The 112,809-nt window shown below is 72.2% G+C and carries 107 protein-coding genes and 2 riboswitches (1 of these 109 only partly in view); of the genes, 53 read left to right on the top strand and 54 right to left on the bottom strand.

Features of this window, described 5'->3' with window-relative positions; translation table 11 throughout:
- Together LL648_RS31275 and LL648_RS31270 are read right to left on the bottom strand one after the other, a co-directional pair.
- Positions 1–48 carry the 5' portion of a tetratricopeptide repeat protein gene (locus tag LL648_RS31275; RefSeq protein ID WP_232666381.1) on the bottom strand. 543 nt of this gene lie to the left of the window's left edge, so only the first 48 of its 591 coding nucleotides appear in the window; its start codon is at positions 46–48; its stop codon lies beyond the left edge, outside the window.
- A 256-nt stretch (positions 49–304) separates the two neighbouring features.
- On the bottom strand, positions 305–2,758 hold the full coding sequence (locus LL648_RS31270; protein WP_232666380.1) for a GcvT family protein: 2,454 nt from the start codon (positions 2,756–2,758) through the stop codon (positions 305–307).
- A gap of 53 nt (positions 2,759–2,811) precedes the next feature.
- On the opposite strand from LL648_RS31270, the gene LL648_RS31265 reads away from it, so the two are divergent.
- The 5 genes from LL648_RS31265 to LL648_RS31245 all read left to right on the top strand — a co-directional run bounded on the left by LL648_RS31265 (position 2,812) and on the right by LL648_RS31245 (position 8,889).
- Positions 2,812–3,771 (top strand): choline kinase family protein, encoded by a 960-nt coding sequence (locus tag LL648_RS31265; RefSeq protein ID WP_232666379.1) that lies wholly within the window; start codon positions 2,812–2,814, stop codon positions 3,769–3,771.
- Between the two features lie 14 nt (positions 3,772–3,785).
- Positions 3,786–5,921: an amino acid permease gene (locus tag LL648_RS31260; RefSeq protein WP_232666378.1), complete on the top strand. Its 2,136-nt coding sequence runs from the start codon at positions 3,786–3,788 to the stop codon at positions 5,919–5,921.
- 115 nt (positions 5,922–6,036) lie between these two features.
- Positions 6,037–7,401, top strand: a complete 1,365-nt coding sequence (locus tag LL648_RS31255) for a glutamine synthetase family protein (RefSeq protein WP_232666377.1) — start codon at positions 6,037–6,039, stop codon at positions 7,399–7,401.
- Entirely contained in the window at positions 7,382–8,125 is a 744-nt protein-coding gene (locus LL648_RS31250; RefSeq protein WP_232666376.1) for a gamma-glutamyl-gamma-aminobutyrate hydrolase family protein, read from the top strand. The genes LL648_RS31255 and LL648_RS31250 overlap by 20 nt, the downstream gene beginning before the upstream one ends.
- Positions 8,122–8,889, top strand: a complete 768-nt coding sequence (locus LL648_RS31245) for a 3-oxoacyl-ACP reductase (protein WP_232666375.1) — start codon at positions 8,122–8,124, stop codon at positions 8,887–8,889. Before LL648_RS31250 ends, LL648_RS31245 begins: the two co-directional genes overlap by 4 nt.
- A gap of 103 nt (positions 8,890–8,992) precedes the next feature.
- On the opposite strand, the gene LL648_RS31240 is transcribed toward LL648_RS31245, so the two are convergent.
- Entirely contained in the window at positions 8,993–11,239 is a 2,247-nt protein-coding gene (locus LL648_RS31240) for a HelD family protein (RefSeq protein WP_232666389.1), read from the bottom strand.
- 182 nt (positions 11,240–11,421) lie between these two features.
- On the opposite strand from LL648_RS31240, the gene LL648_RS31235 reads away from it, so the two are divergent.
- Both LL648_RS31235 and LL648_RS31230 read left to right on the top strand, forming a co-directional pair.
- A complete protein-coding gene (locus LL648_RS31235) occupies positions 11,422–12,210 on the top strand; it encodes an RNA polymerase sigma factor SigF (RefSeq protein ID WP_232666374.1) in 789 nt (262 codons plus the stop codon).
- Between the two features lie 166 nt (positions 12,211–12,376).
- Positions 12,377–13,135 (top strand): SAM-dependent methyltransferase, encoded by a 759-nt coding sequence (locus LL648_RS31230; protein WP_232666373.1) that lies wholly within the window; start codon positions 12,377–12,379, stop codon positions 13,133–13,135.
- A gap of 179 nt (positions 13,136–13,314) precedes the next feature.
- On the opposite strand, the gene LL648_RS31225 is transcribed toward LL648_RS31230, so the two are convergent.
- Both LL648_RS31225 and LL648_RS31220 read right to left on the bottom strand, forming a co-directional pair.
- Positions 13,315–13,911, bottom strand: coding sequence for a TetR/AcrR family transcriptional regulator (locus LL648_RS31225; protein ID WP_232666372.1), 597 nt, complete (start codon positions 13,909–13,911; stop codon positions 13,315–13,317).
- Positions 13,912–13,922: 11 nt separating this feature from the next.
- Positions 13,923–14,618: a hypothetical protein gene (locus LL648_RS31220; protein WP_232666371.1), complete on the bottom strand. Its 696-nt coding sequence runs from the start codon at positions 14,616–14,618 to the stop codon at positions 13,923–13,925.
- Between the two features lie 209 nt (positions 14,619–14,827).
- Between LL648_RS31220 and LL648_RS31215 the strand changes: the two genes are divergently transcribed.
- Together LL648_RS31215 and LL648_RS31210 are read left to right on the top strand one after the other, a co-directional pair.
- Positions 14,828–15,397, top strand: coding sequence for a hypothetical protein (locus LL648_RS31215; RefSeq protein ID WP_232666370.1), 570 nt, complete (start codon positions 14,828–14,830; stop codon positions 15,395–15,397).
- A 150-nt stretch (positions 15,398–15,547) separates the two neighbouring features.
- A complete protein-coding gene (locus tag LL648_RS31210) occupies positions 15,548–17,191 on the top strand; it encodes a glycosyltransferase family 39 protein (RefSeq protein WP_232666369.1) in 1,644 nt (547 codons plus the stop codon).
- On the opposite strand, the gene LL648_RS31205 is transcribed toward LL648_RS31210, so the two are convergent.
- Positions 17,188–18,156: a CPBP family intramembrane glutamic endopeptidase gene (locus LL648_RS31205; protein ID WP_232666368.1), complete on the bottom strand. Its 969-nt coding sequence runs from the start codon at positions 18,154–18,156 to the stop codon at positions 17,188–17,190. The genes LL648_RS31210 and LL648_RS31205 overlap by 4 nt on opposite strands.
- Positions 18,157–18,268: 112 nt before the next feature.
- Here LL648_RS31205 and LL648_RS31200 point away from each other — a divergent pair, with 112 nt between their 5' ends.
- The gene (locus LL648_RS31200; RefSeq protein ID WP_232666367.1) at positions 18,269–19,510 is read left to right on the top strand and encodes a sensor histidine kinase; all 1,242 of its coding nucleotides are present in this window, start codon (positions 18,269–18,271) and stop codon (positions 19,508–19,510) included.
- Positions 19,498–20,136: a response regulator gene (locus tag LL648_RS31195; protein WP_232666366.1), complete on the top strand. Its 639-nt coding sequence runs from the start codon at positions 19,498–19,500 to the stop codon at positions 20,134–20,136. Before LL648_RS31200 ends, LL648_RS31195 begins: the two co-directional genes overlap by 13 nt.
- On the opposite strand, the gene LL648_RS31190 is transcribed toward LL648_RS31195, so the two are convergent.
- Entirely contained in the window at positions 20,117–20,572 is a 456-nt protein-coding gene (locus tag LL648_RS31190; protein ID WP_232666365.1) for a VOC family protein, read from the bottom strand. The two genes, LL648_RS31195 and LL648_RS31190, sit on opposite strands and share 20 nt — an antisense overlap.
- A gap of 65 nt (positions 20,573–20,637) precedes the next feature.
- On the opposite strand from LL648_RS31190, the gene LL648_RS31185 reads away from it, so the two are divergent.
- Positions 20,638–21,795: a DUF7373 family lipoprotein gene (locus LL648_RS31185; protein WP_232666364.1), complete on the top strand. Its 1,158-nt coding sequence runs from the start codon at positions 20,638–20,640 to the stop codon at positions 21,793–21,795.
- A gap of 110 nt (positions 21,796–21,905) precedes the next feature.
- Here the strand turns inward: LL648_RS31185 and LL648_RS31180 are convergent, their stop codons facing one another.
- The 5 genes from LL648_RS31180 to LL648_RS31160 form a co-directional block, all read right to left on the bottom strand.
- Entirely contained in the window at positions 21,906–23,309 is a 1,404-nt protein-coding gene (locus tag LL648_RS31180) for an NAD(P)/FAD-dependent oxidoreductase (protein ID WP_232666363.1), read from the bottom strand.
- Positions 23,310–23,487: 178 nt separating this feature from the next.
- On the bottom strand, positions 23,488–23,883 hold the full coding sequence (locus LL648_RS31175) for a hypothetical protein (protein ID WP_232666362.1): 396 nt from the start codon (positions 23,881–23,883) through the stop codon (positions 23,488–23,490).
- Positions 23,880–25,979, bottom strand: a complete 2,100-nt coding sequence (locus LL648_RS31170; protein WP_232666361.1) for a serine/threonine-protein kinase — start codon at positions 25,977–25,979, stop codon at positions 23,880–23,882. Before LL648_RS31170 ends, LL648_RS31175 begins: the two co-directional genes overlap by 4 nt.
- A 118-nt stretch (positions 25,980–26,097) precedes the next feature.
- A complete protein-coding gene (locus tag LL648_RS31165; RefSeq protein ID WP_232666360.1) occupies positions 26,098–26,367 on the bottom strand; it encodes a hypothetical protein in 270 nt (89 codons plus the stop codon).
- A gap of 122 nt (positions 26,368–26,489) precedes the next feature.
- On the bottom strand, positions 26,490–26,942 hold the full coding sequence (locus tag LL648_RS31160; RefSeq protein WP_232666359.1) for a hypothetical protein: 453 nt from the start codon (positions 26,940–26,942) through the stop codon (positions 26,490–26,492).
- A 100-nt stretch (positions 26,943–27,042) separates the two neighbouring features.
- Here LL648_RS31160 and LL648_RS31155 point away from each other — a divergent pair, with 100 nt between their 5' ends.
- The 3 genes from LL648_RS31155 to LL648_RS31145 all read left to right on the top strand — a co-directional run bounded on the left by LL648_RS31155 (position 27,043) and on the right by LL648_RS31145 (position 29,520).
- Positions 27,043–27,729: a response regulator transcription factor gene (locus tag LL648_RS31155; RefSeq protein WP_232666358.1), complete on the top strand. Its 687-nt coding sequence runs from the start codon at positions 27,043–27,045 to the stop codon at positions 27,727–27,729.
- A 3-nt stretch (positions 27,730–27,732) separates the two neighbouring features.
- The gene (locus LL648_RS31150; protein WP_232666357.1) at positions 27,733–28,998 is read left to right on the top strand and encodes a sensor histidine kinase; all 1,266 of its coding nucleotides are present in this window, start codon (positions 27,733–27,735) and stop codon (positions 28,996–28,998) included.
- A 99-nt stretch (positions 28,999–29,097) separates the two neighbouring features.
- Positions 29,098–29,520, top strand: coding sequence for a PepSY domain-containing protein (locus tag LL648_RS31145; protein WP_232666356.1), 423 nt, complete (start codon positions 29,098–29,100; stop codon positions 29,518–29,520).
- A 16-nt stretch (positions 29,521–29,536) separates the two neighbouring features.
- Here the strand turns inward: LL648_RS31145 and LL648_RS31140 are convergent, their stop codons facing one another.
- Positions 29,537–30,433 (bottom strand): EamA family transporter, encoded by an 897-nt coding sequence (locus tag LL648_RS31140; protein ID WP_232666355.1) that lies wholly within the window; start codon positions 30,431–30,433, stop codon positions 29,537–29,539.
- Positions 30,434–30,517: 84 nt separating this feature from the next.
- Between LL648_RS31140 and LL648_RS31135 the strand changes: the two genes are divergently transcribed.
- Both LL648_RS31135 and LL648_RS31130 read left to right on the top strand, forming a co-directional pair.
- Positions 30,518–31,399 (top strand): LysR family transcriptional regulator, encoded by an 882-nt coding sequence (locus tag LL648_RS31135; RefSeq protein WP_232666354.1) that lies wholly within the window; start codon positions 30,518–30,520, stop codon positions 31,397–31,399.
- A 97-nt stretch (positions 31,400–31,496) separates the two neighbouring features.
- Entirely contained in the window at positions 31,497–31,661 is a 165-nt protein-coding gene (locus LL648_RS31130; protein ID WP_232666353.1) for a hypothetical protein, read from the top strand.
- On the opposite strand, the gene LL648_RS31125 is transcribed toward LL648_RS31130, so the two are convergent.
- A complete protein-coding gene (locus tag LL648_RS31125; RefSeq protein WP_232666352.1) occupies positions 31,634–32,233 on the bottom strand; it encodes a dihydrofolate reductase family protein in 600 nt (199 codons plus the stop codon). The genes LL648_RS31130 and LL648_RS31125 overlap by 28 nt on opposite strands.
- A gap of 136 nt (positions 32,234–32,369) precedes the next feature.
- Positions 32,370–32,477, top strand: a riboswitch (TPP riboswitch).
- Between the two features lie 64 nt (positions 32,478–32,541).
- Here LL648_RS31125 and tenA point away from each other — a divergent pair.
- Entirely contained in the window at positions 32,542–33,234 is a 693-nt protein-coding gene (gene tenA, locus LL648_RS31120) for a thiaminase II (RefSeq protein WP_232666351.1), read from the top strand.
- On the opposite strand, the gene LL648_RS31115 is transcribed toward tenA, so the two are convergent.
- From LL648_RS31115 to LL648_RS31090, 6 genes are read right to left on the bottom strand one after another with little or no spacing between them, the layout of a single operon-like run.
- Positions 33,137–33,982, bottom strand: a complete 846-nt coding sequence (locus LL648_RS31115; RefSeq protein ID WP_232666350.1) for an ABC transporter ATP-binding protein — start codon at positions 33,980–33,982, stop codon at positions 33,137–33,139. The genes tenA and LL648_RS31115 overlap by 98 nt on opposite strands.
- Positions 33,979–34,950, bottom strand: a complete 972-nt coding sequence (locus LL648_RS31110) for an ABC transporter substrate-binding protein (protein ID WP_232666349.1) — start codon at positions 34,948–34,950, stop codon at positions 33,979–33,981. Before LL648_RS31110 ends, LL648_RS31115 begins: the two co-directional genes overlap by 4 nt.
- 19 nt (positions 34,951–34,969) lie before the next feature.
- Positions 34,970–36,040: a FecCD family ABC transporter permease gene (locus tag LL648_RS31105; protein ID WP_232666388.1), complete on the bottom strand. Its 1,071-nt coding sequence runs from the start codon at positions 36,038–36,040 to the stop codon at positions 34,970–34,972.
- A gap of 5 nt (positions 36,041–36,045) precedes the next feature.
- Positions 36,046–36,846: a Rossmann-like domain-containing protein gene (locus LL648_RS31100; RefSeq protein WP_232666348.1), complete on the bottom strand. Its 801-nt coding sequence runs from the start codon at positions 36,844–36,846 to the stop codon at positions 36,046–36,048.
- Positions 36,843–37,880: a pyridoxal-phosphate dependent enzyme gene (locus LL648_RS31095; protein WP_232666347.1), complete on the bottom strand. Its 1,038-nt coding sequence runs from the start codon at positions 37,878–37,880 to the stop codon at positions 36,843–36,845. The genes LL648_RS31100 and LL648_RS31095 overlap by 4 nt, the downstream gene beginning before the upstream one ends.
- A gap of 30 nt (positions 37,881–37,910) precedes the next feature.
- Positions 37,911–39,143 carry an MFS transporter gene (locus tag LL648_RS31090; protein ID WP_232666346.1) on the bottom strand — a complete coding sequence of 411 codons (1,233 nt, stop codon included), beginning with the start codon at positions 39,141–39,143 and terminating at the stop codon, positions 37,911–37,913.
- Between the two features lie 70 nt (positions 39,144–39,213).
- Between LL648_RS31090 and LL648_RS31085 the strand changes: the two genes are divergently transcribed.
- The 9 genes from LL648_RS31085 to LL648_RS31045 all read left to right on the top strand — a co-directional run bounded on the left by LL648_RS31085 (position 39,214) and on the right by LL648_RS31045 (position 47,894).
- Entirely contained in the window at positions 39,214–40,095 is an 882-nt protein-coding gene (locus LL648_RS31085; RefSeq protein WP_232666345.1) for an alpha/beta fold hydrolase, read from the top strand.
- Position 40,096: 1 nt separating this feature from the next.
- Positions 40,097–40,555 (top strand): DUF523 domain-containing protein, encoded by a 459-nt coding sequence (locus LL648_RS31080; protein WP_232666344.1) that lies wholly within the window; start codon positions 40,097–40,099, stop codon positions 40,553–40,555.
- 45 nt (positions 40,556–40,600) lie between these two features.
- Complete coding sequence (locus LL648_RS31075; RefSeq protein ID WP_232666343.1) at positions 40,601–42,160, top strand: LLM class flavin-dependent oxidoreductase; 1,560 nt, start codon at positions 40,601–40,603, stop codon at positions 42,158–42,160.
- A 43-nt stretch (positions 42,161–42,203) separates the two neighbouring features.
- A riboswitch (TPP riboswitch) is annotated at positions 42,204–42,311 on the top strand.
- The gene (thiD, locus tag LL648_RS31070) at positions 42,304–43,122 is read left to right on the top strand and encodes a bifunctional hydroxymethylpyrimidine kinase/phosphomethylpyrimidine kinase (RefSeq protein WP_232666342.1); all 819 of its coding nucleotides are present in this window, start codon (positions 42,304–42,306) and stop codon (positions 43,120–43,122) included. Its footprint overlaps the riboswitch before it by 8 nt.
- Positions 43,123–43,229: 107 nt before the next feature.
- Complete coding sequence (locus LL648_RS31065) at positions 43,230–44,540, top strand: aminomethyltransferase family protein (RefSeq protein WP_232666341.1); 1,311 nt, start codon at positions 43,230–43,232, stop codon at positions 44,538–44,540.
- A gap of 79 nt (positions 44,541–44,619) precedes the next feature.
- Positions 44,620–45,255 carry a DUF47 domain-containing protein gene (locus LL648_RS31060; RefSeq protein WP_232666340.1) on the top strand — a complete coding sequence of 212 codons (636 nt, stop codon included), beginning with the start codon at positions 44,620–44,622 and terminating at the stop codon, positions 45,253–45,255.
- Complete coding sequence (locus LL648_RS31055) at positions 45,255–46,253, top strand: inorganic phosphate transporter (protein ID WP_232666339.1); 999 nt, start codon at positions 45,255–45,257, stop codon at positions 46,251–46,253. Before LL648_RS31060 ends, LL648_RS31055 begins: the two co-directional genes overlap by 1 nt.
- 62 nt (positions 46,254–46,315) lie before the next feature.
- Positions 46,316–46,984 carry a class I SAM-dependent methyltransferase gene (locus LL648_RS31050; RefSeq protein ID WP_232666338.1) on the top strand — a complete coding sequence of 223 codons (669 nt, stop codon included), beginning with the start codon at positions 46,316–46,318 and terminating at the stop codon, positions 46,982–46,984.
- A gap of 37 nt (positions 46,985–47,021) precedes the next feature.
- Positions 47,022–47,894, top strand: a complete 873-nt coding sequence (locus LL648_RS31045; protein ID WP_232666337.1) for an alpha/beta fold hydrolase — start codon at positions 47,022–47,024, stop codon at positions 47,892–47,894.
- Positions 47,895–48,047: 153 nt separating this feature from the next.
- Here LL648_RS31045 and LL648_RS31040 read toward each other — a convergent pair whose 3' ends face one another.
- Both LL648_RS31040 and LL648_RS31035 read right to left on the bottom strand, forming a co-directional pair.
- Positions 48,048–49,286 carry a M24 family metallopeptidase gene (locus LL648_RS31040; protein WP_232666336.1) on the bottom strand — a complete coding sequence of 413 codons (1,239 nt, stop codon included), beginning with the start codon at positions 49,284–49,286 and terminating at the stop codon, positions 48,048–48,050.
- On the bottom strand, positions 49,283–50,227 hold the full coding sequence (locus LL648_RS31035) for an NAD(P)-dependent oxidoreductase (RefSeq protein ID WP_232666335.1): 945 nt from the start codon (positions 50,225–50,227) through the stop codon (positions 49,283–49,285). Before LL648_RS31035 ends, LL648_RS31040 begins: the two co-directional genes overlap by 4 nt.
- 147 nt (positions 50,228–50,374) lie before the next feature.
- On the opposite strand from LL648_RS31035, the gene LL648_RS31030 reads away from it, so the two are divergent.
- Positions 50,375–51,391, top strand: coding sequence for a LacI family DNA-binding transcriptional regulator (locus LL648_RS31030; RefSeq protein ID WP_232666334.1), 1,017 nt, complete (start codon positions 50,375–50,377; stop codon positions 51,389–51,391).
- On the opposite strand, the gene LL648_RS31025 is transcribed toward LL648_RS31030, so the two are convergent.
- From LL648_RS31025 to LL648_RS31010, 4 genes are read right to left on the bottom strand one after another with little or no spacing between them, the layout of a single operon-like run.
- Positions 51,383–52,111: an ABC transporter ATP-binding protein gene (locus tag LL648_RS31025; RefSeq protein ID WP_232666333.1), complete on the bottom strand. Its 729-nt coding sequence runs from the start codon at positions 52,109–52,111 to the stop codon at positions 51,383–51,385. The genes LL648_RS31030 and LL648_RS31025 overlap by 9 nt on opposite strands.
- Positions 52,108–53,952, bottom strand: a complete 1,845-nt coding sequence (locus LL648_RS31020) for a branched-chain amino acid ABC transporter ATP-binding protein/permease (RefSeq protein WP_232666332.1) — start codon at positions 53,950–53,952, stop codon at positions 52,108–52,110. Before LL648_RS31020 ends, LL648_RS31025 begins: the two co-directional genes overlap by 4 nt.
- On the bottom strand, positions 53,949–54,830 hold the full coding sequence (locus tag LL648_RS31015; RefSeq protein WP_232666331.1) for a branched-chain amino acid ABC transporter permease: 882 nt from the start codon (positions 54,828–54,830) through the stop codon (positions 53,949–53,951). Before LL648_RS31015 ends, LL648_RS31020 begins: the two co-directional genes overlap by 4 nt.
- Positions 54,831–54,837: 7 nt before the next feature.
- Positions 54,838–56,058, bottom strand: a complete 1,221-nt coding sequence (locus tag LL648_RS31010) for an amino acid ABC transporter substrate-binding protein (protein ID WP_232666330.1) — start codon at positions 56,056–56,058, stop codon at positions 54,838–54,840.
- Between the two features lie 196 nt (positions 56,059–56,254).
- Between LL648_RS31010 and LL648_RS31005 the strand changes: the two genes are divergently transcribed.
- The 5 genes from LL648_RS31005 to LL648_RS30985 all read left to right on the top strand — a co-directional run bounded on the left by LL648_RS31005 (position 56,255) and on the right by LL648_RS30985 (position 62,464).
- Positions 56,255–57,613: a 2Fe-2S iron-sulfur cluster-binding protein gene (locus LL648_RS31005; RefSeq protein WP_232666329.1), complete on the top strand. Its 1,359-nt coding sequence runs from the start codon at positions 56,255–56,257 to the stop codon at positions 57,611–57,613.
- On the top strand, positions 57,610–59,706 hold the full coding sequence (locus tag LL648_RS31000) for a molybdopterin cofactor-binding domain-containing protein (RefSeq protein WP_232666328.1): 2,097 nt from the start codon (positions 57,610–57,612) through the stop codon (positions 59,704–59,706). The genes LL648_RS31005 and LL648_RS31000 overlap by 4 nt, the downstream gene beginning before the upstream one ends.
- An 81-nt stretch (positions 59,707–59,787) precedes the next feature.
- Positions 59,788–60,399 carry a DUF998 domain-containing protein gene (locus tag LL648_RS30995; protein WP_232666327.1) on the top strand — a complete coding sequence of 204 codons (612 nt, stop codon included), beginning with the start codon at positions 59,788–59,790 and terminating at the stop codon, positions 60,397–60,399.
- Positions 60,400–60,830: 431 nt separating this feature from the next.
- The gene (locus LL648_RS30990; RefSeq protein WP_232666326.1) at positions 60,831–61,235 is read left to right on the top strand and encodes a YciI family protein; all 405 of its coding nucleotides are present in this window, start codon (positions 60,831–60,833) and stop codon (positions 61,233–61,235) included.
- Positions 61,232–62,464: an RNA polymerase sigma factor gene (locus tag LL648_RS30985; RefSeq protein ID WP_232666325.1), complete on the top strand. Its 1,233-nt coding sequence runs from the start codon at positions 61,232–61,234 to the stop codon at positions 62,462–62,464. The genes LL648_RS30990 and LL648_RS30985 overlap by 4 nt, the downstream gene beginning before the upstream one ends.
- Here LL648_RS30985 and LL648_RS30980 read toward each other — a convergent pair.
- Genes LL648_RS30980 through LL648_RS30950 form a run of 7 tightly spaced genes read right to left on the bottom strand, consistent with a single transcriptional unit; the run spans position 62,448 to position 72,778 of the window.
- Positions 62,448–63,197, bottom strand: a complete 750-nt coding sequence (locus LL648_RS30980) for a hypothetical protein (protein ID WP_232666324.1) — start codon at positions 63,195–63,197, stop codon at positions 62,448–62,450. The two genes, LL648_RS30985 and LL648_RS30980, sit on opposite strands and share 17 nt — an antisense overlap.
- Complete coding sequence (locus LL648_RS30975; protein WP_232666323.1) at positions 63,194–65,206, bottom strand: alpha-galactosidase; 2,013 nt, start codon at positions 65,204–65,206, stop codon at positions 63,194–63,196. Before LL648_RS30975 ends, LL648_RS30980 begins: the two co-directional genes overlap by 4 nt.
- On the bottom strand, positions 65,203–66,033 hold the full coding sequence (locus LL648_RS30970; RefSeq protein WP_232666322.1) for a carbohydrate ABC transporter permease: 831 nt from the start codon (positions 66,031–66,033) through the stop codon (positions 65,203–65,205). The genes LL648_RS30975 and LL648_RS30970 overlap by 4 nt, the downstream gene beginning before the upstream one ends.
- A 1-nt stretch (position 66,034) precedes the next feature.
- On the bottom strand, positions 66,035–66,976 hold the full coding sequence (locus LL648_RS30965; protein WP_232666321.1) for a carbohydrate ABC transporter permease: 942 nt from the start codon (positions 66,974–66,976) through the stop codon (positions 66,035–66,037).
- Positions 66,973–68,265 (bottom strand): ABC transporter substrate-binding protein, encoded by a 1,293-nt coding sequence (locus tag LL648_RS30960; protein ID WP_232666320.1) that lies wholly within the window; start codon positions 68,263–68,265, stop codon positions 66,973–66,975. The genes LL648_RS30965 and LL648_RS30960 overlap by 4 nt, the downstream gene beginning before the upstream one ends.
- Positions 68,262–69,542: a cellulase-like family protein gene (locus LL648_RS30955; RefSeq protein WP_232666319.1), complete on the bottom strand. Its 1,281-nt coding sequence runs from the start codon at positions 69,540–69,542 to the stop codon at positions 68,262–68,264. The genes LL648_RS30960 and LL648_RS30955 overlap by 4 nt, the downstream gene beginning before the upstream one ends.
- A complete protein-coding gene (locus LL648_RS30950; protein WP_232666318.1) occupies positions 69,539–72,778 on the bottom strand; it encodes a DUF5107 domain-containing protein in 3,240 nt (1,079 codons plus the stop codon). The genes LL648_RS30955 and LL648_RS30950 overlap by 4 nt, the downstream gene beginning before the upstream one ends.
- A 102-nt stretch (positions 72,779–72,880) precedes the next feature.
- On the opposite strand from LL648_RS30950, the gene LL648_RS30945 reads away from it, so the two are divergent.
- Both LL648_RS30945 and LL648_RS30940 read left to right on the top strand, forming a co-directional pair.
- The gene (locus tag LL648_RS30945; RefSeq protein WP_232666317.1) at positions 72,881–73,750 is read left to right on the top strand and encodes an AraC family transcriptional regulator; all 870 of its coding nucleotides are present in this window, start codon (positions 72,881–72,883) and stop codon (positions 73,748–73,750) included.
- A 19-nt stretch (positions 73,751–73,769) separates the two neighbouring features.
- Complete coding sequence (locus LL648_RS30940) at positions 73,770–75,779, top strand: HEAT repeat domain-containing protein (protein WP_232666316.1); 2,010 nt, start codon at positions 73,770–73,772, stop codon at positions 75,777–75,779.
- Here the strand turns inward: LL648_RS30940 and LL648_RS30935 are convergent.
- The 7 genes from LL648_RS30935 to LL648_RS30905 form a co-directional block, all read right to left on the bottom strand.
- Complete coding sequence (locus tag LL648_RS30935) at positions 75,774–76,910, bottom strand: DNA alkylation repair protein (RefSeq protein ID WP_232666315.1); 1,137 nt, start codon at positions 76,908–76,910, stop codon at positions 75,774–75,776. The genes LL648_RS30940 and LL648_RS30935 overlap by 6 nt on opposite strands.
- A 32-nt stretch (positions 76,911–76,942) precedes the next feature.
- Positions 76,943–77,386 (bottom strand): DoxX family protein, encoded by a 444-nt coding sequence (locus LL648_RS30930; protein WP_232666314.1) that lies wholly within the window; start codon positions 77,384–77,386, stop codon positions 76,943–76,945.
- Positions 77,387–77,473: 87 nt separating this feature from the next.
- Positions 77,474–78,352, bottom strand: coding sequence for a carbohydrate ABC transporter permease (locus tag LL648_RS30925; protein WP_232666313.1), 879 nt, complete (start codon positions 78,350–78,352; stop codon positions 77,474–77,476).
- A complete protein-coding gene (locus tag LL648_RS30920) occupies positions 78,349–79,257 on the bottom strand; it encodes a carbohydrate ABC transporter permease (RefSeq protein WP_232666312.1) in 909 nt (302 codons plus the stop codon). Before LL648_RS30920 ends, LL648_RS30925 begins: the two co-directional genes overlap by 4 nt.
- A complete protein-coding gene (locus LL648_RS30915) occupies positions 79,257–80,558 on the bottom strand; it encodes an ABC transporter substrate-binding protein (RefSeq protein WP_232666311.1) in 1,302 nt (433 codons plus the stop codon). The genes LL648_RS30920 and LL648_RS30915 overlap by 1 nt, the downstream gene beginning before the upstream one ends.
- Positions 80,559–80,597: 39 nt before the next feature.
- Positions 80,598–81,254 carry a ThuA domain-containing protein gene (locus LL648_RS30910; RefSeq protein ID WP_232666310.1) on the bottom strand — a complete coding sequence of 219 codons (657 nt, stop codon included), beginning with the start codon at positions 81,252–81,254 and terminating at the stop codon, positions 80,598–80,600.
- 51 nt (positions 81,255–81,305) lie between these two features.
- Positions 81,306–82,484, bottom strand: coding sequence for an ROK family transcriptional regulator (locus LL648_RS30905; RefSeq protein ID WP_232666309.1), 1,179 nt, complete (start codon positions 82,482–82,484; stop codon positions 81,306–81,308).
- A gap of 75 nt (positions 82,485–82,559) precedes the next feature.
- On the opposite strand from LL648_RS30905, the gene LL648_RS30900 reads away from it, so the two are divergent.
- A complete protein-coding gene (locus LL648_RS30900) occupies positions 82,560–83,168 on the top strand; it encodes a hypothetical protein (RefSeq protein WP_232666308.1) in 609 nt (202 codons plus the stop codon).
- Between the two features lie 339 nt (positions 83,169–83,507).
- On the opposite strand, the gene LL648_RS30895 is transcribed toward LL648_RS30900, so the two are convergent.
- Together LL648_RS30895 and LL648_RS30890 are read right to left on the bottom strand one after the other, a co-directional pair.
- Positions 83,508–83,807: a tail fiber domain-containing protein gene (locus tag LL648_RS30895; RefSeq protein ID WP_232666307.1), complete on the bottom strand. Its 300-nt coding sequence runs from the start codon at positions 83,805–83,807 to the stop codon at positions 83,508–83,510.
- 2 nt (positions 83,808–83,809) lie between these two features.
- Entirely contained in the window at positions 83,810–83,980 is a 171-nt protein-coding gene (locus LL648_RS30890) for a hypothetical protein (protein ID WP_232666306.1), read from the bottom strand.
- Between the two features lie 36 nt (positions 83,981–84,016).
- Here LL648_RS30890 and LL648_RS30885 point away from each other — a divergent pair, with 36 nt between their 5' ends.
- From LL648_RS30885 to LL648_RS30875, 3 genes are all read left to right on the top strand, one after another.
- Positions 84,017–84,739, top strand: coding sequence for an SDR family oxidoreductase (locus LL648_RS30885; RefSeq protein WP_232666305.1), 723 nt, complete (start codon positions 84,017–84,019; stop codon positions 84,737–84,739).
- Between the two features lie 64 nt (positions 84,740–84,803).
- On the top strand, positions 84,804–85,382 hold the full coding sequence (locus LL648_RS30880; protein WP_232666304.1) for a cysteine hydrolase family protein: 579 nt from the start codon (positions 84,804–84,806) through the stop codon (positions 85,380–85,382).
- A complete protein-coding gene (locus LL648_RS30875) occupies positions 85,379–86,311 on the top strand; it encodes an MBL fold metallo-hydrolase (RefSeq protein WP_232666303.1) in 933 nt (310 codons plus the stop codon). The genes LL648_RS30880 and LL648_RS30875 overlap by 4 nt, the downstream gene beginning before the upstream one ends.
- A 16-nt stretch (positions 86,312–86,327) precedes the next feature.
- Here LL648_RS30875 and LL648_RS30870 read toward each other — a convergent pair whose 3' ends face one another.
- Positions 86,328–87,830: an Nramp family divalent metal transporter gene (locus tag LL648_RS30870; RefSeq protein ID WP_232666302.1), complete on the bottom strand. Its 1,503-nt coding sequence runs from the start codon at positions 87,828–87,830 to the stop codon at positions 86,328–86,330.
- A 151-nt stretch (positions 87,831–87,981) separates the two neighbouring features.
- On the opposite strand from LL648_RS30870, the gene LL648_RS30865 reads away from it, so the two are divergent.
- Complete coding sequence (locus LL648_RS30865) at positions 87,982–88,827, top strand: class I SAM-dependent methyltransferase (protein ID WP_232666301.1); 846 nt, start codon at positions 87,982–87,984, stop codon at positions 88,825–88,827.
- Positions 88,828–89,059: 232 nt separating this feature from the next.
- Positions 89,060–89,590, top strand: a complete 531-nt coding sequence (locus LL648_RS30860; protein ID WP_232666300.1) for an ATP-binding protein — start codon at positions 89,060–89,062, stop codon at positions 89,588–89,590.
- A 29-nt stretch (positions 89,591–89,619) separates the two neighbouring features.
- On the opposite strand, the gene LL648_RS30855 is transcribed toward LL648_RS30860, so the two are convergent.
- Complete coding sequence (locus LL648_RS30855; RefSeq protein WP_232666299.1) at positions 89,620–89,844, bottom strand: hypothetical protein; 225 nt, start codon at positions 89,842–89,844, stop codon at positions 89,620–89,622.
- Positions 89,845–90,240: 396 nt separating this feature from the next.
- Between LL648_RS30855 and LL648_RS30850 the strand changes: the two genes are divergently transcribed.
- On the top strand, positions 90,241–90,468 hold the full coding sequence (locus tag LL648_RS30850) for a DUF397 domain-containing protein (protein ID WP_232666298.1): 228 nt from the start codon (positions 90,241–90,243) through the stop codon (positions 90,466–90,468).
- 363 nt (positions 90,469–90,831) lie between these two features.
- Here the strand turns inward: LL648_RS30850 and LL648_RS30845 are convergent, their stop codons facing one another.
- Complete coding sequence (locus tag LL648_RS30845) at positions 90,832–91,731, bottom strand: helix-turn-helix domain-containing protein (protein ID WP_232666297.1); 900 nt, start codon at positions 91,729–91,731, stop codon at positions 90,832–90,834.
- Positions 91,732–91,931: 200 nt separating this feature from the next.
- Here LL648_RS30845 and LL648_RS30840 point away from each other — a divergent pair, with 200 nt between their 5' ends.
- Positions 91,932–92,771, top strand: a complete 840-nt coding sequence (locus LL648_RS30840) for an SAM-dependent methyltransferase (RefSeq protein WP_232666296.1) — start codon at positions 91,932–91,934, stop codon at positions 92,769–92,771.
- Positions 92,772–92,877: 106 nt separating this feature from the next.
- On the opposite strand, the gene LL648_RS30835 is transcribed toward LL648_RS30840, so the two are convergent.
- Together LL648_RS30835 and LL648_RS30830 are read right to left on the bottom strand one after the other, a co-directional pair.
- Positions 92,878–93,483 (bottom strand): response regulator transcription factor, encoded by a 606-nt coding sequence (locus LL648_RS30835; RefSeq protein WP_232666387.1) that lies wholly within the window; start codon positions 93,481–93,483, stop codon positions 92,878–92,880.
- 8 nt (positions 93,484–93,491) lie between these two features.
- On the bottom strand, positions 93,492–94,688 hold the full coding sequence (locus LL648_RS30830; protein ID WP_232666295.1) for a sensor histidine kinase: 1,197 nt from the start codon (positions 94,686–94,688) through the stop codon (positions 93,492–93,494).
- Between the two features lie 108 nt (positions 94,689–94,796).
- On the opposite strand from LL648_RS30830, the gene LL648_RS30825 reads away from it, so the two are divergent.
- Positions 94,797–95,438 carry a nucleotidyltransferase domain-containing protein gene (locus tag LL648_RS30825; protein ID WP_232666294.1) on the top strand — a complete coding sequence of 214 codons (642 nt, stop codon included), beginning with the start codon at positions 94,797–94,799 and terminating at the stop codon, positions 95,436–95,438.
- A 4-nt stretch (positions 95,439–95,442) separates the two neighbouring features.
- Here LL648_RS30825 and LL648_RS30820 read toward each other — a convergent pair whose 3' ends face one another.
- Entirely contained in the window at positions 95,443–95,916 is a 474-nt protein-coding gene (locus LL648_RS30820; protein WP_232666293.1) for an SMP-30/gluconolactonase/LRE family protein, read from the bottom strand.
- Positions 95,829–96,296: an SMP-30/gluconolactonase/LRE family protein gene (locus tag LL648_RS30815; protein ID WP_232666292.1), complete on the bottom strand. Its 468-nt coding sequence runs from the start codon at positions 96,294–96,296 to the stop codon at positions 95,829–95,831. Before LL648_RS30815 ends, LL648_RS30820 begins: the two co-directional genes overlap by 88 nt.
- Before the next feature lie 145 nt (positions 96,297–96,441).
- On the opposite strand from LL648_RS30815, the gene mobA reads away from it, so the two are divergent.
- Entirely contained in the window at positions 96,442–97,275 is an 834-nt protein-coding gene (gene mobA, locus LL648_RS30810) for a molybdenum cofactor guanylyltransferase (RefSeq protein ID WP_232666291.1), read from the top strand.
- On the opposite strand, the gene LL648_RS30805 is transcribed toward mobA, so the two are convergent.
- The 4 genes from LL648_RS30805 to LL648_RS30790 all read right to left on the bottom strand — a co-directional run bounded on the left by LL648_RS30805 (position 97,268) and on the right by LL648_RS30790 (position 102,514).
- The gene (locus LL648_RS30805; RefSeq protein ID WP_232666386.1) at positions 97,268–99,208 is read right to left on the bottom strand and encodes an ABC transporter ATP-binding protein; all 1,941 of its coding nucleotides are present in this window, start codon (positions 99,206–99,208) and stop codon (positions 97,268–97,270) included. The two genes, mobA and LL648_RS30805, sit on opposite strands and share 8 nt — an antisense overlap.
- Positions 99,209–99,456: 248 nt before the next feature.
- Positions 99,457–100,266 (bottom strand): enoyl-CoA hydratase/isomerase family protein, encoded by an 810-nt coding sequence (locus LL648_RS30800; protein ID WP_232666290.1) that lies wholly within the window; start codon positions 100,264–100,266, stop codon positions 99,457–99,459.
- A gap of 40 nt (positions 100,267–100,306) precedes the next feature.
- The gene (locus LL648_RS30795) at positions 100,307–100,516 is read right to left on the bottom strand and encodes a helix-turn-helix domain-containing protein (protein ID WP_028932228.1); all 210 of its coding nucleotides are present in this window, start codon (positions 100,514–100,516) and stop codon (positions 100,307–100,309) included.
- Between the two features lie 366 nt (positions 100,517–100,882).
- A complete protein-coding gene (locus LL648_RS30790; RefSeq protein ID WP_232666289.1) occupies positions 100,883–102,514 on the bottom strand; it encodes an ABC-F family ATP-binding cassette domain-containing protein in 1,632 nt (543 codons plus the stop codon).
- Positions 102,515–102,638: 124 nt separating this feature from the next.
- Between LL648_RS30790 and LL648_RS30785 the strand changes: the two genes are divergently transcribed.
- Positions 102,639–103,409, top strand: a complete 771-nt coding sequence (locus tag LL648_RS30785; RefSeq protein ID WP_232666288.1) for an SDR family oxidoreductase — start codon at positions 102,639–102,641, stop codon at positions 103,407–103,409.
- Between the two features lie 189 nt (positions 103,410–103,598).
- Here the strand turns inward: LL648_RS30785 and LL648_RS30780 are convergent, their stop codons facing one another.
- Positions 103,599–105,074 (bottom strand): deoxyguanosinetriphosphate triphosphohydrolase family protein, encoded by a 1,476-nt coding sequence (locus tag LL648_RS30780; protein ID WP_232666287.1) that lies wholly within the window; start codon positions 105,072–105,074, stop codon positions 103,599–103,601.
- A 20-nt stretch (positions 105,075–105,094) separates the two neighbouring features.
- Here LL648_RS30780 and LL648_RS30775 point away from each other — a divergent pair, with 20 nt between their 5' ends.
- The 7 genes from LL648_RS30775 (at position 105,095) to LL648_RS30745 (ending at position 112,706) form a co-directional block, all read left to right on the top strand.
- Positions 105,095–106,243 carry a lycopene cyclase family protein gene (locus LL648_RS30775; RefSeq protein WP_232666286.1) on the top strand — a complete coding sequence of 383 codons (1,149 nt, stop codon included), beginning with the start codon at positions 105,095–105,097 and terminating at the stop codon, positions 106,241–106,243.
- Between the two features lie 81 nt (positions 106,244–106,324).
- Entirely contained in the window at positions 106,325–107,716 is a 1,392-nt protein-coding gene (locus LL648_RS30770; RefSeq protein ID WP_232666285.1) for an MFS transporter, read from the top strand.
- Positions 107,713–108,957, top strand: a complete 1,245-nt coding sequence (locus LL648_RS30765) for a metal-dependent hydrolase family protein (RefSeq protein WP_232666284.1) — start codon at positions 107,713–107,715, stop codon at positions 108,955–108,957. Before LL648_RS30770 ends, LL648_RS30765 begins: the two co-directional genes overlap by 4 nt.
- A gap of 38 nt (positions 108,958–108,995) precedes the next feature.
- A complete protein-coding gene (locus LL648_RS30760; RefSeq protein ID WP_232666283.1) occupies positions 108,996–109,448 on the top strand; it encodes a universal stress protein in 453 nt (150 codons plus the stop codon).
- Positions 109,449–109,466: 18 nt separating this feature from the next.
- The gene (locus LL648_RS30755) at positions 109,467–110,525 is read left to right on the top strand and encodes an adenylate/guanylate cyclase domain-containing protein (protein ID WP_232666282.1); all 1,059 of its coding nucleotides are present in this window, start codon (positions 109,467–109,469) and stop codon (positions 110,523–110,525) included.
- Positions 110,526–110,756: 231 nt separating this feature from the next.
- Positions 110,757–111,599, top strand: coding sequence for a hypothetical protein (locus tag LL648_RS30750; protein WP_232666281.1), 843 nt, complete (start codon positions 110,757–110,759; stop codon positions 111,597–111,599).
- A gap of 105 nt (positions 111,600–111,704) precedes the next feature.
- Positions 111,705–112,706 (top strand): CPBP family intramembrane glutamic endopeptidase, encoded by a 1,002-nt coding sequence (locus LL648_RS30745; protein WP_232666280.1) that lies wholly within the window; start codon positions 111,705–111,707, stop codon positions 112,704–112,706.
- Positions 112,707–112,809 lie beyond the last annotated feature (103 nt).

Below are 112,809 nucleotides of genomic sequence, written 5' to 3'. Positions count from 1 at the left end.
CGATGCGAGCTCGCGGACGTCGTCCGATGGTGCACGCGCGTCGGACATCGCCTGACCTTCGTTCCGTGACCACCGATCCATACCTGTCCCCCGACCAGCCCTTTCAGCGGGATGCGCTCCGTGACGAGGTGCTGAGCCGAAGTGGATCCTACTACCCGCTTCGGCCCAATGCGGCTCAGCCGAAGCACCGTAAGAGTAACCCGTCGTCACGGGCGACCCCCGATCGGGGGACACGGGCGTTGTCGCTGGTCACACCGCTCAGAAAGTGATCTACGACGGTTTCAGAGAAGTAAAGGGCTCGCTTTCATGCCTTGATTCGCTCCGCCTTCGGGTCGTAAAGCGGCAAACGGGTGACTTCCGCGTCGATCCACGAGCCATCGACCGCAACGGCGACCCGCGTACCCATGTCCCACGAACCCGCCGGGAGATATGCGTAGGCGATCGAACGGTCGACCGTGTAGCCGTACCCGCCCGACGTGACCTGACCGACCACCCGCTCACCCACCCGCACCGGCTCCCCGCCGAGCGCGACCGCACGCGGGTCGTCCAGCACGAGGCAGCGCAGCCTCCGGCCGACCCCTTCCGCGCGGGCGGAGAGCAGCGCGGTCCTGCCGACGAACTGCCCGTCGGAGCGGACGGCGAAGGCCAGCCCGGCCTCGTCCGGGGTCGTCTCGGGACCGATGTCGGCCCCCCAGACGCGGTAGCCCTTCTCCAGGCGGAGGCTCTCGATCGCGCGGTAGCCGCACGGCTGCGCACCGGTGGCGACGAGCGTCCGCCACAGCGCCGCGCCGTACTCGGTCGAGCAGTACAGCTCCCAGCCCAGCTCGCCGACGAACGTCACCCGCAACGCCCTGACCGGCACGTCCCCGACCGTGATCGCGCGCATCGACGGGTACGGGAACGCGGCGTTGTCCAGCTCCGCGGGGGTCAGCGGGGCGAGCAGCTCGCGCGCTTGCGGCCCCCAGAGCCCGAAGCACGCCCACGCACCGGTCACGTCGGCGATCCGGACCGACGAGCCGGTGAGCCGCGCCTGCCTGCGCAGCCATCCGATGTCGTGCTGACCGAACGCGGTTCCGGTGATGACGCTGAACTCGTCGGCCGCGACGCGCGTGACCGTCACGTCCATCTCGATGCCGCCGCGGTCGTTGAGCGCCTGGGTGTAGACGACGGCCCCGGGTGGCCGGTCCAGATCGCCCGCAAAGACGTGGGCGCAGAACGCTGCGGCGTCCGGCCCGGTGATCTCGATCTTCGAGAACGAGCTCTCGTCGAAGATGCCGGCCCGCTCGCGCACGGCGGTGTGCTCGGCCTCGACGCACGGCGACCAGTGCCGGGCGGCCCACCCGCGCGGGCGCAGCTCCTCCCCCGCCGCGCCGACCGTCGAATAGTGGTTGACCCGCTCCCAGCCCGACTTCTCGCCGAAGTGCGCGCCGTTGGCGGCGTGCCACGGATAGGCGGGCGAGGTCCGCAGCGGGCGCCCGGCCAGGCGTTCCGCGGCCGGGTAGCGGATGTCGTAGTAGCTCTCGTAGTTCTCGACGGTCCGCGCGAGCGTGTAGCCCGGCGAGCGGTAGTGCCGGCCGAAGCGGCGCACGTCCATGTGCCACAGGTCCATGCCCGGGTCGCCGTCGAGGATCCACGCGGCCATGACGTTGCCGATGCCGCCGGCGCCCGCGATGCCGTGCGCGCAGAAGCCCGCGGCCACGAAGAACCCGGCGACCTCGGTCTCGCCGAGGCAGAACTCGTTGTCGGGGGTGAACGCCTCCGGGCCGTTGATCATCGAAGCGACCCCGGTCTCGGCCAGCACCGGCACCCTGACCTGCGAGTTCTCCACGATCTCGGCGAACCGGTCCCAGTCGGGCGCCAGCAGCTTGCCGTTGAAGTCGGCCGGGACGGCGTCGTAGGCGTTGCTGCCGGCCGTCCACGCCTGCGACTGCCGCTCGTACCCGCCCATCACCAGCCCGTCGATCTCCTGGCGGTAGTAGACGAGCAGGTCGGGGTCGCGCAGCGACGGCAGCGGCCGAGCCGGCAGCGATCCCGCCGGCAGCGGCGCCGTGACGACGTACTGGTGCGACATCGGGACCACCGGGATCCGCACGTCGACCATCCGCGCGATCTCCGCGGCGAACATCCCTCCGCAATCGACGACGATCTCGCACTCGACGTCGCCCTTGTCGGTGCGCACCCTCGTGACCCGGCGGCCCTGCGGCCCCGCGGCCGTGTCGATGGCCGTGACCCGCGTGCGTTGCGCGACGGTCACACCGGCCGCCCTGGCCAGCGCGGCGAGCGCGTAACAGAGCCGCGCCGGGTCGACGTGCCCGTCGGTGGGTGTGTAGGCGGCGCCGAGCACGCCGTCGGTGCTCATCAAAGGGAAGAGCTCACGCGCCTCCTCTGCCGAGATCAGCTCCAGCGGGAGACCGGCCCGCTGCGCCCAACCGTGCTGCCGGCGGATCTCCTCGAGCCGCGCGGGCGAGGACGCGAGGCGCAGCGAGCCTGATTCCACCCATCCCGGAGCGTGTTCGCCCGCGGCCTCGAGCTTGCGGTAGAGGTCAGCCGAATGGACGTTCATGCGGGTGAGCGCGGGGTCGGATCGGAGCTGCCCGACCAACCCTGCAGAATGGAACGTCGAGCCGCTCGTCAGCTCGGAACGCTCGAGGAGCAGGACGTCGGTCTCGCCGCGTTCGGCGAGGTGGTGGGCGACACTGGCACCGCCGACGCCACCTCCAATGATCACGATTCGGGCACGGTCGGGCAGCTGGTCCACGTCAGCGACCCTACGGTCTAGACCGTTGGTGGTGCGAGCCCTACCATCCACCGGTGCCGTCACGGACCGCTACCCTCGACCCCTCGATCGAGGCATTGCTCGACTCCATACCCTGCACGTCACGGCGGCCGCGCACGGTCGAGGACCTCTCGGGCGGACTGACCAACCGCAACCTCAAGGTGACCAATGAGGACGGCACCTGCGTCGTCCGCATCCCGGCGGTCCTCGGCAAGCCCGGCAGTACCGAAGGCACCGGAGGCACCGGTGCCGGGCTGCTCGGGATCAACCGCGAGCACGAGTACCGCAACTCGCAGGCCGCCGAGGCGGCCGGGGTCGGCGCGCCGGTGCTGCACTACCGGGAGCACTACGGGCTGACCGTGGGGTTCCTGCCCGGCAGGGCGCTCACCGACGAGGACCTGCACGACCCCGCGGTGCTGGAGCGGGTCGCGGCGGCGTGCCGGGTGCTGCACGCCGGCCCGCGGTTCGTCAACGAATTCGACATGTTCGAGGTCCAGGCCGGATACCGCCGCATCGTCGCCGAGCACGGTTTCCGACTGCCCCCGCGCTACGACGAGTTCGCCCCCCTCGTCGAACGCATCAAGGAGGCGCTCGGCCCACGCACCACCGTCCCGTGCAACAACGATCTGCTCGCCGGCAACCTGATCGACGACGGCACGCAGGTGCGGATCATCGACTACGAGTACTCCGGCAACAACGATCCCTGTTTCGAGCTGGGCAACATCTGGAGCGAGGCGACGCTGCCGTTGCCCCTGCTCGACGTGCTCGTCACCGCGTACTTCGGCCGGCCCCGACCGGCCCAGGTGGCACGAGCACGGCTGTTCGGCCTCATGTCGAAGTACGGCTGGATGCTGTGGGCATCGATCCAGGACGGGTCCAGTCCGCTGGACTTCGACTTCTGGGAATGGGGAATGGAAAAGTACGACCGCGCTGTCGCGGAGTTCGACGGACCCGACCTCGAGCGGCTGCTCGCGGTGGCCCGGCAACCAGAATGAACTCAGGAGAAGGAATGGCCGAAACCGGCACCACCGCGAAACCCGATAGCGACGAGGCGATCCTGCATCGCCTCGGCTACGCCCAAGTGCTGTACCGGGAGATGGGCGGGTTCTCGAACTTCGCCATCTCCTTCACGATCATCTCGATCCTCGCCGGCTGCCTCACCTCCTACTACCTCGCGTGGAACTACGGCGGTCCCATCGCCGTCACGTGGGGCTGGCTGCTCGTCGGCGTGTTCTGCGTGCTCGTCGCGATGGCGATGGGTGAGATCGCCTCGGCGATGCCCACCGCGGGCGCGCTGTACTTCTGGGCCTCCAAGCTCGGCGGCCCGGCGTGGGGTTGGTTCACCGGCTGGTTCAACCTGGTCGGGCAGATCGCGGTGACGGCGGCGATCGACTACGGCGCCGCCCTGTTCACCACCGCCCTGCTGAATCTGCTGTTCCCGACGCTGGTCAGCCCGGCATCGGACTATCCGACGGTGTTCGCGACCTTCACGGTCATCGTCATCCTCCACATCGCGCTGAACCTGGCGAACGTCAACCTGCTCGCCAAGCTGAACACGATCTCCGCGTGGTGGCACATGATCGGTGTCGCGATCATCGTCGTGATCCTGTTCGCTGTGCCGGACTCGCACCAGTCGGCCGGGTTCGTGTTCGGCGAGTGGATCAACAACTCCGGGTTCGCCGATGGTGCGGTCATCTACATCTTCGGGCTCGGGCTGTTGATGGCGCAGTACACCGTCACCGGGTACGACGCGTCGGCACACATGAGCGAGGAGACCCGCCAGGCCTCCCGCACCGCTGCCATCGGCATGGTCATGGCCGTCGTCGCTTCAGTTGTCTTCGGCTTCATCCTGCTCGTCGCGGTCACGTTCGCGGTGCAGGACGTGGACGCCGTCTCGGCTGCGGGCGGACTCGCCCCCATCGTGATCTTCACCGGCGCGCTCGGCGAGGACGTGACCAAGCTCGTGCTGCTCATCGTGTGCGTCGCGCAGTTCTTCTGCGGCACCGCGTCGCTCACCTCGGCGTCGCGCATGCTCTTCGCGTTCTCCCGCGACCGGGCGGTGCCGTTCTCGGGGATCTGGCGCAAGGTCGCGGTCAACCGCGTGCCGGTGAACGCCGTGATCGTGATCGCCGTCATCGCGTGGGCACTGATGCTCCCGACCCTGCTCAACGGCGTGGTCGGGTACGCCGTCGGCACCTCGATCGCGGTCATCGGGCTCTACATCGCGTTCGGCCTGCCGATCCTGCTGCGCATCAAGGCGGGCGACAAGTTCCAGAAGGGTGCCTGGACGCTCGGCAACCACTACAAGTGGATCTCCACGATCTCGGTGGTCTGGATCGGGATCATCTGCATCCTGTTCCTCCTGCCGATCTCGCCGAAGGGCATCCCCGGCGCCGAGGACTTCAGCTGGGAGTCGGTCAACTACGCGCCGATCACGGTGCTCGGCGCGCTGATCCTGTTCGGCGGCTGGTTCTTCCTGTCGGCCAAGCACTGGTTCAAGGGTCCGGTCCGCGAGTTCGAGACCGAGGAGCAGCTGGAGGCGATCGAGCACCTCGAGACCGTCCCGGCGGCACCGAAGACCGAGGTCGCGGCCGTGGCCGTGGGTGCGACGACGACAGCAGCGGTGACCGCGCCCCTCGCGGCCACCGAGGCACCTGCCGAGGACGCAACGGTCGAGGTCACGAAGGTCGACGACGCAACGGCGGAGGACGCAACGGCAGAGGACGCCACCGTCGTGGAGACCCCGGCCGAGGACGCCATCACCGAGGTGAAGGCCGACGAGGACGCCACCGCGGTTGTGGACACCTCCGCGGATGACACTGCGGTCGTCGACGCCGAGCCCGAGGCGGCCGAGGCCCCGACGACCGAGGACGCGACGACCGAGGACGCCACCCCGGAGACCGTTTCCGAGGACAAGGCGGAGGACAAGGCCGACGAGAAGGCCGACGCCGAGCCGGTCGCGGACGCGGTGGCCGAGCCGGCCGCCGAGCCCGTTGTTGCCGAGCCCGTCGTTGCCGCGGACGAGCCGGCCGAGGAGCCGGCGAAGGATGCGGAGGCCCCGGCCGAGGAGCCCGAGGTCAAGCCGGAGAGCAACGGCAAGGCACCGGGCGGCGACACGGCGAAGGTCGACACCGACGCCAAGTAACAGCCCGGGTAGCAGTTCTGCAGCACGACGCACGTCCCCGAAGCGGACGCCGGTTCCACGGCGTCCGCTTCGGCGCGCGAGGATCAGGGTCAGAACCGGAGCGATGGAGGATCGTATGAAGGCGCAGCGCGGGATGCTCGAACTCGAACAGCTGCGCGTGCACGTGGACGACGGGAGCGTCGACACGGTGCTGCTGGCGTTCACCGACATGCAGGGCCGGTTGCAGGGCAAGCGCTGCGACGCCCGGTACTTCCTGAACGAGGTCGTCCCGCACGCGGCGGAGGCCTGCAACTACCTGCTCGCCGTCGACGTCGACATGAACACCGTCGACGGGTACGCGATGTCGAGCTGGGAACGCGGCTACGGCGACTTCGTGCTGAAGCCGGACATGTCGACGCTGCGGATGATCCCGTGGCACGAGGCGACCGCGCTGGTGCTGTGCGACATCGAGTGGGCCGACGGTTCGCCGGTGCCGCCGTCGCCGCGGCAGGTGCTGCGCGGGCAGCTGGAGCGGCTCGCGAAGCTGGGGCTCGTCGCCGATGTCGGCACGGAGCTCGAGTTCATGCTGTTCAACGACTCGTTCGACGCGGCGTGGCAGCAGAACTACCACGGGCTGCGGCCGGCGAACCTGTACAACGTCGACTACTCGATGATGGGCACCGCCCGCGTCGAGCCGCTGCTGCGACGCATCCGCAACGGCATGACCGGGGCCGGCATGGTCGTGGAGTCGGCGAAGGGCGAGTGCAACTACGGGCAGCACGAGATCGCGTTCCGCTACTCGGACGCGCTCACGACCTGCGACAACCACACGATCTACAAGACGGGCGCCAAGGAGATCGCCGACCAGGCGGGCACGGCGCTCACGTTCATGGCGAAGTACGACGAGCGGGAGGGCAACTCCTGCCACATCCACATCTCGCTGCGCTCCCCCGAGAAGGGCGCGGTGTTCGCGGGTGACGGCGAGCACGGCTTTTCGCCATTGTTCGAGCATTTCGTCGCCGGGCAGCAGGCATGTCTGCGCGAGCTGACGTACTTCTTCGCGCCGAACATCAACTCCTACAAGCGCTACGCCGAGGGCAGCTTCGCGCCGACGGCGGTGGCGTGGGGGCTGGACAACCGGACGTGCTCGCTGCGGGTCGTCGGGCACGGCCCGTCGCTGCGGGTGGAGAACCGCGTGCCCGGCGGGGACATGAACCCGTACCTCGGGGTGGCCGCGCTGATCGCCGCGGGCCTGCACGGCATCGAGAACGAGCTGCCGCTGCAGCCGCAGTTCGTCGGCAACGCCTACGGCTCGGACGCACCGAGGGTGCCCTCGACGCTGCGCGAGGCGGCGGAGCTGTTCACCACGTCGACGGTGGCGGAGAACGCGTTCGGGAAGGACGTCGTCGAGCACTACGCGAACGCGGCCCGGATCGAGCTGGCCGCGTTCGAGTCGACCGTCACGGACTGGGAGCGGCGGCGTGGCTTCGAACGCCTCTGATTCGACAGGCTCTGAACGGAACCGGCCCCTGGTCGGGGTCACCGCCTACGGCGAACGCACCCGCTACGGGGTGTGGGAGCACGAGGCGGTGCTCCTGCCCACGACGTACCCGGACATGGTCATCGACGGCGGCGGGGTGCCGGTGCTGCTCCCGCCGCGGCTGGAGTCGGCCGACGCGGTCGACCGGCTCGACGCGGTGGTGCTCGCCGGCGGCCCGGACGTCGAGCCGGCCCGGTACGGCGCCGAGCCGCACCCGCTCACCGGCGCACCGCGCCAGCTGCGTGACGCCGCCGAGACCGCGGTGCTGCAGCGCGCGCTGGAGCTGGGCATCCCGGTGCTCGCGGTCTGCAGGGGCGCGCAGCTGCTCAACGTGGCGCTCGGCGGCACGCTCGTGCAGCACGTCCCGGACGTCGTCGGGCACACCGGCCACAACCCGGAGCCGGGCGTCTTCGGCACGACGAAGGTGACGCTGGACACCGCCACCACGATCGGTGACGTGCTCGGGGCGAGCGTCGTCGCACAATGCCACCACCACCAGTCCATCGACCGGCTCGGCGACGGGCTGGCCGTCACCGGCTGGGCCGACGACGGCACGTTCGAGGCGGTGCAGCTCACCGCCGCGGGCCAGTGGGCGCTCGGCGTGCAGTGGCACCCCGAGCAGGACGATCCGCGGCTGTTCACCGCCCTGGTGACGGCCGCACGAGAACGACAGGAGAAGGCGTGACCCAGCGGTACGACGGCCGGACGGCCGTGATCACCGGCGGCGGCAGCGGGATCGGGCTCGCCGCGGCGCGCCGGCTCGCGTCCGAGGGCGCGAAGGTGGTGATCGCCGACATCGACCCCGACGCGGGCACGGCGGCGGCCAAGGAGGTCGACGGGCTGTTCGTGCGTACCGACGTCACGTCGGAGTTGGAGGTCGACGCGCTGTTCGACGCGGCCGCGAACGAGTACGGCTCCGTCGACGTCGCGTTCAACAACGCCGGCATCTCCCCGCCGGAGGACGACTCGATCCTCGACACCGGCATCGACGTGTGGCGTCGCGTGCAGGAGGTCAACCTGACCTCGGTGTACTACTGCTGCCGCTCGGCGATCCGGCACATGCAGCGCCAGGGCAAGGGCTCGATCATCAATACCGCGTCGTTCGTGGCCGTGATGGGCGCCGCGACCTCGCAGATCTCCTACACCGCCTCCAAGGGCGGGGTGCTGGCGATGTCGCGCGAGCTGGGCGTCCAGTTCGCCCGCGAGGGCATCCGGGTCAACGCGCTCTGCCCCGGCCCCGTGGACACCCCGCTGTTGCAGGAGCTCTTCGCGGCCGACGCCGAGCGGGCGCAGCGCCGCATGGTGCACATCCCGATGGGCCGGTTCGCGAAGCCGGAGGAGATCGCGGCGGCCGTCGCGTTCCTGGGCAGCGACGACGCCAGCTTCATCACGGCGTCGACGTTCCTCGTGGATGGCGGGATCTCGGGGGCGTACACCACGCCGCTCTGACCGCTCCGACCGCTTACCGGGGCGCGTTCCCGGGGGCAGGAAAGCCACTCTCAGGCCCTGTGAGGGCAGGAAAGTGGCTTTCCTGCCCTCACCCAGCAGCCAGCTACCCGCCCAGCCGGTGCAGCATCGCCGGCAGCGGCTTGGCGTGCACCACCGCGAGGCGTTGGGTGGCGCGCGTGAGCGCGACGTACAGGTCGTTGGCGCCGCGCGGGCTCTCGGCGAGCACCTCCGCGGGTTCGACGAGCACGACGGCGTCGAACTCGAGGCCCTTCGCGGCCGTGATCGGCAGCACCACGACGGGTGCTTCCAGGTCGACGTCCGGCGCCGGCCCGCCGTCCACCACCCGCTCGGTGACCAGACGTTCCCGCAGCTCGGCGATCCGGGCCGACGGCGCGAGGACGACCGTGCGGCCGTCGCCGACCGCGCCCGCCTCCTCCGCGACGACCTTCGCGACGGCGTCGTCCAGCTCACCGGCGGCCACGCCGACCGCCCGCGGCGGCACGCCGGTGCCGCGGACCGAACGCGGCGCGGTGAGCCCCGGCTCGATCACCGCGAGCACGTCGTCGGCGATGTCGGCGATCTCGGACGGCGTGCGGTAGTTGACGGTCAGCTGTTCGAGCCGCCACCGGTTCGCCACGTACGGGCCGAGCACGTCGTTCCACGACGACGCCCCGGCCAGGTCGCCGGTCTGCGCGATGTCGCCGACGACCGTCATCGACCGGCTGGGGCAGCGGCGCATCACCAGCCGCCACGCCATCGGCGAGAGCTCCTGCGCCTCGTCGACGATCACGTGCCCGTAGGTCCACTCGCGGTCGGCGGCGGCCCGGTCGGCCGTCGACTCGTAGCGGCGCACAGCCTGCCGCTCCGCGAGCCGGTCGGCGTCGACGACGTCGCCGGCGCGCAGCAGCTCGGGGTCGAGATCCTCTTCGAGGTCGAGCACGTCCAGCACGCCCTGCGCGTAGCTGACCTCCTCGCGCAGCGCCGCGGCCTCGCGCGCGGCCTGCTCGGAGCCGTCGTCGCCGAGCAGCTCGGCCGCTTCGTCCAGCAGCGGGACGTCGGCGGGCGACCAGTACTCCCCCGCGTCCGAACCCGCGACGAAAGCGGGACGGCGCAGCAGCTCGCGGTCGCCGGCCGGCAGCCGTCGGGCGACGGAGTTGAGCCGACTCGCGTCGGAGAACAGGTCCGACAGCAGCTGCTCGGCCGAGAGCGTCGGCCACAGCAGGTCGAGCTCCCGGGTGAGCTCGCGGCTCTCGGTGAGCTCCTCGCGGATGTCGCCGAGGTCGCCGGCGTCGAGCAGGCCGCGCCCGCCGAGCCCGCGGGCGACCTGGTCGGCGAGCAGCCGTACGGCCTCCTTCTGGAAGATCCGCTTGGCCTGGTTGTGCGGCTTGCGCGAGCGGCGGGCCCGCGTGCGCGCGGAGTTGACGAGGTCGCGGTCGAGCCGCACCTCCTGCTGCTCCACGACCAGCCGGATCGGGCGGCGCGGCACCTGCTGCCGGTCGCGCACCGCGGCGGCGATCACCGACGACATGTCGGCGCGGCCCTTGACCTCCGCGACGGCGACGGGCTCGACCCGCCGCGCGTCCAGGTTCGGGTGCAGTTGCCCGACGGTGCCCAGCACGACGCTCGTCTCGCCCAGCGACGGCAGGACCTGCCCGATGTAGCGCAGGAACGTCGGGTTCGGGCCGATCACCAGCACACCGCGGCGGGCGAGCCGGTCGCGGTGGGTGTAGAGCAGGTACGCGGCCCGGTGCAGCGCGACGGCCGTCTTGCCGGTGCCCGGCCCGCCCTGCACCACCAGCACACCGGACGGCTTCGAGCGGATGATCCGGTCCTGCTCGCCCTGGATGGTCGCGACGATGTCGGCCATGCGGCCGGTGCGGCTCGCGCCGACCGCGGCGAGCAGGGCCGCCTCGCTGGTCAGGCCGCTGGCCTGCTCGGTGGCACCGGCGGCGGCGATGTCGAGCACCTCGTCGTCGATCGCGACGACCTCACGCCGCTTCGTGCGCAGGTGCCGGCGGCGGCGGATGCCCTCGGGGGAAGCGGCGGTGGCGGTGTAGAACGGCTGCGCGGCGGGCGCGCGCCAGTCCATCAGCAGCGGCTCGTAGTCGTTGTCCTCGTCGAGCAGCCCGAGCCGGCCGATGTAGCGGCGCTCACCGTCGTCGGTGTCGAGCCGGCCGAACGCCAGCCCGTTCTCGGCGGCGCGAAGCGTCGCGAGCCGATCGGAGTACATCGCCGCGGCCACCTCACGCTCGGTGAGCGCCTGCGGGGTCCCGACGGTCTCGTCGTGCAGCACCCCGTGCAGCCTGCGGGCGGTCTCGGCACGGCGGGCATCGAGGCGACCGTAGAGCATGCCGACGTAGCGGCGCTCGTGGTCGATTCCATCCTCGGCCTCTTCGGTACGCACTGAGGACGTGCTGTTCGACACCGGTAGATCACCTTCACGCGTACGGGTTGCGGAGAAACGACTCATGAACGTACCAGCGGGAGTGTTTCCCTTCGCGCGGTAGCGGGTAGGGGATCTGAGTGCAGACCGTGCCGGATACCCTGAATGGGGACGACCCCGGCGGCGGATCCCGCTACGACCACCTCGCCCCGCTCCTCACCGAGCTGGCGGCGCTCCCTCCCGACAGCCCCCGCCGCGCGGTCCTGCGCACGAAGCTGATCACCGGCTACCTGCCGATCGTGCACCACATCGCCCGCCGGTACGCGGGCCGCGGCGAGCCGTCCGACGACCTCGAACAGGCCGGGACGCTGGGCCTGCTCGGCGCCGTCGACCGGTTCGAGCCCGGCCGCGGCTCCGACTTCCTCTCCTTCGCGGTACCGACGATCACCGGGGAGATCCGCCGCCACTTCCGCGACCGCACCTGGTCGATGCGGGTGCCGCGGCGGCTCAAGGACCTGCAGGCGGCCATCGCGGCGACCGTCGGACCACTCGCGCAGGAGCTCGGCAGGGCGCCGCGGCCCAGCGAGATCGCCGTGCGCATGGGACTCACGACCGAGGAGGTCGTCGACGGGCTCGACGCCCAGAACGCCTACCGCAACACCTCGCTCGACGAGATCGTCTCCGGCGCCGACACCCCGCTCGCCGACAGCCTCGGGCAGGCCGACGACGAGCTGGACAAGGTCGAGTACCGGCACACGCTCGGCCCGCTGCTCGACGAGCTGCCGCCGCGGGAACGGCGGATCCTGCTGCTGCGGTTCTTCGGCAACCTCACCCAGACCCAGATCGCCGACCAGGTCGGCATCTCCCAGATGCACGTCTCGCGCCTGCTCGCCTCGACGCTCGCGAAGCTCCGCCGCCGGATGCTGGACGACGAGTAGCGCGAAGGCACCCAACCCGGGGGACACCCACCCCGGGGGTTGCCTGGAAAGCCACTTTCCCGGCGCCTCGTGCTGGGAAAGTGGCTTTCCAGGCACCGTGTGCGGGACGCACGCGTCTTGCGAATCCTGGTTGCCGTCCGTTGCTCGATCTTGTGGGGTGTGGCTCATGCATCCGGCATTGGCGCGGCTCGCCCGTCCCGAGTACCCGCGGTCGTCCACCTACGACCCGGAGTGGCTGACCGCCTCCGACATGGGGCCGAACCCGTTGTGGCTGCTGGAGGACCTCGCGAAGGACCTCGACCTGCGCCCGGGGATGCGGGTGCTCGACCTCGGCTCCGGCAAGGGCGCGACCTCGGTGTTCCTGGCGCGTGAGTTCGGCGTGCAGGTGTGGGCCGCCGACCTGTGGGTGTCGCCGGAGGACGTGCTGCCGACGCTGGAGCGGTTCGACGTGACCTCGTCCGTCACGCCGATCAAGGCGGAGGCGCACGCGCTGCCGTTCGCCACCGGGTTCTTCGACGTGATCGTCTGCATCGACGCCTTCGAGTACTTCGGCACGGCCGACACCTACCTGCCCTACCTCGTGCGGTTCCTCCGTCCGGAGGGGCAGCTCGCGATCGCGACGCCCGCCTTGCGACGGGACCCGCGTGAGCTGGGCGGGATCCCCGCGCACATCCGCGAGTGCGTCCGGTGGGAGGCGCTGTCGTGGCACCCGGCCGACTGGTGGCGCTTCCACTGGGAGACGACCGAGCTGGTCACCGTGACGGCCGCGCGCATGCAGGAGTCCGGCTGGCAGGACTGGTTGACCTGGGCCGAGGTCGGCGACGCACTCCGCGGTGAGTCCGACGGCCTGAGCGTGACGATGCTGCGCGCCGACGCCGGGGAGCTGCTCACGTTCGCGCTCGTCACGGCCCGGAAGGTCGGGTAGCTAGTGCCCCGTCACGAAAGGTTCACCACGGAACTCGGGCGCCCAGTCGCCCGCTGGCGGCGTTGCCGCCCTTGCAAAGACGCCCGGTCTGAGCTGCGGGCGGCGCCTTGCCAGCAGACGACTGGATCACCCGATTCCCGCGCCAACCTTCCGTGACGGGGCACTAGCCGGTCACCCAGTCACTCGGGCTCGCCCAGCACCATCGTCAGCAGCGAGCCGATCAGCTCCCTCGCCGCCGCCTCGTCCAGCGCGTCGCCCGGCACGGTGAGCTGGTCGAAGAGGAGGCCGCGCAGCAGCCGCGACAGCAGGTGCACCTGCTCCGGGGTCGCCGGCACGCCGGCGCCGTCGAGCACCACCTGCGCGGTCCGCATCGCCGCCGCGTAGATGTCTTCCAGGCTCTGCCGCAGCTGCGGCCACCGCTTGCCCTCGAGGAACAGCTCGATGCGGGCGAGGTTGCGGGCGCGGGCCCGCGGGTCGGTAGAGACGAGCAGCTGGGCGAGCATCGCGGCCACGCCCGCCCGGCCCGCCGGGGGCGACGGCGACTCCTTCAGCGCCTCCTGCACCAGGGCGACGTGCTCCCAATGCAGCTCCGCCATCCGTAGCGTCGCTGCCTCCAGCAGGGCCAGCCGGGTGCGGTAGAAGTTCGACGTCGTGCCGGCGGGCAGGCCCGCGGCCGTGTCGACGACCCGGTGGGTGAGCCCGCCGGCCCCGGACAACGCGAGCACCTCGAGCGCCGTATCGGCGATGAGGACTCGACGTCCCGGGTTGGCTGCCATGGACAGCCACGCTACCGGTGATCGTCCCGGACGTCGGCGAGCGCCTTGCGCAGCAGCTCCTCCACGGCCGCAGGGTCGGCGTCGATCCGCCGGCACGGCACCGTGACGCGCGGCTCCCCCAGGTGCCGCCGCAGACGACGGCGCAGCGCCGAGGTTGCGGGGCGCTCCGACCGCAGGAGCAGCTCCAGGGTCGCACCCGACCGTCTGACCTGCGTGATCTCTCCCCACGGCACGACCGCCGGCGGTCCGGCACCGAGCAGCGTGGCGGCCGCGGCGTCGAGCCGGAGCTCGCCTGGGCGACGCACGCGCCGAGCCGTCGCCGCGCCGGCAACAGCGAGCACCCCACCCGCGAGCACGACCAGGGCGGCGACGACGGGCGCGGCGCGTTGCAGCGCGGCACCCGTAGCCAGCAACGCGATCCCGATCGCCACCGCGGCCAGCGCCGACAAGGCGGCGTGCGTGCCCGAGAACCGGATCCGCACCGTGCCAGCTGGGACGTCCGGATCCTCGTCCGGCTCGCGGGGCACCACGGCGGGCCGCCGCCGCAACGCCCGCCCCCCGAGCGCCAGCCCGCCCACGGCCAGCGCCACCAGCGCCGTCGTCGCACGCGGGTCGCCCAGCGGGTTGACCGCAACGCCCGCGCCGACGGCCCCGACGACGATCACCGCCGCCACCACACCGGCGACCCGCCCCACCCGCGTACCCACCGCGCGACGGTAGCGCCAGACTTCCCCACCGTTTTGCCAACCCGCACACCCCGGAGGCCGTGCAGGTTGGCAAAACGGTGGGCAAGTTCGGCTGGTGTGACCAGGGTCTACTTTCTCTGCCGTTTTTTTGCCGTTGGCTAACCTTCCGCGAACCACCCGGTTGCCCGCCCGCTCGTACCGTTCGTGACAGGCATTGCAGGGGGGTGCTCATGCCGTCGAACGGTCCGGCCGGACGCACAGCTCATGGGGCGTTGAACGCTGCCATCGGGCTCGTGACGTGGCTGGTCGCGCACGCGATCACCCACCTGCTCTGGTCGGGCGTCCACACCGAGCCCGATCACGCGGCGCACCTCGGCAGCGCCGCCACGTTCGTCGGCGTCGCCGTGCTCGGCGGCCTCCTCGCCACCCTCGGCGTCCTGCAGAAGCGCCGGCAGGCCACCGCCGGTGGCTCCGTGTGGATGGCGCTGCTCAGTCCGCTCACGTTCCTCATCGCCGAGCTGCTCACGCACGCCGGCTCGACGCACGGCGTGCCACCGGGCGAGCTGCTGGTCATCGGCATCGCCGTGCACACGGTCGTCGGCGCGGTCGCGCCCGCGATCCTGCGGCGGGTCGTCGAGCACGCCCGCGCCGGCATCGGCGCGCTCGAATGGGCTCCCGCCCAGGTCATCGAGCGTGCTGCCGCTGCTGTCGGCCTACCGCAGCGGACCTGGGTCGCGTCCACGGCCGTCGCCGGCTGGGGTTGCAGGGCGCCGCCGCCCGCACTCGCGCTCGCCGCCTGACCCAGTCATCACGGCTCCCAGTCATCACGACAACCAGTCACCTCCTCCGGTGACGACCGCGGGCCCCGCCCGCCGGTCTCCCAGCGCCCTTGCGTTCCACGCATCGCCGCGCGCCCAGCACGACCGCACCCCACGCCAGGAGTTCTTCGCGTGTCCCTCATCCACTACAAGCAGTCCGTCGCCGAGCGCGACCCCGCGACCCAGCCGATCCCGGTGGTCGCGCAGCGGCCGCCGGCCGGTCCGCCGAACCCGCCGGGCCCGCCCGCTCAGCGGGCGGCACAGGCTCCCGGCCCACTCCTGGGCGACCGGCTCGGGCAGTTCGCGATGCTCGTCGTCGCCGGGGTCGTCGTGCTCTCCGTGGTGCGGTCGCTGCTCCCGATGGAGCAGCTCGCCTACATCTGGCGCCCCGCCGACACCGCGACGATCGCGCACAACTTCTTCGTCGGCGGCATGAACCTGTTCTATCCGCAGATCAACTGGGGTGGCGCCGGCCCCGGCTACGTCGAGATGGAGCTCCCGCTGCTGCCGTGGCTGGCGGCGGCGCTCTACTTCGTGGTCGGCGAGCACGCGTGGGTCGGGCGGCTCGTCGCGCTCGCGTTCATGGTCGCCTCCATCGCCGCGTTCTGGGGCCTGGCCCGCCGCGTGCTGCCCGCAAACGCGGCCCGCTGGTCGCTGATCGCGTTCGCCGTCGCCCCGGTCGTCATGACGTACGGCAACGCCTACGGGCCCGACACCGTCGTGCTGGCGTTCTACGTGCTCACGCTGTTGTTCTTCCAGCGGTGGCTCACCGAGGACCGGACGGTGTGGCTGGTCGCCGCTGCCGCAGCGGCATCGGCCGCGGCGCTGGCGAAGCCGACGTCGCTGCACGTCTTCCTGATCCTGCTGATCTGGCTCCTGATCGCCGCCCGCGACCGGCTGCGCCGGCCCTCGCTCTACATCGCGGGTGTGCTGGCGCTGATCCCGCCCGCGCTGTGGCTGCTGCACGGGCGCAACCTCTTCCTCGAGTACGGCAACACGTTCGGCGTCGCGTCCGGTGGCGACAGCAAGTTCGGCACCATCGAGATCTGGACGTCCGCGGGGTTCTGGACGGGCAACGCCTCGTTCGAGTCGACGCTGATCTACGGCATCGTCGGGGTGCCGCTCGCGCTGCTCGGCGCGTGGCTGGCGTGGCGGGCCCGCGGGCCCGTCGTGCTCGCGGCCGGGCTGCCGGCGCTCTTCGTCTTCTACGTCGCCGTCGGGCGCTACAGCGCCGAGTTCGGCCCGCAGTACCACATCTTCTCGTTGCCGTTCGCCGCGATCATGGTCGCGCTCGGGGTGGTCGGGGTCGACGCCTGGCTGCGCGGGCGGGTCGGCAGGCCGGTGCGGCTCACGCTGGCCGTCGTGCTCACGGCGCTGCTGTTCGCGATGAGCGCCAACGTGTTCCGCGTCGCGTTCCAGGACCAGAGCTCGTCGGCCGTCGCCTGCGCTGCGCAGCTGACTTCGGTGACCGCACCGACCGACCTCGTCGTGATCGCGTCGGACGAGAACGCCTACATCAACGGCACCCCGAACAACTTCGAGGACCCGCAGATCTTCTACCTGGCCGGACGGAAGGGCTGGGCGCTCGGCGCCGACCAGACCCTCCCGTCCTTCCTGGAGGAGTACACCCGCGACGGCGCCCGCTACTTCGTCGTCAACAACCCGGACCTGGTGCCCGCCGGCAGCCCCCTCGCGACCTGGCTCGACGGCAACGCCAAGCAGGTGGGCCCGACCGCGGGCGCGACCGAAGGGTGCAGCATCTGGGCGCTGCGTTAGCTCGGGGATGTGAGCAGCCGGAACTGGCCGGTCGCGCCGAGCACCAGAAGGAACGCGCCCATCGCGATCCAGCCCGGCCAGCCGTTGAGGCCGACGTGCAGCGGGTCCAGCTGCGCGCCGGCATCTGCACCGGCACCGGCGTCGGCGAGCGACCAGACCATCCGGACGTTCACGTGGCTGACGGCCAGGTGCGCGAACACCGGCGGCCACACCGAGCCGGTGCGGATGCGCAGCCAGCACAGGATCGGGACCAGCAGCGTCGCGCCGATCAGCATGTAGACGGCCGACTCGAGCAGCGTGTGCCCGGGGTACTGGCCGCCCATGGCGAGCGTCGGGAGGTGCCAGAGCGCCACGACGGCCGACGTGAGCACGAGCGCGCGCCACCGCCCGAGCGGGAGCAGCCGCGGGAACAGGTAGCCCTGCCAGCCGAGCTCCTCGCCGAAGAACATCGGCAGCCAGATGATCATGCCCACCACGAGTGCCCCGAGGAACGCCAGCACCGCGGCGACCGGCAGCCCGCTGCCCCCGACCGTCTCCGGCGCGAACTGCGACCGGAACCCGGAGAAGTCCACGAGGTCGAACTGGTACGTCCCGGCCGCGGCGGAGATCAGCAGCGCGACGAGCTGCAGCCCGACCGGGATCGCGAACGCCACGGCGCACCGGCCGGCCAGCCGCCCCCACGGCCGCGGCGGCGTCAACCCGACCGCCGCCAGCACGCTCCTGGGCCGGTGCACCCACTTGAGCATCCCGATCGCCGTGACCGCCGGGACGGCCATCATCACCGCGATGCAGATCTGCGTCAGAACCGTCTGCCCTACGCCGGTTCCCGTCCTTTCGAAGCCGCTGAGGAGCAGCGGCAGCATCGCCACCCAGGCCCCGCCGTAGGCGATGGCGGTGAAGATCCCCACTGCGCGCCACGGCACCCCCGTCCGCCGGGCGGACACGTCGATGTTCTCGGTCGTCATGCCCGGAAACGCTAGGAACGGCCGGCGCCCGGTTCGATGGTGCGCGCATCCGGACGGATGGTGGTACGGGCTACACCGCGCGCACCCGGTCGCGTCGGCAAGACTGTCCCGCATGGACATCGCCGCCGTACGGAGCCGCCTGCGGCCCGCGTGGTACCTGGCGCTGTCGCTGCCCATCGCGGCCGCCGCCGCGGTGAGCATGTTCCTGCTGGTCGCGACCGCCGCGACAACAGCGGCGGCCGGGCTCGGCCTGCTGCTCCTGCCGTTCGCGCTCAGCGCGCTGCGCCGCTTCACCGACACCCAGCGCCGCCGCGCGGCCGCGCTGCTCGGCGAGCCCGTCGAGCCGCGCTACCGGCCGCTGCCGGCCGGCGCCGGCGCGCGGCTGCGCCACGTCTTCCGCGACCCGACCACCGCGCGCGACGTCGGATGGCTCGTCGTCGCGGTGCTCACGGGCCTCCCGCTGGGTGCGATCGGGCTGTTCGCGCTGGCCGGTGTGCCGGTGGCCGTCGTGCAGACGGCGCTGTGGTGGCTGGCGTCGCCGGAGCAGCCGGTGACGCTGCTCGGCATCCCGGTCCGGGGTTGGGGCACGGCCCTCGCCGCCGGCGCGGCGCAGCTCGCCATCTGCCTCGCGGTGTTGCGTTGGGTGTTGCCACCGCTCGCGCGCGGGCACGCGCTGCTCACCCGTGCAGTGCTCACCCCCGCGCCGACCGGGGACCTGCAGGAGCGGGTCACGCAGCTCACCGCGACCCGCGCCGGCGCGCTCTCCGCGCACGCCGCGGAGCTGCAACGCATCGAACGCGACCTGCACGACGGCGCGCAGGCCCGGCTCGTCGCGCTGGCGATCCGGCTCGGGGTGGCCGAGCGGTCGCTCGCCGACGATCCCGAGACCGCCGCCCGGCTGCTGCGCGAGGCCCGCACCGGCGCGGAGGACGCCATGGCCGAGCTGCGCGACGTCGCCCGGACGATCTACCCGCCGATCCTCGCCGACCGCGGCCTCGCCGGCGCGGTGGCCGCGCTCGCCGCCCGCTGCCCCGTGCCGACCCGGATCGACGCCGGCGAGCTCGGCGAGCTGCCCGCTGCCGTCGAGACCGCGGCCTACTTCGTCATCGCGGAGGGGCTCACCAACATCGCCAAGTACTCCGACTCGGAGCACGCCGAGGTGCTGCTGCTCCACCTGGACGACCGGCTGCTCGTCAGCGTCACCGACGACGGGCGCGGCGGCGTCGACGAGACCCGCGGCACGGGTGTCGTCGGCATCCGGCGCAGGGTCGCGGCGCTGGACGGGACCACCGCTGTCAGCAGCCCGCCCGGTGGGCCGACCACGATCGCCGTGGAGCTGCCGTGCGGATCGTGATCGTCGAGGACAACGTCGTGCTCGCCGAGGGCATGGCGCTCCTGCTCGGCTCCGCCGGGCACGAGGTGGTCGCGACCACGGCCGACGTGGACACGTTCCGGGCCGCCGTGCGCGCCGACCGGCCCGACGTCGCGGTCGTCGACGTGCGCCTGCCGCCCACGTTCCGCGACGAGGGCATCCGGGCCGCCCTCGCGGTTCGCCAGGAGTTCCCGGGGCTGCCGCTGCTGGTGTTCTCCCAGCACGTCGAGCAGACCTACGCGACGGAGCTGCTCGCCGGCGGCGCGGACGGGCTCGGCTATCTCCTGAAGGACCGCGTGGCGCGGGTCGAGGAGTTCCTCGACGCGCTCGACCGGGTCGCCGCGGGCGGCACGGTGATCGATCCGGAGGTCATCGCGCAGCTGCTCGTCCGCAGGCCCGACCCGTTGGCCCGGCTCACCCCGCGGGAACGTGAGGTGCTCGGGCTGATGGCGGAAGGCCACGACAACGCGGGCATCGCCGCGCGGCTCGTCGTCACCGAGCGGGCCGTCCACAAGCACATCGGCGCGATCTTCACGAAGCTCGACCTCGGCCAGGACGAATCAGGGCACCGCAGGGTGCGTGCAGTACTTACGTTCTTGGGTGCCTGAAATGCTTGCGCACCAGCTCGAACACGCGCTGGTTGTGCGAGAACTCGACGACGTTGCCGTCCGGGTCCTGCAGCGCGCAGATGTAGCCGACGGGACCGGGCATGTCCCGCGGCTCCCAGTGCAGGCAGCCCAGCTCGCGGGCGCGGTCGGCGACCGCGTCGACGTCGCCGCGGCTCGGCATCTCGATCCCGATGTGCGCGAACGGGCGCAGCAGCCCCAGCCGCCCGCCCTTGTCGGCGTCGAACGAGACGAGCACGAGCACCATCGGTGTCTCCGACTGGCTGTCGTTGGAGAGCCACGCGCTCTCGCCCATGTCGTCGGAGAACCGCTCGACCACCACCAGCGGCGTGTGCGTGGTGTAGAAGGCGATCGACCGGTCGAGGTCGCCGGTGGGCAGCGCGACGTGCGTCCACCGGGGCTGGTCGGGCCCGCTCATCGGTGGAAAGTACCCCCAACCGATCGCCGGCGCCGGGGCTCTTCCCGGGTATGAGGCTTTCGAGGGTGGTGGCAGGGGCACTGGGTCTGCTCCTGCTCGGCGGCTGCAGCGCGACCGTCCAGGGCACGGCGACACCCGATCCCGTCGCGCTCACGACGACACCGGTCGTGACGCTCGTCCCCGCCCCGCCGGTGTCGGTCGGCACCGCGATCGAGGGGCGCCGGCTCGCCGGCGCGACGACGCTGCCGCGCAGCGTGCTGCCCGATCGCACCGACTCGTGCCCGTCGGGTCCGTTCACCGAGCCCGAGCGAGTGCAGTCGTCGGCGCTGTTCAACGGGCGGGCGGTCAAGCCCGTGCTCGACCGCTACGAGTTCGTCACCGCGTGGGCGCAGTGCTCGCGCATCCCGAACGGTCTCTCGACGACGGCGCTGGTCATGGAGGTGTCCGATCCCGAGTCCGCGAAGAAGGCCGCCGCCGAGCTGGACGCCGCCACCACCGCGACCGACGCCATGCCCGTCCAGCTGCCCAGCGGGTTGACCGCTCGCCTGCGGGTGGGGGTGGACCGGGAGTCCGTGCAGGTCTGGACGTCGGTCGGGCGCATGGTGGCGTACCTGGTGCACGACACCGCGGTCGGGCGGGGCGCCGAGGAGGCCGAGCAGCTCATGGCCGACCAGACCGCGCTCCTGCAGAAGTTCACGCCCACCCCGCAGGCGGAGGTGCCGACGCTGCCGATCGACCCGTACGGGCTGCAGAACCTCGTGGTCAACGCGCCCGGGCAGCGCTCGCCGCTCTCGGGCTCCTACGACCTGGAGGGCTACCTGCGGTTCGCGCTCGACCCGGCGTTGGAGCGGACCGCGTTGGCGGCCAACGGCTTCGAGGGGATGTACGGCAAGTACTCCTACGAGCCTCCGTCGGGGCGCAGCTACCAGGCCGCGGTGTGGCGCTTCCCGTCCTCGGCGCAGACGAACGCCGTGCACATCGCGTTCGCCCAGGCCGAGAGCGCCGGCTTCGAACGGCGCCCGTTCACGCTGCCCGCGATCCCCGAGGCGCCGTGCTTCTCCTTCCCCACCGCGACGACGAGCGGCCCGCAGTACATCCAGCGCTGCTACGTGGGCTACGGGCAGTACCTCGCGTTCATCGACGTCGGCGGGCTCGCCAGCCCCGACGACACCAAGATCATGAACGACCTCCTGCCCCGGCAGCGCGACCTGATCGACGGGTGACAGGGGGAACCGTGCTCCGCACGCGAGGGCAGGAAAGCCACTTTCAGGCCCTGTGAGGGCAGGAAAGTGGCTTTCCTGCCCTCCCCGGGCGCCCACGAGTGCCCAGCCGGCTATGAGTCGAACCCCAGCCCCAGCCGGTCGAGCGTGCGCAGCCACAGGTTGCGACGCCCGGCGTTGCGGTCGGCGTGCTGCAGCGACCAGCGGGTGAGATGCACGCCGGCCCAGCGCAGCGGCTCGCCCGGCAGCGGGAACGGCTTGGTGTTCATCATCTCCAGGCGGGAGCGGTCGGTCAGCCGGCCGTACAGCTTGTCGAGCGCGACGCCGGCGACGAACCGGGTGGCGCCGACACCGAGGCCGGTGAACCCCGCCGCGTACGCGACCCGGCCACCGAGCGCCATGCCGACGAACGGGCAGAACCGGCTGCAGGTGTCGATCACCCCGCCCCATTTGTGCGTGAACCGCACGTCGGCGAGCTGCGGGAACGTCTCCGCGAAGTGCCGGGCGAGCAGCGCGAACGTCTCCGGCCGCTCGGTCAGCTCCGGGCGCACCGGGCCGCCGTAGAAGTAGACGGCGTCGTAGCCGCCCCAGATGATCCGGTTGTCCGCGGTGAGGCGGTAGTAGTGGAACTGGTTGGCCGAGTCGCCGACGCCCTGCCTGCGCGCCCACCCGATCGACGCCAGCTGCGCCGCGGTGAGCGGCTCGGTCGCTAGCACGTAGTCGTAGACCGGGAAGACGTAGTGCCGCAGCCGGCGCAGCAACGGCGGGAACGCGTTGGTCGCCAGCAGCACGCGTGCGGCGCGCACCACGCCGTGCGGGGCGTGCACGGCGACGGCGGCGCGCTCGTCGTTGAGGCGCAGCGCCGGCGTCCACTCGTGGATCCGCACACCCAGCTGCAGGCACGCCCTGCGCAGCCCCAGCGCGAGCCCGGCGGGGTCGAGCATCGCGACCGCGCGCGGCATCTCCACGCCGCCGAGGTAGGTCGGCGAGTCGAGCTCGGCGCGCGTCTCGTCGGCCGAGAGGAGGCGCACGTCGTGGCCGAGCCGGGCGGCCTGCTCGGCGGATCGGGCCAGCTCCGGCAGCTGCCACTCCTCCGTCGCGACGTCCAGCTCGCCGGTGCGCTCCATGGCGCACTCGATCCCGTAGCGGTCCAGGGTCTCGTCGATCGCGTCGAGATTGGCGAGGCCGTACGCCTCCAGCTGCGGCATCTCCGACGGGAAGCGGTCCATCCCGTTGGCGATGCCGTGGGTGAGGCTCGACGCGCAGAACCCGCCGTTGCGGCCCGAAGCCGCCCCGCCGCACTGCTCGGCGTCGAGCACGACGACGTCGAGCGTGGGGTCCTGCTCCTTCGCCTGCAACGCGGCCCACAAGCCGGTGTAACCACCCCCGACGATCACGAGGTCGGCCGTGGCCTGCCCCGTCAGCGGTGGGCAGGGCTCGACGGCGCCGTGCAGGTCGAGCCAGTACGGGCGCGGGAGCGCGTCGACGAGCGTGTCGGGAAGGGCGGTGGTCGGCATGACCGGGGTGCCTCGCAGTCGGAGTCGCGTCAACGGTGTTGACAACGGCACTGACGGTACCATGCGCGGGAGCGCCGTGGAGGGCAGGAAAGCCACTTTCAGACCCTGTGAGGGCAGGAAAGTGGCTTTCCTGCCCTCACCGCGAACCTGATGCGGCGTGGGTCACCCGAGTGCCCGGCTACCCGCGCACGACCCCCGCACGGCCACCGGAGAAGTGGCGCAGGCCGTAGTCGATGGCGTCGAGCGGCTGGTCGAGCAGCGCGACGCCCAGCCGATCAACACCGAGCCGCGCGATGGGCGGCGCAGCAGCACCGGGCGCGATCACCGGCTCGAGCACCGGCCTGCCGAACGTCGAGCGCAGCCGAAAGCCGTCGAACTGCGCCCACGGCAACACGACCGGCGTCCCGTCGGAGCCGCGAAGCTCGATCCCGTCGCCGGTCATCCGCATCGCAAAGGGCGGTCGCCCCGTCGGCGCGAGCCCGCGCGCCCGCCACCGCCCCCGCAGCGTGGGCGCCGCCTCGAAGCCGACGACGAAGGATGAGAGCCTGCGCTCCACCATGGTCCTGCCCGTCATTTCGCCCCCTGCTGGGTCCTGGCGAGCCGGATCAGCGGCGCGAGCATGTCGCGGGTCCTGGCCATGGCCGTCGAGTCACCGACGTTGGCCGGCTCGGTCGCGGAGCCGCGCGTGATCAGCGCGCAGCCGCGCATCACCACGGCGTCGACCCGCGCGAAGTCGCAGGCGACGACCTGTGGCGGGAAGTGCGCGAAGTCCTTGTCCACCGGCAGGTCGGCGATGAACCCGACGATCTCGTCGGCGCCCGCCACGGTGTTGTTGCTGAACCGCACGGCGGTGTACTGCGGCGGCACCTTGGTGCGGCACTCGCCGATGCGGCCGCGCAGCTGCGTGAGGACGTCCGCCCGACCGGCCGGGTCGAGGTACATCACGTTGTAGAAGTAGCGGTCGCGGAAGCGGTTGGGCAGCTCCCCCACGTCCTCCATGAACGTCACCCCCGTCGCGGCGGTCATGGCGCTCTCCGCCGGCAACGGCGGGTCGGCCTGCACGTCACACGCGAACTGGGATCCCGACCGGTTGATCACGGTCGGATCGCCCGTCGCGGGCGGCTCCAGCCGGAACCCGACCGGCGGCTTGTCGGGCGACGGCCGGATCGCCGTGACGATCGCCGCAGCATCCTGCGCGGTCACCGCCGCAGCCGACGACGGCACCGAAGGCGACACAACCGGCACCCCGGGCGTCGCGACCGGCTGCCCGAAGTACGTCACCGCGCCCACGGTCGCCGCCGCGACCAGCACGAGCGCGGTGCCGGCCAGCACCAGCGGCCGGCGGCTGCGCCGGGCGACCGACGCCGGCCCAGCGGGAGGCGGGGGCGAGGTCACCTCACGCGGCTGTGAATGCAGCTGGGACCGGGGCTGGGACTGGGGCTGCCGCAGTGCCTGCGAAGGCTGAAGAGGCCGCATCGGCTCGTGGGGCGGCGGTGGGGTCGTCTCCCGCTGATGCCGCGGCTGTGCCGGAGACAACACCGCCGGAGCGAAAGCCGCCGGCGGCACCGGCGTCGTGGCCTGGGGCCGGGGCCTGCTGGGCCGGGGCGCCGGCGGGGGCATCGGCGGGGGCGGGGTCACCTCACGCTGGTGCCTGGGAGCCGGGGGCGGCGGCGGAGTCGTCCGCGACCGTCGCACCGGCACCGTCTCCCGGCTGCGCTCCGTCACCGCGGGCGCCGCAGCGACGACAGGCGCGGGGGCGGGCACGCCGGCCAGCCGGGCCGCGGTCGTACCGGCGGTGTCGATCATGCGTCGGACGGGTTCCGGCAGCCAGTTCGGGTCGGGGCTCAGCGCACCGACGAGGTGCAGGATGTCGTCGACGCTGGGCCGTCGCGCCGGGTTCTTGCTCAGGCACGCCGCGACCAGCGGTCGCATCCGCGACGGCAGCCGCGAGATGTCCGGCTCGACCGCGACCACCCGGTAGATCAGCTCGTGGGAGAGCCCGTGGCCGAACGGGCCGACCCCGGACGCCGCGTAGGTCAGCACGCCGCCGAGGGTGAAGAAGTCGCTCGCCGGCCCGACGTCCTCGCCCTCCACCTGCTCCGGCGACATGTACGACGGCGACCCGACGACGGCGCCGGCCTGCGTCAGCCGCTCGGCGCTGCTCTCGCTGTTCAGCGCGATGCCGAAGTCGATCACGCGCGGGCCGTCGGCGGTGAGCAGGACGTTGCTCGGCTTCAGGTCGCGGTGCACCAGCCCGACGCGGTGGATCTCGGCGAGCGCCAGCGCCAGCCCGCCGGCCAGCCGCCACAGCGCCGGCTCGGGAAGCGGGCCGTGCTCGACGACGGCGTCCTCGAGGCTCGGGCCCGGCACGAACACCGACGCCAGCCACGGCATGTCACCGGACGTGTCGGCGTCGAGCACCGCGGCGGCGAAGGCCCCGGACACCATCCGCGATGCCGCCACCTCCTGCGCGAACCGGGCGTGGAAACGCTTGTCGCTCGCCAACGACGCATGCACCTGCTTGACCGCGGCGAGCCGTCCGTCCGGCCCCACCCCGAGGAACACCTTGCCCATGCCGCCGCTGCCGATGACACCCACGACCCGGAAGCGCCCGATCCTGCGGGGCTCGCCCTCCAACAGCGCGCGCATCGTCGCCGTCCGGCCTGTCACCTCGTGCTGGTACATCGTGTCGGCCCCTTCCCTTCACCGACTACGACGCGAGTGGGCGGCGATCGGTTGGGGTCTTCACCAAATCCACACCAAGTCGTGGCCGGACGCCGGTCTCCGGTCAGCTCGGCCTGATCTGGTCCGCCGGCGGTGGGCTGATGTCGACCGGAACTCCGAAGTCGTAGTAGGTGTCGGTTCTCTGGAGCAGGCCGTTGATCTTCGTGTCGTATCGCACCAGCTGCTTCTTCGCGTTCAGGTAGAACGTGGTGTGGCCGAGGTTCGAGTCTTTGTTCAGCCCCTCGGAGATGAACCGGTAGCCGACGACCGGTTGGCCGAGGATGCGCTCGCCTTCGATGACCTCGTCGATCTCGCCGAGGTCGGTGGGGATCAACCACGACCCGGTCGGTACCGAGTCCGGCGGAACCGGACGACGGCCAGGCCCCTCAAGCCCTCCATGACCGGACAGTCGCTGCCCCGACTGGAGCATAGAAGGGGCGCGTCACCGGCCGGAGCTCAGTCGTCCTCCACCGTGACGATCTGCGTCGGCCGCCCCGACGCGCAGGAGAGCTGCATCTGGACCTTGATGTCGTCGGCCTCGAACCGGACGCGGTCGCGGTGGCTGTCGCCGTCATCGTCGTCGCTGCCCGAGTCGTGCGAGCTGTAGCCCTGCGCCGGGGTCACGGACATGATCTCGGGGACGCCGCCGACGCACCGCACGAGCACCGTGCCGCCCTGCGACGCCAGCACCTCCGGCTGGGCACCTGCCGGGGCGGGCGCCGCGGCGGCCGGAACGGAATGCGGTGGCGCCGCGAGCCGCGACTCGACCTCGGCCGCGCTGAGCGTCCGGTCGCCGCCGGGCCCGGCGATGCCGTCGCCGATCGCGCCGACCGCCAGCAGCCCGATCGTGGTGGCCCCGACGACCGCCACCAGCCAGGCCAGCACCCCGGTGATCGTCGCTCTGGACATGGCACCAGCATGCACTCCGCCGGGATAACGGCAGCCTAAGGCGTGGTTAGGGCGAGCGCGCCGGGCGCCATCCCCGCGGATCATGACCTACCGTGCCCTGGTGGCCCAGGTGCTTCTCGTCGAGGACGATCCGGCGATCCGCGGTGCGCTCCTGCGTGGTCTCGGTGAGCGCGGGCACGCCGTCGACTCCGCCCCGACCGCGTTGGCCGGTCTCGAGCAGGCCGTGCAGAACCGGCCCGACCTCGTCGTGCTCGACCTCGGCCTGCCCGACGTCGACGGCACGACCATGCTGCGGATGCTGCGCGGCGCCAGCCGCGTGCCGGTGATCGTCGCGACGGCCCGCGACGACGAGCAGGAGATCATCGCCGTGCTCGACGCCGGCGCGGACGACTACATCGTCAAGCCGTTCAGCGCCGCACAGCTCGACGCGCGGATCAGAGCGGTGCTGCGCAGGGTCGACGGGCCGCCCGGCGAGGTCACGGTCGAGGTCGGCGGGCTGCGGGTCGACCCGCGGTCGCGCCGGGCCAGCCTCGACGGCGCCGAGCTCGACCTCACGCCGCGCGAGTTCACGCTGCTGCACTACCTCGCCGCCCGCGCCGACCGGGTCGTCAGCAAGCGGGAGCTGCTCACCGAGGTGTGGCAGCTGCCCTACGGCGGCGCCGACAAGACCGTCGACGTGCACCTGTCGTGGCTGCGCCGCAAGCTCGGCGAGACCGCGCAGCAGCCGCGGTACCTGCACGCCGTCCGCGGGGTGGGCGTCCGCATCTCCGCGCCGGGGCAGGGCTGACCCGTGCGCAGGCGCGTGCTGGTGCTGGTCGCGGCGACGACGTCGCTCGTGCTGGTGGCGTTCCTCGTGCCGCTCGCGCTGCTGTTGCGCACGGTTGCCGCCGACCGGGCCGTGCAGGGTGCCACGCTGCAGGCTCAGACGCTCAGCTCGCTCGTCGCGACCGCGAGCCGGCCCGATCTCACGCTGACCGTCCAGCAGCTCGACGCGACCTCCGCGGCCGACGTCACGATCTTCCTGCCGGACGGCGCGGTGCTGGGCGCGCCGGCGGAACGCACCAACCTCGTGCGGCTCGCGGAGCGCGGCACGAGCGCCTCCAGCGACGTCCCCGGCGGGCGGGAGATCGTCTTCGCCGTCCAGGACAGCACGGGCGCCGCCGCGGTGATCCGGACGTTCGTCCCGAACGCCGAGCTGACCAGCGGCGTCGGTCAGGCCTGGCTGCTGCTCGTCGCGCTCGGCGCCGGCCTGCTCGCGATCAGTCTGCTCGTCGCCGACCAGCTGGCGCGCACGCTCGTGCGCGCCACCGCCGACCTGGAAGGCGTGTCGCACCGGCTGGCGCGCGGCGACCTCGACGCCCGCGCCAGCACGGACGCGCCCGGCGAGCTCGCCGTCGTCGCGTCGGCGCTGAACGGGCTGGCCGGCCGGATCGCCGACCTGCTGCGGGAGGAACGCGAGACCGTCGCCGACCTCGCCCACCGGGTCCGGACCCCGCTGATGGCGCTGCGCCTCGACGCCGAAGCGCTCCCCGACCCGGCTGCCGCCGAGCGGATCGGGGCCGGTGTCGACGGCGTGCACCGCGCCGTCACCCAGGCCATCGAGCACGCCCGCAGGCGCAGCGGCGGCCCGTCGGGGTGCGACGCCGCCGTCGCGGTCCGGGAACGCATCGCGTTCTGGGCCGTGCTCGCCGAGGACACCGAGCGCGAGCTGGCCACCGACATCGCCCCGGGTCCAGTCCCGGTGCCGATCGGGCGCGCCGACCTCGACGCCGCCGTCGACGCGCTGCTCGGCAACGTCTTCGCGCACACCCCCGACGGCACCGCGTTCGCCGTCCGCCTCACCCCCGCAGCCGTGCTCACCGTCTCCGATGCCGGGCCGGGGCTGCCCGCCGGAGCCCCGGTCCTGCACCGCGGCGCCAGCGGCGCCGGCTCCACCGGGCTGGGCCTCGACATCGCCCGCCGCGCCGCCGAACAGGCCGGCGGCGCGCTCGCGCTGCGCCGATCAAGGGCGGGCGGGCTGGAGGTCGAGCTGCGCCTGCGCCCACCCGCTCCTTAGGAGCGCGTTAGGCCGCGCGCAGCGCGACGCTAGTGCCGATCATCAGAACCTGGTCCTCGACGCGGACGCCACCCGGCGCCGCAGCACAGGAGGAGGATCATGATGGCTCGCCGGATCATCGTCGTCGGAGCGGTCGCCGCAGCAGCAGCACTCGCGATCGGCGGGGTAGCGCTCGCCGACGGGTTCGACGACAGCTTCGAGGGCAGCTTCAACGGCGGCGACGACAACCGCTCCACAGCGGTCAGCGCGCCGCGCGTCCCGGCCGCCCTGCCCGCCCAGCCGGCACCACCCGCAGCGCCGACGATCACGTCGGAACAGGCCACCACCGCCGCACTCCAGCACCTCGGCGGCGGGCAGGCCAGGGAGGTCGAGCTCGAACGCGAGCACGGCCGCCTCGAATGGGACGTCGACGTGATCAAGGACGGCACCCGGCACGACGTCCGCGTCGACGCCACCAGCGGCCAGGTCACCCGACAGGACGTCGATGACGATGGCCGGGACGACGACCGCTACGACGACTGACGCATCGAGAACGACGTCATGGCTGTCCGGACGCCCGCGGAACAGCCATGACGTCGTGCTCGACGGCCGGCTCGGCGGGGGTGCGGGCGCCGGAGCGTTCCGCCCCGATCCCCGCGATCACGACGAGCACGATCCCCACGACCGGGCCGAACCCGGGCAGCTGGTGCAGCGCGACGATGCCGACGATGAGTGCGAACGCCGGTTCGAGGCACATCAGGGTGCCGAAGGCGGCGGTGGTGAGCCGGCGCAGTGCGAGCATCTCCAACGTGAAGGGGACCACCGGCAGCAGGATCGCGAGCCCGAGCCCGGCCAGCACGACGTCCCAGGTCAGGCTGCCGAACACGGACGGCCCGACGACGAGCGTCGCGACGATCCCGGCCACCGGCATCGACACCGCGAGCCCCCGGATGCCGGCCACCTCGTCGCCCACCCGCTGGGTCAGCAGGATGTACGCGGCCCAGCACACGGCGGCAGCCAGCGCGAACGCCACCCCGACCAGGTCGACACCGCCGTGCCACGGCTCGGTCAGCAGCAGCACGCCGACGGCCGCGATCGCCGGCCACAACCGCTTGCCGCCCGCGCCGCGCACGACGGCGACGCCGAGCGGGCCGAGGAACTCCAGCGCGCTCGCCGTCCCGAGCGGCAGCCGCGCGACCGCGGCCATGAAGAAGATCGTGAGCCCGGCCGTCGTCACCCCGAGCGCGAGGCAGGCCAGCAGCCCGGAGCGGGTGAACGTCCACGGCCGCGGCCGGACCAGCACGAGCAGCAGCAACCCCGCCCACGCCAGCCGCAGGAACGCCGCGCCCTCCGGGCCGACGCGGTCGAACAGCCCGACCGACGCCGCCAGGCCCAGCTGCACGCACAGCATCGCCGCAACCGCCATCGACGCCCCGACCCGGGAAGTAGCACCCATGCCGTCAAGTAGAACGGCCGCACATCGTTCGTGTCCACGTGTCATTCATCGACATACCGTTCATGAATCCTGAATGATGTGCTCGTGGAGACGCGCCGCCTGCAGCTTCTGCTCGACCTGTCCCGCCTCGGCTCGATGCGCGCCGTCGCCGATGAGATGGGCATCACCACCTCGACCGTCTCGCAGCAGATCGCCGCGCTCGCAAAGGAGACCGGCGCGGTGCTGCTCGAACCCGACGGCCGGCGGGTCCGGCTCACCCCGGCGGGCCGGCGGCTGGCCGAGCACGCCGTCGTGATCCTCGCCGCCGTCGACGCCGCCCGGCTCGACCTCGACCCCGCCGCCGACCCGACCGGGACGCTGCGGGTGGCGGGCTTCGCGACGGCCGTGCGCCGCGCGTTGCTGCCGATCGTCGAGACGCTCGCCGGCTCGACCCCCAACGTGCGGCTGCTGATCCACGAGCACGAGCCCGCCGAGGCGTTCGAGCTGCTCGCGACCGACGACATCGACCTCGCGCTCACCTACGACTTCAACCTCGCCCCGGCCCATTTCGTGGATACCGTCGAGTGGCGCCCGCTCTGGTCGACGCCGTGGAGCCTGGGTGTGCCGGCGACAGCGGTCGTGCCGGCCGACGGCTCCCCCGAGGTCGTCGGCACGTTCCGCGACGTCGACTGGATCGTCAACTCGCGCAACACAGCCGACGAGGAGGTGATCCGGACGATCGCCGCCATGGCCGGCTTCGAACCACGCATTTCGCACCGCGTCGACAGCTTGGAGCTGGTGCAGGACCTCGTCGTCGCCGGGTTCGGTGTCGGGTTGTTGCCGGCCGACCAGCCGGTCCGGCCGGGGGTCGCGCTGCTCGCGCTGAGCGGCCCGGACGTCCGGCTGCGCGCGTACGCCGTCACCCGCCGCGGCCGGGCGACATGGTCACCGCTCGCCCTGGTGCTCGACCTGCTTGCCGGACGGTGAGGAAACCCTTGCCCTCCCGCACCGGTAGCTGTCCTGCGGGCGGGTACCCCAGCAACACCGGATCGAGAAGGCTGATGGTCGACGAAAGGGGCCCGTCGTGATCGCAACAGCAGTGTGGTTCGTGGTTCTCGCCGCCGCCGTGCCGCTGGTGGTGATGTTCGGCGCGATCGCCATGGAGCGGCTGCAGTCGACCGTGGTCGACCGTCCCGGAAAGGGAGAGCCGGCCCGCGACGCTCAGCCCGCGGTGCGCGACAGCGTGTAGCGCAGGTGCGTGACCAGCGCCGTCTGCCGCACACCGGCCGGCGTGAGCTCGGTGCGCCCGACCCCGTCGAAGAGCCGCTCACCCTGCCCGAGCAGCACCGGCGCGACGTGCAGGCGCAGCTCGTCGACCAGCCCCGCGGCCAGCGCCTGGTTCACCGTCGCGGCGCCGCCTGCGATCGAGACATCGCGCTCCCCCGCGGCCGCCCGCGCACGGGTGACCGCTTCCTCGATGCCACCGGTCACGAAATGGAACGTGGTGCCGCCCTCCATCTGGACGGGCGACCGCTCGTGGTGGGTCAGCACGAACACCGGTGCGTGGTACGGCGGCTCCGGCCCCCACCAGCCCGTCCAGTCCAGGTCCCACTCGCCGCGGCCGGGCCCGAACATGTTGCGGCCCATGACGAAGGCGCCGGCGTCCGTGATCGCCGCGATCTCGGCGGCGTTCTCCTCCGCAGCCTCGAACATCCACTGGTGCAGGCTGTCGCCCACCCCGTCGCCGAACGGCGCGTCGGCGCGCTGGTTCGGACCGGCCACGTAGCCGTCGATCGACACCGCCATGTCGCAGGTGATCATCGTGTGCTCCTCGGGTCGTCAGGGCCCCGGTGGCCCGTTCTGCCCTCCGGTCGGAGCCGGTTCGACGTCCTCGACATCCCCACGCGCAAGAACCGGAAAAATCTTCCTCGGCCCCGATCGGGGGTGTTACGGTCCGGAGACCAGACACGGGAGCCCGGGCGCGGGCTGAGAGGGCGGACGATCCCCGCCGACCGTCGAACCTGATCCGGATCACACCGGCGTAGGGAGTCGCCCGATGAGGCAGTCCGACGCGACGTTGCCGGTGTGCCGTCCCACCATCACCACCTGATCACGGGAGCGGAGCACCCATGTCCTTCACCGCTGAGCTGCGCGCGCAGAACGACGACCTGTTCACCGAGTTCTGGGAGCACCCGTTCCTGCGCGGCCTGCACGACGGCACCCTCGGCGCGGAGCAGGTGACCCACTACGTCGGGCAGGACCACCAGTACCTCAACGCGTTCCTGCGCTGCTACGGCCACGGCATCACCCGCTCGCCCGACCGGGCGTGGGTGGCGTGGTTCAACGACCAGATCCGCTTCCTGCTCGAGGACGAGCAGCACCCGCACCACGTGCTTTGCGACGCCGTCGGCATCCGCTACGACGAGGTGCTGCAGAAGGAGCTCGCGCCCTCGGCGCAGGCGTACGTGAACCACATGGAGTCGGCCGCGCACGACAGCCTCCCCGTGCTGCTCTCCGCGCTGCTGCCGTGCGTGTGGACCTACATCTGGGCCGGCACGCGCGCGATGACCGAGGAGCCGCCAGCCGCCGACAACCCGTTCCGCGGCTGGTGGGAGTTCTACGCCTCCCCGACGTGCCGGCTGACGCTGGAGAACTTCCGCTCCCGCATCGACCAGCTCGCCGAGGAGGCCGGGCCGGCTGAGCGGGCCCGCATGGCGAAGGCGTTCACCCTCGGGTGCCGCCACGAGGTGCGGTTCTGGGAGATGGCGTGGTCGCTGGAGAGCTGGACGTCGCCGCGACGGGAGCCGCTGCCGGCTGCCTAGCGCGAAACACCAACTGCACGCACTCCTCGTCCTCGACCAGCCGGACGCCCACGCGGTAGACCGGTTCGAGCACCTCGGGACGCAGGACGTCGGCCACCGGGCCGGCCCGCGCCACCCGCCCGGCGTCGAGCAGCACGAGCTCGTCGCAGTAGCGGGCGGCGAGGTTCAGGTCGTGCAGCACGACGACGGTGGTCACGCCCAGCGTCCGCACCAGCGCGAGGATCTCGTGCTGGTAGTGGATGTCGAGGTGGTTGGTCGGCTCGTCGAGCAGCAGGTGGCCGGTCTCCTGCGCCAGCGCGCGGGCGATCAGCACCCGCTGCTTCTCCCCGCCGGAGAGCGTCGCGAAGCCGCGCTCGGCGTGCTCCCGCATGCCGACGCGGCGCAGCGCCGTCGCGGCGATCCGGTGGTCGGCTGCGGTGTAGGCCTGGAAGGTGCCGCGGTGGGGCGAGCGGCCGAGCAGCACCATCTCGGCCACCGTGATCGGCAGCTCCGGCGGGTGCTCCTGCGCCACGACGGCGACCCGGCGGGCCAGCTCACCCCCCGGCAGTGCGGCGACGGACTCGCCGTCGAGCAGCACCGCCCCGCCCGACGGAGCGAGCGCGGCGTAGAGGGTGCGCAGCAGCGTCGACTTCCCGCTGCCGTTGGGCCCGATCAGCCCGACGACGGCGCCGTCTCCCGCGGCCAGCCCGACCCCGGCGAGCACGGGCGTCCCGGCGTAGCCCGCGACGATGTCCTGCGCGGTGATCACGGCAGCGCGGCCAGCTGGTCGGCGAGCCGCTCCAGCCCGTCGACGGCGAGCAGGCCGTTGCCCGCGTAGAAGTAGTCCAGCGGCAGCACCGACCCCTTCGCCAGCGCCGGCACCCCGGCCAGCTCGGCGCGCGCGGCCAGCGACGACCGGACGGTCTGCTCGGTGGACCCGCTCGCCTGGTAGAGCGCGACGACGACCTCGGGCGCCGCGCTGATCACCTGCTCGGTGCCGGGTTCGAAGTGCCGCTTCGCGACCTCGTCGAAGACGTTGCGGAACCCGAGCGCCTCCAGCTGCTGGTGCGCGGTGCTGAGCCGCCCGTACGCCCCGAGCGGGCTGTCGGGCGCGCCGACGAAGAGCGCGGCCGCCCCTCTGCCTGCCCCGATCCCGGCCACCCGCCGGCCGGCCGCGGCGACCCGCTCGCGCAGCTGCGCGACGGCGGCCGTCGCCTGCGGCCGGGTGCCGAACACCCGGCCGTAGGTCTCGATGTCGGCGTACATCGCCTCCAGGCCACGCGGGCCCGGGTCGCCGGGGCAGCGGCCGGCGAGCTGCAGCGCCGGGATGCCGGCGGCGGCGAGGTCCTCCGGGGTGGTCTCGTTGAGGCCGAACGTGATCACGACGTCGGGCTGCTGGGCGATGATCACCTCCCGGGCGACCGCGCCGGATCCCGGCACGGGCAGCTGCGCGCGGGCCCCGAGATCAGCCTGTGCGGCGCCGAGCGGTTCGCCGTCGATCGCGCCGAACGTGGCGATGCGCTCGACCGCGCCGGCGGCTCTGACCAGCGAACCGGCCTCGCCGCCGAGCACGAGCGCCCGCCGCGGCGGGGCGTCGAACGTCACCTGCCGGCCGCAGTTCTCGACGGTGACGGGGAAGCCCTCCCCGGAGGGCGGTGAAGGGGCCGGGGCGGGGGTGGCGCAGGCGGTGAGGCAGCCCGCCGCGGCCAGCGCGACGAGCAGGCGTGGGAAACGCACGTGGGTTCTCCGAAGACGATCAGGCCGCACGCATGCGGCGGACGAGCAGGATCAGGAAGGGCGCGCCGACGAGCGCGGTGACGATGCCGAGCGGCAGCTCGCGCGGGCTGAACACGAGCCGCGCGGCCACATCGGCCCAGACGAGGAAGAGCGCACCGATCAGTGCGGCGACCGGCAGCAACCTGCGGTGGGCCCCGCCCACGCACAGCCTCGCGACGTGCGGCACGACCAGCCCGACGAACCCGATGCCGCCGGAGACCGCGACCACGGCGCCGACGAGCAGCGCGACCACGCCGAGCGCCCAGGCGCGCAACCGGGCCGGGTCGGTGCCGAGCGACCGCGCGGTCTCGTCGCCGATCGCCATCGCGTCGAACCGCCGTGCCATCGCCATCAGCACGACACCGCTCACGGCCGCCACGCCCGCGCTGACGGCCACCGCCGACCAGCGGGCCTGCGCGAGCGAGCCGAGCAGCCAGAACAGGACGTCCCGGGCGCCTTCCGGGGCGTCCGACCAGAAGATCAGGAAGCTGGTGACCGCCTGCAGGACGTACCCGACCGATACCCCGGCCAGCAGCAGCCGCACCGACGTCACCGAGCCGCGCACCCCGGCAAGCAGGAACACGACCCCGGTCGCCAGCACCGCACCCAGGAACGCGCTGCCCGTCAACGCCCCGCCCCCGGCCGCAGCCCCGGCACCGAAGAGGATCACGACCGCGGCACCGGTCGACGCCCCCGACGTGACCCCGAGCAGGTACGGCTCGGCGAGCACGTTCCGCACGAGGGTCTGCAGCACCACGCCCGCGGCGGCGAGCGCCGCGCCGACCACCACCCCGAGCAGCGCCCGCGGCACCCGCACCAGCCGGACGATGCTGTCCTCCGACGCGCTCCACGTGACCTCGGTGGGGAAGCCGACCAGGTGGTGTCCGACGATCGCGGCGACGGTCGACGGCGCGATCGGCACCGGTCCGAGCCCGATCACCACCGGCACGCTCGCGACGAGCGCCACCAGCAGCCCGCCGACCCAGAGCGCGGTGCGCCGGCTCCGCCGGGATCTGCCGAGGTCATCGGCGGGCGCCGCCTTCTCCAGCATCTGGGTCACGCGGCCCGTCCGTACAGGTAGAGCGCGGTCTCGTCGGCGCTGAACTGGGAGAACGGGAACGGTTCCGCGGAGAGCGCAGTCACGCCCGCGCCCAGGAACGCGCGCGCCACAGCGCTTCCGCTCTGCGCGTAGACGACCAGCGGCAGGTCCCGGCGGCGGCAGCGTTCGAGGATGACGTCGAACGTGCCATTGCCGAGCGTCATCCCGGTCGCCACGACGGCGTCGGCGGCGTCGAGCACGCCGTCCATCTCGGGGGTGACCGGGTCGCCCCACTGGGTCTCGCGCAGGTTCAGATCGCACGGCAGCGGCACGGCTCCGCGCTCCCGGATCGCCGCGACCAGCGGGTTCACCACGCCGATCAGCGCCACCTTCGCGCCGGCCGCGACGTCGAGCAGGCCGGCGACCGCGGCGTCCCGGGCGCGGGCGCGGACCTCGGGCGCCCCGGCCGGCAGCAGCACCCGCCGGTCGGCGGCATCGGCGTGCGGTCGCGCCGCCGCGAGGTATGCGTCGAGCGCGGCCGCCCGCAGCGCGGACGGGCCGGATGTGAGCAGCACGTCGAGCGTCCGCCCGGACGCGCCCGCGCACAGGTCCGGGTCGACCTCCCCCGGCTCGAACGCGCACGCCCCGAACGCCGCGCCGACCCTGACCAACAGGTACTGGTTGCGGTACGTCGTGGGGGCGCCGGCGAGGCGGGTGCCGTGGTGCACCCAGAACACGCTGGTGGCGACAACGTCGGCCGGGTGCGGCCCGTGCTCCCCGGCCAGCACCTCCGCCGTGAGCCCGTCGACCGCCCTCACGCCAGCGCCCCGGCCGGGACCCGACCGGGCACGTTCTCCGTCATCGACCACGGCAGCTGCAGCTCGGTGACGTCGTCGACGTCGAGCGGGCTCAGCGACTCGACCGGCGCGACCGTCTCGTGCCCGGCGAACGCCGCGTCGACGTAACGGTGTCCCGTGTCCGGCGCCAGGAACACCACGGTGCGACGGGGAGCGCGGCGCCGCTCGTGGCGCGCGACAGCGTAGGCGGCGCCCGCGGAGAGCCCGGCGAAGATCCCCGTGTCGCGCAGCATCGCGACCGCACCGGAACGTGCGACCGGGAACGCCGTCCAGTGCACGCGGTCGTACAGCTCGTGCCGGACGTTGCGGAACGGGATGGCGCTCCCGATCCCGGCGATGATCATGTCTGGGTCCGCGGTGTGCCCGGCGTCGAACGTGACGCTGCCGAACGGCTGGATCCCGACCAGCTCGACGTCGCGCCCCGCCCGGCGCAGGTACGTCGCGAGCGCGCCCGTCGAGGCGCCGGTGCCGACCCCGCCGACGACGGTCAGCGGACGCTCCGGCAGCGCGCGGTCGATCCGCTCGGCGATCTCCCGATAGCCGGCGTAGTGCACGTCGTCGTGGTACTGGCGCATCCAGTGGTAGCTCGGGTTGGCCAGCAGCAGCTCGCCGATGCGCTGCACGCGCAGGCTCTGGTCGAGCTTGAGGTCGGCCGACGGGCGGACCTGCTCCAGCGTCGCGCCGAGGATCTCCAGCTGGATGCGCAGCACGCGGTCGACGGTGGTCGAGCCGACGATGTGACAGCGCATCCCGTAGCGGTGGCAGGCGAGCGCGAGCGCGTGGGCGTAGATGCCGCTGGAGCTGTCGACGAGCGTGTCGCCGGGGCGCACCCGGCCCTCCGCGAGCAGCCTGCGCACCGCCCCCAGCGCCGAACGCACCTTCATGATCTCGAATCGGAGGCAGACCAGCCCGTCGGCCACCTGGACGGGAGCGGGGTCGGCGAGCGCGTCGGCGATGTGGTCGTGGATCGGCTCACTCGAGCGGGTGACGGTCACAGCCACATCTTAATGACAATCGTTTTCAGTTCAACCGTCCGGGTTGACCGGTTCGCGCCGGAACCCCCGCGCCGACGGGACCAGCATCGCCAGCGCGGGCGCCGCGAAGCAGACCGCCGCGCAGACCGCGAGCACCGGCGCGAGCCCGAACGCGCCGATGGCCGGCGCGATCAGCGCGAGCCCGACCGGGGCCAGGCCGTACGAGAACAGGAAGTCGATCGAGGAGACCCTGGCCAGCAGGTGCGGCGGCACCTCGCGCTGGGTCGCGGTGAACCACGGGACGTTGAACAGCTCGATCCCGAACCCGGCCATGACGTAGGCCGCGACGACCACCGCGGGAGGCACCGGGAGCAGCAGCGCGAGCGGCGCGAACCCGTACACCGCAAGGCCGGCCAGCGCCCACCGGCCCTGCGTCGACGGGCGCCAGCGCGCGAGCAGCAGCGCACCGATCAGCGCCCCGACGACGTACGCCGTCGCAGCGGAGGCCAGCACTGCCTCACTGCCGTAGCGGTCGCGGCTGACCAGCGGCAGCGCCACGCCGGTCACCGAGTAGCCGGTGAGGATCACAGCCGTCAGCGCGCCGAGCCCCGCCACGAACCACGGATGGCGGCGCGCCTCGCGCAGGCCGTCGCCGAACTCGCGCCAGATGGAGTCGCGACGCGCAGACCTCGTCGATACCGGCGCGCCGCCAGGGGGAATGAGCGCTGCCGCGAGCCACAGCGCGGCGACGACGAGCAGCGTCACGCGCACGCCGGCGACCACTGCGAGCAGCGCGGCCAGCGTCGGCCCGACGAGGGTCGTGACCCGGACCGCCAGGGTCGTCATCACGTTCGCCGACTGTCGCCGCGGCTCGTCCACCACCTCCGCGGTCAGCGCCTGGAACGCCGGCCGGCAGGCGCCCTGGCCAGCGCCCGCGACGGCCGCCGCCACGGCCATGAGCAGCACGGACCGGCCGAGCCCGTACGCGATCAGCGGCGTGGCCAGTGCGGCCGCCAGTCCCGCGACCGCGACGACGGGGCGGCGCGCGTAGCGATCGGCGAGCACCCCGGCCAGCGGCACCGCGAGCAGGAACCCCACGGTCCGCGTCGCGAGCACGACGCCGAGCCCGACGGCGTCGAGCGCGCCTTCGAAGACCGCGAGGCCGAGCACGAACGGCAGCGCCCACGTCGCGAGGCCGGACGCGGTCGTGCCCACCCACAACCGGAGGAAGCGCCCGTCCCGCAGCACCGAACGTGGGCGGGTGGAGCTGTCGGTTTCGATCACACACCCAAGCCTAGACGCAAATCGTTTTCATTAAGACGGGCCCGTCGATCACGCGCGGTACGGTCGGCGGGTGTTCGACGAATTCGAGCGATCGCAGATCGACACCGGCACGGCGACCATCTCGGTGCGGCACGGCGGCAGCGGCCCGCCCGTCCTGCTGCTGCACGGCTTCCCGCAGAGCTCCGCCATGTGGCACCCGATCGCGCCGCAGCTGGCCGAGCACCACACCGTCGTCGCGCCCGACCTGCGCGGCTACGGGTCGTCGTCGCGCCCGCCGGAGGGCGACGACCACTCCGGTTTCTCGTTCCGGGCGATGGCGCAGGACCAGGTCACGGTGATGCGCGAGCTCGGACACGAGCGGTTCGCCGTGGTCGGGCACGACCGCGGCGCGCGGGTCGGGCACCGGATGGCGCTCGACCACCCCGACGCCGTCGAGCGGCTCGCCGTGCTCGACATCCTCCCGACGCTGCACGTCTACTCGAACGTCGACCGCGACCTCGCAACCGGCTACTACCACTGGTTCTTCTTCATCCAGCCGTTCGACCTGCCCGAGCGGCTGATCAGCGCGGAGCCGATGTACTACCTGCACAAGCTGCTCGGCGGCTGGGGCGGCAGCCTCGACGTCTTCGCGCCGGACGCGCTCGCGGAGTACGAGCGGGCGTTCGCCGACCCGGCCGTTCGGCACGCGATGCTGGAGGACTACCGGGCCGGCGCGTCGATCGACCTGGAGCACGACCGGGCCGACGAGGGCCGCCTGCTCGACATGCCTGTGCTCTCGATGTGGGGGTCGCGCGGGATCGTGGGCCGCAACGGCGGCGACGAGGTCCTCGCCGTCTGGCGAACCCGCGCCGCAGACGTGCGCGGAGCGTCCGTCGACACCGGCCACTTCCTCGTCGAGGAGGCCCCGGAGGCCACCCTGGCGCACCTCCGCCCGTTCCTCTCCGGCGCATGAGATGACGATCAGGCTGGTCAGCGCATGCCTGGCCGGCATGCACTGCCGCTACGACGGGCAGTCGCGGACGAACGCCGAGGTCGTCGCGGCCGTCGATGCCGGCACCGCCGTGCCGGCCTGCCCCGAGATGCTCGGTGGACTGACCACCCCGCGGCAGCCTGCGGAGATCGTCGGCGGCGACGGGGACGACGTCCTCGACGGCATCGCCACCGTCCGCACCGACGACGGTGAGGACGTCACGGCGCAGTACGTGGTGGGCGCCCGCCGCGCGCTGGCGATCGCGACGGCCGTCGGCGCCGAACACGCGACGCTCCACCAGCGCAGCCCGTCGTGCGGTTGCGGGCAGCGCTACGACGGCACCTTCACCGGCTCGGTCACCGCCGGCGCCGGCGTCACGGCAGCCCTGCTGCGCCGCAACGGGATCACTGTGACACCAGCAGACCGCGACCCGGACACCTGACATGGTCGTCTGAGCTACAGACCATCTCGACTGGTATCGTCTGTCGTGCAGACGTTTGAGAGGGTGGCGATGGCCGACTACGGGCACGACATGATGTTCGGGACGTTCCTGACCCCGACCGCGGCCGACCCCGCGCAGGTGGTCGAGCTCGCGCAGCTCACCGAGCGCTCCGGGCTCGACCTGGTCACCGTGCAGGACCACCCCTACCAGCACGCCTTCCTCGACACCTGGACCTTGCTCTCGGTCATCGCCGCGCGCACCAGCTCCGTGCACGTCTCACCGAACGTCGCCAACCTGCCCCTTCGCGACCCCGCGATCCTCGCCCGCAGCGTCGCGAGCCTCGACCTGCTCACCGGCGGCCGCGTCGAGCTCGGCCTCGGCGCCGGGGCGTTCTGGAACGGCATCGTCGCGCTCGGGCACGAGCGGCTGACCACCGCGGAGAGCATCGAGGCGCTCGCGGAAGGCATCGACGTCATCCGCGCGCTCTGGGGCACCGGCGAGCGCGGGGTGCGGGCCGGCGGGCGCCACCACCATGTCCAAGGCGCTCGACCGGGCCCGGCCCCGGCGCACAACGTCGGGATCTGGGTCGGCGCCTACAAGCCCAAGATGCTGGCGCTCACCGGCCGGCTCGCCGACGGCTGGCTTCCCAGCAGCGCCTACGCCGGGCCGGACACGTTGCCGGACATGAACGCACGCGTCGACGACGCCGCCTTCGCCGCGGGCCGCAAGCCGTCGGACGTCCGCAGGCTCTACAACATCTCCGGCGCGTTCGACCGCGGTGCGGGATTCCTGCAGGGCACCGCGGCCGCGTGGGCCGAGCAGCTCGCCGACCTCGCGCTCGCGCAAGGCATGAGCGGCTTCGTGCTGGCCTCCGACGACCCCGACATGATCCGCCGGTTCGCCGCCGAGGTGGCGCCGGCCGTGCGCGAGCTGGTCGACCTGGAGCGGCGCGGCGAGCTGCCCGACCTCCCGCCCCGCCCCGTCGAGAGACCGGTTGCCACAGCGACCGGCGGCTTCCCGGTGCGACCGACACCCGACGACGGCGTGCGTCACAGTCTCGAACAGGCGTGGGACGAGGCCGAGCGACCGACCGGGCCGGCGCACGACCCCGACCGGGCCTACCGCCCGGCCGACATCGCGGGGTCGCAGCACCTCGTCGCCGTGCACGACCAGCTCCGCGAGGAGCTCCGACAGCTGCGCGACCTGGTCGAGCAGGTCACCACCGGCGACGTCGCCCCCGCGACCGCGCGCAACCACATCGCCGAGATGACGATCCGCCAGAACAGCTGGACGGTAGGCGCCTACTGCGCCTCCTACTGCCGGATCGTCACAACCCACCACACCATCGAGGACATGAGCCTCTTCCCGCACCTGCGCCGCGCCGACCCGCGGCTCACGCCGGTCGTCGACCGGCTCCAGCAGGAGCACGGGGTGATCCACGAGGTGCTCGAGCGGGTCGACCGGTCGCTCGTCGCGTTCGTCGGCTCCGCCGACACCCCCGCGCTGCGCGGCGCCGTCGACCTGCTCACCGACGCACTGCTCTCCCACCTCTCCTACGAGGAGCGCGAGCTGCTGGAGCCGCTCGCCCGGCTCGGTATGCAGTGACCTTCTGATGACCAGGCCAGGGTGTCTTCGCGTGCTAGCGTCGGTTCCGGAGCACGGGAGCCCGGGCGCGGGCTGAGAGGGCGGACGACCCCCGCCGACCGGAGAACCTGATCCGGCTCGTACCGGCGTAGGGAGTTCACGAGATGACAGGCACGACCAGCAGCGCCATCCCCAATGTCCTGACGATCGCGGGTACCGACCCCAGCGGCGGCGCCGGCATCCAGGCCGACCTCAAGACGTTCTCGGCGCTCGGGACGTACGGCACATCGGTGATCACCGCGCTCGTCGCCCAGAACACGCAGGGTGTCGTCGCGATCCAGCAGGTGCCGGCGGAGTTCGTCACCACCCAGATCGACGTGCTGTTCGACGACGTCCGCGTCGACGCCGTCAAGATCGGCATGCTGGACCGGGCCGAGGTCGTCGTCGCCGTCGCCGACGCGATGCGCCGCCACCGCCCGCCCGTGCTGGTGGTCGACCCCGTGATGGTGGCGAAGAGCGGCGACCGGCTGCTCGCCGCCGAGGCCGTCGCGGCGCTGCGCAGCGAGCTGCTACCGCTCGCCGACCTCATCACCCCGAACCTCCCGGAGGCCGCCGACCTGCTCGGCGAGAAGGAAGCGACCGACGAGCTCGAGATGCGCGCCCAGCTGGAGCGGCTCGGCGCCATGTGCGACGGCGTGCTGCTCAAGGGCGGCCACCTGGAGTCGGCGCAGTGCCCCGACCTGCTGCTGATGGACGGCGCGATCACCGAGCTGACCGCCGAGCGGATCGACACCCGCAACACCCACGGCACCGGCTGCACGCTCTCCGCGGCGATCACGGCGCTGCGGCCGCAGCGCGCCAGCTGGGTGAGCACCGTCGCCGACGCGAAGACGTACCTCACGCAGGCGCTCATCGCGAGCGAGCGGCTCGACGTCGGCAGCGGGCACGGGCCGCAGCACCACTTCCATGCCTGGTGGAGCTAGTGAATCCAGACTGTTGCGGTTGACGCAACGGCATGCGCCAGACGCTTGACCGGCGCGTTCCGGCGGGGTTTAGTGGCGCGCGTCACGTCATCGTGGATGGAGGCGGCATGCCCGAGCACGCGAACCAGCCGACCGTCGACCAGTCCGACCGCTCCGTACCCATCAACCTCCGGCAGTCCGGGCGCACGCCCGTGCAGATGCTGATCTCCACCCGCATCCGCAAGTCGCCGTACTGGCACCTCTCGGTGGAGGCCGGCTGCTGGCGGGCGGAGGTCTACAACCGCGTCTACCACCCCCGCGGCTACGTCCGGAACGACGCCGGCGGAGCGATGGTGGAGTACGACTCGCTGGTCAACCACGTCACGCTGTGGGACGTCTCGGTCGAGCGGCAGATCCGCGTGAAGGGGCCCGACGCCGAGGCGTTCGTCGACTTCGTCATCACGCGCGACGCCACCAAGATCCCCAGCATGCGCGCCCGGTACGTGATCCTCTGCAACGAGAAGGGCGGCATCCTCAACGACCCGGTGCTGCTGCGGCTGTCCGACGACGAGTTCTGGTTCAGCCTCTCCGACAGCGACCTGCGGTTCTGGCTGGAGGGCATCAACGTCGGCCGGCGGTTCGACGTCGACATCACCGAGATCGACGTCTGCCCCATGCAGATCCAAGGGCCCAAGTCGATCGACCTCATGACCGACCTCATCGGGCCCGCCGCGCAGGAGATCCCGTCCTACGGGCTGTGGGCGGGCCAGATCGCCGGCTGCGACGTCGTCGTCTCGCAGACCGGGTTCACGGGCGAGAAGGGCTACGAGATCTACCTGCGGGACGCCACGCTGCACGCCGAGAAGCTGTGGCGGCGGGTGCGCGAAGCGGGTGTCGCGCACAACCTCGCGGTGATCGCGCCCGCCCACCACCGCAGGGTCGCGGCGGGCATCCTGTCGTGGGGGCAGGACATGGACGTCGAGACGCTGCCGTTCCAGGTCAACCTCGGCTACCAGGTGCCGCGCACCAAACCGGGCGACTACGTCGGGAAGGCCGCGCTGGAGGCGGCCCGCTCGGCGATGGAGGCCGGCACACCGCCGTGGACGCACCGCCTGGTCGGTCTCGTGCTGGGCGGCAAGCCGATCGACGACTACGCGCCCGACTTCTGGCTCGTGCTGCCCGAGACCGGCGACGACCCGGTCGGCTACGTGACCTCGCCCTGGTTCTCCCCCGAGCTGGAGACGAACATCGCGATGGCGTTCGTCCCGAACGCGCTGGCCGAGCTGGGCACCCACCTGCGGGTCGCGCTGCCCGACGAGTACGCCGCGGTGGCGGGCGAGGCAGTGCCGGCCCAGGTCGTGGACATGCCGTTCCGCGAATCGGTCAACCCCAACACCCGCGAGCGGCTCAAGCAGCAGGGCCTCGACGCAGCCGTTTGAGCGTCTCACCGTGTGGAACTGCGCCGCGTGACCGGATGTCCGATTTGGTCACGCGGCGCAGTCACGGTAGAGAGACGCCATGGCATTCAGATTGTCCCCTCACGAGCGCGGGTTCTACCCGCTGTTCACCCAGGCCGCGCAGAACATCGCGGCCGGCGCGGACCTGCTCGCAGAGCTCGTCGCTGCCGACCCCGCGGACCGCGCTGCGTTCGCGACGCAGGTCAAGGACGCCGAGCACGCGGGTGACACGCTGACCCACGACATCATGATCAAGCTCAACTCGACCTTCGTCACACCGTTCGACCGCGAGGACATCTACCGTCTCGCGTCCTCGCTCGACGACGTGATGGACAAGATCGAGGAGGCGGCGGACCGGATCGTGCTCTACCGCCTCGACACGCTCCCCTCCGGCATCGCGGTCCAGTGCCGGCTGCTGCAGCGCTGCGCGGCCGCGACGGCGGAGGCGATGCCGCGCTTGGAGAAGCTGGCGCAGCTCAAGGAGTACTGGATCAACGTCAACTCGATCGAGGAGGAGGCCGACGACGTGTACCGCACGCTGCTGGCCGACCTGCTCGCCCCGGCCGACGCGAGCCCGCCGACCGCCGTGCTGACCGTGCTGAAACTGAAGGAGGTGGTCGAGATCCTCGAGGACGCCGCTGACGCCTTCGAGACGGTGGCGAACACCGTCGAGAGCATCGCCGTCAAGGAGTCCTGATGGAGCTCGCCGCGATCATCCTGGTGATCGTCGTCGCGCTCGCGTTCGACTACACCAACGGTTTCCACGACGCCGCCAACGCCATCGCCACGTCGGTGGCGACACGGGCGCTCGCCCCGCGGACGGCGCTCATCATGGCCGCCGTCATGAACCTGATCGGCGCCTTCCTCGGCACGGAGGTCGCCTCCACCGTCGGCAAGGGCATCATCGCCCCGCCGCAGGGTGATGCCGGGCTGCTGGTCGTCCTCGCCGCGCTGATCGGCGCGATCGTCTGGAACCTCGTCACGTGGTACTTCGGGCTTCCCTCGTCTTCGTCGCACGCGCTCATCGGCGGGCTCGTCGGGGCGGCCCTCGCGGCCGCGGGCGGGGTGCAGTGGGCCGGGGTGATCGACAAGGTCGTGATCCCGATGGTCCTCTCCCCGATCGTCGGGTTCGTGCTGGCCGGCCTGGTCATGACGGCGCTGCTGTGGATCTTCCGGAAGGGGCGGCCGGCGCAGCTGACCCGAGGATTCCGGCACGCGCAGACCGTCTCGGCCGCGGCGATGGCGCTCGGCCACGGGTTGCAGGACGCGCAGAAGACGATGGGCGTGATCGTGCTCGCGCTCGTCGTCGGCGGCTACCACGAGGGCTTCGAAGTGCCGTGGTGGGTGGTGCTGCTGTCGGCCGGCGCTCTGTCGGCCGGCACGTACGCCGGCGGGTGGCGGATCATGCGGACGCTGGGGCGGCGGATCATCGACCTCGACCCACCCCGCGGGTTCGCCGCCGAGATGACCGCCTCGGCCGTCCTGTACACAACGGCCTTCGCCTTCGCCGCCCCGATCTCGACGACCCAGACGATCACCTCGTCGATCCTCGGGGTCGGCGCGACCAAACGCCTCTCCGCCGTCAGGTGGAACGTCGCCGGCAACATCGCCGTGGCCTGGGTGCTCACGCTGCCCATGGCGGCGCTGGTGGCCGCGCTCGCGTACTGGGCCCTGTCGTTCCTGCTACCCGGGTGAGAGTTTGCTGAAGCGGCAACTGGAGTTGTCAGTTCGGCCGCGTTGCGCGGAGAGTCGGTCGCATGGACACCCGCCACGAGCCGTTCTCCGCGTCGGCCGAAGCAACCAATGCCGCCCGCCCCAGCTTCGCCCGCGAGTACTGGGACGCCCGCTACTCCGAGGCCGACCGGATGTGGAGCGGCAAGCCGAACGCCGCGCTCGTCGAGGAGGTCGAGGGGCTCACGCCCGGTAGCGCCCTCGATCTGGGTTGCGGGGAGGGCGGCGACGCGATCTGGCTGGCCAGGCGGGGATGGCAGGTCACCGCGGTCGACGTCTCCGGGGTCGCGCTGCGCAGGGCCGCCGCGCACGCCGAGGACGCCAAGGTCGTCGGGCGCATCACGTTCGAGCGGCACGACTTCGCCGAGTCGTTCCCCGCCGGCGCGTACGACCTGGTCAGCGCCGCGTTCCTGCACGCGCACACCGGCCTGGCCCGCGACGACGTCCTGCGCGCCGCGGTCGCCGCCGTCGCGCCGGGTGGAGTGCTGCTGGTGCTCAGCCACAGCGGCGAGGGGCACTGGGAGGGCGAGCACGTCGTGCTGCCGACCCCGCAGGAGACGCTCGCCGCGCTGCAGCTGCCCGACACCGGGTGGGAGGTGCTGGTGTGCGACGAGCACGTCGCACACCAGGTGCTGCCCGACGGCGGGCACGGGCCACGCGCCAACAACACCGTCAAGGTGCGCCGGACGACGTGAAGCGTTTCCTCGTGATCGACGCGGGGCACGTCGACGTATGTTCGACACCTTCGCGTTGGAGCGGATCGACGTCGGCCCGGTGCGGCTGCGGGTTCGCCACGGCGGGTCCGGGCCGCCCGTCGTCCTCCTGCACGGTCACCCGCGCACCCACACCACCTGGTACGACGTGGCGCCACGGCTCGCGCAGCGGCACACCGTGGTGTGCCCGGACCTGCGCGGGTACGGCGAGTCGTCCAAGCCGCCCACCACGGCCGACCACGAGCCGTACTCGAAGCGGGCGATGGCCGCCGACGTCGTCGCGCTGATGCGCGCGCTCGGGCACGAGCGGTTCGACGTGGTCGGGCACGACCGCGGCGCGTACGTCGCCTACCGCACCGCACTCGACCACCCCGACGCCGTGCGGCGGCTCGTCGTGCTCGACGCGGTGCCGCTGCTGGAGGCGCTGGAGCGCTGCGGCGAGAAGTTCGCCGCAGCGTGGTGGCACTGGTGGTTCTTCGCCCAGCAGGAGAAGCCCGCCGAGCGGGTGATCTGCGCCGACCCGCAGACCTGGTACAACGCCTGGACCAGCAACGGGCCCGCCCGGCTCGGCCCGCAGAACCACGCCGACTTCCTCGCCGCGATCGGCAACCCGGCGACCGTCCACGCCATGGTGGAGGACTACCGCGCCGGCCTCGGCATCGACCGGGCCGCCGACGCCGCCGACCGTGACGCGGGCCGCACCATCACCTGCCCGACGATGATGCTCTGGTCGACGCGCGACGACATGGAGGAGCTGTACGGCGACCCGCTCGCCGTCTGGCGCCCGTGGTGCCCGCAGATCGTCGGGCACGGGATCGACTCGGGCCACCACGTCGCCGAGCAGGCACCCGGCCCCCTGGCCGCCACCCTCCTGGAGTTCCTCGCCGACTGACGCGCGCAACACCGGAACTTCCCCACCGTTTTGCCAACCTGCAGACCTCAGAGGGCGTGCAAGTTGGCAAAACGGTGGGCAACTTCCCCATCGTTTTGGGTGGATGCGCGCCCTGGGAGCGCGCAGGTGCCCAAAACGGTGGGGAGGTTGCGGTCAGTACGGGTTCGCGACGAACAGCTCCTGGGCCGGGAAGCGGGTGAGGATCTCGACCCCGCTGTCGGTCACGACGACCTCCTCCTCGATCCGCGCCGCGGAGAACCCGTCGGTCGCGGGGCAGTACGTCTCCAGCGCGAAGACCATGCCCGCCTGGATCTCCACCGGGTGCTCGAGGCTGTTCAGGCGGGAGATGATCGGCCGCTCGTGCAGGCCGAGCCCGAGGCCGTGCCCGAACTGGAGCCCGAACGCCGCCATTTCGTCGGCGAACCCGAACTCGGTCGCCGCCGGCCAGACCAGCGCCACCTCATCGGTGCCGACCCCGGGTTTGACCATCTCGATCGACGCGTCCATCCACTCCCGCGCCTTCGTGTACGCGTCGCGCTGCGCGCCCGTCGCGCTGCCGACGCCGAACGTGCGGTAGTAGCAGGTGCGATAGCCGTTGTAGCTCTGGATGATGTCGAAGAACGCCTGGTCACCCGGCCGGATGAGGCGGTCGGAGAAGTTGTGCGGGTGCGGGTTGCACCGCTCGCCCGACACCGCGTTGATCGCCTCGACCTGGTCGGAACCCATCTCGTAGAGCCGTTTGCTGGCCAGCGCGACGATCTCGTTCTCCCGGATGCCGGGCTTCAACGCCTCGACGATGTCCTGGTAGACGCCGTCGACCATCGCGGCCGCCTGCGACAGCAGCACGATCTCGTCGGGCGACTTGATCTGGCGCGCGTCGAGCATCAGCTGCTGCGCGTCGACGACGTGCAGCCCCTGCCGTTGCATCTCGAACAGGAACGGCGGCTCGACGATGTCGACCCCCACCGGCGCGTCGGCAACCCCGGCCTGGGTGAGCAGGTCCTTGATCTGCGTGACGGCCTCGCGCATGAGCCCAGCCTCGGGCGCGATCGCCCCACGCAGCCCGAGCATCCCGGCGCGGCAGTTCTCCGGCGCGAGCCACGGCGAGTACAGCTGGTGGTGGCGTGCCGCCGACCCGAAGTCCCACAGCATCGGCTCGCCGCCGCGGGTGAGCAGCGCGTAGCGGGTCATCTTGTCGCCGAGCGCACCCCCGATCCACGTCGAGGTGGTGTAGCGGATGTTGTAGAAATCGAACAGCAGGAACGCGCCGCACTCGCTCGCGTCGAGCGACGCCCTGGCCCTGGTCAGCCGGTACTCGCGCAGCCGGTCGAAGTCGACCCGCATCTCGAAATCGACACTGCCGTGTCCAGGCGCGGCGATCGGCCTGGTCATGCCTCGTCCGCGCCGGCGCGTCCCGCCAACCCGTCGTCGACCGGCACGTCCTCCGCCTCCAGCGCCATGCCCGAGCGGCGGGCCTGCTCCAGCAGCAACGTCGCGAAGTCCTCCTCGGTGTAGCCGGCCCCGATCGCGGACGACACCAGCTCCGCCGCGGTGGCCGCGACCGGCATCGGCACGCCCAGCTCGCGCCCGGCCGCGAGCCCGAGGTCGAAGTCCTTGCGCAGCAGCGGGTTGGTGAACGTCGGTGCGAAGTCGAGGTTCACGAACGCCGGCGACTTGTAGCGGGTGAACACCGAGCCCATCACCGAGTCGTTCAGGAACTCCAGGAACGCCGCGCGGCTCGTGCCGCCCTTCTCGGCGAGCACCGTGATCTCCGCGAGGGATTGGGTGACCACCCCGAGGAACACGTTGTGGCAGATCTTCACCAGCCGCGCGACCTCGTCCTCGCCGACGTAGGTGACACCCCGCCCCAGCTCGCGCAGCAGCGGCTCCGTCCGGTCGAAGACCGCACGCGGACCCGACACCGCGAGCGTCAGCATCCCGGCGGTGACGACCTTCGGGTTGCCACTGACCGGCGCGGCGAGGAACTCCGCCCCGCGCTTGCCGGCCTCTCGCCGCGCGGCGGCCGACGCCTCGCTCGACACCGTCGAGCAGTCGACGACGACACCCGGCGCACGACCGGGCGCGGTGAGCAGGCCGCCCTCGCCCACCAACACCTCGTCGAGGTCGGCCGAAGCCGAGACCATCACGAACACCACGTCGCGGTCGGCGAGGTCCACCGGTCGGTCGACGACGGTCGCGCCCAGCTCCGCCAGCGGCTCCGCCTTCGCGCGCGTGCGATTCTGCACGGCGACGTCGTGCCCCGCGGCGAGCAACCGCCGCACGAGCGCCGCCCCCATCCGGCCGGCGCCGATCCACCCGATGGTTGTCGCCATGCATCGACTCCGCTTCTCCATGGGCCGCGAATGCAACCGGTTGCAGTCAACGATGTGCCACATCAGCGCCCCTGTCAACCACCTCGATCAGGCACGTCCGGTGCGGATCGGTTGCTGCGGCAAGAGGGAATGCGTACGGTGCTCCACATGGACAAGCGGCCGACCATGTCCGACGTTGCGCGGCTCGCCGGCGTGCACAAGGCGACCGCGTCGCGCGCACTGAACCCCGCCACGAGCGGCCAGGTCAACCCCGCCACCGCTCGTCGCATCCTCGCCGTGGCCAAGCAGCTCGGCTACACGCCCAACACCACCGCACGGAGCCTGCGCACCAGCCGCACCCTCACGGTGGGCGTGCTCATCCCCGACCTGACCAACCCGCTGTTCCCGCCGATCGTCCGCGGCATCGAGAACGTGCTCTTCCCCCGCGGCTACACCGCGCTCGTCGCGAACACCGACAACGACGCCGAGCGTGAGGCCGCCCACTTCGACACCCTGCTCGGCCGCCAGGTCGACGGGTTCATCCTCGCCACCGGCCGCCGGACCCACCCGCTGGTCCAGTCGGCCCACGACCGCGGCATCGCGACGGTGCTGGTCAACCGCGGCACGGATCCGCCGATGTTCCCGCTCGTCACCGGCGACGACACGGCGGGCATCACGGCCGTCGTCGACCACCTCGCCGAGCTCGGCCACCGCCGCATCGCCCACCTCGCCGGCCCGGTCACGCTCTCGACCGGGCACGCCCGCACGAAGGCCTACCTGAACGCGGTCGCAGCCCACGGCATCCCGCCATCCGTCGTCGAGACCAGCACCTACTCCGCGCCCGCCGGGTTCGACGCCATGCGGAAGGTGCTCGACGCCGCCGACCCGTTGCCGACCGCCGTCGTCGCCGCGAACGACCTCATCGCGCTCGGTGCTCTGCGGGCGATCCGCGCGCATGGCCTCTCCTGCCCCGACGACATCTCGCTCACCGGTTTCAACGACATGCCGTTCCTCGACGAGCTGAGCCCGCCGCTGACCAGCGTCCGGGTGCCGCAGTACGAGCTCGGCACGGAGTCGGCCCGGCTCCTGCTGGAGCAGATGGACGGCGGCCCGGCCGTCGCGAAGACACTCACCCTGCCCGTTCGGCTGGTGCTGCGGGGGTCGACGGCACCGCCGTCACGCTGAAGGCGCGCCGCCGAGATAGAGCGTAGCGATCTCCGGGTTGGCGGTGACCTCCGCGGCCGGCCCGTGCAGGCGCACCGTGCCACCCTCCATCACGACGCCGTGGGTGGCGAGCCCCAGCCCGAGCCGGACGTTCTGCTCCACCAGCAACACGGTCGCGCCGTCGGCGTTGAGCTGCTTGATCAGCGCCGCGACCGCGGCGAGGCTGCGCGGGTCGAGGCCGAGCGACGGCTCGTCGAGCAGGATCAGCGACGGGTCGAGCATGAGGCAGCGCGCGATCTCGACCATCCGCCGCTGCCCGCCGGAGAGGTTGCCGGCCGGGTCGGCGGCCCGTTCCGCGACCACCGGGATGCGCTCGACGACCTCCGCGTAGCGCCGGCGCAGCAGCTGCCGCTGCCGGCGGATCAGGTAGCCGCCCATCAGCACGTTCTCCCGCACCGACATCGACGCGAAGAGCGCGTTCGACTGCGGCACCTGCGCGACGCCGCGGCGCAGGATCTCCTCCGGGTCGCGGCCGCCGATCGGCTCGCCCGCCAGGGTCACCGTGCCGGCCCGGGGCCGCAGCAGCCCCGAGACGACCCGCAGCACCGTCGACTTGCCGGCGCCATTGGGCCCGACGATGCAGGTGACGGTCGCCGGATGGCACACCAGCTCGACGCCCTGCAGCACGTCGCCGCCGCCGTAGCCCGCGACCACCCCGGACAGCTCCAGCGCCGGGCTCACTTCAGCACCTCCGCGACCGCGGGCGAGGCTCCGTCGGACCAGTCCTCGCCGAGGTACGCGTCGAGGACGACCGGGTCGTTGCGGACGATGTCGGGCGGGCCGTGGGCGATCACGCTGCCCCTGGAGAAGACGACGACCGGGTCGCACAGCTCCAGCACCATCGGGATGTTGTGCTCCACCACCAGGAACCCGACCCCTTGAGCGTTCAGATCGCGCACGATCTGCGACAGGCGGGCGACGAGGCTGGGGTTCACGCCGCCCGCCGGCTCGTCGAGCAGCACCAGCTTCGGTTCGGTCATCAGCACCTGCGCGAGCTCGACCAGCTTCTGCTGGCCGTAGGAGAGCGCACCGGCCGGGGTGTCGGCGAACCGCGCCATGCCGACGAACGCCAGCAGCTCGCGGGCACGCTCCGCCTCCCGGCCGTCCCGCGCGTCCGCGACCATCGTGCGCCACCTGCCGTCGGGCATCGGCGCCACCATGTTCTCCAGCACCGTCATGGAGCGGAACAGGCGGGTGAGCTGGAACGTCCGGCCGAGCCCGAGGTGGCCCCGCTGCCAAGGCGGGAGCCGGTCGATGCGGGTGCCGTCGAACCGCACCTCGCCGGCGTCGGCCCGCATCGTCCCGGTGACCAGGTTGAACAGCGTGGTCTTCCCGGAGCCGTTGGGGCCGATCAGCGCCGTGATACTGCCGCGCGGCACCGTCAGGTCGGCGTTGTCGACGGCGACGAGCCCGCCGAACCGCTTCGTCACCCCGCGCACCTCCAGCAGCGGGACGTCGTGCTGGACGGGCCCTGGCTCGACGGGCACGGGCTCGACGCGGGGACGCAGCTCGTACCGACCGGCGGAGAGCGCGCCGCCCTGGTCGGTGTACTCGATCGCGACGGGGTGGCGCCGTCGCCACCACGCCTGCACGACGGGCAGCAGCCCGGCAGGCAGGAAGAGCACGACCACGACGAGCGCGCCGCCGAACAGCAGCACCCGGCTCTGCGCGCCGCCGCCGTAGACGGTCGCCAGCTCGGCGCTGATGCTGACGACGAACGCCCCGATCACCGGCCCCCACAGCGTGCCCCGGCCCCCGACCAGCGCCGCGAGCACGATCATGACGCTGCCGAGCACGTTGAAGGCGCCGACGGGGTTGAGGAACGTCAGGAAGTACGCGTAGACCGCGCCGGCCATGCCTGGGAAGAACGCGCTCGCGGCGTACGCGGTGATCTTGAATCGGGTGGTGTCGACGCCGATCGACGCCGCCTTCCCCTCGTCCTCGCGGATCGCCACGAGCCCGGTGCCGAACCGGGTGCGCCGGATCCACGCGCTGAACGCGACGCCGGCCAGCATCAGCACCAGGAACGCGACGTAGAAGGGCACGTTCTGGATGTCGCGCGACCAGGGCGGCAGGGGCAGCGTGATCCCGTCGGAACCGTTGGTCAGGGCGTCCCAGTTCACCGCGATCACCTGTGTGGCCAGCAGCAGCGCGATCGTGATGATCACGAACGCGTGCCCGCGGGTGCGCAGCACCACGGCGCCGGCGAGCACCGCCGCCACCACGGCGACGATGCCGCCCAGCGGCGCCGCCAGCAGCGGGTTGAGCCCGATCCGGACGCTCAGGACGCCCGCGGTGTACGACCCGAGCCCGACGAACACGCTGTGCCCCAGCGAGACGTAGCCCGCGTACCCGGAGATGATGTTCCACCCGACCGCCTGGATCGCCAGTAGGAACGCCAGCAGCAGCACGGTCTGCGGGTAGATGTCGTACGGGCGGATCACGGGGTAGAGCGCCAACCCGGCCCCGAAGAGCACCGGCAGCAGCCACGGCCGCCGGGCGAACGCGGAGAACACGCTCACGTCGCCACGTCCTCGCGCAGCCGGGTCCCGAAGATCCCCTGCGGCCGCACCAGCAGCACCCCCATGATCACGACGTAGAACACGAGCGTCGACCACTGCAGGCCCAGGTAGGTCGCCGTCAACGTCTCCGCGAGGCCCAGCACCAGCGCCCCGACAAGCGCGCCCGGCAGGCTGCCCATCCCGCCGAGCACGATGATCCCGAGCAGCCGGGAGATCCAGTCGTAGTGCGAGGCCGGGAAGAACGGGTACAGCACCGAGAGCACCGAGCCCCCGACGCCGGTCGTCGCGATGCCGATGGCGAAGGCGAGCGCCGCGGTCGACGCAGCGCTCACCCCCACCAGCGCCGCACCCGTGTGGTTCTGCGACGTCGCCCGGATCGCCCGGCCCGTCCACGTCCTGGTCAGCACGACGTGCAGCAGGCCGAGCACGACCACCGCCGTCAGGAACCCGAAGACGTGCGGCTTGGGCAGTGCCATCCCGGCGATCACGAACGACTCGTCGAAGTACTCCGGTGTGGCCGAGCGGAACACGTTGCCGCCCGTCACGTTGAGCACGCCCTCGACGACCAGCGCGATCCCGAACGTCAGCAGCACCGACATCGAGACCGAGGAGCCGCGGATCCGCGAGAGCACGGTCCGGTGCAGCACCCACCCGAGCCCGAACATGAGCGGCGTCATGATCAGCGCCGCGAGGATCGGGTCGAGCCCCGTGCGCGACCACAGCCACCACGTCAGCGTGGCCACCATGATCAGGAAGGCGCCGTGCGCGACGTTGACGACGTGCATGACCCCGAAGATCAGGGTCAGGCCCGAGGCCATCAGCGCGTACACCCCGCCGACCAGCACGCCGAGCACGAGTGCCTGCACCAGCTGCGTCACGTGAGTCCTACTTCCATCCCGGCTTCGGGTGCACGATCGTCGTCGTGGTCGCCCGGTCGGCGGGCGCGACGATCTCGACCCTGCCGTTCTGCCATTGCGCGAGCAGGAACTGCGACTGCGGCGCGCCCGTGGCGTCCCAGCTGAGATCACCGAGGATGGTCGTCACCTTGTTGGCGTGCAACCAGTCGGCCAGCGCCTTCTGGTCGATCCGCCCGACGGCCTCGACGGCGGCCTGCAGCACCTGCGCGGCCGCGAACGCGTCGGCCGCGTCCTCGGCCGGAGCCTCGTTGTTGTAGAGCTCGGTGTAGCGCCGGACGAAGTCGGCGTTGAGCGGCGTCTCCGCCCGCTCGTTCCAGCTCACGGTGTAGAAGACGCCCTCGGTGTTGGCCTCGCCGACGCTGCTGCTGTACTGCCCGGCGAAGCTGGGCGCGTTGCTCTGGAAGAGCATCTTCGGCGAGAAGCCCAGCTGCTGCAGCGAGCGGGCGAGCCCGATGCCGTCCTCGAACTGCGAGCCCTGCGCCACCAGGTCGGGCGCGGCCTGGGCGATCGCGCTCGCGACCGGCTGGAAGTTGGTCGTCTCCGGCGGGTAGATCGCCGAGTACACAGTCCGCACGCCGAGCGCTTCGAGATCGTGCTGCATCGTCTCGATGATCGGGGTCGTGAACGGGTCGTCGAGGAGCGGGTAGGCCGCCGTCGCCGGCCGCTGGTCGGCCGGCAGCGACTCGATCCACTTGACGAACACCTCGGCCTGCCGCGGCGCGGTGGCGGGCTGCGCGAAGAACAGGTAGTGGAAGCCCTGCTCGAACATCCTCGGTGCCCCGCCGGCCGGCTCGACGAAGAGCATGCCGTTCTTCTCCGCGACCGCGGAGGCCGGGTAGTTCAGCAGCGAGGAGAACGTGCCGAGCAGCAGGTCGACGCGGTCCTGCGTGATCAGGCGCGTGTAGTTGGCGACCACCGTGTCCTGACTGCTGGCATCGTCGACGATCGACAGCTGCACCTGCCGGCCGAGCAGCCCACCCTTGGCGTTGATCATGTCCTGCCACACCTTGTAGCCGCGCTCGGCCTGCTTGCCCGGCTGCGAGAACTCCCCGGTGAGCGGGAGCGAGACGCCGATCGTGATCGGCCCGGTGCCGCCACCCGCCGACGGCGGGGTGCCGCACGCCGCGAGCGACGCGGCGATCAGCGCTCCGATCAGGCCTAACAGGGTGCAACGGAGTCGGTTGAGCACAGAACCTCCTTGGTCCGGAGGACCGCGGCCGCAATCGGTTGCGGTCTCTGGAATGATGGGACCCTCGGTGAGGGGTGTCAAGACAGCAAAGCCGGTAGGTGTTTATGCAGATCAGAGCAGTCGAACAGGATGTCGAAGGCGAAGGTAGCGGAAGGCAACCGGTTGCGGATAGCCTTCGAGTTCGGGAGGTCGGCCAATGACACAGAAGATCCGGGTCGGGACGTTCAGCCCCTCCGTGCTGCTGTCCGTCGCGGCGGAGAGCGGAGCGCTCGCCGCCGCGGAGCTCGAAGTGGAGGAGGTCGCGGCGACGTCATCCCCCGCGCACTTCCGCGAGCTCGTCGCCGGCACCATCGACGTGTCGCTGACCAGTCCCGACAACCTCCTCGCCTACCGCTACGTCGACGCGAACCCGCTCGGCGGCACGTTCGACGTGAGGATCCTCGCGGCCGTCGACGGCGGGCTGGGGCTCTCCCTGTTCGCCGGGCCCGGCCACGAGGACGTCGACGACCTGATGGGGCTCCCGCTGGGCGTCGACGTCTCCGTCTCCGGCTTCGCCTTCGTGGCCTACGAGCTGCTCGCCGGGCAGGGCCTGCACGCCGGCATGGACTGCCCGGTAGTCCCGCTCGGGGCCACCCCGCGACGCGCGGAGGCGCTGCTCGCCGGCCGCTGCGCGGCCACCGTCCTCAACGCCGGGAGCGACCTGCGCGCCGAAGGGCAGGGCGCGCGGCGGCTGGCCAGGGCGTCGTCGCTCGGCCCGTACCTCGGCACCGTCCTCGCGGCGCACGGTCCCGTCGTCGATGCCGACACCGGGCGCCTGTGGCGCTTCACCCAGGTCCTGGTGGCGACCGCCGCGCGGCTCGCCGCGGGCCAGCTGCGCGAGGAGGCCACCCGCAGCGCGATCAGCCGCCTCGGGCTCGACGACCTCGCCGCGCGGCGCTACGTCGAAACGATCGTCGACCCGGTCGAGGGGCTCGTGCCCGACGGGAAGGTCGCCAGGGAGTCGATCGACACGATCGTCGGGCTGCGCAACCGCTACTCCAGGTCCGACAGTTCGCTCACCACCGAGAAGGCGCTGGCCGGCGGGCTCGTCGACGACCGGTTCCTCGGGCCGGGGCTCGCCTTCCGCGTCAACGGCGACCCGGTGGTCTCCCCCGCTCCCGGGGCCACGGCGCTGATCCACGTGCTGCGCAACGACCTCGGGCTGGTCGGCACCCGTTTCGGCTGCGGCAGCGGGCTCTGCGGGGCGTGCCTCGTGCTCGTCGACGGGCAACCGACGCCGGCGTGCGACACCCCGCTGTGGTCCGTGCGCGAGAAGGACGTCGTCACCGTCGAGGGGTTGGCGCCGCACCCGGTGCAACAGGCGCTGGTCGACGAGCAGGCCGCGCAGTGCGGCTACTGCATGAGCGGGATCGTCGTGAACGCCGCGGCGCTGCTCGCGGCCGAACCCGCGCCGAGCGAGGGTGCGATCCGGCGCCACCTCGACCGCAACCTGTGCCGGTGCGGCGCCCAGAACCGGGTGGTGCGCGCGGTGCGGCGGGCCGTGGAGATGACGTGATCTCCGCGCCCCTCTCGCGCACCCTGCGCGCGAACCCCAACATCTCGACGTGGCTCGGGTTCGCGGAGGCCGGCACGGTCGAGGTGCGCTCCGGCAAGGTCGAGCTGGGCCAGGGCATCCTCAGCGCGCTCGCCCGGATCGTCGCCGACGAGCTCGACGTCGCGATCGACCAGGTGCTGATGGCACCGGCGAGTACCGACGCCGGGCCCGACGAAGGCCTCACCGCGGGCAGCCTCTCGGTGCAGGACTCCGGTGAGGCGTTGCGGCAGGTCTGCGCCGAGGCACGGGCTGCGCTGCTCGACGCCGTTGCGGCGAAGCTGGCCGTCGCCGTCGACGACCTCACGGTCGCAGAGGGCACCGTCACCGCGGGCGACGGGCGCTCGATGACGTACTGGGACATCGATCCGGACGTGCTCGATCGCGACGTCGAGGGGCTCGTGGAGCCGAAGCCGCCGAAGCCGCCGGAGCCCGGCGCAACGACGGCCCGGCTGGATCTCCCCGACAAGGTGTACGGGCGGCCGCGGTTCATCCACGACCTGCGGCTCCCCCGCCTGCTGCACGGCCGGGTCGTGCGCGCACCCGCGCGCGGCGCCGTGCTGGCCGGTCTCGAACCGGTCGAGCTGCCGTTCGGGGTCACGGCGGTCCGCGACGGCAGCTTCCTCGGCGTCGTCGCCGCACGCGAAGAGGTGGCGATCGACGCCGCGGCAACAGTGGCCGACGCCGCGCACTGGCAGCTCCCCGTGGAGCCGTTGCCCGATGAGGACGACCTGCCGACGTGGCTGCGCGCCGGTGCGGCGGTCACCACGACACTCAATGGGCCCGCCACCGACGGCCGGCCGCCCGTCGCCGAGGTGCGCACGTCCTACAGCCGCCCCTACCTCGCGCACGGCTCGATCGCCCCGAGCTGCGGGATCGCCGTGTGGGAGGGCGACTCCGTCCGGGTCTGGAGCCACACGCAGGGCATCCACCCGTTGCGGGGCGCGATCGCCGCCGCGCTCGGGCTGGAGCGTTCCGCGGTTGCCGTGGAGCACGTGGAGGGCGCCGGGGCGTACGGGCACAACGGCGCCGACGACGCCGCGTTCGACGCCGTGCTGCTCGCGAAAGCGGTGCCGGGCCGGCCGGTGCGGGTGCTCTGGAGCCGGGCCGACGAGCTGGCGGCCGGCCCGCTCGGGCCCGCAATGGTCGTCGACGTGACGGCCGGGGTCGACGCCGCGGGTGACGTCGTGTCGTGGCGGCACGAGACCTGGAGCCAGGGCCACACCGCCCGGCCGGGTTACGCCGGCACCCCCGGCCTGCTGGCGGCTGCGGCGATGACGGGCGGGATGCCGCCGGTGCCGTCGGTCGACCCGCCGGCGCCCGCGCACGGCGCGCTGCGCAACGCCGAGCCGATCTACGCCTTCCCCGACCGCACGGTGCTGGGCCATCGGGTGCTCGCGACCGAGCCGCGGGCGTCGGCGATCCGCGGGCTGGGCGCGTTCCTGAACGTCGTCGCGATCGAGGGCACGATGGACGAGCTCGCGGCGCGCGCCGGCTGCGACCCCGTCGCGTACCGGCTGCGGCACCTCGACGACCAGCGGGCACGTGACGTGCTCGAACGTGCCGCTGCGAACGCGGGATGGGCGGACCGGCAGGGCGGCGACGAGGTCGGGCACGGCATCGCAGTCGCCCGCTACAAGGGCACCGGGGCCTACTGCGCGGTGGTCGCGGAGGTGGAGGCCGTGCACGAGGTGGTGGTGCGGCGGCTCGTCGTCGCGGTCGACGTCGGGCGGGTGGTGAGCCTCGACGGCGTCGTCAACCAGATCGAGGGCGGAGCGGTGCAGGCCACCAGCTGGACGCTGCGCGAGCGGGTCCGCTTCGACCGCAGCACGATCACCAGCACCGACTGGGAGACCTACCCGATCCTGCGGTTCAGCGAGGTGCCGCCGGTGTCGGTCGAGGTGATCGACCAGCTCCTGTTGCCGAGCCTCGGTGCCGGCGAGGCCGCGCAGGGCCCGACGGCCGCCGCGATCGTCAACGCGTTGCGCGACGTCCTCGGCGTCGCGGTCCGCGATCTTCCGCTCACCGCCGAGCGGGTGGCCGGGGCGCTTTCCTGACCCGTCTGGGGGTTCGCCCTACCGGGCATCGGGGGCCTTCCGGGTGGCCGCGCGCAACCCGTTCGGGCCAGTATCGATGCCATGACCACCCCGCTCGCGCCGCGGCTGGCCGCCATCTCGCCCGCCCACCTCGCCACCGCAGGCTTCGCCGTGGCCGGCGTCATCATCGTCATGCTGGACGTGCAGCAGCCCGCGGAGGCGGTCACGAACACGATCAGCGCCTACGCGACGAGCGCCGTCAAAGCGCTCTACGTGGCCGCGCTGCTGGCGACGTGCGTCGGCGTGACGGCCGCCGTGGCCAGGGCGGGCCGAGCGGTGATCGCCAGCCGCCCCGCCGACCTGCTGCTGCTCACGCTCTGGCCGCTCGGCATCGCGGTGGCGACGGTGTTCGACGAGCAGGTCAACACGCTCCCGGGCACGATCCACAACGTCGCGGTCGGCACCGCAATCGTCGCCGTCCACCTCGCCGCGGTCCGGATGGGCCGCCGCTTCATGTCGTGGCTGCTGCTGCCCACCGCGGCCGCGGGCTTCGCCTGCATGGGCGTGCTGCTCGGGCTGATCATCGTCGGCACCGTGACAGGCGCTGACCTCCCCGTCGGCGTCGCCGAACGGGTGCTGGTCGCGGTCAGCGGAGTGCTCGTGATCGGCACGCTCTACGGCCTCCAGCGCCATGCGGCGCCGTGGCGCGTGTAGGGATCTTCGAACCACCCATCGCAGGCTCCGGAACACGGGATACGCCCGCCGAAACGCGGGACTCGCCCACTGAAACGTGGGACTCGCGCGCTGGAACGTGGGACTCGCCGTGCCGGAGGTGGCGACTCACCGTGCCGGAAGTGTCGACTCACCCGCTGGCGGGAGCCCCCACGCCGGCCCCCCAGCCGGCGCGGGCTCCCCCCACGATCGGCGCCGCGTCCACCGCTGTTGTCAGCGGCGGCGCGGCACCGGCCGCGTCCCCCTACTTCTTCTTGCTCCCCCACGCGAAGAAGCTTCCCCCATCCCACCCCTGCGCGGCACTGCCCGGCCGATGACAAGGGCGCGCCGGTCCGGCAAGCGTTTCCTTACGGTTCGGCAACCCCGCCGTCGGGGCCACGGCCTACGGTGATCCGGACCGAGAAGGAGCGCACATGCCCAAGTTCATCCTGCTGACCAGGCACACCGCCGCCGACGTCGACCTGCCGCCGATGACGGAGTGGGATCCCGCCGACGCCGCGAAGCACATGGAGCGGCTGATCGCGATCAACAACGCCCTCGCGGAGAACGGGGAGCTGGTCGAGGCGCTGGCGCTGGTCTCGCCGGAGCTGGCGAAGGTGGTGCGGGCGGGTACCCCGAGCGCGCCCGTGGTCACCGACGGGCCGTTCCCGGAGGCCAAGGAGATGCTCGCCGGCTACCAGATGATCGACGTCGAGTCGGAGGAGCGCGCGCTGGAGATCGCCGCGATGGTGTCGTCGGCGCCCGGCCCCGGCGGCGTCCCCATCGGGCAGCCCATCGAGGTGCGGCAGGTGATGGGCATCGTCGGCGAGGACCTGTGACGCAACCGGTCGAGCACCTGCTGCGCGAGCTCGCGCCGCAGGTGCTCGGCCCGCTCGCACGCCGCAGCGGCGATTTCGCCGCGGCCGAGGACGCCGTGCAGGAGGCGTTGATCGTCGCCGCGGAGCACTGGACACGCCACGGAGTCCCGGAGCACCCGCGCGCGTGGCTGTACCGGACCGCGGAGCGCAAGCTGACCGACCTGTTCCGCAGCGAGCAGGCCCGGCGGCGCCGCGAGGAGCTGGTGGCGCTGGAGCCGCCCGCGCCGCCGGTCGACGACCACGACGACACGCTCGACCTGCTGTTCCTCTGCTGCCATCCGACGCTCACGCCGGCGTCCGCGATCGCTTTGACGCTGCGCGCGGTCGGCGGGCTGACGACGGCCGAGATCGCCCGGGCCTTCCTCGTGCCGGAGGCGACGATGGCGCAGCGGATCAGCAGGTCGAAGGCCCGGATCAAGGCCGCGACCGCCGAGCTGCGCGCCCCTGGCGAGCGCCTCGAACCCGTGCTGCGGGTGCTGTACCTGATGTTCAACGAGGGCTACGCCGCCAGCGCGGGCGACGACCTGCAGCGCGTCGACCTCGCCGCCGAGGCGATCCGCCTGACCAGGACCGCCCACGCCCTGCGTCCGGACGACGGTGAGGTGGCCGGCCTGCTCGCGCTGATGCTGCTCACCCACGCCCGGCGCGCCGCCCGCACCGGCCCCCTCGGCGAGCTGGTGCCGCTGACCGAGCAGGACCGCTCCCGCTGGGACGGCACGATGATCGCGGAGGGCGTCGCGCTGATCACCGAGACGATGGCGCGCGGCGTCGTCGGCGAGTACCAGCTGCAGGCGTCGATCGCCGCCGTCCACGACACCGCCACCAGCACCGACACGACCGACTGGACGCAGATCCGGATGCTCTACGGGCTGCTCGCGCAGCTCACCGACAGCCCGATGGTGACGCTCAACCTCGCGATCGCCGAGGCCATGCTGCACGGCCCCGAGGCCGGGTTGCGGCTGCTGGAGCCGCTCGACGAGCAGCTGCCCGGCCACCACCGGCTCGACGCCGTGCGCGGCCACCTCCACGAAATGCGAGGCGACACCACCACAGCCGCGAAGCACTACACAGCGGCCGCAAAAGCCACCACGAACCTCCCGGAGCAGCAGTACCTGACAGCCAAAGCCGCGCACGCCCGCCGCGTCGACAACGACGTTCTGGCTGATGTGAGCGCTAACAAACAGCCATAACGTCGTTGTCGACGGTGACCTCCCAGGCCGGCCGGCCGTCCGCGCCCAGTTCGGCGGGGGTGCCGGACAGGTCCGCGGACGTGCCCAGCATCGGCTCGATCCCGATCGAGCGGTACGGCGCGCCGGCCGGCCAGCCGCGCAGGTTGCGCCACACCAGCAACGAGCAGGTCGCCTCGCCGTGCGTCACCCGCCAGCGGAACCGGAGCCGGTCCCTGGCGTCGGGGCCGTCGACCACCGTCACCTGCGAGCACCCCGGCAGGAGGGCGGCCACGGCGGTCCCGTCGTCGGGGCCGAGCCGGTCGAGGCCCGACGGCCACGCAACGGTGCCGCCCGGCCCGTCCAGCAGCACCGCCGACTCCACGCCGGGCGCCTCCACCCACGACGACGGCGAGACGTCCAGCAGCGCATGCACCGCATGCACGAACGGCGTGCCCGGCGGGCCGGTCACCTCGTAGGCCACCCGGCCGCCGTCGATCTCGCGCGCCAACCGCAGCGATCCCGTGCGCACGGTGCCGCCGTACCACGGCCGCGTCCACACGTCACCGTGGTCGGGCACGCCCCGCACGGTCGGGAAGCACTCCTCGACTCCCCCGGCGTCGACGAACTCCGCGCCCGGCGCCACCAGCAGCCGCGCCCGCGCGACCGCCGGGTCGGGGTGGCGCCACAGCCACTCCCGCCCGTCGAGCAGCAGCGACGTCCACCGGCCGCCGTGCGCGGGATCGGTGACGATCATGCGAGCCGGTCGAGCACGACGACGTCGCAGTCCGGCGCCAGCGCGAACGGCACGGTCAGCCCGCCGACCCGCAACGCCGCACCGTGCAGCACCTCCTCGCCGAACCGGTACTGCGCGCCCGGCTCCAGCCCGGCGAGCCGCACCCGCACCGGCCCATCACCGGGCCGCCGCCACACCAGCACGACCACCCGTGAGCCCGCGGTGTACTGGACGGCGTAGTGCGCCTCGCCCGGTTCGCCGAGCCGTGTCACGTCGCCGGCGTGGATCACCGGCCGGAGCTCCCGGTACAGCGCGACCAGCTCACGCGCACGATCGCTCGTCGCGGTGTCCCAGGCGAGCAGGTCGCTGCCGATGCCCAGCACACCGGCCATCGCGACGACGAACCGGAACTCGAGGCTCGCGGGCGCGGTGTCGAGCCGGTCCGGCTCGTCGGTGACCCACGAGCTCATCACCGAGGGCGGGTAGGCGGAGAGGAAGCCGTGCTGGATCGCGAGCCGGCCGCGCGGCCCGGTCTCGTCGCTCGGCCAGACGACGTCGCTGAGCGCGAGCACGGCGTTGTCGATCCGCCCGCCGCCGCCCGCGCACGCCTCGACGGTGACGTGCGGGAACTCGTCGCGCAGCAGCCGCATCAGCCGGTAGTACGCGCGGGTGTGCGCGATCGTCCACTCCCGACCGTGCGGGCCGCCGGGGCGGCCGCCGTCGGTGACGGCCCGGTTCATGTCCCACTTCAGGTAGCTGATCGGGTGCTCGGTGAGCAGCCGGCGCAGCATCGCCGCGGCCCACGCCTCCACCTCGGGACGGCCGAGGTCGAGCACGTACTGGTTCCGCATGGTCGTCAGCGGCCGGTCGCCGGCCCGGTACACCCACTCCGGGTGGGCCCGGTACAGGTCGCTGTCGGGGTTGACGGCCTCCGGCTCCACCCACAGCCCGAACCGCATGCCGCGCTCCAGCACGCCCGCGACCAGCGGTTTCAGCCCGTCGGGGAACTTCTCGGGGTCGACGTGCCAGTCGCCGAGCCCGGCGCGGTCGCTGGTGCGCCCGGCGAACCACCCGTCGTCGACGACGAACACCTCGGCGCCGATCCCGGCCGCGACGTCGGCCAGGGCGAGCTGGTGCTCCACCCGCACGTCGAACCCGGTCGCGTACCAGGAGTTGTAGACGACAGGCCGGTCCCCGGGCCGCGCGAGCGTCCCGCGCTGGTAGTCGTGCCACGCGTTCGCGAGCCCGGCCGCCCCGTCGGCGCTCCAGACACCCAGCATCCGCGGCGTCTCGTAGCCATCGCCGGGCCCGAGCGTGATCACCGTCGACTCGTCGTCGACACCGGCGCTCACCCGCACGACGTCGCGGAACGGCACCGCGTCGACCTGCATCCGCCACGAGCCGCTCCAGGCGAGCGCGACGCCGTACGCCTCGCCGGGATCGGCGCGCGAGCGCAGCGCGACGACCGGCGAGTACTCGTGCGACGTGACACCCTGCCGGCTGCCCAGCCGCAGCTGCCCGGCCGGCAGGTCGACCTCGGCGGGGGTGAACTCCCGCGACCACGTCCCCACCAGCTGCGTGACCCGCGCGCCCGGCCCGACCGGAACATTCCACCCAGCGGTGAACGCCCTGGTCAGCGCCACCTCGTGACGGGTCGAGCGGATCCGCGCCCAGCGCTCGACGACGTCGTGCTCCAGTGAGGTGCGCCAGTGCAGCACCACCTCGATGCCGGTGTCGTCGTCGGCGAGCTCGGCGCGCAGCGACCCGTCAGCGTGGGTGACGGACCGCAGCTGCAGCCGGGCCCCGTCGACCGGGCCCTCGACCAGCAGCTCGCTGGTCTGGGTGTACCGCGTCCCGGCCGCGGCGTACTCGAGCGGCGCGACGTCGGCCGCGGTCTCGAACGATGCCCGCCGCACCGACGGCCGCTCCGGCACCCGCGCGGGATCGCCCCAGTGCTCCAGCACGAGCCCTTCGGGCGCCTCCGCGACGACGTAGACCGACCGCGCCGTCCGCAGCTCGTAGCGGCTCACTTGTTCGACCCCACCAGCAGCCCGGAGACGAACTGCTTCTGGAACACGAAGAACACGATCGCCGTCGGGATCGCCGCGACCAGCGAGCCGGACGCGATGACGTTCCACGCGCTGGAGAACCCGCCCTGCAGGTTCAGCAGCGCGGCGGTCACAGGGAACTTCGTCTCGGTGCGGAGCACGGTCATCGCCCAGATCAGGTCGTTGAAGATCCATGTCGTGGCGAGCGCGGCCAGCGCCGCGAGTGCCGGCCGGCACAGCGGCAGCACGATGCTCCAGAACGTGCGGCCCGCGCCGGCGCCGTCGAGCACCGTCGCTTCGAACACCTCCGCCGGCAGCGAGCGCATGAACCCGTGCAGGACGAACGTGTAGAAGCCGAGCCCGAACCCGACCTGCACGACGATCACCGCGAACAGCGTGTCGTAGATCCCGAGCGACTGCGTGATCCTGGAGACCGGGATCAGCAGGATCTGCGGCGGCAGCAGGTTGCCGGCCAGCATGACCAGCAGGATCGTGCGCCGGAACGGGATCCGGAACCGCGAGAGCGCGAACGCCGCGACCGCTGCCAGCGCCAGCGAGGCGATCACCGCGAACACGGTGACGATCGCGCTGTTCACCAGCGCGGCGCCCAACCGCCCGCCCGCGAACGCGGTCACCAGCCCTTCCAGCGAGAAGCTCGCGGGCAACGCACCGAGGCCGCGCGCGGCGATGTCGTCGAAGCTGCGGACGGCGACGAAAACGACGAACACGATCGGCGCGAGCCAGAGCAGCGTGAACGGCACCATGATCACGTGGAACCAGGCCGGGCGCGGCCGGTTGATCACGCTCACGTCAGGCCTCCTCGCGCGACTGGCGGACCAGGTAGGTGATGATGAACGCCACCGCGAGCACGAAGATCACCACGGCGATCGCGGAGCCGTAGCCGAGGTTCACCAGCGTGAACCCCTGCTGGAACATGTACGTCGAGAGCAGCTGCGTCATGTTGTACGGGCCGCCACGGGTCATCGCCCACACGATGTCGAACGTGCGCAGCGAGTCGATCACGGTGACGGCGAAGATCACCGTGTTCACCCCGCGCAGTTGCGGCATCACCACGCGCCAGAACCGCTGCCACGCGTTCGCGCCGTCGACGGCCGCCGCCTCCTCGAGCGACGGATCGACGCCCTTCAAGCCCGCGAGGTAGAGCACCATGATGTAGCCGACCTGCCGCCAGACCGCCGCGATCAGCACGGCGTAGAGCGCGGTGTCGGGGTCGGCGAGCCACTGCCTCGACCAGGCGTCGAGCCCGAGCACCCCGAGCCCCGCGTCGATCGGGCCGTCGGGCTGGTACATGACCCGCCAGAGCAGGCCCGTGACGGCCAGCGAGACGACCATCGGCAGGTAGATCGCGCTGCGGTAGATCGAGATGCCCCGACCGGGCCGGTTGAGCGCGACGGCGAGCGCGAGCCCGCCCGCCACCGAGAGCCCGCCGAACCCGACCACCCAGATGGCGTTGTTGCGCAACGCCGTCATGAACACCGGGTCGGCGAAGAGACGCTCGTAGTTGGCGAACCCGACCGGTTGCGCGGGGCCGACTCCCTTCCAGCTGGTGAACGAGAGCGAGAAGCTGTTGAAAGCGGGCCAGAACACCCAGAACAGCTCCACCGCGAGCGGCACCGCGAGGAACACCCAGACCAGCACGGGCACCCGGCCCAGGACCCCGCGCCGCTTCCGGACGCCGGGGGCCGAGCCGCCGGTCCGCGGCCGGGCACGCAGAGCCGTCGCGCCGGTCATGACGTGAAGACCTGCTTCGCGGCCGCCTGCCATTCCCGCTGCGCAGCGGGGATGTCCGCCGGGTTGGCCAGGAACTTCGTGAGCGCGGCGTCGGCGGTCGCCTGCAGGGCGTCGCTGGAGTCGCGGTTGAAGAACTGCGTGATCTCCTGGGTGCTGTTCAGCAGCGCGATGCCCTTCTGCACCAGCGGGCTGAACGTCGTCGTGTCGACCTCCGGCGAGGTCGGCATGTTCGACGAGCCGGACTTCTGGATGTAGGTCTGCTGCGCCTTGGCCGAGGCCAGGTAGGACAACAGGTCCTTCGCACCCTGCGGGTTCTTGCTCCCCGCGGCGGCGAAGAACCCGTCGGTGGGCGCCTCCTCGGCGGTCGGGACGCCGGGGTTGATCGTCGGGACGGAGAAGAAGTCCAGGTCGTCCTGCTGCTCCTTCGGGAAGTACTGCGTGCAGAACGCGCCGACGAGGTACATCGCCGCCTCGTTGTTGACCATCGGCGTGACGGCCTGCTGCGCGTCCCACGACGTCTGGTTGGGGTGGAAGTACGGGATCAGCCGGCGGTACTGGTCGAGGACGTCGGCCACCTGCTTGTCCTCGAACGAGTGCTTCCCGGCGAGCAGCTCACGGTGGTAGGTCGCACCGTTGATGCGCAGGTTCAGGTAGTCGAACCAGCCCGATGTCATCCACGCGGTCGAACCGATGCCGTTGGTCAGCGGGTGGATGCCGCGCGCCTTCAGCTGGTCGCACAAGGCGATGAAGCCGTCCCAGGTCGTCGGCGGCTCGATGCCCCACTGCGCGAACGCCGACTTCTTGTAGAAGATCGACCACCAGTAGTAGCTGGTCGGCACGAAGATCGCCTTGCCGTCGCTCGACGTGGACAGCGCGCGCAGCGCCGGCGAGAAGTTCGCGCACGCCCCGCCGGGCCCCCAGAGGTCCGAGACGTCCAGCAGCAGCCCCTGCTGGGCATAGGAGTTGGCGACCGAGCCCGCGTACCAGGCCAGCACGTCGGGCGGGGTGGAGCTGGACAGGTACGTCGAGAGCTGCGCGCGGAACTGCTCGGTCGCGACGGAGTTGAGAGTGGTCTGCTGGCCGGTGTAGGCCGCGACGACCTCCTGCAGCGCGGCCTTCGGCCCGGTGTCCTGGATCGACGACTGCAGGGTGAGCGTCGTCGCGCCGCCGGCGGGGGTGCCGGCGTCCGAGCCCGAGCCCACGCAGCTCGCGAGCAGCGGGACGGCGCCGATGCTCGCGGCGCCGACGAGGAACCGGCGCCGGGACAACCCGGTGGATGACGTGCTCATGACGACCTCCCGTGCGCCGCCGTTGGCGCAGCTGCGGTGAACGAAGAGTTGCATTCCTGCTGGAGCGCGATGTCGTCCCACATCGGGTGCTGGGGTGCGGCGTTGGAGCAGACGACGGTGCCCCACGCCCCCCGCGCCGCCGCCTCGCGGACGGCGAACCGGCAGATCTCGGCCCCGACGGGCCCTTCCTCGAACATGCCGTGCAGCGGCGTGTAGCCGACCCAGCCCTCGCCGAGCACGAGCGGGACGCCGTGCGCGGCCGCCCAGTCGGCGGCGACGTCCAGCCACATCGTGAGCTTCTCGGCCATCGCGACGCGGTGCTCGCCGTAGTGGTCGTAGAGCCAGCGGTCGAACGCGCCCGCATCGGTCCAGTCGTGCACATATACCTCGGCCTGGCGGATGATCGTGGCCTGCATCCGCCAGGCGTGCTCGGCGGGGACCGTCCACTGCGCGGCCGGCGGCGCGCCCGGCCGCAGGATCGCCGAGGCCGCCTCCTGCGGGAACTCCTCGACGGGGCGGCGCAGCCCGAACTCCTCGATCAGCGCGCCGAGCACGCCGTAGACGTATGGGTGCACGGCGAGCACGTCGATGTTGGTCGGGATGCCGCGCATCGAGGCGTGCGGCACACCGCCGTAGTTGACGGTGATCGGTCGCCCGGGGTGCCGCGCGCGGAACCGCTCGACGGCCTTCTCCAGCGACGGGCCCAGCTCGACGACCCGGTCGGCGCCGGCCGGTTGTCCCTCGGTGAGGTGCCCGGTCTGCACCTCGTTGTGGATCTCGGTGTAGGCGACGGCGTCGGCGAGGTCCTCGGCGACGAGCAGGTCCATCAGGTCGGCGTGGGCGTCGGCGAGCCGGTCGGGGCGCTCGGCCGGCGGCACCGCACGCAGCGCGTCCCACCAGTCGGAGGTGGCGGCGAACGCCGAGCTCTGCTGGTACTCCCACGAGGAGACGATCACCCGGACTCCGTGCCGGCGGGCTGCGCGGAAGAACGCGAGCAGGTGCGCGCGGGCGTCGATGGTGGTCTCGGCCTGCACGTCGTACCAGCGCAGCCCCTGGCCGTACCCGCCGCCCAGCGGGCCGAGCCGCAGCGCGGAGGTATCAAGCCCGGAGCCGAACAGGAGGAACGGCATCGCGCAGATCCGCACGGTGTTGTAGCCGCGTTCGACGGCCTGCGCGAACGCGGCGTCGAGGTCGGCGAACGGCTCCCCGGGACCCGTTCGGACGTACCAGGAGAAGTCCCAGAGCGTGATCGTCAGCTTGTCGGGGGCGGGCGTCATTGCACCTCCAGCGGTTCACGGGCGAGGTCGCTTGCGAGATCGATTGCGGGGACGTGGTGCGGGTCGAGTTCCAGCAGCGCACGGAGCCGTCCCCGCGCCTGTTCGTGGTCGCCGTCGAGCACGTCGAGCTGGGCGCGCAGGAACAGCAGCCGCCGGTCCTGCGCGTCCGCCGGGTCCTCGGTGAACAGCAGCATCGACGGCAGCGAGGTGGCGAAGAAGTCGACACGCGCAGGGGTGGCGGCCAGCTCGTCGCAGAACGCGCGGAGCGCGTCGGTCACCGCTGCCGCGTCCGCGTCGCGGCCCAGCCGGCGCAGAGCCAGCACCGAGGAGTAGGTGGCCTCGGAGTGGGTCTGCGCGCTCATCCCGAGGAAATCGCCCTGCTCGGCAGCCGCCAATTCCCATGCCTGCGCGGCGCCGGGGTGGTCCCCGGCCGCGGCGAGCAGGTCACCGCGCTGCAGGTGCAGCGCCGCGGTGCTGGCCAGCGGGTGACGTGCCTCGCCGAGCGTCCGTGGCGGGTCGAGCGCGGCGTCCGGGTCCTGCGACAGTCGGCACAGCCGGTCCCACACCCGCACCACCTCTCCCTCGCCGCCCTCCCACGGCTGGAACGTCCGCCCGAGCAGCAGCGCGCGGGCGTCGTCGAGCCGCCGGGCGGTGAGCAGCAGGTCGGCGAGCGCGACGGTGGCATCGTCGCGGGTCTCGACAAGTGTCCTGACCTGCAACAACCGTTCCAGTCGCCGTTCTGGACGCACTCCGCGGCGCGCGTCGAGCCGGTCGCTCTCGACGACCAGCCGGGCGTCCGGACCGGCGACGGCGAGCGCCCGGTCGTACGCGCCGCGCGCGGCCGCGGCGTCGCCGAGGTGGTTGTACGCGGCGAGGCCGATGTTGCGCCAGACGACGGGGTCCGACGGGTCGGCGGCGGCGCTCGCCCGCCAGGCCGCGAGGGCGTCGTCGGGACGGCCGGCCGCGTAGAGCCAGTGCCCACGAAGGGCAGCCGCCACCGGATCGGCCGGATCGGCGGCCGCCAGCGCCGCGACGTCGTCGAGCCGCGAGGGGAAGCACCAGGTCGGGTCCGGCGGGTTCGCCGCGCGGCCGGTGATCGCAGCGCGGTGATAGGCGATCATCGCACCGGCCGCCGTCTGGCCGATCGCCTGCCGCCCGATCACCCTGCGGCGTTCCCGCTGGTCGGCGAGGTCGAGCAGGCGCAGCGCGGCCTCGGGCTCGCCGACACCGCGGTACTCGATGGCGACGTCGACGCACGCCTGGGCGTCGCCGGACGCCGGCCGGCCGGCGAGGTCGCGGGTCCAGCAGTCGAGCGGGTCCAGTGCCAGCGTCGCGCGCAGCTGCTCCCCGGCGTCGGTATCGCGGCCGAGCCTGCGCAGCACGAGCACCCGCAGCGCCCGTGCCTGCAGGTGCTCCGGTTCGGTGCGCAGCACGTCGCCGAGCCGGCCGAGAGCGGCGGCGTCACGCGCGGCGGCTGCGTCGATGCGGGCCATCCGGTAGCCGGCGGCCGCGCGCCACTCACGCGTCCACGACGCCTTGCCGAGGACGTCGTAGGCCTCGTCCGCGCGTCCGGTCCGCTCCAGCACCAGCCCGAGCAGGTAGAACGCGGTGGTGTCGGCCGGGTTGGCGTTCAGCACGGTCTGGCGGGCGATCGCCGCACGAAGGTGCGTCTCGGCGGCGTCGAAGTCGCCGCTGCGGTACGCCCGGCCGGCGAGACCGACGTTGCTGGCCACGTGCCCGGGGTCGCGGCGCAGCGCCTCGCGCCAGTAGGGCTCGGGGCAACGGGTGGCGTGGCGGTACTGCTGCAGGTGCGCGCCGATCACCGCCAGCTCCTCGACCGACGGGACGTCGGCGGGCGCGGCCGGCTCGCGCGCGGGCACGATCTTCGTGCTGGTGGCGGGCACCTCGGCCGACCAGCTCACCAGCTCGGCACCGTCGTGCAACACCCGCAGCCCGACGGGCGCCGTGGCCAGCGTGAGCAGGCACGGGCGGCCCGGCGCGATGTCGACGGTCGTCTCGGTCGCCGTGCCGTCGGCGTCGACAACGCGCAGCACGCACCCCGGCCGCGCCGTGGTGACCGCGACCCCGAGCTCGGTACCGTCCACCCGCACCGCGGCGTCGACGGTGGCGGCCTGCGCCGGCCCGATCTCCTGGATCGGGTACCAGACCTGCGAGAACACCTTCGTCTCACCGGGCGCGATGTGTGCGAAGTCGGGCTGGTTGTCGGTGAACACGCCCGCCATCAGCTCGACGTAGTGCGCGCCGTCGTCGCTCAGGTTGGCATCCCACGCGTGCCCGAACGCGGCGGTGCCCCACGTCCACTGCTTCTTCCCGACGGCGATCTGCCGGTCGGCGACGTGCACGAACCCGGCCCGTGCGGCGTGGTCGTACCCGCCGAAGAAGCCCTCCCGGCTGCCGACGCACATGTAGGAGGTCGGCACGGGGATGTTGCGGTACCAGTCGAGCCGGTCGCCGCCGTGCTCGGCGCGGGCGGGGTAGTCGACGCCGTAGTAGGGCCGGTCGGCCGCGGGGAAGGCCGTGACCGCGCGCCGGGCGTGGTCGGCCACCATCCGCACGTCCCGCGGGAAGAACGACTGGTAGTGCTCGTCGACGCGGGCAGCGACGTTCGCCCACCACAGGAACGTCTGGGGCAGCTCGCTGCGGTTGTAGAGCCGCACCCGCAGCTCCAGCGTCGCGTGCCCGGGCCGCAGCCGCACACCGTGCATGCCCTTCATGCGCGTGAACGGGTCGTGGTCGGAGCACCACACCGTCACCGCGCCGTCGGGTTCGCGCTCGATCTCGACGTCGGTGGGCAGGAACGTGGCCGGCCGGTGGTGCTGCGGCCAGTTCAGCTCGACCCCGCCGGCGATCCACGGGCCGGCCAGCCCGACGAGGGCCGGCTTGATCACCGGGTTGCGGTAGAAGAAGTCGTAGCCGCTCGCGCGGTCGTGCCCGACGTGGATGCGCCCGCCCAGCTCGGGCAGCACCATCACACGCAGCCACTCGTTCTCCAGGTGCACCGCCGCCCACTCGACGGGCCGGCGCTGCTGGCTGATCCGGTCGTGGAACGGAAGCGGGTACACCCGCCCCGACGAGCCCTGGTAGACGCGGCGGTCGAGGTAGGCGGGGTAGCGGTCGGGCTGCTCCGGCAGGTAGCTGTCGATCGTCACCGGCTCGTGCCATGCGGCCACCGCGGCGGCGGTCTGGTCGACCGGGCGGTTCGGCAGCTCGTGCATGGGGAGACGCTAAGAGCGGGAGGTCTGCGACCCCATGGGCAAATCGACCGAGTTGCCTGGACGATTCGCGGATTCCGGGCACCGACGACGTACCGTGGGGGCGTGCTGCTCCCCGACGGCTTCCCCGGCCAGCGGCTGCGCGTGCTCCCCCGGCCGCTCGTCGCAGCGGCGCTGCGCAGACCGCCGACGGCCGCGCTGCTCGTCACCGACGCCGGCTACTTCCCCCACGCGGCGAACCACGGTCGACGCCGTCCGGAGGGCACGCCGGAGGTCGTGGTGATCGTCTGCGTCGACGGGATCGGGCACTGCGAGGCCGGCGGGCGGAGCAGCGTCGTGCACCCGCACCACGCGCTCGTCCTGCCGCCGGACCAGCCGCACGTCTACTGGGCCGACCCGAAACGGCCATGGACGATCTGGTGGTTGCATGCCGCCGGGACCCAGGTTGCGCAGCTGCTGTCGGTGATCGCTCCCGACGGTCGCGAGCAGGTCGTCGAGCTGCACGACGTCTACCGCGCCGTCTCGACGATCGACGACACGATCGGCTTCCTGGAGCGCGACGAGACCGTCCCGAGCCTGATCTCCGCCTCCGGCTCGGGCTGGGCGCTGCTCGCCCAGGTCGCCGCCGACACCGTCGGGGGCGGGCTGCGGCGCACCGAACCGGTCCGCCAGGCGCACGACTACCTGCGCCGCAACTTCGCCAAGCCGGTCAGCGTCAGCGAGCTGGCCAGGACGGCCGGCCTGTCGACGTCCCACTTCGCCGCGCTCTTCCGCGCCGCCACCGGCAGCGGCGTCGTCGAGTACACCAAGCGGCTGCGGATGGCCCGGGCCCGCGAGCTGCTCATCACGTCATCGCGCGACATCGCCGACGTCGCCGTCGCGGTCGGCTACCCGGACCCGTTCTACTTCTCCCGCCAGTTCCGCACGGTGCACGGCTGCAGCCCGAGCGAGTACCGCAGCACGCACCGGGGATAGGTCCGGCAGAATCCGGTTCGTGTTCGCCGGCCTCGACGAGATCGACTGGGCGTCGATGACGCACGCGTACGGCCCCGCCGACGAGGTTCCCGACCTGGTGCGGCAGCTCGTCAGCGCCGATCCCGACGACCGGGAGATGGCGCTCGACGGCTTCTACGGTTCCGTGCACCACCAGGGCGATGTGTACGAATGCACGCTCGCCGCGATCCCGTTCCTGCTGGAAGCCGCAACGAGCCCGGCGCTGCCCGGTCGAGGTCCGATCGTCGAGCTCCTGGCCAGCATCGGCGCGCCCTTCATCGATGAGCTCGAAATGGGTGAGCCCGGCAGCGGTTGGCAGGACCCGGCACGACCGGTGATCGTCGAGCGGTACCCCGACTTCCTCGACCTGCTGGCCGACGACGATCCGGAGGTCCGGCGCGCGGCACCGAAGGCGCTGCGGGTATGTGGTTCCCGGGCGAGCGCAGCGCTGCGGGCACGGTTCCCCGATGAGACCGACCGCCAGGCCCGCATCGCGATCGTCGCGGCTGTGGGCCGGTTGGGGGGTGCCGAGGCCTGGCTCGGCGAGCTGTTGACGACCTGCCCCGACCCGGAGCTGCGGTTCGCTGTACTCACCGAACTCGCGGCGGGTTCACCCACCACCGAGGTCGTGCCGATGGCCGTTCGGCTGCTGCGTGAGCTCTATGCCGCCCCCGCGCCGCCCCGCGAACCGGCACGACCGGCCACGAATACTCTGATCGGTCAGCTCCGGGAGCAGGCGGAGCTGGACGCGGCCGGTCGCGCCACCCCGGACCCGGCTCAGCTGGTCAGAGACTTCAGCAGGGCCCTCGACGACCGCGTCGAGGAGCGGATCGCCCTGCTGACTCACCTGATCGGGGAGCCGGCCTGGGAGGCCCGCTACGACGCGATCGGACCGGCGTCGTACCTCATCAAAGGATGGCGTGGCGACTACGGCGACCTGGTTCGGCTGATCGGCGACCGGCTCGCGGACCCGCACCCGCGCGTACCCGCTGTCGCAGCCGAAGCGTTGGCACCGCTCGACGCGCTGGCAGCGCCCGCGGCGGATGCGCTCGCGCGGGCCCTGGATGCCGCGCCGCAGGACGGGATGCACCCGCAGCGCGAGGGCCTGCCACCGTGGGTCCTCTCCTTCCAGGACGGGTCGTCGACCATCGGCCCGTTGCCACGCGCGCTGGCGAGGCTCGGTGATCGGCGAGCGCTTCCGGCGATCCGGTGGGCGCTGGAACGCCCGCGCATCCCGAGCGGTGTCCACGCGGCGGTCGGGAAACTCGGGTCGGCTGCCGCGGACCTCGTGCCGCTGATCCGAGAGCGCCTGCGCCCCGGCGGGAACCGTATCGCCGATGTCGACCGGAGCTGGTCGGAGCTGGTCGGGGCGCTCGGCCGGCTCGGCCCGGCCGCCGCCGACGCGATCCCCGAGCTGCGGGAGCTGCTGGGGCAGCCCCCGTCGCTGACGGAGCAGGTGGTGACGACGCTGGGGCTGATCGGCCCTGCCGCGGCCGAGACGATCCCGACCGTCCGTCACCTGCTCCAGCACGGCGAGCCGAAGGTCGAGATCGCCGCCGCACTCGGACTGTGGCGCATCACCGGTGATCCGACCTCGGCGCTGCCTGTTCTGACGGCGCACCTGGACGGCGGCGTCTACGACGTGCCACGGGCTGCGGAGGCCTTGGCCGAACTCGGCCCGGTGGCCGCCGACGCGGTGCCGAAGCTGCACGAGCTGCTGCGCGCCGAAAGCCCGTGGACACGTGCGGGTGCGGCGCAGGCGCTGTGGCGGACCGCCGGCCGGACCGAGATCTCCACGCTGACCGCGGTGTGGGCGGAGAACAAGTACACCCGGCTGCACGTCGCGCGATGCCTTGCCGAGATGGGTGCCGAGATGGATGCTGCCGCTGCCGACGCGGCGCCGCTGATGCGGGCGGAACTGGGCCGGCGACAACGCGTGCAGAACTCGATCGTCGACGACCTCGCGCTGCTGGCGGCGTGCGCCGCCGTCCTCAACCCGACGGCGTCATAGCCGCGACTGTCCCGCAGGCTCGATCCCGACCACGTCGAACGTCACCCTGCCCGACCGCGCCCCGTTCACCTGCACCTCGACGGCGTGCTCGCCGGGGTAGTGCCGGCGGGTCGTCACCGGCCGGAACGAGTGGCGCTTCGCCAGCACCACCCGCTCCCCCGGCGCGAGCGTCCGGCTCGTGAGCTTGAAGACCTTCGGCGCCAGCGAACCGGCGGCCTTGCGGTAGTGCACCACGTAGTCGACGACCAACCGTGCCTCGGCCGCGCCGTTGTTCACCAGCTCCACCGAGAACTCCAGCTCGTCGCCCAGCGCCACCACCCCGGCCACCAGCTGCGGCGCTCCGACGGCGACGTCGGGCGCGGGCGGGAACCCGAGCAGCGCGAGCGCACCGGGGTCGGCCTTCTTGACCAGGGTGCGCATCGCGTGGCGGACGACCCGCGGGGTCGACTCCGCCGGCCTGGCCAGCCACCCGTCGGCCACCGCGACGGCGAGCGCCGGGTCGAGCCTGCTCAGGTCGTTCAGGTGGTTGGCGACCGAGCGTCGCACGTACTCCGCCGGGTCGGCGTACAACGCCTCCAGGATCGGGAGCGTCGCGTCGGGCCGCCGGTTGAGCTCCGGCACCTGCCGTGCCCACGGCAGGCGGGTGCGGGTGCCCTCGCTCGCGAGCCTGCGCACGTGCTCGTCGGGGTGCGCCACCCACTTCTCGACGACGGCGAGCGTCCGATCCAGGTCGGCGTTCAGGAACGTGCGCAACGCGAACTCGGCCGTGAGCCGCGGCGTGAGCTCGGCGAGCAGTGCGAGGCCGTCGTCGAACGCCGGACCGTCGTCCGCCGCAGCCTCCACCACCGCCGCGGTGGCGACCGCCTCGGTGACCGGCCAGATCATCCAGCCCGTGAACGACGGGTCGGGCAACGCCGCCCGGACGACGGCAGCCACCGCGGCGAACCCCTCACCGCAGTCGGCCACCAGGGCGTCGGCGGCGAGCCGCACGCGCGCCCCGAGCGCCAACGGGGACAGGGCCGCGGCGCTCGCCGCCACCCCGTCCCACCGGCGCCCGGGATCGGCGGCGTGCAGGCAGCTCGCGAGCGCCTCGATCGTCCCCCTGCCGACCAGCTCGTCCGCGAACGGCATGACACTCCCCTCCGAAACCGACGGGGAGGACGCTAGCGAGCGGCACCGACAGTCTCGGGGCGCCGGGCGCCGAGCGCGCCGTCGACGCTGAACCGGCCGGCCCCGGTCGCCGCGAGCGCGAGCGCACCGGCCGCGATCACCCCGACCAGCTCCCAGCCACCGTCCGACGCGAACACGCCGTTGGGCAGGTGGACGATCACCGCGGCCCCGACCATGTCGAGCACGACCAGCACCCCGACCAGCGCCGTTGCGGCACCGGCAATCAGCAGCGCGCCACCGACCAGCTCGACGACGGCCGCGAACGTCGCCGAGACGCCCGGCATCGGCACGCCCATGCCCTCGAAGGCCTGGCTGGTGCCGCCGATGCCGTTGGTGACGAACTTCTGCCAGCCGTGTGCGATCAGGACGACGCCGAGCACGAGCCGGGCGACGAGGAGCGCAATGTCGCGAACGGAGCTGGGGAGCGCGCGGATCATGGGTCTTCTCTCCTTGTTGTTGAACATTCAACTCAGCAGAAGAGACCCTAACCGCCCAACATTTCCGTTTCGTGTGAATCCGGGCTCTCAGCGGATGGCGCCCGTCACAAGATCGATCCGCCAGTGCCGCTGCAGCGAGAGGAACAGCGCGACCACCGGGATGATCGAGAGCAACGTCCCGGCAATCACGAGCGAGTACAGCGACGCCTCCGCGGCGCCGTGCCGCAGCAGGCCGTACAGCCCGACGGTGAGCGGGAACTTCTCCTCGCTGGTCAGCATCACGAACGGCAGCAGGAAGTTGTTCCAGATCGCGATGAACTGCAGGAGGAACACCGTCACCAGGCCCGGGCCCATCAGCCGCAGCCCGACCGTGCGGAACAGCTGGAACTCCGATGCGCCGTCGAGCCGCCCGGCCTCCAGCAGCGTGTCCGGCACCGCGGCGGCCGCGTAGATGCGGCAGAGGTAGATGCCGTACGGGTTGAACAGCTGCGGCAGGAGCACCCCGAGGTAGCTGTCGGTCAGCCCGACGGACGAGAGCAGCAGGTACTGCGGGATGGCCAGCACGATCTGCGGCAGCAGGACGCCGGCGAGGATCGTGTTGAACAGCAGCTCCCGCCCGCGGAACGCGTACTTCGCCAACGCGTACCCCGTCGCGGCCGAGATCGCCGACGCGACCACTCCCCCGACCGCGGCGTAGAGGAAGCTGTTCAGCATCCAGCGCCAGAAGATCCCCGACTGGTACTGCGACAGCTCGACGACGTTCTCCGCGAGCCCCAGCGACGGCAGGTACGTCGCCGTCGAGAACAGCTCCGTCTTCGTCTTCGTCGACGCGATGAGGATCCAGAGCGTCGGGATGATGCAGTAAGCGGCCCCTACCAGCAGCGCGACGGTCGGCACCCACGCCGTCCCGCCGCGCCGCGCGACCGCCGGCGCGCCCGCCTCCGGCCGCGCGAGCACGGCCGTCATCCCGCCACCCGCCGCTGGATGAGGCGCGCCGCGACGAACGAGACGCCCAACGCGATCACCGTGAACACCACCGACGTCGCCGCCGCGCGAGGCAGGTCGGCGTCGACGAAGGCGTCGTTGTAGATCTTCATCAGCGGCACCCACGTCGAGGAGATCGCGTTCGACAGCGGCCGCAGCGTGTTGGGCTCGTTGAACAGCTGCAACGCCGCGAGCGCCGAGAACAGCGAGCACATCACGACCGCCGGCCGCACCAGCGGCACCTTGATCCGCAACGCCATCTGCAGCTCGGAGCAGCCGTCGAGGCGCGCGGCCTCGTAGATCTCGGGCGGCAGCGCGCGCAGCGCCGTGAAGATGACGATCATGTTGAAGCCGGCCGCGCCCCAGACGGCGATGTTGGCGACCGAGCCGAACACCCCGACCGGGGAGAAGAAGTCGATGCTGTCGCCCCCGATCGGACTGGTCGCCGGCAGGTAGAGGAAGCCCCACATGAGCGTCGCGATCACGCCGGGCACGGCGTACGGTACGAAGATCGCGAGCCGGCTGAACCGCGCCAGCCGGGTGCGGGGGACGTCGAGCATCAACGCGAACAGCAGCGCCAGCCCGACCGTCCCCGGGATCGCGATCGCCGCCACCAGCAGCATCCGCAGCGCGCTGCGCCACAGCTCGACGTCGCCGAGCACGGCCTGGTAGTTCGCGAGCCCCGAGAACACCATGGTCGTTCCCGTGCCGAGCAGGCCGCCGCTCACCTTGCGCGACTGCACCGAGAGCACCAGCGCGTACCCGGCCGGGGCCACCACGAACCCGAGGAACAGCAGCACCGCCGGCGCCACCAGCACGTACGGCAGCGCCGAGCCCCGGCGCCGTGGCGCCCCCGCCGGTACCCCCCTCGCCGGTGCCACTGCCATCAGCCGACCGTGAAGCCGAGCTTGGTGATGTCGGCCAGCGTCGCCGACTGCATCGTGTCGAGCGCGCCCGCGAACGGGCTGCCCTGCTGCAGCGCCGCGCCGAACGAGTTCGTGTACGAGCTGAACGTCACGGTGACGTTCGGTCCCCACATCGAGAAGCTGCGCGCCCCGGGCGCCACCTGCTTCACGATGCCGTAGAACTCCGGCTGGTTCGGGAAGAACGGTGGCGCGTCGGCCAGCACCGGCAGCGAGCGCCCGGCCGTCGACGCCGGGTAGATGTTGATCTGCTTCACCTGCTCCGAGACGGCGTCCGGGTCGGTGTTGAGCCACGACGCGAACCGCGCCGCCTCGGCCGGGTGCTTCGAGTCGGTGGTGACGGTCGTGGCCGAGCCGCCCCAGATCCCGGTCTGCTGGTCACCCGCCGTCCAGGCCGGCAGCGGCGCGACCGCCCACTTGCCCTTCGTCGAGGGCGCGATCCCGCCGAGCTGCGCCGGCGCCCACGCCCCGGAGATCCAGGTGGCGAGCGTGCCGTCGTTCATCTCCTTGTTCCATTGCGGGGAGAACGACGGGTTCTTCGCGACGAGCCCCTTCGCGACCAGGTCCTCCCAGTAGGCGGCGACCTTCTTCGTCTCGGCGCCGTTGATGTCGACGTGCCACGTCGTGCCCGTCGAGCTCCACCAGTCGGCGCCGGCCTGCTGCGCGAGGCCGGCGAACCAGCCCGGGTCGGCGGCGTCGAAGTTGGTGATGCTGACCCCGGGCGCCTTCTGCGCGAGCTCGGCCGCGGTGCGCGCGTACTCGTCCCACGTCGTCGGCACGGTCAGCCCGTGCTGCTGGAACAGGTCCTGCCGGTAGAAGAGCATCAGCGGCGCGACGTCCTGCGGGATGCCGTAGACCTTGCCTTCGAACCGCACCGGCGCGAGCGTCGCGTCGTCGAACTGGCCGACGGCCTCGGCGGTGTGCTCGGTGATGTCCGCGACCACACCGCCCGCCACCAGCGACGGCAGCGACTGGTACTCGACCTTCGCGATGTCCGGGCCGTTGCCCGCCTGGTGGGCGGTGATCAGCTTGCTGACCAGCTGGTCGCCGCCGGCCGGGTTGGTGAGCGTCACGTGGACGTCCGGGTTGGCCGCGTTCCACTTCTCGACGACCTTGTCCATGTTGGGGTCCCAGCCCCAGTAGGTGAGCTCGACGGGCCCACCGGACGGCGCCGCCGCGCCACCACCAGCGCCGCCGCAGGCGGTCACCACCAGCGCGGCCGCAACGGCCAGCGCGAGCCGGAGTCGACGTTGACTCGTGAACATGCTCGGGTCCTCCCTGCAGGGATTTCTCGCAACGGAACTTCAGGGGGTCGTGCGTGCTGCCCATGCCATGCCGCGGCGCGTGAGCTCCCGCACCGGCGGCACCTCGAGATCCGCGACGCGATGGCCGATCGCGGAGACGAAGACCTTGCCCGCGCCCCACAGGCGCGTCCAGACGACCGGCATCCGGACGTCCCCCGACCCTTGCCCGCCCGTCTCCGGGGTGATGACGGTGTGCGCGAGCACGTCGTTGCGGTCGTCGCCGAGCAGCCAGTACTGCTCGCTGTGCACGTCGAAGTCGGCTATCCCGTGCATGATCGGGTGTTCCGGGCGGTCGACGCGCACGGTGTAGGTGTGGAAGTGCTCGGGGTGGTGCAGGAAGCGGCCGCCGACCATGCGTAGGTACTCGGTGTTGCCGGTGAACGTCGCGACGACCCCGCCGTGCCACCCGGCGAAACCCGTCCCGGCGTGCACCGCGGCGGTGAGCCCACGCTCCTGCTCGGTGGTCAGCGTGCCCTCCGACCAGCACTGGACGATCAGATCGGTGCGCGCGAGCCGCTCGGTGTCGAGGTAGACGTCCAGGTCGTCCGCGATGTCCACGGTGAACCCGGCGGCGGCGAGGTCGGGGAGGAACAGCTCGGTCGCGGGCACGGGCACGTGCCCTTCCCAGCCGCCCCGCACGACGAGCGCGTCCATCATCCGCAAACCCCTTTGTTCACGACTTAAGCTAAGTCGTGAACTAGGGACGCGTCAACGGCCTCCTGCGGAGAGCACCTCCACCACCGGCAGCGTCGCGGCGCCGAGCGCCACCCCGGGCGGGCCGAGCGTGCCCAGCTCGACCTCGGTCTTGCCGACCATGTACGAGAGCGCGAACCGGTCGACGGCCGCGCGCACGCCGGGCAGGATCGCGACGCCGAGCGTCTCCCCCGCCCAGCCGGAGAGCACGATGCGGTCGGGCGCGAGCAGGTTGACCAGGTTCGCGATCCCGATGCCGAGGTACTCGGCCGCGTTGTCCAGCGCGTCGGCCGCCGGTCCGGGCGTCGCGGCCCGGGCCACCAGCTCGGCGAGCACGCCCTCGGTCCCGTCGGCGGTGAACGGCTGCGCCCCGGCGCGCCGCCGGTAGTCGTCGATGATCGCCTCGGCGCCCACGTACGCCTCCAGGCAGCCGCGCGAGCCGCAGCGGCACGGCGCACCGCCGGCCTGGATGATCGTGTGCCCCCACTCGCTCGTCGTGCTCGTGACACCACGCCCGGAGTCGGCGGCGACGGCAGCGCCGATACCCACGCCCATCAGCGCGATGATCGCCCGCTCCGCGCCGCGGCCGGCGCCGAGCCACATCTCGGCCTGGCCGAGCGTCCGCGCGCAGTTGTCGACGTGCACCGGCGCCTGCGTGACGGCCGCGAGCATCCCGGCGAACGCGACACCCGACCAGCCCAGCGTCGGCGCGTGCACGAGCCCGTCGGGCTTGACCGCGCCGGGCACGCCGACGCCGATGCCGAGCAGCTCGCCGGTGACCCCGGCGGTCACCTCTTTCACCCCGGCGCTCGCGAGCGCAACGACGCGCTCCGGGTCGAGCCGGGTGTCGGCGATCGGGTAGGTCACGGTGGCGACGGCGGCGAGCGTGAAATCGAAGAGGCCCGCCCGCAGGTGCGTCTCGCCGACGTCGATGCCGACGACGTACCCGACGTCGGGGCGCACCCGCAGCAACGTGCGGGGCCGGCCGCCGTCGGACCCGACCGAGCCGGCCTCGCCGACCAGCCCGTCGCCGATCAGGTCGGAGACGACGTTGCTCACCGTCGCCGAGCTCAGCCCCGATGCCTGCACCAGCTCCAACCTGCTCGCGGGGCCGTTCAGGAACAGCTGTGACAACAACGCCGCCCGGTTCTGGCGGCGCAGATCGCGCGTCGTGCGTTTCGTGCCGGATGCCACATACGCAGTGTGTCAGGCGTACCACCCTCGGGTACCCCGGTGACCGGGAACACGACCTCACCGTCAGGAGTCGGCATGACCGCCACACCGAAGTCAGAACCTGTCAGCGAGCCCGAGCAGACCACGGTGATCACCCCTACCCGGCGGACCGTCGTCGCCGAGCAACGCCGCCACCACGGCGGCATCAAGTGGGGTGCGGCATTCTTCGGTTGGCTGGCCGCCACCGGCACCGCGGTGCTCCTCACCGCCATCGCGGCGATGATCGGCACGGCCACCGGCATCACCCTGACCCCGGGCACTCTGACGGCGTACGGCGTCACCACCGCGATCGTCCTGCTCGCCGTGCTGTTCGTCGCCTACTACGCGGGCGGGTACGTCGCCGGGCGGATGGCCCGCTTCGACGGGTTCAAGCAGGGCCTCGGCGTGTGGCTCTGGTCGCTGCTGATCGCCGCGGCACTGACCGCCTTCGGGCTCGCCACCGGCCCGCGCTTCGCCGACTTCACGGCCCCGATCGCCGGGCTCGACGGCCTGCCCCCACTCCCGACCACCCCCGAGATGCTCAGCACCTCGGGCGTCCTCGCCGCACTGATCGCGCTGGCCGCCGCACTCGTCGGCGCAGTCCTCGGCGGGCTCGCGGGCATGCACTACCACCGCCGCATCGACCGCACGGGGCTCGACAGCTAGCGCAGCCCGCGGCCGGTCGGTGAACGAACGGCACTTTCGTCCACACCTATTGGACGAGAGTGCCGTTCGTTCGAACCGTTCCGGTCCGGCACCTGCGGCAGGTGGGTGCCGGGCGGTGACTTTCCCGGCATCGTGTGCGTCCCGCGCGCAAGGGCAGGAAAGCCACTTTCCGGCCCTCACGGGGCAGGAAAGTGGCTTTCCTGCCCCGTCCCAGCACCGACCATCCGGTGCACCCCGGGGCCGGCCGCGGTGGTGCCGGGAATGTGGCTTTCCCGGCGTTCTGCCGCCCGCGCGTGCGGCGCGCACGCATCTGGCCGTGGGCCACGCCGCCGAGCGGGATCAATCGCCGTTGCGCCGTTCCAGCTCCTCCACCCGGTCGGCCAGCTCCTTGATCCCCTCGACCAGGGCGCCGACCAGCCCGTTGTAGTCGACCGCGAGGTTGCCCCGGCGGTCGGTGACGACGGCCTCCGGGAACGCGGCCTGCACGTCCTGCGCGATCAGGCCGATCGAGCGCGGCCTGGTGTCCCGCCGGTAGCGGCGGTCCTTCCACTCCCAGGTCACGCCGTGCAGCAGGCGGATCCGCTCGATCACCGAGCGACCGTCGGGCGACGGGCCGACCGGCTCCTCCTCGGCCGGCACGCTCAGATGGACCTGATGGCGCGCTTGAGCCGGCGATCGGAGCCGGTCGTGTTGGGGATGCCGCCGGCGATGGCCATCGCGGTGTCGCTGACGATGATCGCGACGGCGAGCGCGCTCGCGCCCGCGGTGACGCGCACCCATCGCGCCTTCGCCGCGGCTCGGATCCTGTTCATGGTTCCTCCTTCGTCCTACCTGGGTAGGTTGTCGGCGTGGATCTTCAAGACAGGCGGGTGCTCATCACAGGTGCGTCGTCGGGCATCGGCGCCGCCGTCGCCCGCGCGGCGGCAGGCTCCGGCGCGAAGGTCGCCCTGCTCGCCCGGCGCAAAGGCCCGCTCGACGAGCTCGCGGCCGAGCTGGGTGGCACCGCCGTCGTCGCCGACATCACCGACGACGCGGCCGCCGAAGCGGCCGTCGACACCGCGGCCGAGGCGCTCGGTGGGCTCGACGCGCTGGTGAACTCGGCCGGCGCGTTCACCCCCGGCCCGGTCGGTGCGACCGACCCGGCCGTTTGGCGCTCGATGATCGACCTCAACGTCGTCGCGCTGCTCGTGCTGACGAGGGCGGCGATCCCGCACCTGCGCGCCGGGACCTCGCCGACGATCGTGAACCTCTCCTCGATGTCGGGCCGGCGCGTGCCCAACGCCCTCGCCGGCGTCTACGCGGCCACCAAGCACGCAGTGCACGCCGCGAGCGAGGGGCTGCGCCAGGAGCTCGGGCCGGCGGGCATCCGGGTGACGACGGTCGCGCCCGGCTTCGTCGACACCCCGATCGCGGCGTCGTGGCCCGACGGCCCCGTCCGCGAGCACTTCGAGGAGCGGCTGCGCAACGCCGGCCTCGACCCCGCCGCCGTTGCGGCCGCAGTGGTGCACGTGCTCGCCCTCCCGCCCGACGTCCAGGTCGTCGAGTACGCGGTGACATCGATCCGGCAGTGAGAGTAGGTCCCACCCAGGTCCCGGACCAGGCAGGACAGCAGGCAAATCGTGCGATCATGACCGGGTGCCGGACGATGTCGCGCTCGTGGTGGTCGACGTCATCGACGCGTTCTTCGAGCCCGGCCGGCCGGCCTACTACCCCGCCTCCGCCGACGTGCTCGAACCGCTGCGCGAGCTGCTGGCGGCGGCGCGGGCGGCGGACCGGCTGGTGGTGCACGCGGTCGAGCGGCACCGGCCGGGCCTGCCCGACTTCGAGCACCACAAGATCCCCGTTCACTGCGAGATCGGCGACGACCAGTCGTCCTTCGTCGAAGGGTTCGCGCCGAACGGCCGCCCGCGCGAGGTCGAGCTGCCCAAACGCCGGTACTCCGCCTTCCACTCCACCGACCTCGACCTGTTGCTGCGGGAGCAGGGCGTGCGCACGCTCGTCGTCGCAGGGGTGAAGACGAACGTCTGCGTGCGCGCGACCGTGCAGGACGCGTTCGCCGCGGGCTACGAGGTGCTCGTCCCCCGCGAGGCCACCAACTCCAACCGGCCGCACCTCGCCGAGGCGTCGCTGGAGGACATCGACCGCTACTTCGGCTCGGTGGTGCCGCTCGACGAGGCACTCACACGCCTGGCACCGACTTCAGGAGAACCATGACCGCACGCACGCTGCCGGCCCCCGAGCTGACCGAGGTCGCGCCGGGCGCGTTCGCCTACGTCCAGCCCGACGGCAGCTGGATGATCAACAACACCGGCGTCGTCCGCGGCACCGGCGGCGCGTACCTGCTGGTCGACACCACCTCCACGGAGGCGCGCAACCGGGCGTTGCTGGAGGCCGTCGCGCGGATCGCGCCCGGCGCACCACGAGCGCTGATCAACACCCACCACCACGGCGACCACACGTTCGGCAACTGGTTGATGCCACCGCAGACGCCGATCGTCGCCCACGTCACCTGCCGCGAGGACGTGATCGCCGCCGGCCTGATCGCCAGCCAGGTGCTGATCGGGCCCGACTACGGGCACCAGGAGCTGCGCCCGCCGGACACCACCTTCACCGACCGGATGACGCTGCACCTCGGCGACCGGCGCGTCGAGCTGGAGCACGTCGGGCCCGCGCACACCCGCAGCGACGTCATCGTCCACCTGCCGGACGAGAAGGCCATGTTCGCGGGCGACCTCGCCTTCGCCGGCGGCCAGCCGTTCCTCGCCGAAGGCAGCATCGCCGGCTACCCGCGCGCGCTCGCCCGGATCCGCGAGCTGGCGCCGGACGTTCTCGTCCCGGGGCACGGGCCGGTGTGCCGGGGCGACGAGGTGCCCCGCCTCCTCGACGACCTCGCGGAGTACGTCGGGTTCGTCGCCGAGGTCGCCGCCAGGGCGAAGGCCGCCGGGTGGACGCCGCTGGAGGCGGCCGAGCGCGAGCGCGACAACCGCTTCGCCCACTGGCAGGAGAGCGAGCGGCTGGTCGGCAACTTGCACCGCGCCTACTCCGAGCTGGACGGGGAGCCGCTCGGCACCCGCATCCCGCTCGCCAAGATCTGGCCGGACATGGTCGCGTTCCACGGCGGACCCATCGGCTGCTTCGCCTGACGGATCAGGCTGAACATCAGAAGGTCACCAGCGGCTCCCCGAAGAAGTCGGCGACGAAGTTGATGAAGAAGAAGCCGAAGAACAGGAAGTTGAGGATCAGGATCACGTAGTGCCACGGCCGCGGCCGCGCGGCCCGCGGCAGCCTGCTGTTGAGGTAGATCAGCAGGAACGGGTAGATGAGGGCGCCGAGGTTGGACATGTTCGCGGAGAACTGCACGAGCGCCACCGGCAGTGCGAGGTGCAGGATGATCGCGATCGCGATCAGCAGCGCGATCATGAACGGGTAGTAGAACCGGCGCGGGTCGCCCTCGATCAGCGCGCGCAGGCGCGGGCTCAGCGCCGGCGCGGCGTCGGTGACGACCCTGACCATCGCCTCGAAGATGCCCAGCTGCGTGGAGAAGAGGATCAGCACCCCGACCGCCAGCATCAGGTAGAACATCCCCGAGCCGTACTCGGCGGCCAGCGCGCTCGCCACGAACGTCGGCACGTTCGCGGTCGTCGGCTGCTCACCCGAGAGCGCGACCGCGTGCGACATGAGCACCGTCGGCAGCAGCATGCCGAGCATCGCGCCGACGAAGAACACACCCCACATGTCGACCATCAGCAGCCGGTACCAGCGCCGCCACATGCTCGCGTTGCGCTCGTCGTCGGGGAACGTGACACCGACCGACTGCACACCCTGCTTGCCACCGCGCAGCCCGGCGATGAAGCCGGTGCGATGGCCCATTCCGTACCCCTTGTCGCGATAGTGGCCCATCACGTACCAGTTCAGGCCGGAGGCCAGTGCGGTGAACCCGGCGAGCCCCCCGATCTGCGTCGCGGTGATCCCCGGCGGCGGCGCGGCCGGGGTGACGAACCCGCGGATGCCCTCCCACCAGATGCTCCAGGGCACGACGGCGAGGTTGACCACCACGAGGACGGCGAGGATGAGCCCGACCATCACCCAGTTCGAGAGCTCCAGCGCACGGCTCACCCGCCGCGCCGCCGCCGTGATCACGAAGACGACGACGAGCAGCCCGATCGCGTACCAGCGGGTCTGCTGGATCTCCGACGCCTCCGCGACTCGACCGTTGACCAGCGCGAACAGCCCCTGCCCGGCGGAACCGGCCCAGCCGCCCGCGATGAACGAGAAGATCACGACGAACACCGAGAGCGGGATCCACAGCATCGCGCCCGGCGGCACCCGGCCCCATCCGACGACGGGCGCCTCGCCGGTCGCGACGATGTAGCGGGCGCACTCCACGTTGTAGAAGGTCTGCAGCAGCGCCGACACGACGATCACCCAGCCGATGCCGACGAACCCGAACTGCCCGACGGCCTGCGGCCCGAGCAGCCACTCCCCGCTGCCGATCGAGATGCCCAGGGCGATCAGACTGGGCCCGATCACGTACATCACGAGCTCGCGCGCGCCGATCCGGGAGACCCCGAAGACCTCTTCGGGCGCCGGCAGATCGGCGACGCCGAGGTCGGGACGGCTGACGCCGAGTCGGTAGGTCCGGCCACGCTCTACCTCGGTCATGGCAACCCCCGCGCTCACGTCCTTGTGACTCAGGTCACCGACAGGATCGGATGTATCGCCCACACGGGTCAAGAAGGATCACCCACGTGGCCGCCGCGGCCTGCTTCCGGCTGCCACGAGTAGCGTTCTGGCGGCACGGAAGGAGGGTCTCGTGGCAATCATCGTCGACCCGAGCAACGCCGCCGCCGCACAGGGCTGGGACGGGCCCAACGGCGACTTCTGGACCGAGAACGCCGACATGTTCGACGCCGGGGTCGCCCGCTACACGGCGCCGTTCTTCGCCGCCGCGGCGATCGAGCCGGGCTCGCGCGTGCTCGACGTGGGCTGCGGCAACGGCCAGACCACGCGCGACGCGGCCCGCCTCGCCCACGACGGCACCGCGACCGGCCTCGACCTCTCCAGCCGGATGCTCGCGCTCGCGCGCGAACGGGCCGCGGTGGAGGGCGTCGCGAACGTCCGGTTCGAGCAGGCCGACGCGCAGATCGCCGACCTCGGCGAGAACTCCTACGACCGGATCATCAGCCGCACCGGCGTGATGTTCTTCGGCGACCCGGTCGCCGCCTTCCGCAACCTGGCGCGCTCGCTCGCGCCGGGTGGCCGGATGGCGCTCGCGGTGTGGCAGGACATCAGGGAGAACGAGTGGCTCAGCTCGTTCTTCGCCGCTGCCGCCGCCGGGCGGGACATCGCGCCCCCGCCGCCCGACCGGCCAGGGCCGTTCGGGCTGAGCAATCCCGACACCGTGCGCAGCGTCCTGACCGCGGCCGGGTTCGCCGAACCGCAGCTCACCGCGGTGCACGAGCTCATGTACTACGGGGCGGACGTCGCGACCGCCGAGCGGTTCGCACTCGGCACCATCGCCGGGTTGCTCGCCGAGCTCGACGACGCCACCCGAGCCTCCGCGCTTGGTGAGTTGCGCGCGTCGTTGCAGGCGCACATGGGCCCCGACGGCGTCACGTACCGCTCCGGGATGTGGATCATCACGGCGCGCCCGGCTTGACCGGTCCAAGGCCGTGTTGAGGAAGTCAGGGTCGATGCTCTTCGTGATCCAGATCGTCGCTGGCAAGGCGCCGCTACGAGCCGCCGTACTTGACGTACCCGGTCGTGGCGGCAACGCCGCCAGCGGCGGTCTGGGCGCGAAGAGCGCGATCAGGACTTTCTCAACACGGCCTAGAAGGCCAGCGGTCGCGGGATCACTGCGCACCAGGGATGCTGCAACGATGCTCCCGCCGATGCAGACGCCGTCGGACTTCTACCGGATCCAGTTCACCGCCGACCCGGTGCAGCTGGTCTTCTTCCGGGCCGGACTCGGGGCCTGGTTGGAAGGCCTGCAGTGGCCGACGGCCGACCGGATCGACGCGTTGCTCGCGATCAGCGAGGCCTGCACGAACTCCGTGCAGCACGCCTACCGGATCGGTGACGCCGTCGACACCGAGGGCGAGATCGACGTGACGGGCCGGGTCGTCGCGGGCCCCGACAGCAGGCGGATCGTCGTCACCGTTCGCGACAGCGGCGTGTGGCGAGGCAGCGGCGACAGCGACGGGGTGGCCGGCTACGGGCTCACCGCGATCAGGGCGTGCATGGAGCGGGTCAAGATCCAGCACGACGAGCGCGGCACCGTCGTCACGATGACGAGCCGGGCGGTACCGCTCGCCGCGCGCCGCGGGGAGACCGCCCCCGGGGCGACCGCCACCGAGCGAGCGACCAGCAGCGATGCGCCGCACGAGGACCCCCCGGCCTCGCAGGTGCAGCAGTACCGGTAGCGGATCGCGCCAGCCCGCAGCCAGCGGGGCTAAGCGGGCTTGGCGTTGCGGGCGATCCGCGTGGTCTCTTCGGCGATCTCCCACAGGCGGCACGGCCACACCGGCGCCGCCGTCGTGGGGTAGCGGCACCCGCGGCAGTGGCCGGTGGAGTCGGCGGTGTGCTGGGCGAGGATCCGGTCGACCGCTGACGGCGACGACATCACGGCGAGGATCTCCGCGACACTGCGTATCTGATCGGTCGCCTCGCGGGCCATCGCACGTCTCCGATCAGTTCGGGTACAGGATCCTCGCGCCCTGCGCTGACTCTCAGCCAGCGGTCGAGCACACAGAGCAGTCTTGCTGCTGCGGCCTGCAGATGCAAGCGACACGTGCAGCCACAAACGCGCCTTGCATCTGCAAACGACACTTGGCACCCGACCACGCACAGCGGCAACAGCCTTGGGTACCAGCCACGACGCTCCCGACCTCCCCCTTGACCTGCAGTGTTACCGACGGTCGCGTCGCCGGTGGCGTGCAGGGGCGACAGCCCGCCAGCGGTCCCGGTCCCCCGAAATTCGCCTGCGGCTTGCATATGCACGTGCATATGCAACTGCTATCGTCCTGAGGATGGGCACGACGTTCCTGACGCTGCAGATGCAGGGGTTGAGCACATGAAGAACATCGATCGCAACGGCTGGTCGGCTGAACTCTTCACCGACGCCGAGTGGAAGAAGAGCAGTCTCAGCGGCAACCTGGGCAACTGCGTCGAGGTGGCCAAGCTGGAGTCGGGCGAGATCGCGATGCGCAACTCGCGCCACCCCAGCGGCGCCGCGCTCGTCTTCACCCCGGCCGAGTGGACAGCCTTCATCGGCGGCGTGACGCAGGGCGAGTTCGACTAGCACAAAAGATAGGACGTCGAGCACGACGTCGGTGCTGCCGGGCCGTCCCGCGGGCAGCAACGACGCCGTGCTCGACGTGCGTGCTAGGTGCGACGCCCGGATGGACAGCCGCGGTTGGGGTCGGTGAACGAACGGCACTTTCGTCCATACCTAGTGGACGAAAGTGCCGTTCGTTCGCTTCCGGCCCGGCGGGCGGGGCGGACGTGTGCGTTCCGCACGCGAAGGGCAGCAAAGCCACTTTCCGGCCCCCACAGGGCAGGAAAGTGGCTTTCCTGCCCTCCCCAACCCTTGGGTGAGCGGCGACTCACCTGCCGCGCGAGCCACGGAACGTCGGCCTTCACCCGCCGCCCGGCCCGCCCGGGATCAGAACTCCGCGAGCGCCTTCGAGATCATCTGCCGGGTGCGGTCGGGCGTCTCGGCGTCGACCATGAGCCGGTCGAGCGCGCGGCTGTAGAGCTCGATGTCGCGCCGGTTGTCGAGGTAGAGCGCGCCGGCGAGGTGCTCGACGTAGATGACGTCGGGCAGCTCCTGCTCGGCGAACCGCAGCACGGTGAACGGCGCCTCCGCCGCGTAGCCGCTGAGGTGGAACGGCACGATCTGCAGCGTGACGTTCGGCAGCGCCGACATCTCCATGAGGTGTTCGAGCTGCTTGCGCAGCACCCGCCGGCCACCGATCGGCCGGTGCAGGATCGACTCGTCGACGACCGCCCACAGGCGGGTCGGGTTGATCCCGGTGAGGATCCGCTGCCTGCGCATGCGCAGGTTGATGCGGCGCTCGGCGTCGGGCGGCGTGTAGTCGGGCCGGCCGCGGGTGGCGATCGCGCGGGCGTACGCCTCGATCTGCAGCAGCCCGGGCACGAACTGCAGCTCGTAGGTCTGGATCCGGGCCGCCGACTCCTCCAGCCCGACGAAGTCCTGGAACCAGCCCGGCATGACGTCGCCGTAGCGGCGCCACCAGCCCGGCTCGTTGGCGTGGCGGACCATCTCGAGGAACGCCTCGCGCTCGGCCGCGTCGGTCACGCCGTAGGTGACGAGCAGGTCGGCGACGTCGCGTTCCTTGAACGCGACCCGGCCCAGCTCCATGCGGGAGACCTTCGAGTCGGACGCGCGGATCACGTAGCCCGCGTCGACCCTGGAGATCCCGGCGCCCTCACGGAGGCGCCGCAGCTGCGAGCCCAGCACGATGCGCCGCGCGGTGACACCACGGGCCATCTCACCGTCGCTGTGGACGGCTGGCGCATCGGGGTGACCACCCTCGGTCATGGACACCTCCCCCTGACCCATCGGGCCGCTTCCACCTCCAGTACTGGATGGCCGTTCGGGCTGCTGAACATGAACGTTACACGTCACCGACGGTCATCAGGAGATCGCTCCCTGGGTTCATCCTGGACGATCGTTGCCTTACACTCGCCAGGCGCCGCCTTGCAGCTGCATCCCGTGATCGACCGTGTAGCGAGGAGAGTATGCCGCCCCACGCCGAGGCTCCCGAGTCCGCAGAACACATCCCTCCGTACATCGACGTGAGCAAAGCCAGCGTCGCCCGCGTGTACGACGCCTTCCTCAACGGCAAGGACAACTACGAGATCGACCGCGAGGTCCTGCGCCGCATCCAGCAGGTCGCACCTGAGGCGACGCAGCTCGGCTGGGACAACCGCGAGTTCCTGATCAGGGCCTCCCGGTTCATCGCGAGCCAGACCGGGATCACCCAGTACCTCGACTGCGGGTCGGGGTTGCCCACCGCCGAGAACACCCACCAGGTGGTGCAGCGCATCCAGCCGGACGCGCGGGTCGTCTACGTCGACAACGACCCGGTCGTGCTGGCGCACGGGCGGGCACTGCTCGAGGAGAACGACCAGACCCACCTCATCGGCGCGGACATCTTCGCGCCGCAGGAGGTGCTGCAGAACGAGGTCGTGCGCAAGCACCTCGACTTCACCGAGCCGATCGCGCTCTACCACTGCGGCACGATGCACCACTACACCGGCGACAAATACGCCGAGATCATGGCGGAGTACATCGAGGCGCTCCCGTCGGGCTCCTACGTCGCATTGAGCCACTTCTACGACCCGGAGACGACGGAGTTCAGCGCGCTCGCCCGCAAGATGGAGGAGATCTTCATCCACAGCCCGATGGGCAGCGGCAGCTTCCGGACCCGCGCGCAGATCGAGAGCATGCTCGCCGGGCTCGAGCTGGTCGACCCCGGGTTGGTGCTCTGCGCCGACTGGTGGCCGGACGGGCCGAGCGTCAAGCCGCGCGTCTCGGTGCAGTACTGCATCGCGGGGGCGGTCGGGCGCAAGCCGTAAGGGACGCACGACCTCGCACGCGGCCCCGCGCACGGCCGCGCACACGGGAAACGGCCCGCCGGTTGAGCAACCGGCGGGCCGTTCCGCGTTCGAGGGCTTCCAGGGGCTAGAGCCAGCCCTGTTCCTCGGCCATCGCAACCGCTTCCGCCCTGGTCGCGACCTCCAGCTTCGCCACGACCGCCGCGAGGTAGTTCCGGACGGTTCCGGTCGACAGGTGCGCCTGCCGCGCGATCGTCGCGACCGGGACGTCGGTGCCGGCCAGGCGCAGGACGTCCAGCTCGCGCGGGGTGAGCGGGCACTCCGGCGCCAGCAGCGCCTCGGCAGCGAGCGCGGGGTCGACGTACCGCCCGCCGTCGTGCACGCGCCGGATCACGTCGGCCAGCACGCTCGCCGGCGAACCTTTCGGGACGAACCCGCGCGCGCCGCTCTGCAAAGCGCGCCGCAGCAGCGCGGGGCGGCTGTGCCCGGTCAGGATCACGACGGCGCAGGCCGGGTGCACGGTCACGATCTCCGCAGCCACCTCGAGGCCGGTCATGCCGGGCATCTGCAGGTCGACGACCGCCACGTCGGGCCGGTGCGCGGCGACCAGCTCGACCGCGGCGGGGCCGTCCCCCGCCTCGCCGACGATCGAGAGATCGGGCTCCAGGCCGAGCAGCGCCGCGACCGCGCCGCGGATCAGCGCCTCGTCGTCGGCGAGCACCACTCTGATCATCACCTTGATCATCGAGGCAGGACCGTCACCAGCGTGAACGTGCCAGCGGCAACGTGCGTGGTCAGCGTGCCGCCGACCTCGGCGAGCCGCTCGGTGAGCCCGCGCAGCCCCGAGCTGCGCTCGTCGGGCGCAGCCGGCAGGACCCCGTCGTTCGTCACGGTCATCCGCACGTGCTCGGTCGTCGCGTCCACATCGATCGTGCAGCTTACGGCGCGGCTGTGGCGCAGCATGTTCGTCACGGCCTCGCGCAGCACGGGCGAGAGGTGGGCCGACTCCGCCGGCAGCTCGCCCTCGGTGACGCGGATGGTGCACCGCACCCCGGCCGAGGAGAGCACCCGCTCCGCGGTCTTCAGCTGTTCCCGCAGCTCGACGGTGCGGTAGCCGTGCACGGCCTGCCGGACGTGCCCGAGCGCGGCGGCGGCGAGCTGCTGGATCTCGGCGGCCTCGGCGCCGGCCCGCTCGACGTCGATCGGGCAGAGGCGCGCCACCAGCTCGGCCTTGAGCGCGATCACCGAGAGGTCGTGGCCGAGCACGTCGTGCACGTCGCGGGCGAAGCGCAGCCGCTCCTCGGTCGCGGTGAGCCGCGCGATCGCGTCCTGCCCGTCGCGGGCCTGCACGACGAGCCGCCACAGCCAGATCTGCAGGCCGTTGACCAGCGCCAACCCCAGTCCGATGCCGCCGGTGATCACGACGTAGCGCAGCAGCGGCCCGCCGTTCAACCAGCCGATCGCCGCCGAGACGCCGACCGCCAGCACGATGACCGCCACGGCTGCCACGACCGGGAACGCAAAGCGCACCAGCAACGGCATCGCGCCGACGATCGCCGCGCCCACCCACGCCCAGCTCTCCCACTCGTCGGCCACCGCGCCGAGCGGCCCGACCAGCGGCACCGACAAGACGGCGCCGAGCACGAACGCCGGCACCGCGAACCGCTGCCCGCGGTGGCGCGGCACGAACTCCCCCACCATCGCGAACCCGAGGCCCGCGGCGAACAGCACGATGCCCAGCGCACCGAGCACCAGCCACGCGGGGCGCTCCTCCTCGATCAGCCCGATCGCCGGCATCGCGACGCTGGTCAGCAGCATGACCGCGAGCGCGACCGACGTCACGAACCGGGCCCGCCGGTACCCGGCCTCGACCCCGACCTCCGCCCAGCCCACCGGCGGCAGCGGCCGGCCCGCGGTGTCACCCCCGCCACCTCCCATGCGGGCACGATGACACACCGCCGACCTGTGCCGGAAACCGAGCGCGCGACGGGTGGGACCACGGTCAGGGCGTCAGAAACACATCGACTTCGGCGATAGGTTCCTGCGGTGAGCGAGCAACTGCCCAGCGGCGGCACCGAGTTGTCACCCGACGACATCGAGGCCCTCCACGTCAGGTGGTCATCCTGCTGGACCCCGCACGAGGTCGCGCAGCGGCTGGCCGGGATCGACGCCCCGTGGTACGTGGCCGCCGGCTGGGCGCTGGACCTGTTCCACGGCAGGCAGACGCGCGCTCATGGAGACATCGAGATCGCGATCCCGGCCGCGGGGTTCCCAGAACTGCGTCACCGCTTGCCCGGATACGTCTTCGACGCGGCCGGCAGCGGTCGGATCTGGGCGGACCCCACACCGGAGGTGCTGTCGGCCGTGCACCAGACGTGGCTGCGCGACCCGGCCACCGGGAACTACCTGCTCGACGTGTTCCGCGAACCGCACGACGGCGACACCTGGATCTGCCGGCGCGATGAGGGGATCCGGCTCCCCTACAGCGAGATCATCCATCACACCCGCGACGGCATCCCGTACCTGGCACCCGAGCTGGTCCTGCTGTTCAAGGCCAAGAACGACCGGCAGAAGGACCAAGCAGACTTCGAGGCGACGGTCCCCCGCCTGACCTCGGCGCAGCGCGCGACCCTGACCGAGCTGCTCGCCCGCGTACACCCGGGACACCGCTGGATCGCGGCCCTGTAGCGGCTCACGGCCACCCGACCCCGGGCGACGGCGCGTCGATGGCTAGCACCTGCCCGGTGCGGCGGTCCCCGAACGGATCTTCCGGATGCCATTCGGCGGCCATCACGTAGAGGGTCGAGCGGTCGGGCCCGCCGAGCATGCAGGCGAACGGGCTGCGGTCGAGCTCGAACCGATCCAGCACCTCCCCGCCCTCCCGGATCCGCACGCAGTCGCTCTGCATCGAATCCGACGACGTCCAGATCGCGCCCTCGGCGTCGATCGTGATGCCGTCGGGCCCGATGCCGTCGGCCCACACCCGACGGCCCGAGAGCCCGCCGTCGGCGGCGATGTCGAACGCGCTCAGCCTGCGGCCGAACGACTCCGCGACGATCAGCGTCGTGTTGTCCGGTGTCACCACCATGCCGTTGCCGAACTCGATGCCCTCCGCCACTTGGCGCACCTCGCCGTCCGCGGTGACCAGCGCGATGACGCCCGGCACGAACTCCACCTCCCCTTCAGGAACCCGAGGAAGTCGAAGTCGCTGCCGTTCACGTAGACGTTGCCGCGGCCGTCGACGACGATCTCGTTCCACCCGGCCGCGATCGGGCGCAGGTCGGCGTGCACGGCGATCCCGCCGTCGGGCTCGACCCGCAGCAGGAGCCCCTGGTGCTCGGGGTCCTTGGGGACGACCAGCATCCGGCCGTCCGGGAGCCACTCGATCGAGTGCGGGCGCACCGAGGGATCGAGCGCGACCACCTCGTGCTCGCCGTCAGGAGTCATCGCGACCAGCTCGTCGGGCCCCCAGTTGCAGAACCACAGCCTGCCGTCGTGCCAGCGCGGCGACTCCCCGATCGCCAGCCCGTCCAGAACCACCTTCATCACGCCTCCGCTCGTCGGTTACCTACCTGAACGAACGCACCACCCCCACATCGACAAAACTTCCCCACCGTTTTGCCAACTTGCAGACCTCCGAGGCCGTGCAGGTTGGCAAAACGGTGGGGAAGTTCGTGGTTAGGGTGGCGCTGTGGGCGTCGGGGCCGCGGAGACGGCGGGGATCGTGGTGGCGGGCGGTCGGTCGTCTCGGATGGGTACGGCGAAGGCCGGGTTGGCGTGGCACGGATCAACGCTGCTGTACCGGACGGCGGCGTTGCTGCGTCGCACGCTGGGCGGCCCGGTGCTGGTGGTGGGCGCGCCCGGCCAGCTCCTCCCGCGGCTCCCGGCCGGGGTCGAGGTCGTCGCCGACCCCGTCGAAGGGTTGGGTCCGATGCAGGGCCTCGCCGCGGGTCTGACTGCGGTGGGTGACCAGTGGCCGGCGGCGTTCGTCTGCTCGACGGACATGCCGTTCCTGCATCCCGCGTTCGTCCGCAGGGTGCTGCGCGGCTTCGCGGAGGCGGATCCGCCGCCGGACATCGTGCTCCCGGTGACAGGCGGGTTCCGGCAACCGCTCGCTGCGGCCTACCGCACGTCGCTCGCGCTGACCGTCACGCAGCTGCTGGCCGCCGGCAACCTCCGTCCCGGCATGCTCTACGAGCACTGCGCGGTCGCCCGCCTGGACGACGCCGCACTGCTGCAGGACGCCGAGCTGGCGCGGCTCGACCCGGCGCTCGACTCGGTCGTCAACGTCAACACCGCCGACGACTACGCGGCAGCGCTCGCCCGCCCGGCACCCGAGGTGCTCGTCGGCGGGCAGCACGTGCGGGCGGCAACGCTCGCGGAAGCGGTCGCTGCCGCCGGCCTCGCACTGGACGGGACGACCACCGTCACGCTGAACGGCGACCAGGTGCCCGCCGACCCGCACCTGCCCCTGGCCGCGGGCGACAGGGTCGACGGGGTCGACGGGCTGCCGTCCGTCAGCTGACGAGATGCTCCTCGCGGTGCACGACCGTGCACCCTTCGATGCCGCACGCGATCCCCGTCGGCTCGATCACGCCGGGGTCGTCGGCGAACTGCGTGTCGGCGAATTGGGTGTGGTACAGATCGGCGTAGCGTCCGCCCGCGGCGAGCAGCTCGTCGTGCCTCCCGCGCTCGACGACGTCGCCGTGCTCGATCACCGCGATCGTGTCGGCCGCCCTGATCGTGGAGAGCCGGTGCGCGATCACGATCGCCGTCCGCCCTGAGAGGGCTTCCACCAGCGCCGCCTGCACCGCAGCCTCGCTCTCGGAGTCGAGGTGCGCGGTGGCCTCGTCGAGGATCACCACCCGCGGCTTCGCCAGCAGCAGCCGCGCGATCGTCAGCCGCTGGCGTTCCCCGCCGGAGAGCCGGTAGCCGCGCTCGCCCACCACGGTGTCCAGCCCGTCGGGCAGCGACGCGAGCAGCTCACCGAGCCGGGCCCGCTGCAACGCGTCCACCAGCTCCGCATCGGTCGCCTCCGGCGCCGCGTAGCGCAGGTTGGCGCGGATCGTGTCGTGGAACAGGTGCCCGTCCTGGGTGACCACCCCGACGGCACCGCGCAGCGCCGCGAACTTCAGGTCGCGCACGTCGACCCCGGCCAGCTCGACGGCGCCGCCGTCCACGTCGTAGAGCCGCGGCACCAGCGCCGCGATCGTCGACTTCCCTGCTCCGGACGACCCGACGAGCGCGAGCAGCTGCCCGCCGCCCACCTCCAGGTCGATCCCGTGCAGCACCTCGTCGTTGGACCGCTGGTCGAGCACGGCGACGTCCTCCAGCGACGCCAGCGACACCTGCTCGGCACTCGGGTAGCCGAACCGGACGTCCCGCAGCCGCACCGAGACCGGACCGGCGGGCAGCTCGCGCGCCCCGGGCCGCTCGGCGATCATCGGTTCCAGGTCGAGCACCTCGAAGACCCGCTCGAACGACACCAGCGCGGTCATCACGTCGACACGCGCGTTCGCCAGCGCTGTCATCGGGGTGTACAGGCGCGTCAGCAGGAGCGCGAGCGTGACGACCGTGCCCGGCTCGAGCACGCCCGTCACGGCGAGATAGCCGCCCAGCCCGTACACGAGCGCCTGGGCCAGCGCCGAGACCAGCGACAACGCCGTCACGAACACGCGGGAGACCATCGCGGTACGCACCCCGATGTCGCGGACGCGCACCGCGCGCTCGCCGAACTCCGCGGCCTCCTCGTCGGGCCGCCCGAAGAGCTTCACGAGCGTCGCGCCGGGCGCGGAGAACCGCTCGGTCATCTGGGTGCTCATGCCGGCGTTCAGGTCGGCCGACTCGCGGCGCAGGTCGGCGATCGTCCGGCCCATCCGGCGGGCCGGCAGCACGAAGATCGGCAACAGCAGCAGTGCGAGCAGCGTGACCTGCCACGCCAGCCCGATCATCACCGCGAGCGCGAGCGTCAGCTGGATCGAGTTGCTCAGCACTGTTGCGAGCGTCGAGGTGATCGCCGACTGCGCGCCGATCACGTCGTTGTTCAGCCGGCTGACCAGCGCGCCGGTGCGGGTGCGGGTGAAGAACGCCACCGGCATCCGCTGGACGTGCTCGAACACCGCGCGCCGCAGGTCGACGATCAGGCCCTCGCCGATGCGCGAGGAGAACCAGCGCGAGCAGAGCCCGACGATCGCTTCCAGGACGGCCAACGCCGCGATCGACGCCGCCAACCCGATCACCACACCGGCCGCGGCGGAGACGTCGCCGCCGGCGACGATCGTGTTGACCACGCGGCCGGCGAGCACGGGCGTCAGCACACCGACTGTCGCGGAGACGACCGTGAGCAGCAGGAACGCGAGCAGCCACCCGCGGTAGGGACGCGCGAACGTCCAGATGCGCGGGATGGTGCCCTTCTTGACCGACGTCGGGGCGTCGGCCCCGCGCAGGACACCCCGCATGATCCCGATGGGTCGCTCCACGGCAGGCCCCTCCCACTTACACCGTTGCAATCGGTACGCAACAACGCGCGAGAAGGGTCGAAAAGTCCTGCCGGCCAGGTCGTGTTTAGGAAGTCAGGGTCGATGCTCTTCGTGATCCAGATCGTCGCTGGCAAGGCGCCGCCACGAGCCGTCGTACTTGACGTACCCGGTCGTGGCGGCAACGCCGCCAGCGTCGATCTGGGCGCGAAGAGCGCGATCAGGACTTCCTAAACGCGGCCTGGGTTTCCGGTGATCGCCTTCAGGAGCTGCACCTGTGCGGCCCGCTCAGCGGCCAGCGCCGCGGCCGGGTCGCGACCCTCCGCGATGCCGTTGAGCAGCCCGAGCATCGCGATCGACGCCGCAGCAGGCAGCGCGACGACGGAGCGCACGAGCTCCTCGACGGCGGCGTCCAGCTCGGCCCGCGGCACGGCGCGCAGCGCGAGCCCTGTCGAGACGGCCTCGTCGGCACCGACGCGGCGCCCGGTGAGGCAGATCTCGACGGCGCGCGCGTACCCCACGGCCTGCACCAGCGGGTACGTGCCACCGAGGTCGGGCACGATGCCCAGGCTCGGCTCGGCCATGCAGAACTGCACGTCGTCGGCGACGACGCGCAGGTCACAGGCCAGCGCGAGCTGGAACCCGCCACCGATCGCGTGGCCCTGCACCGCGGCCACGGTGAGCCGGGACGGGTGCCGGAGCCACGAGAACCCGGACTGGAACCCCGCGATCGCGGTGTCCACGTCCGCCTCGGGGCGGCTCGCGATGCTGGCGAGCCCTGGCGAACCGTCCACCTCGGTCGCGGTGAAGAACCGCTTGTCGAGACCCGCGGAGAAGGCACGTCCCTCTCCGCGGACCACGACGACTCTGACCTCGTCCGGCAGCCCTTCACCGATCGCACGCAACGCGTCCCACGTGGTGGGCGTCTGCGCGTTCAGCACCTCCGGACGCGCAAGCGAGATGGTCGCCACCGCGCCGTCCACGGCGAGCGTGAGCCCACCGCGCTGCAGGAGGTCCTGGTCGATCGATGCCGTCGTCACTCGACGAGGCTACCGCCCGGTAATCACACCGGCTGTCGGGCTACTTCTTCTTGGTGCGGGTCGCGCCGCCGCGGCCGCGAAGGGTCACCCCCGTCTCGCTGAGCACGCGGTGCACGAACCCGTAGGACCGTCCCGTCTGCTCGGCGAGCGCCCGGATGCTCGCGCCCTTCTCGTACTTCTTCTTCAGATCGGTCGCGAGCTTGTCCCGTTGGGTGCCGGTGATGCGGGCGCCCTTCTTCAGGTCGGCCATGCTGACCTCCTCCAAGCCGTCGCGGCGGACCGCGAACCGGGGCCGGTCGGCTCCTCGGTGCGGCAATGATCGTCCACGCTGGTAGGCGCGATCCAGGAGATCCACTCGATGATCGGTGAGCGGTTCGCCCGAATGGATCACGCGGACGGGTGATCATTCGCACGCCGCGATCATCCGCTCGTCACCCCGACGCCATCGGCTGGTCACCCCAGAAGTGGATCGAGTCGCCGTGATCGACCCGCGCGGACGATGCGGGAGGGCATAGCGCTGCGCCGCGCGTGTCCGATCGGGTGGTCATCATCCCGTTCGGATCATCCGATCAGGCCACCCCGACGTGTCAGGGCCGGGACCTGCGACGACCGTTCCTCAGGCGAGTTGGACGAGCTCGAGGTACTCCGCCGACCAGAGATCCTCCGTGCCGTCGGGCAGCACGATGACCTTGTCGGGCTCCAGCGCCTCGACCGCTCCGGGGTCGTGCGTGACGAGCACGACGGCCCCCGCGAAGCGCCGCAGCGCGTCGAGCACCTGCTCGCGACTGGCCGGGTCGAGGTTGTTCGTCGGCTCGTCGAGCAGCAGCACGTTGGCCGAGCTCGACACCAGGCCAGCGAGTGCGAGCCTGGTGCGCTCGCCACCGGAGAGCGTGCCGGCGAGCTGCGAGAGCTGCTCGCCGGAGAACATGAACGAGCCGAGCAGCGTGCGCAGCTGCTGCTCCGGGGTGTCCGGGGAGGCGTGGCGCACGTTCTCCCAGACGCTCGCGTTCATGTCGAGCGTGTCGTGCTCCTGCGCGAAGTAGCCGGTACGCAGGCCGTGGCCGGGCACAACGCGGCCGGCGTCGGGCTGCTCGGTGCCGGCGAGCAGCCGCAGCAGGGTGGTCTTGCCGGAGCCGTTGAGCCCGAGCACGACGACCTTGGCCCCGCGGTCGACGGCGAGGTCGACGCCGGTGAACACCTCGAGCGAGCCGAACGCCTTCGAGAGCCCTTCTGCCGTGAGCGGGGTGCGCCCGCACGGGGCCGGCGCGGGGAACCGGATCTTGGCGACCCGGTCGTTCTTCCGTTCCGGCTCCAGCGCGGCCAGCATCTGGTCGGCGCGGCGGGCCATGTTCTTGGCCGCGACCGCCTTGGTGGCCTTCGCGCCCATCTTCAACGCCTGCGTGTGCAGGACGGCGGCCTTCTTCTCGGCGTTGGCCCGCTCTCGGCGACGGCGCTTCTCGTCGGTGGCGCGCGCCTCCTGGTAGCGCTTCCAGTCCATGTTGTAGATGTCGACCTCGCCGCGCGTCGCGTCGAGGAACCACACCTTGTTCACAACGGCCGCGAGCAGGTCGGTGTCGTGGCTGATCACCACGAGCCCGCCGTCGTGCGCCATCAGGAAGGAACGCAGCCACGTGATCGAATCGGCGTCGAGGTGGTTGGTGGGCTCGTCGAGCAGCAGCGTGGTGGCGCTCGGCGCGCCGCCACCACCACCGTCGGACGCCGCGAACAGGATGCGGGCCAGCTCGACGCGGCGGCGCTGGCCGCCCGAGAGCGTCGACATCTCCTGGTTGAGCACGCGCTCCGGCAGGCCGAGGTGGGCGCAGATCCGGGCGGCGTCGCTCTCGGCCGCGTAGCCGCCGAGCGCGGAGAAACGCTCCTCGATCCGCCCGTACTCGCGGACGGCCTTGTCGTTCTGCGTGCCGTCGACCAGCTCGGCCATCGCCGTCTGGGCCTTCTCCATCTTGCGCAGCATCTCGTCGAGCCCGCGCGCGGAGAGCACGCGGTCTTTCGCGCTGATCCCGAGGTCGCCCTCGCGCGGGTCCTGCGGGAGGTAGCCGACCGGGCTGTTGGCCCCGACCGCGCCGCCGTAGGGCTCGCCCTCACCCGCCAGCACGCGCATCGACGTGGTCTTGCCGGCGCCGTTACGCCCGACGAGGCCGATGCGGTCGCCCGGCTGGACGCGCAGGGTGGCACCGGACAGCAGGATCCGGGACCCGGCACGCAGTTCCAGGTCGGTTGCGGTGATCACGAGAAAGCTCCAGAAGTGGTGTCCGGCGGGCGTACGAGGGCCAAGGAAGGGCCACTACTCGATCCGGATCACGCCATCAGGTTACCGGCATGGTCGACCGGTTTCGGGACGTAGGGTGCCCGGCATGACTGATCTCACCGGGAGAGCCGCGCTCGTGACCGGCGCAAGCCGCGGCATCGGGTTCGCCATCGCCACCGAGCTGCTGTCCCGCGGCGCGTCGGTGACGATCACCGCGCGCAAGCCCGACGAGCTCGCGGCTGCCGCGGAGAAGCTGGTCAGCGACGCCGCCGGCGGCGACGAGGGCCGTGTGCTCGCCGTGCCCGGCAACGCCGGATCGGCCGACTCCCGCGCCGAGGCGGTCGAGCGCACGGTCGAGAAGTTCGGCGGGCTGGGCATCCTGGTCAACAACACGGGGATCAACCCCAGCTACGGATTCCTGATGGACGCCGACCTCGACGCCGTCCGCAAGATCTTCGACGTCAACGTCGTCGCGGCGCTCGGGTACGTGCAGCTCGCGTACCGGGCGTGGATGGCCGAGCACGGCGGCGCGATCGTGAACCTCGCGTCGGTCGCGGGCCTGCGCTCGTCGGGCGTGATCTCGGCGTACGGCGCGTCGAAGGCGGCCCTGATCCGGCTCACCGAGGAGCTCGCCTGGCAGCTCGGCCCCGGGATCAGGGTCAACGCCGTCGCCCCCGCCGTCGTGAAGACGAGGTTCGCCACCGCCCTCTACGCCCAGGGCGAGGAGAAGGCCAGCGCCGGCTACCCGATGAAGCGCCTGGGCACCCCCGAGGACGTCGCGGCGCTCGTCGGGTTCCTCGTCTCCGACGAGGCCTCGTGGATCACCGGCGAGACCGTCCGCGTCGACGGCGGCCTCCTCGCCACCGGCGCCCTCTGACCCCGAAACGCAGAACTCACCCGCCCGAACGTGCCACTCGCCCGCCAGAACGTGCCACTCGCGCGCCGAAACGCGGGACACGCGCACCGAAACGCGGGACTCGCCGCGGACACGCGAGTCCCACGTTTCCGCGGGCGAGTCCCACGTTTCCGCGGGCGAGTCGCGCGTTTCGGCGGGCGAGTTGCACGTTCAGAGCACGGCGGCGTCGGTCCAGAGCCGGCCGGAGCGGCCGACGAGCACGTCGAGGAGCGCGACGGCCTGGCCGTCGGTGAGCGACGCGACGTAGTCGACGACGGCACGCGTGCGCGCCATCGCGTCGACGTCGGCCAGCCGGTCCGCCGACGCCAGCGCCGCGAACTCGCCGCGGGCCAGCTCGACGAGGTCGTGCAGTCGCGGCGGCAGGCGCGGCCCGTCGCCCGCCTCGGCCAGCCAGTCGTGCAGCGCGTCGACCAGCCCGGTCAGCACCGTGGCCTGCCCGCGCTGGTGGGAGGCGAGGTCGGCCCGCAGCAGGACGAACCGCTGGTGCACGAACTTCAGCACCGCCACCTCGTGCCACTGCGCGACGTCGAGCGCGACGTGCCCGGACCGCACGGGCGGGTCGGCGAGCACCCGCACGCCGCCGACCAGCCGGGCCGTCCACCGGGCCGAGAACTCCGCGACCGCGCGCTCGGCGGCCATCGAACCGTCGAACGACACCGCGAGCAGGCCGTCGGCCAGCTCGGTGCGCACGCGGTCGACGGCCGCGGCGAACGCGTCGTCGTCGAACGCCCACGCGTCCTTCTGCCGCATCCGCTGCCGCAGCCGCTCCAGGTCCGACCCCGGCCCCGACGCCGGACGGGCCCGCCGCCATCCGTTCAGCTCCGCGGCCACGCCCGCCTGCTGCAGGACGCCGACGCGGTGGAAGTCCTCGAGGTCGTGGATCGCATAGGCGATGTCGTCGGCGGTATCCATCACCGCCGCCTCGACGGTCTGCTGCCACGGCTCGATCGCCGGGAACGCCGTCCTGCTGTCGGTGAGGTCGTCCAGCTCCGTCGAGTAGCAGGAGAACTTCGACGAGCCGGCCTCGGGCGCGCCCGGCAGCAACCCGGCGCCGCGCGGTGGGACGGCGGCCGTGCTCGGGTGCGGCTGCGGGAACCCGAACCGCGCCCACGGGTACTTGAGCACCGCGGCGCGCACGGCGGCGGTGAGGTCGAGACCGGTCCCGCCCGGGCCGTGCAGGTCGATGGTCGTGATGATGCGGAACGTCTGCGCGTTGCCCTCGAACCCGTCGGCCAGCCCGCGCTCGCGGGCGAGCCGGTCGAGCACCTGCTCGCCGAGGTGCCCGAACGGCGGGTGCCCGAGGTCGTGCGCGAGCGCCGCCGCCTCGACGACGTCGGTGTCGAGACCGCCGAGCCGCTCCAGGTCGGCGTCGGGGTCGGGGTCGCCGGCCAACCGCTCCGCGATCGCCCTGGCCACCTGCGCCACCTGCAGGCTGTGCGTCAGCCGGTTGTGCACCAGCAGCCCGGAGCCCGCGGGGCTGACCACCTGCGTCACCCCGGCGAGCCGGGCGAAGAACGGCGATGCCGCGATCCGGTCGCGATCCACCCGGAACGGGCTCGCGGCGAGCCCCGCCCCGCTCTCGGCCGCCCACGAGCGCCGGGCCGCCCGTTTCGCACGATCACTCACAGCCCGGAAGACTAGGCCGGGTGGACGTGCTGGTGGTCGGCGGCGGGCCTGCCGGGCGGGTGCTCGCCGTGGAGTGCGCGCGGCGCGGGCTGGCCACGCGGCTCGTCGACCGCGCACCTGACGCGCCCTGGCGCGCGACGTACGGCGCGTGGGCCGAGCAGTTGCCCAGCTGGGTGCCGGTCGCGGCTCGCGCCCGCGGCCGGGTGGTCGCGGTGACCGAGCACGTCCTCGACACCGACTACGCCGTGATCGACGTCCCGGCCCTGCGCGCGCACCTCGACGCCGAGCTCGCGGCCCACGGCGTCGACGTCGTCGCGGGTAGCGCCACCGGTCTCGCCGGGCCCGGCGCCATCGGGCTGGCTGACGGGACGGTGCTGCGCGCCCGGACGCTCGTCGACGCCGGAGGCTGGCGGCAACCTCTTCGTGCTGGTCGGCGGGCCGTGCCGGCCGAGCAGACGGCGTTCGGGCTCGTCGTGCCCGATGCGACACCGCTGGTGCCGCCGGGCGAGGCGCTGTTCATGGACTGGCGCGCCGACCACGGCGAGCCCGGCTGGCCCACGTTCCTCTACGGCGTCCCGCTCGGCGACGGCCGGACGATGCTCGAGGAGACTTCGCTGGCCTGCCGCCCCGGGCTCCCGTTGCCGGTGCTGGAGCGGCGGCTGCGCGCGCGTCTCGCCCACCACGGCGTCGAGATCGCCGCCGGCGCGGCCGTCGAGCGCGTCCGCTTCCCGGTCGACTCGCCCCGCCACCGCACCCCCGGCGTCCTCGGCTTCGGCGCCGCCGCCCCGCTGGTGCACCCCGCGACCGGGTTCAGCCTCGCCGCGGCGTTCCGGCTGGCCCCGGCGCTCGCGGCGGCGCTCGCGGCGGGAAGACCTGCCGATCCTGTCGTCTGGTCGTGGAAGGCCGTCGCGGTGCATCGCCTGCGCCGGATCGGACTGGAGGCGTTGCTGCGGATGCCGGCGGCCGAGGTGCCGGCGTTCTTCGAGGTGTTCTTCCGCCTGCCCGCGCACCACCGCACGGCCTACCTGGACGGCCGCGACGACCTCGCCGGCGTCCTGGCGACGATGGGTGCGCTCGGCCGCGCGGCCGACGGACGCCTCCGCTACCGCTTGATCAGCCCGGCCGTCCTGCCGGCCCACGGTAACCGTCGACAACGACGTCGTGGCTGAATGTGAGCGCTCACAACAGCCATTACGTCGTTGTCGACGCAGCTGTTGCCATTGCTGAGCTATGCGATCTAGATTCCGCGGATGACGCTGGTGGCCCGGTTGGACCGTCTTCCGCTCAGCCGTCCGCACTACCTCCTGCTGCTCATCGGCGGCCTCGGCTACACGTTCGACGGCATGGACGCCGCGGTCGTCGCGTTCCTGCTGCCCAGCGCGCAGGCGGAGTGGGGGCTCGACAACGCGCAGCTCGGCCTGATCGGCTCGGCCACGCCGTTCGGGTTCCTGTTCGGCGCGGTCGCGGCGGGCCTGCTGGGCGACCGGGTCGGCCGCAAGAAGGTCATGATGTGGGCGCTGGCGTTCTACGCGGTGTTCTCCGTGGTCGCGGCCTTCTCCCCCAACTACGAGTGGTTCCTCGTCTCGCGCGTGCTCGCCGGCGCGGGCACCGGGGCCGAGAGCGCGATCATCGCGCCGTTCCTGGCGGAGTTCGTGCCAGCGCACCGGCGCGGCTGGTTCATCGGGGCGCTCGCCGGCTTCTTCTCCTTCGGGTTCGTGGCCGCCGCGCTGATCGGCCGGTTCGTCGTGCCGCTCGGGCCGGAGGGCTGGCGCGCTGCGCAGCTGATCACCGCCGTGCCGATCGTGATGCTGCTGTGGTGGCGCCGCGCGTTGCCGGAGTCGCCGCGCTACCTGCTCACCACCGGGCGCGTCGACGAGGCCGAGGCCGTGGTCGCCGAGATCGAGCGCAAGGTTCAACTGGCGACCGGCGAGCCGCTGCCGCCCGTGCCGGAGGCGGCGGCCGTGCCGATCGCGCGAACCCCCACCGTCACGCTGCCCAGCGCCCTGCGGTTCCTCTGGAGCCGTTCGATGCGCAGGCGCACGGCGGTGACCTGGCTGATCTGGTTCGTGATCACGTTCTCGTACTACGGGTTCTTCTCCTGGATCCCGACGCTGCTCGTGCAGCGCGGAATCACGGTGACGAAGAGCTTCGAGTTCTCGATCATCATCTACGCGGCGCAGATCCCGGGCTACTACTCCGCGGCGTGGCTCTCCGAGCGCCTCGACCGCAAGAACACGATCGCGCTCTACCTCGCGGGGTCCGCGGTCAGCGCGTTCTGGCTGAGCCAGACCGAGACGCCGGTCATGATCACCGTCGCCGGCGCGGTGCTCTCGTTCTTCCTCAACGGCACCTACGCCGGCGTCTACTCCTACACCCCCGAGGTGTTCCCGACCTGGATCCGCGCGACCGGGACGGGCCTGTCCAGCGCGTTCGGCCGGGTCGGGAGCATCCTGGCGCCGACGATCATCGGCGTGTCCGCGGCCTCGCTCGGCTTCGCCGGGGTGTTCGGGCTGACGACGGCCGTGCTCACCGTCGGCGTGGTGTGCGTCGTGCTGCTCGGGTTGTCGACGGCCGGCCGCTCGCTGGAGGACCTCACCGAGACCGGCGGGCCTGCCGCGACCACGAAGGACATGACGGCATGAGCGACCTCCTCGTCCGCAACGCGCTGCTGCTGGACGTCACGACCGGCACGTTCACCGAGGGCGACCTGCGGTGCGTCGACGGGCGCATCGCCGAGGTCGGCAGCGGCCTGTCCGCGCCGGACGTCCAGGTGCTGGACGTGCGCGGCGCCGTCGTCATGCCGGGGCTGGTCGACGCGCACGTGCACGTCATGGCCCTCACCGCCGACCTCGCCGCGATCGACACGATGGCGCCCTCGTACGTCGCCGCGCACACCGCGCGGATCATGGGCCAGATGCTCGACCGCGGCTTCACCACCGTCCGCGACGCGGCGGGTGCCGACTTCGGCCTCGCCGACGCACAGGCGGAAGGTCTGATCAGGGGCCCGCGGTTGCGGTTCTGCGGGCGCGCGCTCAGTCAGACCGGCGGCCACGGCGACGGCCGGAGTCGCGGCACGCACCTGCGCGACGACCACCCGTGCTGCGCCGGACTGAGCCGGATCGCCGACGGCGTCGACGCCGTGCGCGCCGCCGCGCGCGACGAGCTGCGCAAAGGCGCCCACCACATCAAGGTGATGGCGTCCGGCGGCGTCGCATCACCCACCGACCGGATCGACTCCACGCAGTACTCCGACGACGAGCTCCGCGCCGCAGTCGAGGAGGCGCGGGCCGCGAACCGGTACGTCGCCGCGCACGCCTACACCGCGCGGGCCGTCAACCGGGCGTTGGAGCTGGGCGTGCGCTCCATCGAGCACGGCAACCTGATCGACGACCGCAGCGTCGAGCTCTTCCGCGAGCACGACGCCGTGCTCGTGCCCACGCTCGTGACGTACTGGGCGCTGCAGGAGGAGGGCCGCGAGTTCGGCCTGCCGGAAGGCAGCTGGCGCAAGGTCGCCGAGGTGCTCGACGCCGGGCTCGCCGCGCTGGAACGCGCCGACCGCGGCGGCGTCACGATCGCGTACGGCACCGACCTGCTCGGCGGGATGCAGCGCCACCAGAACCGCGAGTTCCGCATCCGCGCGCAAGTGCAGCGCCCGCTCGCCGTCGTCCAGGCCGCCACCTGCACCGCGGCCCGGCTGCTAGGCATGGAGGGCGAGATCGGCACGCTCGACGTCGGGGCCCACGCCGACCTGCTCGTGCTCGACGGCGACCCGCTGGCCGACATCGGCGTGCTCGCCGAGCCGCAGCGCATCACGCACGTCGTTCAGGCCGGATCGCTCGTCCGATCGAGTGAACGGGCCGCGAGCACGGGCGGGGGCTACTGACGGTAGCCTTCGGGCGTTCCCCAACGCCGGAGGCCACCATGTCCGCCTACCGCACGATCGTCGTCGGCACCGACGGCTCCTCCACCTCGCTCGCAGCGGTCGACAGGGCGGCGGCCGTCGCCGCCGACAGCGCCGCCGAGCTCCTGATCGTCTGCGCCTACACGCCGGCGTCGCGCGAGTCGACCGCCGGCGCGGAGGACGCGCTGAAGGACGAGGCCTACCTCGTGGTCGGGTGGACGCCCGCCGAGGAGACGCTGCGCACGGCGGAGGACCGCGCGGTCGCCGCCGGTGCGTCCAAGGTGCGCACCCTCGCCGCCGACGGCCCGCCCGTCGACGTGCTGCGCAACGCCGTCCGCGAGTCCGGCGCCGACCTGCTCGTCGTCGGCAACAAGGGGCTCAACACGCTCAGCGGGCGGCTGCTCGGGTCGGTGCCGTCCGACGTCGCGCGCCGCTCCGGCGTCGACGTGCTCATCGTGCACACCACGTCCTGACCGGGGCCGGCCATCGCGATGCGGGGCCGCGCGGCCGGGTGGCTCGCGGCGCTCGACCGGATGCTCGGCAGCAGCGCGGTCAGCAGCGCGGGCAGCAGCGCAGTGCGGCACGTCGCCGGTGACGCGCCGCTCGACGAGGCGCTCGAAGAGGTCGTGCTGGGTGGGCCGCGCCGCTACACCCGGCTGGAGCTCGCCGAGGAGGCCGGCATCACGCCGGAGGAGGGCCACCGGCTGTGGCGCTCGCTCGGCTTCGCCGAGGTCCCCGACGACGAGGTGCTCTTCACCGACCGCGACCTCGCCGCAGCCCGGCTCATGGTCGGGCTGACCGAGGCCGGTGTGCTGGATCCTGATGTGCGCGAGGCCGTCGCGCGGGCGACGGCGCAGTCGATGTCGCGGCTGGCCGAATGGCAGGTCGGGATGCTGATGCGGCTCATCGACGGCGTCGAGCCGGGCCCGGAGCAGTCGCTGCGGATCGCCGGGACGGTCCTGCCGGCGCTGGAGGAGCTTCAGTCCTACGTCTGGCGCCGGCACCTCGCCGCGACGATCAGCCGGCTGCTCGTCGCGGCCGAGCACACCGACGAGGACGGCACCGCGCCACTCGTCGTCGGGTTCGCCGACATGGTCGGCTTCACGCGCACCACCCGCCGCCGCTCCCCGGGCGAGCTCGCCGAGATGATCGAGCGGTTCGGGTCGAGCACCACCGAGGTGATCGCCGCCAGGCGGGGCAGGGTCGTCAAGACCGTCGGCGACGAGGTGCTGTTCGTGGCCGACGACGCCGCGACCGCCGCGCTGATCGCGCTCGACCTGCAGGAGCGGGTCCGGGACGAGCCCGTGCTGCCGGAGCTGCGGATCGGGCTCGCGGCCGGGCGGGTGCTCGTGCGCTACGGCGACGTCTACGGCGAGGCGGTGAACATCGCGTCGCGGCTCACCGCGCACGCGCGCCCCGACTCGGTGCTCGTCGACCGCGAGCTCGCCGCCGCGCTGGAGGCGGACGACCGGTTCTCCCTGCGCCCCCTCCGCACGCTCGCCGTGCGCGGGTACCGACACCTGCACCCGTGGCTCCTCGAGCGCACCTGACCCAACCTCCTACGGCCGGTAGAGCGCGGCCAGCCGACGACGGGTAGAAGGTCCCCACCGTTTTGCCCATTCACACGGCGTTTTGGGTGTGCAGGTTGGCAAAACGGTGGGGAAGTTCGGGGTTGGACCCAACCTCGGGGGGCTCTCAGGAGTCAGTACAGGTAGCGCTACGGAGGCGCGCGGCCCGGGGCAGGCGTCAGGCTGACCGGGGACGGACAAGGGGGACCCAGGATGCGATCACCGATTCCCGTGGCCGGGCTGCTGCTGGCGGCGGCATTGCTCACGGGCGGGTGCACCACGGCGGTCGTCGGGACGCCCACCGCCGCCGAAGCCCCCGGGCCGGCCGCTCCGCCCACCACCGCGTCGACCACCGGGCCGACGCCGAGCGTCGACGCCTCGGGCCGGTTCCCCGCCGTGCTCTCGACGATGCGGGCCGACACGGCCAAGCCGGTCACCGCGGACGAGCTGACCGGCAAGCTGCTCACCGGCCAGAAGAAGGCGGACGGGTTCATCGGCTACGACGTCGTCGTCGCCAGCGGGCTCGGCAGCTTCCGGATCGCGACGCCGGGCTCGTACACGCAGCTGTGGCGCGCCGGCACGCCGTCCGCCGAGTTCCTCGCCGCGGTGCGCCAGGCCGACCCTGCGGTGGCCGACCGCCTGGATCGCAGCCTCTCCGGCAACCCGAACGGGTCGCTGCGCGCGGTGCTGGCCGACGTCTCCACGCCCGGCCGGGCCGACCTCGTGCTGGTCACGCTCGGCCCGATCGGCGACCTCTCCGGCGAGTCGCTGGCCGCTGCGATGCGCCAGGAGTTCAGCGACGACGGGCACGTGGTCGACGAGTCGCACGCCGTGCAGGTGAACGGCGGCGGCGGTGCCTACCTCGAGTTCACCCAACCGGTCGGCCCCGGCGACACCGAGCCGCGGGTGGGCATGCAGGTCCGCATCCTCGACCCGGGCAACGAGGCGAGCTGGGCCGTGACCTGCGACGCGACCGAGAGCCGACGCGCCGACATCGAGCCGCTCTGCGCGGACGTCGCCCGCTCGTTCGTCCCGCTGCCGCGGATCGCCGCCTGAACTCGGCGGCGACATGACAGGCGTCATCGGGAAAAGTGCACATCGCCAGTACTTTCATGCGCTCGTGCACTGCCGCGCAGGCGCCCGCGACGGCACCGTAGAGGCATGAGCACGGACGACCGCCCAGCCGCGACCATCGCGACTCCCACGCCACCGGCCGCCCCACCACGCCGCGGGCCGCAGCCCGTCCCGGACGGTGTGCCGTACCACCGCGTCCTGGCCGGCGAGAAGCGCCGGATCGTGCGCGGAATCGTGGCGATCGTGCTGCTGGTCGGCGGGCTGTTCGCCTTCAGCATCGGGTTCAGCTTCCTCGGCGCCTTGATCGACACGATGCTCGGCCGATCGAACCCGGTGCTCGGCGGCACCGTGTACACGCCCGTGACGCACGCGTCGACGCTGTTCGCGATCGCGCTGCTCATCCCGTGGAGCATGGTGCTGCAGCGCTGGCTCTACGGCGTGCGGGGCGCCTCACTGCACTCCGTCCGGTCGCTGTTCCGGATGGACGTGTTCGGCCGCTCGTTGCTGATCATCCTGCCGATCTGGACGATCTACCTCACCTACCTCAGCGTCCTGCAGCCCGTCGCGGAGGTGCTGTGGCTGGTGCCCGACCTCTTCGCGATGTTCGCCGTGACCGTGCTGCTCACGCCCTTGCAGTCGGCCGGGGAGGAGTACGGCCTGCGCGGGCTCACCTTCCGGATCGCGGCCAGCTGGAGCCGGGGGCCGCGCACCGCGCTCGTCATCGGTGTGCTGGTTTCGAGCCTGGTGTTCATGGTGATCCACGTGGCGGCCGACCCGTGGCTCAACCTGTACTACTTCACGTTCGGCGTGACGCTGGCGCTCATCACGTGGCGCACCGGAGGGCTGGAGCTGGGCGTCGTGATCCACGCGGTCAACAACACCCTGGCGTTCCTGCTCCTGATCGTCGTGCGCGGTGACGTACTCGCCGGGTTCGACCGATCGGCCGGCGTGGGGTCGGCCATCATGCTGGTGCCGTGCGCGCTGCTGATCGCGGTCACGGTCGTGGTGTGGCTGCGCACCCGGCGGACGGGGCCGGCGCTGACTCCCGCCTCGACGCAGCCGGCAGCGCTGCAGGGCTCGGCTCCGTGAGGGCACGGGGCGCGGGTGCACGGAAGGTCAGGAAAGTCCGCCATGACCCTCCGGGCCGCCACGAGGGATGTGAATCCGTGCTGGGCGCGGCCCGGCCCGCCGG

It is taken from the genome of Pseudonocardia sp. TRM90224 (genome assembly GCF_021245725.1).
Classification (GTDB): domain Bacteria; phylum Actinomycetota; class Actinomycetes; order Mycobacteriales; family Pseudonocardiaceae; genus Pseudonocardia.
The sequence above is the reverse complement of the archived record's forward strand: the minus strand, read 5'-3'. Positions and strand labels throughout refer to the sequence as shown.

Excerpts from the sequence above, each read along its gene's own strand:
- LL648_RS31260 (WP_232666378.1), top strand. The coding sequence starts at position 3,786 with ATGGCCGAAACCGGCACCACCGCGAAACCCGATAGCGACGAGGCGATC.
- LL648_RS31255 (WP_232666377.1), top strand. The coding sequence starts at position 6,037 with ATGAAGGCGCAGCGCGGGATGCTCGAACTCGAACAGCTGCGCGTGCAC.
- LL648_RS31240 (WP_232666389.1), bottom strand. The coding sequence starts at position 11,239 with ATGCTCTACGGTCGCCTCGATGCCCGCCGTGCCGAGACCGCCCGCAGG.
- LL648_RS31230 (WP_232666373.1), top strand. The coding sequence starts at position 12,377 with ATGCATCCGGCATTGGCGCGGCTCGCCCGTCCCGAGTACCCGCGGTCG.
- LL648_RS31225 (WP_232666372.1), bottom strand. The coding sequence starts at position 13,911 with ATGGCAGCCAACCCGGGACGTCGAGTCCTCATCGCCGATACGGCGCTC.
- LL648_RS31215 (WP_232666370.1), top strand. The coding sequence starts at position 14,828 with ATGCCGTCGAACGGTCCGGCCGGACGCACAGCTCATGGGGCGTTGAAC.
- LL648_RS31205 (WP_232666368.1), bottom strand. The coding sequence starts at position 18,156 with ATGACGACCGAGAACATCGACGTGTCCGCCCGGCGGACGGGGGTGCCG.
- LL648_RS31200 (WP_232666367.1), top strand. The coding sequence starts at position 18,269 with ATGGACATCGCCGCCGTACGGAGCCGCCTGCGGCCCGCGTGGTACCTG.
- LL648_RS31190 (WP_232666365.1), bottom strand. The coding sequence starts at position 20,572 with ATGAGCGGGCCCGACCAGCCCCGGTGGACGCACGTCGCGCTGCCCACC.
- LL648_RS31180 (WP_232666363.1), bottom strand. The coding sequence starts at position 23,309 with ATGCCGACCACCGCCCTTCCCGACACGCTCGTCGACGCGCTCCCGCGC.
- LL648_RS31175 (WP_232666362.1), bottom strand. The coding sequence starts at position 23,883 with ATGACGGGCAGGACCATGGTGGAGCGCAGGCTCTCATCCTTCGTCGTC.
- LL648_RS31160 (WP_232666359.1), bottom strand. The coding sequence starts at position 26,942 with ATGTCCAGAGCGACGATCACCGGGGTGCTGGCCTGGCTGGTGGCGGTC.
- LL648_RS31145 (WP_232666356.1), top strand. The coding sequence starts at position 29,098 with ATGATGGCTCGCCGGATCATCGTCGTCGGAGCGGTCGCCGCAGCAGCA.
- LL648_RS31140 (WP_232666355.1), bottom strand. The coding sequence starts at position 30,433 with ATGGGTGCTACTTCCCGGGTCGGGGCGTCGATGGCGGTTGCGGCGATG.
- LL648_RS31125 (WP_232666352.1), bottom strand. The coding sequence starts at position 32,233 with ATGATCACCTGCGACATGGCGGTGTCGATCGACGGCTACGTGGCCGGT.
- tenA (WP_232666351.1), top strand. The coding sequence starts at position 32,542 with ATGTCCTTCACCGCTGAGCTGCGCGCGCAGAACGACGACCTGTTCACC.
- LL648_RS31105 (WP_232666388.1), bottom strand. The coding sequence starts at position 36,040 with ATGCTGGAGAAGGCGGCGCCCGCCGATGACCTCGGCAGATCCCGGCGG.
- LL648_RS31080 (WP_232666344.1), top strand. The coding sequence starts at position 40,097 with ATGACGATCAGGCTGGTCAGCGCATGCCTGGCCGGCATGCACTGCCGC.
- thiD (WP_232666342.1), top strand. The coding sequence starts at position 42,304 with ATGACAGGCACGACCAGCAGCGCCATCCCCAATGTCCTGACGATCGCG.
- LL648_RS31065 (WP_232666341.1), top strand. The coding sequence starts at position 43,230 with ATGCCCGAGCACGCGAACCAGCCGACCGTCGACCAGTCCGACCGCTCC.
- LL648_RS31060 (WP_232666340.1), top strand. The coding sequence starts at position 44,620 with ATGGCATTCAGATTGTCCCCTCACGAGCGCGGGTTCTACCCGCTGTTC.
- LL648_RS31055 (WP_232666339.1), top strand. The coding sequence starts at position 45,255 with ATGGAGCTCGCCGCGATCATCCTGGTGATCGTCGTCGCGCTCGCGTTC.
- LL648_RS31050 (WP_232666338.1), top strand. The coding sequence starts at position 46,316 with ATGGACACCCGCCACGAGCCGTTCTCCGCGTCGGCCGAAGCAACCAAT.
- LL648_RS31045 (WP_232666337.1), top strand. The coding sequence starts at position 47,022 with ATGTTCGACACCTTCGCGTTGGAGCGGATCGACGTCGGCCCGGTGCGG.
- LL648_RS31040 (WP_232666336.1), bottom strand. The coding sequence starts at position 49,286 with ATGACCAGGCCGATCGCCGCGCCTGGACACGGCAGTGTCGATTTCGAG.
- LL648_RS31035 (WP_232666335.1), bottom strand. The coding sequence starts at position 50,227 with ATGGCGACAACCATCGGGTGGATCGGCGCCGGCCGGATGGGGGCGGCG.
- LL648_RS31030 (WP_232666334.1), top strand. The coding sequence starts at position 50,375 with ATGGACAAGCGGCCGACCATGTCCGACGTTGCGCGGCTCGCCGGCGTG.
- LL648_RS31005 (WP_232666329.1), top strand. The coding sequence starts at position 56,255 with ATGACACAGAAGATCCGGGTCGGGACGTTCAGCCCCTCCGTGCTGCTG.
- LL648_RS30995 (WP_232666327.1), top strand. The coding sequence starts at position 59,788 with ATGACCACCCCGCTCGCGCCGCGGCTGGCCGCCATCTCGCCCGCCCAC.
- LL648_RS30990 (WP_232666326.1), top strand. The coding sequence starts at position 60,831 with ATGCCCAAGTTCATCCTGCTGACCAGGCACACCGCCGCCGACGTCGAC.
- LL648_RS30980 (WP_232666324.1), bottom strand. The coding sequence starts at position 63,197 with ATGATCGTCACCGATCCCGCGCACGGCGGCCGGTGGACGTCGCTGCTG.
- LL648_RS30965 (WP_232666321.1), bottom strand. The coding sequence starts at position 66,976 with ATGACCGGCGCGACGGCTCTGCGTGCCCGGCCGCGGACCGGCGGCTCG.
- LL648_RS30960 (WP_232666320.1), bottom strand. The coding sequence starts at position 68,265 with ATGAGCACGTCATCCACCGGGTTGTCCCGGCGCCGGTTCCTCGTCGGC.
- LL648_RS30955 (WP_232666319.1), bottom strand. The coding sequence starts at position 69,542 with ATGACGCCCGCCCCCGACAAGCTGACGATCACGCTCTGGGACTTCTCC.
- LL648_RS30950 (WP_232666318.1), bottom strand. The coding sequence starts at position 72,778 with ATGCACGAGCTGCCGAACCGCCCGGTCGACCAGACCGCCGCCGCGGTG.
- LL648_RS30935 (WP_232666315.1), bottom strand. The coding sequence starts at position 76,910 with ATGCCGTTCGCGGACGAGCTGGTCGGCAGGGGGACGATCGAGGCGCTC.
- LL648_RS30930 (WP_232666314.1), bottom strand. The coding sequence starts at position 77,386 with ATGATCCGCGCGCTCCCCAGCTCCGTTCGCGACATTGCGCTCCTCGTC.
- LL648_RS30925 (WP_232666313.1), bottom strand. The coding sequence starts at position 78,352 with ATGACGGCCGTGCTCGCGCGGCCGGAGGCGGGCGCGCCGGCGGTCGCG.
- LL648_RS30920 (WP_232666312.1), bottom strand. The coding sequence starts at position 79,257 with ATGGCAGTGGCACCGGCGAGGGGGGTACCGGCGGGGGCGCCACGGCGC.
- LL648_RS30915 (WP_232666311.1), bottom strand. The coding sequence starts at position 80,558 with ATGTTCACGAGTCAACGTCGACTCCGGCTCGCGCTGGCCGTTGCGGCC.
- LL648_RS30910 (WP_232666310.1), bottom strand. The coding sequence starts at position 81,254 with ATGATGGACGCGCTCGTCGTGCGGGGCGGCTGGGAAGGGCACGTGCCC.
- LL648_RS30900 (WP_232666308.1), top strand. The coding sequence starts at position 82,560 with ATGACCGCCACACCGAAGTCAGAACCTGTCAGCGAGCCCGAGCAGACC.
- LL648_RS30890 (WP_232666306.1), bottom strand. The coding sequence starts at position 83,980 with ATGAACAGGATCCGAGCCGCGGCGAAGGCGCGATGGGTGCGCGTCACC.
- LL648_RS30875 (WP_232666303.1), top strand. The coding sequence starts at position 85,379 with ATGACCGCACGCACGCTGCCGGCCCCCGAGCTGACCGAGGTCGCGCCG.
- LL648_RS30870 (WP_232666302.1), bottom strand. The coding sequence starts at position 87,830 with ATGACCGAGGTAGAGCGTGGCCGGACCTACCGACTCGGCGTCAGCCGT.
- LL648_RS30860 (WP_232666300.1), top strand. The coding sequence starts at position 89,060 with ATGCAGACGCCGTCGGACTTCTACCGGATCCAGTTCACCGCCGACCCG.
- LL648_RS30855 (WP_232666299.1), bottom strand. The coding sequence starts at position 89,844 with ATGGCCCGCGAGGCGACCGATCAGATACGCAGTGTCGCGGAGATCCTC.
- LL648_RS30850 (WP_232666298.1), top strand. The coding sequence starts at position 90,241 with ATGAAGAACATCGATCGCAACGGCTGGTCGGCTGAACTCTTCACCGAC.
- LL648_RS30845 (WP_232666297.1), bottom strand. The coding sequence starts at position 91,731 with ATGACCGAGGGTGGTCACCCCGATGCGCCAGCCGTCCACAGCGACGGT.
- LL648_RS30840 (WP_232666296.1), top strand. The coding sequence starts at position 91,932 with ATGCCGCCCCACGCCGAGGCTCCCGAGTCCGCAGAACACATCCCTCCG.
- LL648_RS30835 (WP_232666387.1), bottom strand. The coding sequence starts at position 93,483 with ATGATCAGAGTGGTGCTCGCCGACGACGAGGCGCTGATCCGCGGCGCG.
- LL648_RS30830 (WP_232666295.1), bottom strand. The coding sequence starts at position 94,688 with ATGGGAGGTGGCGGGGGTGACACCGCGGGCCGGCCGCTGCCGCCGGTG.
- LL648_RS30815 (WP_232666292.1), bottom strand. The coding sequence starts at position 96,296 with ATGAAGGTGGTTCTGGACGGGCTGGCGATCGGGGAGTCGCCGCGCTGG.
- LL648_RS30805 (WP_232666386.1), bottom strand. The coding sequence starts at position 99,208 with ATGCGGGGTGTCCTGCGCGGGGCCGACGCCCCGACGTCGGTCAAGAAG.
- LL648_RS30795 (WP_028932228.1), bottom strand. The coding sequence starts at position 100,516 with ATGGCCGACCTGAAGAAGGGCGCCCGCATCACCGGCACCCAACGGGAC.
- LL648_RS30785 (WP_232666288.1), top strand. The coding sequence starts at position 102,639 with ATGACTGATCTCACCGGGAGAGCCGCGCTCGTGACCGGCGCAAGCCGC.
- LL648_RS30770 (WP_232666285.1), top strand. The coding sequence starts at position 106,325 with ATGACGCTGGTGGCCCGGTTGGACCGTCTTCCGCTCAGCCGTCCGCAC.
- LL648_RS30765 (WP_232666284.1), top strand. The coding sequence starts at position 107,713 with ATGAGCGACCTCCTCGTCCGCAACGCGCTGCTGCTGGACGTCACGACC.
- LL648_RS30760 (WP_232666283.1), top strand. The coding sequence starts at position 108,996 with ATGTCCGCCTACCGCACGATCGTCGTCGGCACCGACGGCTCCTCCACC.
- LL648_RS30755 (WP_232666282.1), top strand. The coding sequence starts at position 109,467 with ATGCGGGGCCGCGCGGCCGGGTGGCTCGCGGCGCTCGACCGGATGCTC.
- LL648_RS30750 (WP_232666281.1), top strand. The coding sequence starts at position 110,757 with ATGCGATCACCGATTCCCGTGGCCGGGCTGCTGCTGGCGGCGGCATTG.
- LL648_RS30745 (WP_232666280.1), top strand. The coding sequence starts at position 111,705 with ATGAGCACGGACGACCGCCCAGCCGCGACCATCGCGACTCCCACGCCA.